Source organism: Clostridium sp. (assembly GCF_026168755.1).
Classification (GTDB): domain Bacteria; phylum Bacillota; class Clostridia; order Clostridiales; family Clostridiaceae; genus Clostridium.
The window spans coordinates 1-115,343 of the sequence record NZ_JAPFDR010000002.1 but is presented as its reverse complement, the minus strand read 5'-3'; the positions used below and the strand labels follow the sequence as shown (position 1 = coordinate 115,343).

At 28.1% G+C, this 115,343-nt stretch carries 115 protein-coding genes, 2 tRNA genes, 2 pseudogenes, 2 riboswitches and 1 other annotated feature (1 of these 122 running past the window's edge); of the genes and pseudogenes, 105 read left to right on the top strand and 14 right to left on the bottom strand.

Annotated elements, in window-relative coordinates:
• From Q0Y03_RS01720 to mnmA, 6 genes are all read left to right on the top strand, one after another.
• Window positions 1-1,264, top strand: the 3' portion of a protein-coding gene (locus Q0Y03_RS01720; protein WP_297712135.1) for a replication-associated recombination protein A. Its footprint begins 2 nt before the window's first position; the window shows 1,264 of its 1,266 coding nt (coding positions 3-1,266); the start codon is cut by the window's left edge — 1 of its three bases falls inside, at window position 1; the stop codon is at window positions 1,262-1,264.
• A 92-nt stretch (window positions 1,265-1,356) separates the two neighbouring features.
• Window positions 1,357-1,587, top strand: coding sequence for an L-serine ammonia-lyase, iron-sulfur-dependent, subunit alpha (locus Q0Y03_RS01715; protein WP_297712134.1), 231 nt, complete (start codon window positions 1,357-1,359; stop codon window positions 1,585-1,587).
• Between the two features lie 168 nt (window positions 1,588-1,755).
• On the top strand, window positions 1,756-2,205 hold the full coding sequence (locus Q0Y03_RS01710; protein ID WP_297712133.1) for an Rrf2 family transcriptional regulator: 450 nt from the start codon (window positions 1,756-1,758) through the stop codon (window positions 2,203-2,205).
• A gap of 3 nt (window positions 2,206-2,208) precedes the next feature.
• On the top strand, window positions 2,209-3,393 hold the full coding sequence (gene nifS, locus Q0Y03_RS01705) for a cysteine desulfurase NifS (RefSeq protein WP_297712132.1): 1,185 nt from the start codon (window positions 2,209-2,211) through the stop codon (window positions 3,391-3,393).
• Window positions 3,394-3,395: 2 nt separating this feature from the next.
• The gene (nifU, locus tag Q0Y03_RS01700; RefSeq protein ID WP_297712131.1) at window positions 3,396-3,839 is read left to right on the top strand and encodes a Fe-S cluster assembly scaffold protein NifU; all 444 of its coding nucleotides are present in this window, start codon (window positions 3,396-3,398) and stop codon (window positions 3,837-3,839) included.
• A gap of 17 nt (window positions 3,840-3,856) precedes the next feature.
• Window positions 3,857-4,945 carry a tRNA 2-thiouridine(34) synthase MnmA gene (gene mnmA / locus Q0Y03_RS01695; protein WP_297712130.1) on the top strand — a complete coding sequence of 363 codons (1,089 nt, stop codon included), beginning with the start codon at window positions 3,857-3,859 and terminating at the stop codon, window positions 4,943-4,945.
• A gap of 109 nt (window positions 4,946-5,054) precedes the next feature.
• Here mnmA and asnA read toward each other — a convergent pair whose 3' ends face one another.
• Window positions 5,055-6,080 (bottom strand): aspartate--ammonia ligase, encoded by a 1,026-nt coding sequence (gene asnA / locus Q0Y03_RS01690; protein WP_297712129.1) that lies wholly within the window; start codon window positions 6,078-6,080, stop codon window positions 5,055-5,057.
• A 43-nt stretch (window positions 6,081-6,123) separates the two neighbouring features.
• Window positions 6,124-6,383: a binding site (T-box leader), on the bottom strand.
• Window positions 6,384-6,573: 190 nt separating this feature from the next.
• Here asnA and Q0Y03_RS01685 point away from each other — a divergent pair.
• From Q0Y03_RS01685 to Q0Y03_RS01675, 3 genes are all read left to right on the top strand, one after another.
• The gene (locus tag Q0Y03_RS01685) at window positions 6,574-7,284 is read left to right on the top strand and encodes a hypothetical protein (protein WP_297712128.1); all 711 of its coding nucleotides are present in this window, start codon (window positions 6,574-6,576) and stop codon (window positions 7,282-7,284) included.
• 132 nt (window positions 7,285-7,416) lie between these two features.
• Window positions 7,417-9,189, top strand: a complete 1,773-nt coding sequence (locus tag Q0Y03_RS01680; RefSeq protein ID WP_297712127.1) for a M3 family oligoendopeptidase — start codon at window positions 7,417-7,419, stop codon at window positions 9,187-9,189.
• A 22-nt stretch (window positions 9,190-9,211) separates the two neighbouring features.
• Window positions 9,212-9,364 carry a hypothetical protein gene (locus Q0Y03_RS01675; RefSeq protein ID WP_291674949.1) on the top strand — a complete coding sequence of 51 codons (153 nt, stop codon included), beginning with the start codon at window positions 9,212-9,214 and terminating at the stop codon, window positions 9,362-9,364.
• A 72-nt stretch (window positions 9,365-9,436) separates the two neighbouring features.
• On the opposite strand, the gene Q0Y03_RS01670 is transcribed toward Q0Y03_RS01675, so the two are convergent.
• The 3 genes from Q0Y03_RS01670 to Q0Y03_RS01660 form a co-directional block, all read right to left on the bottom strand.
• A complete protein-coding gene (locus Q0Y03_RS01670) occupies window positions 9,437-10,360 on the bottom strand; it encodes an NERD domain-containing protein (protein WP_297712126.1) in 924 nt (307 codons plus the stop codon).
• A gap of 45 nt (window positions 10,361-10,405) precedes the next feature.
• Window positions 10,406-11,155 (bottom strand): 3'-5' exonuclease, encoded by a 750-nt coding sequence (locus tag Q0Y03_RS01665; protein ID WP_297712125.1) that lies wholly within the window; start codon window positions 11,153-11,155, stop codon window positions 10,406-10,408.
• Window positions 11,156-11,448: 293 nt separating this feature from the next.
• On the bottom strand, window positions 11,449-12,177 hold the full coding sequence (locus Q0Y03_RS01660) for an HAD-IB family hydrolase (protein WP_297712124.1): 729 nt from the start codon (window positions 12,175-12,177) through the stop codon (window positions 11,449-11,451).
• A gap of 161 nt (window positions 12,178-12,338) precedes the next feature.
• A riboswitch (TPP riboswitch) is annotated at window positions 12,339-12,438 on the top strand.
• 173 nt (window positions 12,439-12,611) lie between these two features.
• On the opposite strand from Q0Y03_RS01660, the gene thiD reads away from it, so the two are divergent.
• The 20 genes and pseudogenes from thiD to Q0Y03_RS01560 all read left to right on the top strand — a co-directional run bounded on the left by thiD (window position 12,612) and on the right by Q0Y03_RS01560 (window position 37,562).
• A complete protein-coding gene (thiD, locus tag Q0Y03_RS01655; RefSeq protein WP_297712123.1) occupies window positions 12,612-13,409 on the top strand; it encodes a bifunctional hydroxymethylpyrimidine kinase/phosphomethylpyrimidine kinase in 798 nt (265 codons plus the stop codon).
• A gap of 23 nt (window positions 13,410-13,432) precedes the next feature.
• Window positions 13,433-14,242, top strand: a complete 810-nt coding sequence (gene thiM / locus Q0Y03_RS01650; RefSeq protein ID WP_297712122.1) for a hydroxyethylthiazole kinase — start codon at window positions 13,433-13,435, stop codon at window positions 14,240-14,242.
• Between the two features lies 1 nt (window position 14,243).
• Window positions 14,244-14,897, top strand: a complete 654-nt coding sequence (tenA, locus tag Q0Y03_RS01645; RefSeq protein ID WP_297712121.1) for a thiaminase II — start codon at window positions 14,244-14,246, stop codon at window positions 14,895-14,897.
• Between the two features lie 89 nt (window positions 14,898-14,986).
• Window positions 14,987-15,610 (top strand): thiamine phosphate synthase, encoded by a 624-nt coding sequence (thiE, locus tag Q0Y03_RS01640; RefSeq protein WP_297712170.1) that lies wholly within the window; start codon window positions 14,987-14,989, stop codon window positions 15,608-15,610.
• 43 nt (window positions 15,611-15,653) lie between these two features.
• A complete protein-coding gene (thiW, locus tag Q0Y03_RS01635; protein ID WP_363318698.1) occupies window positions 15,654-16,145 on the top strand; it encodes an energy coupling factor transporter S component ThiW in 492 nt (163 codons plus the stop codon).
• A 154-nt stretch (window positions 16,146-16,299) separates the two neighbouring features.
• Window positions 16,300-16,491 (top strand): hypothetical protein, encoded by a 192-nt coding sequence (locus Q0Y03_RS01630; RefSeq protein WP_297712119.1) that lies wholly within the window; start codon window positions 16,300-16,302, stop codon window positions 16,489-16,491.
• 100 nt (window positions 16,492-16,591) lie between these two features.
• The gene (locus Q0Y03_RS01625; protein ID WP_297712118.1) at window positions 16,592-17,812 is read left to right on the top strand and encodes an exonuclease SbcCD subunit D; all 1,221 of its coding nucleotides are present in this window, start codon (window positions 16,592-16,594) and stop codon (window positions 17,810-17,812) included.
• Window positions 17,799-21,290: an SbcC/MukB-like Walker B domain-containing protein gene (locus tag Q0Y03_RS01620; protein ID WP_297712117.1), complete on the top strand. Its 3,492-nt coding sequence runs from the start codon at window positions 17,799-17,801 to the stop codon at window positions 21,288-21,290. The genes Q0Y03_RS01625 and Q0Y03_RS01620 overlap by 14 nt, the downstream gene beginning before the upstream one ends.
• A 54-nt stretch (window positions 21,291-21,344) precedes the next feature.
• On the top strand, window positions 21,345-22,511 hold the full coding sequence (locus Q0Y03_RS01615; protein WP_297712116.1) for a pentapeptide repeat-containing protein: 1,167 nt from the start codon (window positions 21,345-21,347) through the stop codon (window positions 22,509-22,511).
• A 203-nt stretch (window positions 22,512-22,714) separates the two neighbouring features.
• Window positions 22,715-24,217: a xylulokinase gene (gene xylB, locus Q0Y03_RS01610; RefSeq protein ID WP_297712115.1), complete on the top strand. Its 1,503-nt coding sequence runs from the start codon at window positions 22,715-22,717 to the stop codon at window positions 24,215-24,217.
• 39 nt (window positions 24,218-24,256) lie between these two features.
• Window positions 24,257-25,399, top strand: coding sequence for an ROK family transcriptional regulator (locus Q0Y03_RS01605; protein ID WP_297712114.1), 1,143 nt, complete (start codon window positions 24,257-24,259; stop codon window positions 25,397-25,399).
• Between the two features lie 176 nt (window positions 25,400-25,575).
• Window positions 25,576-25,926 (top strand): annotated as a pseudogene (locus tag Q0Y03_RS01600) (transaldolase family protein); the annotation flags it as partial.
• Window positions 25,927-26,017: 91 nt separating this feature from the next.
• A complete protein-coding gene (gene tkt, locus Q0Y03_RS01595; protein WP_297712113.1) occupies window positions 26,018-28,003 on the top strand; it encodes a transketolase in 1,986 nt (661 codons plus the stop codon).
• Between the two features lie 41 nt (window positions 28,004-28,044).
• On the top strand, window positions 28,045-28,668 hold the full coding sequence (locus Q0Y03_RS01590) for a DUF4867 family protein (RefSeq protein ID WP_297712112.1): 624 nt from the start codon (window positions 28,045-28,047) through the stop codon (window positions 28,666-28,668).
• Between the two features lie 96 nt (window positions 28,669-28,764).
• Window positions 28,765-30,252 carry an L-fucose/L-arabinose isomerase family protein gene (locus tag Q0Y03_RS01585; protein ID WP_297712111.1) on the top strand — a complete coding sequence of 496 codons (1,488 nt, stop codon included), beginning with the start codon at window positions 28,765-28,767 and terminating at the stop codon, window positions 30,250-30,252.
• Window positions 30,253-30,408: 156 nt separating this feature from the next.
• The gene (locus Q0Y03_RS01580; protein WP_297712110.1) at window positions 30,409-31,128 is read left to right on the top strand and encodes a lysophospholipid acyltransferase family protein; all 720 of its coding nucleotides are present in this window, start codon (window positions 30,409-30,411) and stop codon (window positions 31,126-31,128) included.
• A 29-nt stretch (window positions 31,129-31,157) separates the two neighbouring features.
• On the top strand, window positions 31,158-31,478 hold the full coding sequence (locus Q0Y03_RS01575; RefSeq protein WP_297712109.1) for a metalloregulator ArsR/SmtB family transcription factor: 321 nt from the start codon (window positions 31,158-31,160) through the stop codon (window positions 31,476-31,478).
• Between the two features lie 208 nt (window positions 31,479-31,686).
• A complete protein-coding gene (locus Q0Y03_RS01570; RefSeq protein WP_297712108.1) occupies window positions 31,687-33,009 on the top strand; it encodes an MATE family efflux transporter in 1,323 nt (440 codons plus the stop codon).
• Window positions 32,999-35,296, top strand: coding sequence for a bifunctional glutamate--cysteine ligase GshA/glutathione synthetase GshB (gene gshAB / locus Q0Y03_RS01565; protein ID WP_297712107.1), 2,298 nt, complete (start codon window positions 32,999-33,001; stop codon window positions 35,294-35,296). The genes Q0Y03_RS01570 and gshAB overlap by 11 nt, the downstream gene beginning before the upstream one ends.
• 601 nt (window positions 35,297-35,897) lie before the next feature.
• On the top strand, window positions 35,898-37,562 hold the full coding sequence (locus Q0Y03_RS01560) for a ribonuclease J (protein ID WP_297712106.1): 1,665 nt from the start codon (window positions 35,898-35,900) through the stop codon (window positions 37,560-37,562).
• 116 nt (window positions 37,563-37,678) lie between these two features.
• On the opposite strand, the gene Q0Y03_RS01555 is transcribed toward Q0Y03_RS01560, so the two are convergent.
• Window positions 37,679-38,140 (bottom strand): YopX family protein, encoded by a 462-nt coding sequence (locus tag Q0Y03_RS01555; RefSeq protein ID WP_297712105.1) that lies wholly within the window; start codon window positions 38,138-38,140, stop codon window positions 37,679-37,681.
• A 236-nt stretch (window positions 38,141-38,376) separates the two neighbouring features.
• Between Q0Y03_RS01555 and Q0Y03_RS01550 the strand changes: the two genes are divergently transcribed.
• The 8 genes and pseudogenes from Q0Y03_RS01550 (at window position 38,377) to Q0Y03_RS01515 (ending at window position 48,752) form a co-directional block, all read left to right on the top strand.
• A complete protein-coding gene (locus Q0Y03_RS01550; protein WP_297712104.1) occupies window positions 38,377-38,805 on the top strand; it encodes a DUF3783 domain-containing protein in 429 nt (142 codons plus the stop codon).
• Between the two features lie 781 nt (window positions 38,806-39,586).
• Window positions 39,587-41,599 (top strand): amylo-alpha-1,6-glucosidase, encoded by a 2,013-nt coding sequence (locus Q0Y03_RS01545; RefSeq protein ID WP_297712103.1) that lies wholly within the window; start codon window positions 39,587-39,589, stop codon window positions 41,597-41,599.
• A gap of 166 nt (window positions 41,600-41,765) precedes the next feature.
• Window positions 41,766-42,020, top strand: a complete 255-nt coding sequence (locus Q0Y03_RS01540) for a hypothetical protein (RefSeq protein WP_297712102.1) — start codon at window positions 41,766-41,768, stop codon at window positions 42,018-42,020.
• A 207-nt stretch (window positions 42,021-42,227) separates the two neighbouring features.
• Complete coding sequence (locus Q0Y03_RS01535) at window positions 42,228-45,233, top strand: glycoside hydrolase family 2 TIM barrel-domain containing protein (RefSeq protein WP_297712101.1); 3,006 nt, start codon at window positions 42,228-42,230, stop codon at window positions 45,231-45,233.
• A gap of 93 nt (window positions 45,234-45,326) precedes the next feature.
• A pseudogene (locus Q0Y03_RS01530) lies at window positions 45,327-45,518 on the top strand (dihydropyrimidinase); the annotation flags it as partial.
• Window positions 45,519-45,728: 210 nt separating this feature from the next.
• Window positions 45,729-46,373, top strand: a complete 645-nt coding sequence (locus Q0Y03_RS01525) for a manganese efflux pump MntP family protein (protein WP_297712099.1) — start codon at window positions 45,729-45,731, stop codon at window positions 46,371-46,373.
• A gap of 158 nt (window positions 46,374-46,531) precedes the next feature.
• Window positions 46,532-47,083, top strand: coding sequence for a GNAT family N-acetyltransferase (locus Q0Y03_RS01520; RefSeq protein WP_297712098.1), 552 nt, complete (start codon window positions 46,532-46,534; stop codon window positions 47,081-47,083).
• Between the two features lie 121 nt (window positions 47,084-47,204).
• Complete coding sequence (locus Q0Y03_RS01515; RefSeq protein ID WP_297712097.1) at window positions 47,205-48,752, top strand: C40 family peptidase; 1,548 nt, start codon at window positions 47,205-47,207, stop codon at window positions 48,750-48,752.
• Window positions 48,753-48,853: 101 nt separating this feature from the next.
• On the opposite strand, the gene Q0Y03_RS01510 is transcribed toward Q0Y03_RS01515, so the two are convergent.
• The gene (locus Q0Y03_RS01510) at window positions 48,854-49,792 is read right to left on the bottom strand and encodes an L-lactate dehydrogenase (RefSeq protein ID WP_297712096.1); all 939 of its coding nucleotides are present in this window, start codon (window positions 49,790-49,792) and stop codon (window positions 48,854-48,856) included.
• 446 nt (window positions 49,793-50,238) lie between these two features.
• On the opposite strand from Q0Y03_RS01510, the gene Q0Y03_RS01505 reads away from it, so the two are divergent.
• From Q0Y03_RS01505 to fliB, 18 genes are all read left to right on the top strand, one after another.
• Window positions 50,239-50,742, top strand: a complete 504-nt coding sequence (locus Q0Y03_RS01505) for a GNAT family N-acetyltransferase (RefSeq protein ID WP_297712095.1) — start codon at window positions 50,239-50,241, stop codon at window positions 50,740-50,742.
• 119 nt (window positions 50,743-50,861) lie between these two features.
• Window positions 50,862-52,106 (top strand): hypothetical protein, encoded by a 1,245-nt coding sequence (locus Q0Y03_RS01500; RefSeq protein WP_297712094.1) that lies wholly within the window; start codon window positions 50,862-50,864, stop codon window positions 52,104-52,106.
• Between the two features lie 225 nt (window positions 52,107-52,331).
• Complete coding sequence (locus Q0Y03_RS01495; protein ID WP_297712093.1) at window positions 52,332-52,703, top strand: hypothetical protein; 372 nt, start codon at window positions 52,332-52,334, stop codon at window positions 52,701-52,703.
• Between the two features lie 243 nt (window positions 52,704-52,946).
• Window positions 52,947-53,378 carry a PIN domain-containing protein gene (locus Q0Y03_RS01490; RefSeq protein ID WP_297712092.1) on the top strand — a complete coding sequence of 144 codons (432 nt, stop codon included), beginning with the start codon at window positions 52,947-52,949 and terminating at the stop codon, window positions 53,376-53,378.
• A gap of 79 nt (window positions 53,379-53,457) precedes the next feature.
• Window positions 53,458-53,543: riboswitch (glycine riboswitch) on the top strand.
• Window positions 53,544-53,676: 133 nt separating this feature from the next.
• Complete coding sequence (locus Q0Y03_RS01485; protein WP_291674815.1) at window positions 53,677-54,285, top strand: trimeric intracellular cation channel family protein; 609 nt, start codon at window positions 53,677-53,679, stop codon at window positions 54,283-54,285.
• A 138-nt stretch (window positions 54,286-54,423) separates the two neighbouring features.
• Window positions 54,424-54,498 (top strand) — tRNA-Cys (locus tag Q0Y03_RS01480).
• 293 nt (window positions 54,499-54,791) lie between these two features.
• Complete coding sequence (locus Q0Y03_RS01475; RefSeq protein ID WP_297712091.1) at window positions 54,792-57,185, top strand: hypothetical protein; 2,394 nt, start codon at window positions 54,792-54,794, stop codon at window positions 57,183-57,185.
• Window positions 57,185-58,120 carry an ABC transporter ATP-binding protein gene (locus tag Q0Y03_RS01470; RefSeq protein ID WP_297712090.1) on the top strand — a complete coding sequence of 312 codons (936 nt, stop codon included), beginning with the start codon at window positions 57,185-57,187 and terminating at the stop codon, window positions 58,118-58,120. Before Q0Y03_RS01475 ends, Q0Y03_RS01470 begins: the two co-directional genes overlap by 1 nt.
• 2 nt (window positions 58,121-58,122) lie before the next feature.
• Window positions 58,123-59,007 carry an ABC transporter permease subunit gene (locus Q0Y03_RS01465; protein WP_297712089.1) on the top strand — a complete coding sequence of 295 codons (885 nt, stop codon included), beginning with the start codon at window positions 58,123-58,125 and terminating at the stop codon, window positions 59,005-59,007.
• Window positions 59,008-59,011: 4 nt separating this feature from the next.
• Window positions 59,012-60,586 carry a pectinesterase gene (locus Q0Y03_RS01460; RefSeq protein WP_297712088.1) on the top strand — a complete coding sequence of 525 codons (1,575 nt, stop codon included), beginning with the start codon at window positions 59,012-59,014 and terminating at the stop codon, window positions 60,584-60,586.
• A gap of 44 nt (window positions 60,587-60,630) precedes the next feature.
• Window positions 60,631-61,614: a MoxR family ATPase gene (locus tag Q0Y03_RS01455; RefSeq protein ID WP_297712087.1), complete on the top strand. Its 984-nt coding sequence runs from the start codon at window positions 60,631-60,633 to the stop codon at window positions 61,612-61,614.
• Between the two features lie 3 nt (window positions 61,615-61,617).
• Entirely contained in the window at window positions 61,618-62,502 is an 885-nt protein-coding gene (locus Q0Y03_RS01450; RefSeq protein ID WP_297712086.1) for a DUF58 domain-containing protein, read from the top strand.
• 11 nt (window positions 62,503-62,513) lie between these two features.
• The gene (locus Q0Y03_RS01445; protein ID WP_297712085.1) at window positions 62,514-64,304 is read left to right on the top strand and encodes a BatA and WFA domain-containing protein; all 1,791 of its coding nucleotides are present in this window, start codon (window positions 62,514-62,516) and stop codon (window positions 64,302-64,304) included.
• A gap of 13 nt (window positions 64,305-64,317) precedes the next feature.
• Window positions 64,318-67,119: a VWA domain-containing protein gene (locus tag Q0Y03_RS01440; protein WP_297712084.1), complete on the top strand. Its 2,802-nt coding sequence runs from the start codon at window positions 64,318-64,320 to the stop codon at window positions 67,117-67,119.
• 227 nt (window positions 67,120-67,346) lie between these two features.
• Window positions 67,347-67,487, top strand: coding sequence for a hypothetical protein (locus tag Q0Y03_RS01435; RefSeq protein ID WP_297712083.1), 141 nt, complete (start codon window positions 67,347-67,349; stop codon window positions 67,485-67,487).
• Window positions 67,441-73,449, top strand: a complete 6,009-nt coding sequence (locus tag Q0Y03_RS01430; RefSeq protein ID WP_297712082.1) for a beta-N-acetylglucosaminidase domain-containing protein — start codon at window positions 67,441-67,443, stop codon at window positions 73,447-73,449. The genes Q0Y03_RS01435 and Q0Y03_RS01430 overlap by 47 nt, the downstream gene beginning before the upstream one ends.
• Window positions 73,450-73,623: 174 nt before the next feature.
• Complete coding sequence (locus tag Q0Y03_RS01425) at window positions 73,624-74,250, top strand: hypothetical protein (protein WP_297712081.1); 627 nt, start codon at window positions 73,624-73,626, stop codon at window positions 74,248-74,250.
• A gap of 117 nt (window positions 74,251-74,367) precedes the next feature.
• The gene (gene fliB, locus Q0Y03_RS01420; protein ID WP_297712080.1) at window positions 74,368-75,525 is read left to right on the top strand and encodes a flagellin lysine-N-methylase; all 1,158 of its coding nucleotides are present in this window, start codon (window positions 74,368-74,370) and stop codon (window positions 75,523-75,525) included.
• A 194-nt stretch (window positions 75,526-75,719) separates the two neighbouring features.
• On the opposite strand, the gene Q0Y03_RS01410 is transcribed toward fliB, so the two are convergent.
• Window positions 75,720-76,232: an ECF transporter S component gene (locus Q0Y03_RS01410; RefSeq protein ID WP_297712079.1), complete on the bottom strand. Its 513-nt coding sequence runs from the start codon at window positions 76,230-76,232 to the stop codon at window positions 75,720-75,722.
• Between the two features lie 165 nt (window positions 76,233-76,397).
• Here Q0Y03_RS01410 and Q0Y03_RS01405 point away from each other — a divergent pair, with 165 nt between their 5' ends.
• The 3 genes from Q0Y03_RS01405 to Q0Y03_RS01395 all read left to right on the top strand — a co-directional run bounded on the left by Q0Y03_RS01405 (window position 76,398) and on the right by Q0Y03_RS01395 (window position 80,298).
• Window positions 76,398-76,574: a hypothetical protein gene (locus Q0Y03_RS01405; RefSeq protein WP_297712078.1), complete on the top strand. Its 177-nt coding sequence runs from the start codon at window positions 76,398-76,400 to the stop codon at window positions 76,572-76,574.
• A 224-nt stretch (window positions 76,575-76,798) separates the two neighbouring features.
• Window positions 76,799-78,526 (top strand): ABC transporter ATP-binding protein, encoded by a 1,728-nt coding sequence (locus Q0Y03_RS01400; protein ID WP_297712077.1) that lies wholly within the window; start codon window positions 76,799-76,801, stop codon window positions 78,524-78,526.
• Window positions 78,526-80,298: an ABC transporter ATP-binding protein gene (locus Q0Y03_RS01395; RefSeq protein ID WP_297712076.1), complete on the top strand. Its 1,773-nt coding sequence runs from the start codon at window positions 78,526-78,528 to the stop codon at window positions 80,296-80,298. Before Q0Y03_RS01400 ends, Q0Y03_RS01395 begins: the two co-directional genes overlap by 1 nt.
• A 140-nt stretch (window positions 80,299-80,438) precedes the next feature.
• On the opposite strand, the gene Q0Y03_RS01390 is transcribed toward Q0Y03_RS01395, so the two are convergent.
• A complete protein-coding gene (locus Q0Y03_RS01390) occupies window positions 80,439-81,260 on the bottom strand; it encodes a nitroreductase family protein (RefSeq protein WP_297712075.1) in 822 nt (273 codons plus the stop codon).
• 42 nt (window positions 81,261-81,302) lie between these two features.
• Window positions 81,303-81,959 carry a nitroreductase family protein gene (locus Q0Y03_RS01385; protein ID WP_297712169.1) on the bottom strand — a complete coding sequence of 219 codons (657 nt, stop codon included), beginning with the start codon at window positions 81,957-81,959 and terminating at the stop codon, window positions 81,303-81,305.
• A 26-nt stretch (window positions 81,960-81,985) separates the two neighbouring features.
• On the opposite strand from Q0Y03_RS01385, the gene Q0Y03_RS01380 reads away from it, so the two are divergent.
• Window positions 81,986-82,636 carry a LysR substrate-binding domain-containing protein gene (locus Q0Y03_RS01380; protein ID WP_297712074.1) on the top strand — a complete coding sequence of 217 codons (651 nt, stop codon included), beginning with the start codon at window positions 81,986-81,988 and terminating at the stop codon, window positions 82,634-82,636.
• A 97-nt stretch (window positions 82,637-82,733) separates the two neighbouring features.
• The gene (locus Q0Y03_RS01375; RefSeq protein ID WP_297712073.1) at window positions 82,734-83,138 is read left to right on the top strand and encodes an arsenate reductase ArsC; all 405 of its coding nucleotides are present in this window, start codon (window positions 82,734-82,736) and stop codon (window positions 83,136-83,138) included.
• Window positions 83,139-83,154: 16 nt separating this feature from the next.
• Here Q0Y03_RS01375 and Q0Y03_RS01370 read toward each other — a convergent pair whose 3' ends face one another.
• Genes Q0Y03_RS01370 through Q0Y03_RS01355 form a run of 4 tightly spaced genes read right to left on the bottom strand, consistent with a single transcriptional unit; the run spans window position 83,155 to window position 85,753 of the window.
• On the bottom strand, window positions 83,155-84,471 hold the full coding sequence (locus Q0Y03_RS01370) for a recombinase family protein (RefSeq protein ID WP_297712072.1): 1,317 nt from the start codon (window positions 84,469-84,471) through the stop codon (window positions 83,155-83,157).
• Between the two features lie 28 nt (window positions 84,472-84,499).
• Window positions 84,500-84,661, bottom strand: a complete 162-nt coding sequence (locus Q0Y03_RS01365) for a hypothetical protein (protein ID WP_297712071.1) — start codon at window positions 84,659-84,661, stop codon at window positions 84,500-84,502.
• Between the two features lie 53 nt (window positions 84,662-84,714).
• The gene (locus Q0Y03_RS01360) at window positions 84,715-85,206 is read right to left on the bottom strand and encodes an ImmA/IrrE family metallo-endopeptidase (protein ID WP_297712070.1); all 492 of its coding nucleotides are present in this window, start codon (window positions 85,204-85,206) and stop codon (window positions 84,715-84,717) included.
• Window positions 85,207-85,228: 22 nt separating this feature from the next.
• On the bottom strand, window positions 85,229-85,753 hold the full coding sequence (locus tag Q0Y03_RS01355; protein WP_297712069.1) for an XRE family transcriptional regulator: 525 nt from the start codon (window positions 85,751-85,753) through the stop codon (window positions 85,229-85,231).
• Between the two features lie 191 nt (window positions 85,754-85,944).
• On the opposite strand from Q0Y03_RS01355, the gene Q0Y03_RS01350 reads away from it, so the two are divergent.
• From Q0Y03_RS01350 to Q0Y03_RS01330, 5 genes are read left to right on the top strand one after another with little or no spacing between them, the layout of a single operon-like run.
• The gene (locus Q0Y03_RS01350; RefSeq protein WP_297712068.1) at window positions 85,945-86,160 is read left to right on the top strand and encodes a hypothetical protein; all 216 of its coding nucleotides are present in this window, start codon (window positions 85,945-85,947) and stop codon (window positions 86,158-86,160) included.
• Between the two features lie 12 nt (window positions 86,161-86,172).
• Complete coding sequence (locus tag Q0Y03_RS01345; RefSeq protein ID WP_297712067.1) at window positions 86,173-86,850, top strand: ORF6N domain-containing protein; 678 nt, start codon at window positions 86,173-86,175, stop codon at window positions 86,848-86,850.
• A gap of 31 nt (window positions 86,851-86,881) precedes the next feature.
• Entirely contained in the window at window positions 86,882-87,016 is a 135-nt protein-coding gene (locus Q0Y03_RS01340; protein WP_297712066.1) for a hypothetical protein, read from the top strand.
• A 33-nt stretch (window positions 87,017-87,049) separates the two neighbouring features.
• Window positions 87,050-87,898, top strand: a complete 849-nt coding sequence (locus tag Q0Y03_RS01335) for a phage antirepressor KilAC domain-containing protein (RefSeq protein ID WP_297712065.1) — start codon at window positions 87,050-87,052, stop codon at window positions 87,896-87,898.
• A gap of 1 nt (window position 87,899) precedes the next feature.
• Entirely contained in the window at window positions 87,900-88,214 is a 315-nt protein-coding gene (locus Q0Y03_RS01330) for a hypothetical protein (protein WP_297712064.1), read from the top strand.
• Between the two features lie 24 nt (window positions 88,215-88,238).
• On the opposite strand, the gene Q0Y03_RS01325 is transcribed toward Q0Y03_RS01330, so the two are convergent.
• On the bottom strand, window positions 88,239-88,409 hold the full coding sequence (locus Q0Y03_RS01325) for a hypothetical protein (RefSeq protein WP_297712063.1): 171 nt from the start codon (window positions 88,407-88,409) through the stop codon (window positions 88,239-88,241).
• A 63-nt stretch (window positions 88,410-88,472) separates the two neighbouring features.
• Here Q0Y03_RS01325 and Q0Y03_RS01320 point away from each other — a divergent pair, with 63 nt between their 5' ends.
• From Q0Y03_RS01320 to Q0Y03_RS01125, 40 genes are all read left to right on the top strand, one after another.
• Window positions 88,473-88,637 (top strand): AbrB/MazE/SpoVT family DNA-binding domain-containing protein, encoded by a 165-nt coding sequence (locus tag Q0Y03_RS01320; RefSeq protein WP_297712062.1) that lies wholly within the window; start codon window positions 88,473-88,475, stop codon window positions 88,635-88,637.
• A gap of 4 nt (window positions 88,638-88,641) precedes the next feature.
• The gene (locus Q0Y03_RS01315) at window positions 88,642-88,776 is read left to right on the top strand and encodes a hypothetical protein (protein ID WP_297712061.1); all 135 of its coding nucleotides are present in this window, start codon (window positions 88,642-88,644) and stop codon (window positions 88,774-88,776) included.
• A 2-nt stretch (window positions 88,777-88,778) separates the two neighbouring features.
• Window positions 88,779-89,102 (top strand): aspartyl-phosphate phosphatase Spo0E family protein, encoded by a 324-nt coding sequence (locus Q0Y03_RS01310; RefSeq protein WP_297712060.1) that lies wholly within the window; start codon window positions 88,779-88,781, stop codon window positions 89,100-89,102.
• A complete protein-coding gene (locus Q0Y03_RS01305) occupies window positions 89,103-89,285 on the top strand; it encodes a hypothetical protein (protein ID WP_297712059.1) in 183 nt (60 codons plus the stop codon). It begins immediately after the preceding gene.
• Window positions 89,286-89,313: 28 nt separating this feature from the next.
• Entirely contained in the window at window positions 89,314-89,829 is a 516-nt protein-coding gene (locus Q0Y03_RS01300; protein ID WP_297712058.1) for a host-nuclease inhibitor Gam family protein, read from the top strand.
• A gap of 11 nt (window positions 89,830-89,840) precedes the next feature.
• On the top strand, window positions 89,841-90,428 hold the full coding sequence (locus Q0Y03_RS01295) for an ERF family protein (RefSeq protein ID WP_297712057.1): 588 nt from the start codon (window positions 89,841-89,843) through the stop codon (window positions 90,426-90,428).
• Window positions 90,425-90,721 (top strand): hypothetical protein, encoded by a 297-nt coding sequence (locus tag Q0Y03_RS01290; protein WP_297712056.1) that lies wholly within the window; start codon window positions 90,425-90,427, stop codon window positions 90,719-90,721. Before Q0Y03_RS01295 ends, Q0Y03_RS01290 begins: the two co-directional genes overlap by 4 nt.
• Before the next feature lie 11 nt (window positions 90,722-90,732).
• On the top strand, window positions 90,733-91,551 hold the full coding sequence (locus Q0Y03_RS01285; RefSeq protein ID WP_297712055.1) for a hypothetical protein: 819 nt from the start codon (window positions 90,733-90,735) through the stop codon (window positions 91,549-91,551).
• Complete coding sequence (locus Q0Y03_RS01280) at window positions 91,481-92,257, top strand: ATP-binding protein (RefSeq protein WP_297712054.1); 777 nt, start codon at window positions 91,481-91,483, stop codon at window positions 92,255-92,257. The genes Q0Y03_RS01285 and Q0Y03_RS01280 overlap by 71 nt, the downstream gene beginning before the upstream one ends.
• 9 nt (window positions 92,258-92,266) lie before the next feature.
• Complete coding sequence (locus tag Q0Y03_RS01275; RefSeq protein WP_297712053.1) at window positions 92,267-92,569, top strand: hypothetical protein; 303 nt, start codon at window positions 92,267-92,269, stop codon at window positions 92,567-92,569.
• Between the two features lie 86 nt (window positions 92,570-92,655).
• Window positions 92,656-93,054: a hypothetical protein gene (locus Q0Y03_RS01270; protein ID WP_055291074.1), complete on the top strand. Its 399-nt coding sequence runs from the start codon at window positions 92,656-92,658 to the stop codon at window positions 93,052-93,054.
• Between the two features lie 74 nt (window positions 93,055-93,128).
• A complete protein-coding gene (locus Q0Y03_RS01265; protein WP_297712052.1) occupies window positions 93,129-93,842 on the top strand; it encodes a hypothetical protein in 714 nt (237 codons plus the stop codon).
• A 154-nt stretch (window positions 93,843-93,996) separates the two neighbouring features.
• Window positions 93,997-94,500, top strand: a complete 504-nt coding sequence (locus Q0Y03_RS01260) for a hypothetical protein (protein WP_297712051.1) — start codon at window positions 93,997-93,999, stop codon at window positions 94,498-94,500.
• A complete protein-coding gene (locus tag Q0Y03_RS01255) occupies window positions 94,493-95,011 on the top strand; it encodes an NUMOD4 domain-containing protein (protein ID WP_297712050.1) in 519 nt (172 codons plus the stop codon). The genes Q0Y03_RS01260 and Q0Y03_RS01255 overlap by 8 nt, the downstream gene beginning before the upstream one ends.
• An 11-nt stretch (window positions 95,012-95,022) precedes the next feature.
• A complete protein-coding gene (locus Q0Y03_RS01250; RefSeq protein WP_297712168.1) occupies window positions 95,023-95,427 on the top strand; it encodes a single-stranded DNA-binding protein in 405 nt (134 codons plus the stop codon).
• A gap of 14 nt (window positions 95,428-95,441) precedes the next feature.
• Window positions 95,442-95,570: a hypothetical protein gene (locus Q0Y03_RS01245; protein ID WP_297712049.1), complete on the top strand. Its 129-nt coding sequence runs from the start codon at window positions 95,442-95,444 to the stop codon at window positions 95,568-95,570.
• A gap of 41 nt (window positions 95,571-95,611) precedes the next feature.
• Window positions 95,612-96,145, top strand: a complete 534-nt coding sequence (locus Q0Y03_RS01240; RefSeq protein WP_297712048.1) for a DUF3850 domain-containing protein — start codon at window positions 95,612-95,614, stop codon at window positions 96,143-96,145.
• A 42-nt stretch (window positions 96,146-96,187) separates the two neighbouring features.
• Window positions 96,188-96,460, top strand: a complete 273-nt coding sequence (locus tag Q0Y03_RS01235; RefSeq protein WP_297712047.1) for a hypothetical protein — start codon at window positions 96,188-96,190, stop codon at window positions 96,458-96,460.
• A 7-nt stretch (window positions 96,461-96,467) separates the two neighbouring features.
• Window positions 96,468-96,989, top strand: coding sequence for a hypothetical protein (locus Q0Y03_RS01230; protein ID WP_297712046.1), 522 nt, complete (start codon window positions 96,468-96,470; stop codon window positions 96,987-96,989).
• Between the two features lie 134 nt (window positions 96,990-97,123).
• A tRNA-Lys gene (locus Q0Y03_RS01225) sits at window positions 97,124-97,197 on the top strand.
• A 145-nt stretch (window positions 97,198-97,342) separates the two neighbouring features.
• Window positions 97,343-97,735, top strand: coding sequence for an HNH endonuclease (locus tag Q0Y03_RS01220; RefSeq protein WP_297712045.1), 393 nt, complete (start codon window positions 97,343-97,345; stop codon window positions 97,733-97,735).
• Between the two features lie 123 nt (window positions 97,736-97,858).
• Complete coding sequence (locus Q0Y03_RS01215; protein WP_297712044.1) at window positions 97,859-98,431, top strand: hypothetical protein; 573 nt, start codon at window positions 97,859-97,861, stop codon at window positions 98,429-98,431.
• Complete coding sequence (locus tag Q0Y03_RS01210) at window positions 98,421-100,112, top strand: terminase TerL endonuclease subunit (RefSeq protein ID WP_297712043.1); 1,692 nt, start codon at window positions 98,421-98,423, stop codon at window positions 100,110-100,112. Before Q0Y03_RS01215 ends, Q0Y03_RS01210 begins: the two co-directional genes overlap by 11 nt.
• Window positions 100,113-100,127: 15 nt before the next feature.
• Window positions 100,128-101,372: a phage portal protein gene (locus tag Q0Y03_RS01205; protein ID WP_297712042.1), complete on the top strand. Its 1,245-nt coding sequence runs from the start codon at window positions 100,128-100,130 to the stop codon at window positions 101,370-101,372.
• Entirely contained in the window at window positions 101,353-101,961 is a 609-nt protein-coding gene (locus Q0Y03_RS01200) for an HK97 family phage prohead protease (RefSeq protein ID WP_297712041.1), read from the top strand. Before Q0Y03_RS01205 ends, Q0Y03_RS01200 begins: the two co-directional genes overlap by 20 nt.
• A 46-nt stretch (window positions 101,962-102,007) precedes the next feature.
• Window positions 102,008-103,180, top strand: coding sequence for a phage major capsid protein (locus Q0Y03_RS01195; protein WP_297712040.1), 1,173 nt, complete (start codon window positions 102,008-102,010; stop codon window positions 103,178-103,180).
• 14 nt (window positions 103,181-103,194) lie between these two features.
• The gene (locus tag Q0Y03_RS01190; RefSeq protein ID WP_297712039.1) at window positions 103,195-103,356 is read left to right on the top strand and encodes a hypothetical protein; all 162 of its coding nucleotides are present in this window, start codon (window positions 103,195-103,197) and stop codon (window positions 103,354-103,356) included.
• On the top strand, window positions 103,346-103,630 hold the full coding sequence (locus tag Q0Y03_RS01185; RefSeq protein ID WP_297712038.1) for a head-tail connector protein: 285 nt from the start codon (window positions 103,346-103,348) through the stop codon (window positions 103,628-103,630). The genes Q0Y03_RS01190 and Q0Y03_RS01185 overlap by 11 nt, the downstream gene beginning before the upstream one ends.
• A gap of 8 nt (window positions 103,631-103,638) precedes the next feature.
• Window positions 103,639-103,983: a phage head closure protein gene (locus tag Q0Y03_RS01180; RefSeq protein WP_297712037.1), complete on the top strand. Its 345-nt coding sequence runs from the start codon at window positions 103,639-103,641 to the stop codon at window positions 103,981-103,983.
• The gene (locus tag Q0Y03_RS01175) at window positions 103,973-104,419 is read left to right on the top strand and encodes an HK97-gp10 family putative phage morphogenesis protein (protein WP_297712036.1); all 447 of its coding nucleotides are present in this window, start codon (window positions 103,973-103,975) and stop codon (window positions 104,417-104,419) included. Before Q0Y03_RS01180 ends, Q0Y03_RS01175 begins: the two co-directional genes overlap by 11 nt.
• Window positions 104,416-104,799 (top strand): hypothetical protein, encoded by a 384-nt coding sequence (locus Q0Y03_RS01170; RefSeq protein ID WP_297712035.1) that lies wholly within the window; start codon window positions 104,416-104,418, stop codon window positions 104,797-104,799. Before Q0Y03_RS01175 ends, Q0Y03_RS01170 begins: the two co-directional genes overlap by 4 nt.
• A 2-nt stretch (window positions 104,800-104,801) precedes the next feature.
• A complete protein-coding gene (locus tag Q0Y03_RS01165) occupies window positions 104,802-105,227 on the top strand; it encodes a phage tail tube protein (protein WP_297712034.1) in 426 nt (141 codons plus the stop codon).
• Between the two features lie 2 nt (window positions 105,228-105,229).
• The gene (locus Q0Y03_RS01160) at window positions 105,230-105,532 is read left to right on the top strand and encodes a hypothetical protein (RefSeq protein ID WP_297712033.1); all 303 of its coding nucleotides are present in this window, start codon (window positions 105,230-105,232) and stop codon (window positions 105,530-105,532) included.
• A gap of 35 nt (window positions 105,533-105,567) precedes the next feature.
• The gene (locus Q0Y03_RS01155) at window positions 105,568-105,861 is read left to right on the top strand and encodes a hypothetical protein (protein ID WP_297712032.1); all 294 of its coding nucleotides are present in this window, start codon (window positions 105,568-105,570) and stop codon (window positions 105,859-105,861) included.
• Window positions 105,862-105,865: 4 nt separating this feature from the next.
• The gene (locus Q0Y03_RS01150) at window positions 105,866-108,094 is read left to right on the top strand and encodes a hypothetical protein (RefSeq protein ID WP_297712031.1); all 2,229 of its coding nucleotides are present in this window, start codon (window positions 105,866-105,868) and stop codon (window positions 108,092-108,094) included.
• A gap of 106 nt (window positions 108,095-108,200) precedes the next feature.
• Entirely contained in the window at window positions 108,201-108,551 is a 351-nt protein-coding gene (locus Q0Y03_RS01145) for a DUF6711 family protein (protein ID WP_297712030.1), read from the top strand.
• 15 nt (window positions 108,552-108,566) lie between these two features.
• On the top strand, window positions 108,567-109,085 hold the full coding sequence (locus tag Q0Y03_RS01140) for a hypothetical protein (protein ID WP_297712029.1): 519 nt from the start codon (window positions 108,567-108,569) through the stop codon (window positions 109,083-109,085).
• A 16-nt stretch (window positions 109,086-109,101) separates the two neighbouring features.
• Window positions 109,102-109,374 carry a hypothetical protein gene (locus Q0Y03_RS01135; protein WP_297712028.1) on the top strand — a complete coding sequence of 91 codons (273 nt, stop codon included), beginning with the start codon at window positions 109,102-109,104 and terminating at the stop codon, window positions 109,372-109,374.
• Between the two features lie 2 nt (window positions 109,375-109,376).
• Window positions 109,377-109,769, top strand: coding sequence for a hypothetical protein (locus tag Q0Y03_RS01130; RefSeq protein ID WP_297712027.1), 393 nt, complete (start codon window positions 109,377-109,379; stop codon window positions 109,767-109,769).
• A 21-nt stretch (window positions 109,770-109,790) separates the two neighbouring features.
• Complete coding sequence (locus Q0Y03_RS01125) at window positions 109,791-115,124, top strand: hypothetical protein (protein ID WP_297712026.1); 5,334 nt, start codon at window positions 109,791-109,793, stop codon at window positions 115,122-115,124.
• The last annotated feature ends 219 nt before the right edge of the window (window positions 115,125-115,343 follow it).

Sequence of the window (115,343 nt, the reverse complement as noted above, 5' to 3'; positions counted from 1 at the left end):
GAAACCATTAGCAGATTTAATTAGGCCTACACGATTAAGTGAAGTTTGTGGTCAACAACATATATTAGGAGAAAATAAAATTTTAGATAGAATAGTAAAGAGTGGTAGAATTTCAAATATGATATTTTATGGACCACCAGGGGTAGGAAAAACTACAGTAGCAAATATTATTGCTGAAAAGGCTGGTAAAAGATTCTATAAACTTAATGCAACTAATGCTTCATTAAAAGATATTCAAGAAATAACAAAGGAATTAGATACCTTTTTAGGTGTTAATGGTGTAGTGCTTTATTTAGACGAAATTCAGAATTTTAATAAAAAGCAACAACAATCACTTTTAGAATATATAGAAGACGGTAGAATAACATTAATTGCATCTACTACAGAAAATCCATATTTTTATATTTTTAAGGCTTTGCTTTCAAGATCAACTATATTTGAATTTAAGCCTGTAGAAGAAAAGGATATAAAAAAAGCTCTTAATAGAGCTATAGATATTAAGGGGAAGGAATATAATGAAATAAAACTAGAGGTTAAGAAAGAAGCTGTAGATTACTTGGCTTCTTATTGTAATGGAGATGTGAGAAAGGCTATTAATGGCTTAGAAATTGCATTAAATTCAACTAAACCTAATAGTGATAAATTTGTAGTAATTGATTTAAATGTTGCTAAGGATTCAACTCAAAGTAAGGTAATAGCTTACGATAACGATGGTGATGCACATTATGATATACTTAGCGCATTTCAGAAATCAATTCGAGGTAGTGATGCAGATGCTGCAATTCATTATTTAGCTAGACTTGTTAAAGCTGGTGATTTAATATCTATTTGTAGAAGGCTTCAAGTAATTGCTGCAGAAGATATTGGATTAGCATATCCACAAGCAAGTTTAATAGTTAAATCATTAGTAGATTCTGCTAGAGAATTAGGATTCCCAGAAGCTAGAATTCCCCTTGCAGAAGCTACAATACTTTTAGCAACAAGTCCAAAATCAAATTCAGCATATTTAGCAATAGAGTCTGCATTGAATGATTTAGAAAATATGACTATAGGTGATATTCCTAACAATTTAAAAGATGCACATTATAGTGGTGCTTGTAAAATGGGAAGAGGGATTGAATATAAGTATCCACATAGTTATCCTAATCATTACATACAACAACAATATCTACCTGATAATATAAAAGATAGAACCTATTATGAATATGGGGACAATAAGTTTGAAAAGGCTACAAAAGATTATTGGGACAGGATTAAGAAATAGAAAAATAATTTAATAACATAGGTGATGAAATAATGAAAAAAGGTAAGTATAATGATTATTTGCAAATTTTAAATCAATAATTAGTTCCTGCAATGGGATGTACTGAACCTATTGCGATTGTGTATGCATCAGCTAAGATTACTACAAGTGTTGATGAAAGTATGATGTGGCATTATCTTGCTATGGAAGATCAGGGTTATAGCCCTAGAACTGGTATTTTAAAAGAAAGCATTGAAGAAACAATAACTGCAGTAGGTAGATTAGGGAAAGATGGAATGAAAGAAACTGATAAGGAAATCTTAGATATAATGCTTGAAGAATAAATTTATACTAAAGGATTTATTTTAATAAAAATTAACTAAAAAAGTTGACATAAAAAAGTTTTTCTTATTAAATTAGAAGTACAATAAATCATTGTTGACAAAAGCAGAGTAATTTAATATGATATAAATATAAAGCAGAGCAAAAAGGTCTGAATAAGGGGTGAGAAAATGAAATTATCAACTAAAGGAAGATATGGAGTAAAGGCCATGGTTGAGCTTGCAATACATTATGGAGATTCTCCCCTATCAATAAAAACTATTTCACAAAGACAAGGGATATCTGAATATTATTTAGAGCAGCTATTTTCCCCGCTTAGGAAGGCAAAGCTTATAAATAGTATAAGAGGTGCTCAGGGTGGATATATACTAGGAAGAGAGCCAAAAGAGATTAAGATTTCAGATATAATGTATGTACTTGAAGGTCCTATAGAGATTGCTGATTGTATTGAAGGGGTTGCTTGTAATAATATAGATTGTTGTGCAACTAGGCTTTTATGGACGAAAATAAAAAATAGTATAGACAAAGTTATGGAAGGCATAACGTTACAAGATATAGTAGATGATTATAATAAAATTAAGGAAAAAAATGAAGCACTAACATTACAGAGGAGTGAATAATATATGAAAACAGTATATATGGATTATGCGGCTACTACTTATGTGAAGCCAGAAGTTTTAGAAGAAATGTTACCATATTTCACACAAAAATTTGGTAATCCATCATCTTTTTATGGAATATCAAGAGAAACAAAAATGGCAATAGATAAAGCAAGAGGTCAAGTCGCGAATGCTTTAAATTGTGATATGAGCGAGGTTTACTTCACAGGAGGTGGATCTGAAGCAGATAACTGGGCAATTAAAGGTATTGCGTCAGCTCATAGAAAAAAAGGGAATCATATAATAACTACTAAAATAGAACACCATGCAGTTCTTCATACTTGTGAATATTTAGAAAAAAACGGTTTTGAAGTAACTTACTTAGATGTTAATGAAGAAGGATTTATTGATTTAGAAGAATTAAAAAATGCAATAACAGATAAGACTATTTTAGTGTCAATTATGTTTGCAAATAATGAAATAGGAACTATTCAACCTGTAAAAGAAATAGGTGCAATTTGTAGAGAAAGAAAAGTTTTATTCCATACAGATGCAGTTCAAGCAGTAGGAAATGTTCCAGTAGATGTAAAAGAAATGAATATAGACCTTTTATCTTTAGCAGGTCATAAAATATATGGGCCTAAAGGAATAGGAGTTTTATACATAAGAAAGGGTGTAAGAATAGACAACTTAATCCACGGTGGTGGGCAAGAGAGAGCTAGAAGAGCAGGAACTGAAAATATTGCAGCAGTTGTTGGATTAGGTAAAGCTATAGAGTTAGCTACAAAAGACTTAGAAGCTCATATGGAAAGAATTTCAGCTCTTAGAGATAAGCTTATAGATGGAATATTAGAAAAGGTTCCATACTCATATTTAAACGGACCAAGAGGTGATAAGAGATTACCTGGTAATGCAAATGTAAGATTTACTTATATAGAAGGTGAATCAATTTTATTATCATTAGACTTCGAAGGAATATGTGCATCAAGCGGAAGTGCATGTACATCAGGATCATTAGACCCATCACATGTACTTTTAGCAATAGGTTTACCACATGAATTAGCTCATGGATCATTAAGATTAACATTAGGTGATGGCTCAAGTGAAGAAGATGTTGATTATGTTTTAGAGGTATTACCTGGAATTATACAAAGAATAAGAAATATGTCACCATTATGGAGTGATTTTGTTAAGAAGGGAGAAAAATAATTATGATATATACAGATAAGGTTATGGACCATTTTAGAAATCCAAGAAATGTAGGAGAAATTGAAGACGCAAATGGTGTTGGAGAAGTTGGAAATGCTAAGTGCGGAGATATAATGAGAGTTTATTTAAAAGTAGAAGATAACATTATTAAAGATGTTAAATTCCAAACTTTTGGCTGTGGATCAGCTATAGCTTCATCTTCAATGGCTACAGAAATGATTAAAGGAAAGACTTTAGAAGAAGCTTGGGAGTTATCAAATAAAGCTGTTGCTGAAGCTTTAGATGGACTTCCACCAGTAAAAATGCACTGTTCAGTATTAGCTGAAGAAGCTATACACAAAGCAATAAATGACTACAGAAAAAATGCTGGATTAAGCACTGAAGGATGGGAATTCGAAGAAACAGATCATGATGAATTACATGATGCAGTACATGGACACGAATAAAAAACTTAAGGTGTGATTTGATGGAAAAGAAAAAGAAAGTAGTTATAGGTATGAGCGGCGGAGTTGATAGCTCCGTTGCTGCTTATCTTTTAAAAGAACAAGGATATGATGTTATTGGTGTTACAATGCAAATATGGCAAGAAGATAAAGATTATACAGAAAGGGAAGGTGGATGTTGTTCACTTTCAGCTGTAGACGATGCTAGAAGAGTTGCTAATAAAATTGGCATTCCTTTTTATGTAATGAACTTTAGGGATAGCTTTAAAGAAAAAGTTATTGATTATTTTGTTCAAGAATATATAGATGGAAAAACACCAAATCCATGTATAGCATGTAATAAGCATTTAAAATTTGATGAGTTATTAAGAAAAGCTCAAGGAATAGGTGCTGATTATGTTGCAACAGGTCACTATGCTAAAATTGAGCAAGATGAAAATGGAAGATATCTATTAATTCGTTCAGATGATGATAGAAAAGACCAAACATATGCATTATATAACTTTACTCAAGAGCAATTAGCACATACTCTTATGCCTTGTGGAGAATACACTAAGGATAGAATAAGAGAAATTGCTAAGGAAATTGGATTATCAGTATATAATAAAAAAGATAGTGAAGAAATTTGCTTTATACCAGATAATAATCATGGTAGATACATAAGTAAAGCTAGACCATTAGAGGTTGTTCCAGGAAATTTTGTTGATAAAAACGGAAATGTATTAGGAGAACATAAAGGAATAGTTTACTATACTATAGGTCAAAGAAAGGGGTTAGGAATAGCACTTGGAAGACCTGTATTTGTAACTGATATAAATCCTAGAACTAATGAAGTTGTATTAGGTCCAGAAGAGGATATATTTAAGACTGACTTAGTTGCTAAGGATGTTAACTTTATTCCATTTGATAAGCTTGAAGAGCCAATAACAGTTGAAGCAAAGGTTAGATATTCAGGAAAACCAGCAGAGGCAGTTATTTCACCTTTAAGAGATGGAAAAGTTAAAGTTAGCTTTAAAGAAAAACAAAGAGCAATAACAAAAGGCCAATCTGTTGTTTTCTATCAAGGAAACAAAGTTGTTGGTGGAGGAATTATTGCTGGTATAATATAAGTAAAAAATCATAGCTAGAAATAGCTATGATTTTTTTAGACTGCTGACACTTTGTCAGCAGTCTGATAATAATTATTGTGGTTTGTAGTATTAAAAATTTATATAAATTTTATAATAGTTCAATATTTGCAGCTTCACATTGTTTATGAGTATATTCATCCCAAATAGAAGCTTGCACTTCACCTATGTGAGCTTTTCTTAAAAAGAACATACAGATTCTTGATTGACCAATTCCACCACCCATAGTTAAAGGAAGTTTATCTTCTAATAATGCTTTATGGAATGGAAGGTCACGTCTGTCTTCACATCCGGATTTCTGTAATTGATATTCTAATGCTGCCTTATCAACTCTAATACCCATAGAAGAAAGTTCTATAGCAGAATCGAATAATGGATCGTAAAATAAAATATCTCCATTAAGTTTCCAGTCATCATAGTCAGGACTTCTTCCATCATGCTTTTCACCAGATTTTAATTCATCTCCAATACCTAATATAAATACAGCTTTATGCTTTTTAGTAATAGCATTTTCTCTTTCTTTAGATGTTAGAGAAGGATACATATCTTCTAATTCTTGTGATGTAATAAAGGTAATATCCTCAGGTAAAATCTTTTCAATAGATGGATATTCACTAGAAACAAAATCTTCTGTTGCTTTGAATACAGAAAAGATTTTTCTAACTGTATCCTTTAAAGTATATAAATTTCTATCTTCTTTAGTAATTACCTTTTCCCAATCCCATTGGTCAACATAAATAGAGTGTATATTATCTAACTCTTCATCTCTTCTAATTGCATTCATATCTGTATATAAACCAGAGCCAGCCTCAAATTTATATCTATGAAGAGCGAATCTTTTCCATTTTGCTAATGAGTGAACAATTTCTATATTACTATCTTCAATTGCTAACATGTCAAAGCTTACAGGTCTTTCTACTCCATTTAAATTATCATTTAAGCCTGAGCTATTTTCAAGGAATAATGGAGCAGAAACTCTTGTTAAGTTTAAAGTTTCAGCAAGTTTAGTTTCAAAGAAGTCTTTAACTTTTTTAATTGCTATTTCTGTTTCTATTAATGATAAGTTTGATTTGTAGTTTTCAGGTATGAAAACTTTAGATTTTAATTCTTTTGTCATAAAGCAACCCCCTAAATAATATAAAAAAACCTTTCGTCCTAAAATATAGGACGAAAGGTAAATTCCGCGGTACCACCTAATTTGCATAAAAGCCTCTTTATCAGTGCTAAATTTAAATATAAATTTAAGACTGTCCCATTTTAACGGTAGGGTCCCGTCTAAGTCTACTAAGTGAGGAAAATCCAAACTGTTCGGTTAGAAGCTCAGGAGTGTTTTTCATTAAAACTAATCTTATAAGGCTTACACCATCCCTTACTCGCTTAAAGATATCGTTAAAATTACTCTCTCCATCAATGCTTGTTAATATTTATGTTATTAATAATATAATAAAATATTGGAGATGTAAATATATATATTAAAAAAATAAAGAAATATATAAAAATATAGATAAATTTCACATAGTATTTTACTTTTACTCATATTTATTATAGAATTATAATTTGAACTAATACAAATTAATATTTATAAATTTTAAATAAAGGAGTGAAAGCATGTGAGGAAAAATAAAATTAATTGGCAGAAAATTTTAAGTTATTTTGTGCTAATAACATTAGTTTCTACAATTGTATTTTTAGTTTTTGCAATTAATAAAGCACCAACAGTTGCAGATCCTAACGAACCATTTGTTCGTATAAAAAGTGATTATGCTTTAATGCTGTGTCAATGTATTTTAGGTGTAGTTGCAATGTTGTTACCAGGAATGTTAGAGCATAGATTAAAAATTGAAATACCATCAAATATGTTAATTTTATATACTATATTCTTATATTTTGCAATATATTTAGGTGAAGTAAAGAGTTTTTATTATAATGTTTCAAATTGGGATAATATTTTACATACATTTAGTGGGGCAATGATAGGTGCATTAGGTTTTTCAATTGTGACTTTATTAAATAATACCGAAGAAGTTCCTATGAATTTAAGTCCTTTGTTTGTAGCCTTATTTTCATTTTGTTTTGCAGTGACTTTAGGAGTAGTTTGGGAATTTTATGAATTTACTTTTGATGGTTTGCTAGGTCTTAATATGCAAAAGTTTGCTTTGGAAGATGGTACACAATTAATAGGAAGAGCTGCTTTAACGGATACTATGATAGATTTATTTGTAGATGCAGTTGGAGCATTAATTATAAGTATAATAGGTTATATTTCATTAAAGTATAATAAAGGATGGATAGAAAAGCTTCAGGTCAAAGTTAGAAAATAGAAATTTAATAAAAGTGAAATAAATTGTGAATTTTGCAATTTATTTCACTTTTTTTTATATGTTTGTTGGAATTATTTTCAACAACAGTATATAATTATAATAAGAATTTGTAAAAATAAGAGGAGGATTATAATGAGTTTGAATTGGAGCTTGAAAGAATTATATCCATCATTTGAAAGTGAAGAATTTAAAATTGATATGGATAAACTTACAATTAAAATTAATGAAGTTAATGAATGGGCTAATGATATTGTAAAAGATAATAATGATATATTAGTAAAGTTAGAAGAGTACATAAAGAAGTATTCAAAGTTAACTGAATTAATTAGTAAAATAGGTGCATTTATACAATTAAGCATTAGTGTTAATACAAAAGATACAGAAGCATTAAGATATTCTGATATATTTGAAAAAAAGTTAACTTATATGGTTGAAGCTTCAACTAAGATAGAAAGATATATAAGTAATATTGATAATATTGAGTGTATAATTGAAAAATCAGAGTTACTTAAGGCACATGAATATGTATTAAAAAGCATTATAGAACAAAGTAAGTATTTATTAAGTGATAAAGAGGAAAGTATTATTGCAAATATGAAAAATACAGGTTCTAATGCCTGGAGTAAGCTTAAGGATAATTTAATATCATCATTAATGGTTGAAATTAAAGAAAATGATGAAGTGAAAGAATATCCATTAACAGTAGTGTTAAATATGGCAGAAGATAAATCAGGGGAAGTAAGAAAAAGAGCCTATGAGGCGGAAATAGCATCTTATAAGAAGGTAGAAGAAGGAGTGGCAGCTGCTCTTAATGGAATAAAGGGAGAAGTATTAACAGTTTGTGATTTTAGAGGATATAAGTCGCCTTTAGAAAAAACTTTATTAGATTCAAGAATGGATGAAGAATCATTAAATGCAATGTTAGATGCTATGAAAGAAAGCTTACCTGTTTTTAGAAAGTATTTAAGGAGAAAAGCAGAAATGTTAGGACATAAAAATGGATTACCGTTTTATGACTTATATGCTCCAATATCAAATGCTGATATGAAATTTACATATGACGAAGGGGCAAAGTTTGTAGTTAAAAACTTTAGAACATTTAGTGACAATTTAGGTAACTTTGCGCAAAAGGCAATAGATAATAATTGGATAGATGTAGAACCTAGAGAAGGAAAAGTTGGAGGAGCATTTTGTGCTGGACTTCATTTTATAGGAGAAAGTAGGATATTGCTAAATTATGGCGGTAGCTTTGGTGATGTAGTAACTATGGCTCATGAACTTGGACATGGATTCCATGGAGAATGCTTAAAAAATGAAGCAATACTTAATTCAGAGTATCCAATGCCTATAGCTGAGACAGCATCTACATTCTGTGAAACTATAATAAAAAAAGCTGCAATTAAAGAGGCTGATAAGGATGAGGCACTAGCTATATTAGAAGCTGAAATCTGTGATTGTACACAGGTAATAGTAGATATTTATTCAAGATTTTTATTTGAAAAGTCAGTTTTTGAAGCAAGAAAAGAAAGTGCATTAACAGTTGACCAAATTAAAGAATTAATGTTAAAAGCACAAAGAGAAGCTTATGGTAATGGTTTAGATCCAGAATATTTACATCCTTATATGTGGGCATGGAAGCCGCATTATTATGATGCAGATTATAATTATTATAATTTCCCATATGCATTTGGTTTATTATTTGCAAAGGGATTATATGCTGAATATTTAAAGAAGGGTAAAAGTTTTACAAGTGAATATGAAAGGCTTTTATCCATTACAGGAAAAAATAAAATTGCAGATATAACAAAAGAAGTTGGCATAGATATTCATAATAAAGAATTTTGGAGAAATTCATTAAAAACTATAGAAGAAGATATAGAGAAATTTATTGAACTTAGTAAATAATATTAAGGTGTGGAGGAGAATTATGGATATAAAATTAGATGAAAAGGAAGTAATTGTTATTTTAGATGCATTAGTAGAAGCATTAGCTTTTGATAATAATGCAGATGATATAAAGGTTGTTTACAATAAGATTGTAAAACAAACTAATATGGATAAATATGAAATGTTAGGATAGTTTAACTATAAAATAAAAGTAACTAATTCAGATATCTTTAATGATAAAAAGTTAGTTACTTTTTTATGTACTTTATAATGTAATTATTTTAAAAAATATATAAGATATAAAAGTTATATAGATATAATATATAGCTAGAAATATAGTAAAAAATAATATAGTAATTTTACTATGATTAAGAAAACTTTGAAGTCTTGAAATAACTATATCAAAGGTCCAAAGTTTATTTTCTAATAAATTTTCTTTTATTAATAATGGTGAGTAATTAACATCTTTATTTATTTTATTTTTTATATAATAAGGTAAATCCTTAGCAGTTACAATTGGAGTGTCTAATGAATAGTCTTCTTTTACCACACAATTTTCTTGTGGAATAGCAATAATGTTAGTTATTGGGATTTCACAAGATAATATGTCTTGCAAGATATTATAGCATTTTAAACATTCTTCAGATATAGAATTTATCAAGCTAATATCTATTATTTTATCATCTTTAGATTTAATATTATTTAAGGATAGTATCTTAGTGACATTAAATTCATTATAATCATTATAAGGATAATTTAATGTTTTAATAGAAAAAATACCACCATTAGTAATTACTAGCTCATCGATAGAACAACAATCATCATTGTTACTTTCTAAATATATGTTATTTAATATAATACCATCATTTTTTAATGATTTTAAACAACTTGAAACTTTATAAGAATTACGTATTTTGTTATAAATATAATTTAAATAAGTATAAATTTTATTATAAATATTAAATCTTATTGCAAATAAATGCATTAAATAAATAAAATATATAGTGGCTAGTATATTAAACTTAATATGAAGTAAGCAACCAATGCTAATAATTAAAAATGTAAATCTTAAAAATGGTTTTTTAAAAATAAAAACAAATGTTTTAAGGGTTGCTTTAATTAAAAAATATAGCATATAAAATATTAATTTTATAAGTATCCAAATAATATTTACTAAAACAAGCAACATTGAGATAGCCTCCTTTAGTATTAGGTTACCTAATTATTTGGAAAATTATTCATCATTTAAAATAAATTGTTTAGTTTTACCCATAAAATATGCTAATCTAATCATTTCAACTTCTTCTTTAGACATTTTACGATTATAAATCTTTTCAAATTCTTTTATTAAAGCGTGAGAGTCAAGTTTTTCTTTTTTTACTTTAGGTCTTTTTTCGGGACTTTTAATAAAGGTACTTGGAGAAAGTTTCTTTGTATAAATAGATTTAAAAACTTCAGCAGTATAGTGGGCATCGAAAAATGCATCATGAAAGTCACCTTCAACAGGAATATTAAGAGCTTCTACAGCATTTTTTAAACTTACTTTTTGTCCTTTAGGTAGATTAAATAATTTGCTAGCATAACTTTGAATATCTATATATTTATTTGAAATTTTAGAGGAATCAAGATTATAAAATTCTATATTTTTAATTAACTCTTTTATATCAGAACTACCCCATATAACAAGAATATTTTCTTCTTTGCCAATAAAATTAATAAAGTCAGTATAAACAGATTTAAAGTTTGGGGATTTATTTAAATCATCCATATTAATTTTAGTTAAGTTTTCTACATAAGGATGAAGTTTTAAGTGTATATTAGGTTTAACTAAAGAATTAAATACAGAAATTGCTTTTAAGTCATTAGTTAATTTTATTGCTCCAATTTGAATTATCTCAAATAATAATGGAGGTTTAGGTTCTGATGGATTAATATCATCAGGATGCTGCTGATTGTATTCTAAATCAAAAATTATATAGTTCATTTTTCACCTACAAATTAAATTTTTTTATTATTTTTAGTAATTTACATAACTCTTATTACATATATTAAAACATAAATTAATAAAAAAGTCTTAAAAAGAGGTGTTAAATAAATGAGTATTTATGTTTTAAAAGCTTATGTAGAGGAATGTTTTAAATTAGGAGTTAATCCAACTTTTCAAGGATTAAGAAATTATTATAAAGAAAAGGCTTTATAAAGTTTGTATATAAAAATAAATAGAATATATTTTTAGGAACTCATTATTGAGTTCCTAATTAAATTTAATTGTAGGTTTTATAAAAGGCTTAGACAGTTTACATCAAGTTGATAAGTAACATCCTTTCTTTCAACAATAATATTAATTTTCTTTTTTAATTCCTCATCATCCATAATTTTTGTTATAAGCTCTCTTGTTGGATTCATAGCATAAGGTATTCCAACAGACTTGAACATTGTAAAATCACCAGCAGTATCGCCATAAGCATAGCTTTTACTTAAGTCAATATCATACTTCTCACATAATTCTTTAATAGCTTTCTTTTTGCTATCAGAATCCCACATAGGAGTAATATATCCATTATATTTATTATCTTTATCTAGCTCATATATTGTTCCTCTATAATCATCCATATGATATTTTAGAGACATCTCCCTAACTAGCTCTATAGGAGAACCTGAAATAGCAATAACAATATCTCCATTTTCTTTATGCCATTTAATTCTTTCTCTTGAAAATGTATAAACTCTATCACCTTTTTGTTCAATAACTTTTTTGGCTATATAATCTATATGATATTTATCTAATCCCTTAATAGCTTCTATATATACGTCAACCATTTTTAAAAGATAAGTATCATAATCACCTTGTCTTTTATCCCAATTAATATAAGCAGGCTTTACTTCTTTAAACCACTTATTCTCATCAACTAAATCATATTTAATTATCTTTTTAAATACTTCAGTAATAAGTCCTTCTCTATATATTGTTCCATCTATATCAAAAAATGCTGCTGTTCTTGACATTAAAAAAACCTCCTTATTTTTTATTAGTATGTGTAGATATTAATATATATAATAATAAATAACTTAATAAAGTGCAAATATAATTAGTGAAATAAATGATAAAATTTTAGAAAATATTGACAAAGTATTGGAAAGTAATATAATTAAGGTGTAATAATTAAATAAAACGCTAGGGGTGCCATAAGGCTGAGAAATAAATTATTATTAACCCTTGTACCTGATCTGGATAATACCAGCGTAGGAAAGCTTATTAATGTATATTTAAAGTAAAGTTACAAATTTTAATGTAAAATTTTGTTATAAAACTAATGTTTTATATTAATATATTGTAAAAATATTTATATATTATTTGTAATCATGCAGTTATATTCCAGTGGGATATAGCTGTTTTTTTATTTATATATTTAAATTTAAGATTTCAAAGGAGAAGAGGAATGAGAAATTATAAAATACCAACATTAACAATAGCAGGCTCAGATTCATCAGGAGGAGCAGGTGTACAAGCTGATTTAAAAACATTTAGTGCAATTGGTACTTATGGGATGAGTGTAATAACTGCAATAACAGCTCAAAACACACAAGGAGTATTTCTTGTAGAAGATTTAAGTAAAGAAATAATTAAAAAGCAAATAGAAGTTGTATTTGAGGATATAGAGCCTGCAGCAGTAAAAATAGGAATGGTATCTAGCCCAGAAATTATTTATGCAATTGTAAATCAATTAAAGAAATATAAACCTAAATATTTAGTAGTTGATCCAGTTATGATATCTAAAAGTGGATATTCACTATTAAAACCAGAAGCAAAGAAAAGTTTAATTGAAGAGCTTATACCTATGGCGTATATAATAACTCCAAATACGCCAGAAGCGGAAGAAATTACAGGGATAGAAATAAATAGTGTAGATGATATGAGAGAGGCAGGAAAAAGAATTTTAGAGTTAGGACCTAAGTATGTTCTAATGAAAGGTGGACATCTTGCAGGTGATGCAGTGGATGTATTAATAGGAAATGATACATTTGAAATTTATAAACAAGAAAGATTATATAGAAAAAATACTCATGGAACAGGATGTACTTTATCATCAGCAATAACATCACATTTAGCATTGGGGTATGACATAGTGCAAGCTGTTAAGTTAAGTAAAGAATATATAACAGAAGCAATAAGACATAGCTTTGATATAGGTAAGGGTGTCGGACCTGTAAATCATTTTTATAAATTTGAAGACTAAGGCATAGATAAGGAGAAGAAGTAATGTTTGAATTAATAAATAAAGTTAAAGAAATAAATCCTTTAGTATTACATTATACAAATGAAGTAACAATAAATGATTGTGCAAATATAACATTAGCCTTAGGGGCAAGTCCTTTAATGAGTTATTCTGATGAAGAGGTTGAAGAAGTAGTTAGTGTTGCTAGTTCAGTAGTAATTAATATTGGAACTATGAATTCAAGTAGATTAAATTTATTTGTTAAAGCTGGAAAGGCAGCTAATAAATTTAATAAGCCCGTTATATTAGATCCAGTAGGTGTTTTTGCAACAAAAACAAGAACAAACTTTACAAATAAGTTATTAAATGAAATTAAATTTGATGTTGTTAAAGGGAATATAGCTGAAATAAAGTTTATAGGTGGATTGGATGTAAGAGGAAAAGGTGTTGACTCCTTTGATGATGGAGAAGATATATCTGAAGTAGTAAAGAAGGTAGCCATAAAGCTTGGATGTATAGTAGTTGCTACTGGAAAAGTTGATTTTATTAGTGATGGTAAGAAAGTTATAAAGATATTCAATGGAACTGCAAAATTAAAAAGTGTAACAGGTACAGGTTGTATGACTGGAAGTTTGATAGGTAGTTATTTAGGGGCATATAACAATCTAGAAGAGAGAGAAAGAGATAGTTTTAAAAAGGTAGAAGCAGTTGCTATGGGAGTTCTTACTATGGCAGTAAGTGGAGAGTTAGCAGATAAAGATAATATATCAATAGGAACTTTTAAAGAGCAACTTATGAATAATGTTTATGAAATGAACATGAATAAACTAAAAGAGTATGGAAGGATTGAATAGTATGAAATTTTCAGAAGAGTTATTTGATGAAGTTAAAGAGATTTGGGATGAATATTTAAAACATCCTTTTGTAAAAGGAATAGGAGAAGGAACTTTAGATAAAGGGAAGTTCAAGAATTATTTGATTCAAGATTATTTATATTTAAAAGATTATGCTAAAGTTTTTGCAATGGGATTAGTTAAGGCTAGAACTATGAAAGAAATGAAGTTTTATCATGAATCTATAAAAGGTGTATTAGATGATGAAACAGCAGTTCATGTTAATTATTTAAAAGGCTTCGGTTTAAGCACAGAGGAGGTAGAAAAGTATAAAGTTGAGTTAACAACTGCAAGTTACACAAATTATATGCTTGGAATTGCATTAATAGGTGATTCAAAAGATATTGCAATGACTATAATGCCTTGTACCTGGAGCTATTACTATATCGGAAAACATCTATATGAAACATATAAAGATAGATTAGAAGAAAATTTTTATTCTCCATGGATAAAGGAATATGCTTCAGAAGAGTTTAGAGAATGTACTGAAGAATGGATTGATTATATTGATGAAATATGTGAAAACTTATCTGAAGTAGAAAAAGAAAGGTTAAAAGATATTTTTATAAAATCTAGTCTTTATGAGCTGGAGTTTTGGAATATGGCAAATAAATAAACTAAAGTTTTAGCTTTAATTCCATTAGATAGATTTAAAAAAAGTAGATAGCATTAAGGATATTGCAGCATAAATATTAGAAAAAGGTGATAAAAATGAAAGAATTAAAACTTTATTTAGTAACAGATTCAGATATTTTAAAAGGAAGAGATTTTTATAATTGTATTGAAGAAGCATTAAAAGGTGGAGTAACAATGCTTCAATTAAGAGAAAAGAATGCTACAGGTAGGGAATTTTTAGAAAAGGCAATGAAGCTTAGGGATTTAACTAAAAAATATAATGTGAAATTTATTATTAATGATAGAGTTGATATTGCAATGCTTTGTGATGCTGATGGTGTTCATGTTGGACAAAGTGATATACCAGCAGATAAGGTTAGAAAACTTATTGGAAAAAATAAAATTATTGGTGTATCTGCAAGAACAGTGGAAGAAGCTATGAAAGCTAAAGAAAATGGAGCAGATTATCTTGGTGTTGGAGCTATATTTACAACTACAACAAAATTAGATGCAAAAAGTGTAACAATTGATAAGTTAAGTGAAATTAAGAAGGAAGTGAATTTACCAATTGTAGCAATTGGAGGTATAACTTTAGATAATATTAATAAATTGAAGCAGTGCAATATTGATGGACATGCTGTTGTTTCAGCAATATTAAAAGCTGATGATATAAGATTAGAATGTGAAAAGTGGGTAAGTAAAATTAATGAATAATGCTATTAACAAAAATGGATTGGGGGAATTAAATGTGGAACTAATTAAAAGTAAATATACAACGAAAAAATTGGTTATAAGTGGAGTATTAGTGGCTTTAGCAACTATATTAGGAGCATTCTCTATTCCTGTATTAGGGGCAAAGGCAGCACCAATACAACATTTAATAAATGTAATTGCAGCAGTTACATTAGGACCTTTATATGGAGTTTCTTGTGCTTTTGTATCATCATTATTAAGAAATATATTGGGGACAGGAAGTATATTAGCTTTTCCAGGAAGTATGGTTGGAGTATTTTTAGCAGCTATATTATATAAAAAGTTTAAAAAAGTAGAAATAGCTGTAATTGGAGAAGTGATTGGAACTGGAATAATAGGTGCATTATTGGCTTATCCATTAGCAGCCTTTATTTTAGGAAAGGAAGTGGCTTTATTTGTTTACATCATTCCATTTTCATTAAGTTCTATAGTTGGGAGCGTTATTGCATATATAATATTAAAATTAAATACATTAAGAAATTTTTTGTTAGATTAATAAAATAATTATTCTAATTTTTCTGTAAAATGCATAATTGTAAAAGAATAAGAATAAAATTATTCAAAAATTAGAAAATTAAAACTTAGATGGTTATATAAGTAAATAGGTGTATAATGTATTTGTAATAAATAAATATTCGAGGTGACGAACTATGATATTTTGTAAGGATAAAAGCTATATTTTTAGTAAGGATGTATACCTATCTAGTGATGAGAGAGTAGAAAAGTTAAGTGATAATCAAATAGATCAATATGAGGGTTTAGAAGTGAAAGTTGGGCATAGCTATTTAGGATATATAGATAATTCAAGAATATCTTCTAGCTGGTGTAAAGAAGTTAAATAGATTAAGTAAAAAAGATGATGCAGAAATGTATCATCTTTTTTGTTATAATTAAATAATATGAATAATTAGTAATGAGTTAATTATTAGAGGAGGTTATGTTTTGAGAATATTACATACTGGAGATTGGCACTTAGGAAAAAATTTAGAAGGCCAAAGTAGAATGGATGAGCAAGAGTTATTTTTAAAAGATTTTATAGATATAGTTGAAGATAATAAAATAGATTTAGTTATTATTGCTGGAGATGTTTATGATAGTAGTAATCCACCAGCAAGAGCAGAAAAGATGTTTTATGATACATTAAAAAAACTTTCTAAAAATGGAGAAAGATTAACTTTAATTATTGCTGGTAATCATGACAATCCTGAAAGGTTGGTTGCAGCAGGACCACTTGCTATGGAGCATGGAATAATAATGATTGGTACGCCTAAAACTGTTGTGCAATGTGGAGAATATGGAGAGCATAAGGTTGTTAATTCTGGTGAAGGATTTATTGAAATAGAAATTAATAATGAAAAGGCAGTAATAATAACTGTGCCATATCCAAGTGAAAAAAGATTAAATGAAGTTCTTTATGGAGAAATGGACAGTGATGAAGATAGATTAAAGACTTATGGAGAAAGAATAAAATCATTATTTGATTCATTAAAGAAAAATTATAGAGAAGATACTATAAATTTAGCAGTTTCACATTTATTTGCTATGGGGAGTGAAGAGGGTGGTTCAGAAAGAAATATTCAGCTTGGAGGAAGTTATATTGTTAATGGATCATGTTTGCCAGAAGAAGCACAGTATATAGCTTTAGGGCATGTACATAAGCCACAAGTTGTACCAGGAACTAATAAAAAGGCAAGATATTCAGGTTCACCACTTCATTATAATAAAAAAGAAATAAATATTACAAAGAAGTGTTTTATTGTAGATATAAAAGTAAAAGAAGAATGTAAAATAAATGAAGTAGAGTTTAAAGTGTATAAGCCTATTGAAGTATGGAAATGTGAAAGTATTGATGATGCAATTGAGAGATGTGAAGAAAATAAAGATAGGGATTGCTGGGTTTATTTAGAGATTAAATGCGATAGATATATAAGAGAAGATGAAATAAAGAAAATGAAAGAAATTAAAAATGATATTTTGGAAATAATACCAAAACTTCAAAGCGAAGATGATGATGAAAGTGTTATTAATATTCAAGAAAAATCATTTGAAGAAATATTTAGGGAGTTTTACAAGAAAGAAAGAAATGTAGAAGCTGATGAAGAAGTTGTAAGCTTACTATTAAAGTTAATAAATGAAGAGGGGGATGAAAATGAGACCAATTAGGCTTAAAATAAAAGGTTTAAACAGCTTTATAGAAGAGCAAACTATAGATTTTGAAAAGCTAACTGATCGTGGTTTGTTTGGAATATTTGGGCCCACAGGAAGTGGAAAGTCTACAATTTTAGATGGTATAACATTAGCTTTATATGGAGATGTTTCTAGAAAAAGTTCTAATTATATAAATACAAATTGTGACAGATTAAATGTTAGTTTTGAGTTTCAAATATCAGGAGCAGAAACTAAAAGATATTTAGTGAATAGAGAGTTTAAAAGAGATAAAAAATCAGGTAATCCTGTGTCTGGTAAGTGTAAAATAGTTGATATAACGAATGGAGAAGAGGTTTTAGCTGATAAAGTTAAAACCGTTACTGATAAATGTAAAGAAGTAATTGGTTTGAGTTTAGAGGATTTTACAAGAACTGTTGTATTGCCACAAGGAAAGTTTTCAGAGTTCTTAAAGCTTGAAGGAAAGCCAAGAAGAGAAATGTTAGAAAGACTTTTCAACTTAGGAGAATATGGTGATAAGCTTTCTACTAAATTATCTAAAGAAATTACAAAAGAAAGAACTGAAAATAATGTTCTTTTAGGTCAACTTATGGGATATGAAGATATAAGTGAAGACAAGAAAAAAGAGAAAGAAGAAGAGTTAAATATAAGTATTGAAAATTTAGAAAAAGCTAATAAAGAGCTTGAGGAAATTGAAAAAGGTTTTAAAGAAAATTCAGAACTATGGAAAATGCAACTTGAAGTTAAAGACTATAAAGAAAGAGAAAATGAGCTTATTGAAAAATCAGATGAAATAAATTTATTTAAAGAGAGAGTAAAAAATGCTGAAGCTGCAAGTAAGGTTAATCCATTTGTAATTGCCTATGAAGAAACATTAAAAAATATTAAAATTACAGAAAAGGAGTTAAGTGAAATTAAATGGCAATGTGAAGAGCTTAAAGAAAAAAGAGATAAATATGAAGATGGCTGGAATAAGGCTAGAATAAATAAGGATAATGAGTTGCCTAAATATAAAATACAAGAAGAGAAAATAAAAGAGGCAATAGAAGATAAAAAAGCTTTAGTAGCTTTAGAAAGTGAAATAAAAGAAATTAATAAAGTTGTAGAGGAGTTACTTAAAAAGAAAAAAGAAAATGAAAACAAACTAATAGATTCCGAAAATAGATTAAAGAAAGGAAATAATCTATTAAAAGAAAAGGAAGTATATAGAGATACTTTAAATATTGATAGAGGATTAAAAGAAAATGTTCAAAAAGGAGTAGTTGTTACTAGAGATTATAATAATTTCTTTAAGAAAGTTGAAGATTATAAAGTAAAATTAGAATCTAATAATGAAGTGATAAAAAAATCTGTAGAAGAAAAAAATATTTTAAAACTTGAGTTAGATAAAACCAATAATTTATTAATAGAGAATGAAAGTATTTTAGAAAACTTAGTAAAGAATTGCCCAGGAAATCAAAATGATTTATTTGATATGCAAGAAAAATATTCTGATCTTAAGGGCAAATTAGATATATTTAAAAGAGCAAAAGAAGAGATATTAAAAAATAAAAATGTAATTGAAGAATTAACTAAAGAGTTAAAGCCTAAAAAAGAAGAGTGTATTAATTTAGATAATGAAATTAAGAAGTTAAGAATAGATATTCTTGAAATAGAAAGAGAAAATTTAGCTTATAAACTGAGAGAAGAGTTAAAATTAGGAGATGTTTGTCCAGTTTGTGGTTCTATGGAACATCATAAAGAAAATATTAGACATATAGAAATTAGGGATATTAATAGTCTTGAAAATAGCATGGCTTTAAAAGAAAAATCTTTTGATGAATTATCTAATAATATAAGGGATATAGAAGCTAAGTTAATTTTTTTTAAAGAAAATGTAGAGAAGAATGAAGATTTAATTAAAAATTTAGGTGATGATTTTAATGCAGAAGAGGTATCTAAGCTTCAATTAAAGATAAGTGATTTAAGAGTTAAACTAAATGAGTATAATGTTAAAAAAGAAGAATATGAAAATATAAATAAGACTTTAAAAGAGAAATGTAATAATTTAAAACTTAAATATACACAATTAGAAACTAAAATTAATAGTGGTGAAAATACAATAAAAGAACTATTAGAAGATAAGAAAAAGGAAGAAGAAAAGTTACAAGATATTGAAAGACAATTGAGTTATCTTAAGGAAAAGACTAAGGTTGAAGATTTTATAGCTAAGAATGATGAAATAAATAAAATTGAGAATGAAAGAGAAGAGGTTGAAAAAACCATTAAGAGCTATAGAAATAGATTAGAGGAATTAAGTAAAAATAGAGAAGATGCAATAAAAGATTTAAATGATACTAATCAAGAATTAGCAAAGATTAATACAACATTAAAGGAAAAAATAAAAATTAAAGACGAAAGCTTAATTAAGATAAAAAATAAAGTTAAAGATATATATAATATTGAAGAAATATTAAAAAATATTCAAAGAGAAATAAAGACAATTGAAGATAATTATATACTTGCAGAAAAAGCAAAAGAAGAAGCTGATAAAAATTATGAAGAATGTAATTCTAAGCTAATTAGTATTGCTTCAAAAGGTAGAGAGCTGTATAAAAGAAAAGATGAAGAAAAGCAAAAGCTTGATGTAGCTTTAAGGGAAGAAAACTTTTTAAGTATAGAAGAAGTTAAGAATAATGTTTTAGAAAAAAGTGAAATAGAAGTTTTAAAAGTTAAAATTGATAATTATAATGATAGTTTAGCAAAGATTAGAGGAGCAATTGAAAGTACTTCTGAGAAAATTGGAAATAGAGAATTAAGTGAGGAGCAATGGATTGCTATACAAGAGGAAAAAGAAGAAAAAGAAGTTAAAGTTAAAGAATTTAATGAAATAAAAATTAAGCTTCAAGAAGAACTTAAGGTAATAGAAGAAAAGATGATAGAGCTAAAAGGTTTATTGAAACAAAAGGAAGAGTTAGACCATAAGCTTGCACTATTAAATGATTTAGATAAATTATTTAAGGGTAAAAAGTTTGTTGAATTTGTTGCAGCTACTAGACTTAAGTATGTTTCACTTGAAGCTAGTAAAAAGTTAAAGGAAATAACTAATGGAAATTATGGATTAGAAGTTGATGAAGATGGAAGATTTATAATTAGAGATTATAAAAATGGTGGGGCTGAAAGAGATGCTTCTACACTTTCAGGAGGGGAAACCTTCTTAGCATCACTTTCATTAGCACTTGCATTATCAGCAGAAATTCAACTTAAGGGAACTGCACCACTTGAATTATTCTTCTTAGATGAAGGTTTCGGTACTTTAGATGATAATCTTTTAGAAGTTGTTATGAGTTCACTTGAAAGAATTCATAATGATAAATTAAAGGTTGGAATAATAAGTCATGTTGAGTCTATTAAAAATAGAGTTCCTGTTAAGCTTTTAATTACTCCAGCAGAGGCAGGAATAGGTGGAAGTAAGGTTAAAATTGAAAGAAGCTAAAATTAGAATAATGTTATAATATATAGCTCATAATATCATAAAGGAGTTGATATTATGGGCTATGTTAATTTTAAGGAAGAAATATATAAAGCAACAAATCAACTTAAAAAGAGGAGAGAAAATAATAAAAAATTATTTGATGAATTAGTAAAATCAAGAGATCTTCCTAATACATATAATCCAGATAAGGAATATAGTTATAAAACATTTGAAGAAAAGCATTTTGGAGGAGGAAGAATTTTAGGCGAGGAAGAGTTCAGTGTAATTTCTAATAAAGATATTATTTGTGCAGTATTTAATAAATGTACATTTGGAAATATAAAATTTGATGCATGTAGTTTCATAGGGTGTATGTTTAATGAGTGTAATTTTGAAAATGGTGGGGTAATATTTGAAAATTGTACTTTTTTTAAAGAGGAAAGTGAGAAGAAGCCATCATTAAATAGGTATGATAATTTTTCTTGTGAGTTTAATAATTGTAGTATATATGCTAAATTTTATGGATGTACATTAAGTTATTTAATATTTGATAATTCTTTAATTCATAATACATATTTTATATTAAGTGATATGAATAGCATAATTATCAATAATTGTGAAATAAATAGAGTAAGAATAGAAGATTGTGATTTATCAGGTGCTAAGATTATGAGTAGCTATATTATAGATTTAGATTTTACTGATAAAATGAAAACAAAGCTAGATGAAAAAACATTTTTTGATAAGATAGAATTTAGAAAAAAAGATAGGAATGAATATGAAGGAATTTATATGACTTATGAAACCATTGCAGATAAGTTTAAGGAAAATTCATTAAATAATAATTTTGGAGAATATTATTATTTGTGTAAGAGGGTAGAAAGAAATGTTTTGAAGTTTACTCAAAGGTTAGAATCAGATTTATACTTGGCTACATGTGGATATGGAGAAAGACCTATTAATGCTTTACTGTTCTCCTTTGTTGTCATGATTATATTTGGAGTTTTATATTCAATTTTTGGAATTAAAGTAGATGATACTATAACTACTATATTTAACAGTAGTGTATTTGAATGTTTAAGGCAAGGAATCATATTAAGTATAAACTTGTTTAGTGGAGTTGGAGCAAATGAAAGTATTCCTGTAAATATGTCAGAGATTCTTGCTAGCGTTGAGATATTATTTGGAGTTATTATGATGGGAATAGGGACAGGAGTAGTAGTAAGAAAATTAGTAAGATAATAGGTAAATTAGATACTTTTAGATTTTAAATAATTTAAAAGTATCTTTAGTTTTGAAAATGTATACAAAAACTTTTTAAAGGTTATTGAAAAAGTATAAAAATGGTATTATAATAACTTATGAAAAGACATTTAAAAAGTTATTTAATAATAGTTTTTAAATGTTTATTGAAAAAATAATTTTAAAATAAGTCGGGGGATTTTATGAGATATTTATTAGGATTAGATATAGGTACATCTGGTACAAAGACAGCATTGTTTGATGAATTAGGGAATACAATAGAAACTGCAAACTATGGCTATGATTTATTTCAACCAAAAGCAGGATGGGCAGAACAAAATCCAGAGGATTGGTGGGAAGCATGTCTTAATGGAATTAAAGATGTAGTAAAAAACAGTAAAGTTAATGCAAAGGATATAAAAGGTATAGGATTAAGTGGACAAATGCATGGTCTTGTACTAGTGGACAAGAGTCATAATGTTATAAGAAATTCAATTATTTGGTGTGATCAAAGAACTGAAAAGCAATGCCAATATGTGACTGAAGTTTTAGGTAAGGAAAAATTAATTGAAATAACAGGTAATCCAGCATTAACAGGTTTTACACTTTCTAAACTATTATGGGTTAGAGATAATGAACCAGAAAATTATAATAATATATATAAAATTCTTCTGCCAAAAGATTATATAAGATTTAAATTAACAGGTATATTTGCAACTGAAGTTTCAGATGCAAGTGGTATGCAAATGTTAGATATTAATACAAGAAACTGGAGTGATGAGTTACTTCAAAAATTAGATATAGATAAGAATATATTAGCAGATGTTTATGAGTCAGTAGTAGTAAGTGGGCATGTTACAGAAGAAGTAGCAAGACAGACAGGATTAGAAGCTGGTACTGCTGTGGTTGGAGGAGCTGGAGATCAAGCAGCAGGAGCAGTAGGAAGTGGAATAGTAAGTGAAGGAATAATTTCAACAGTTATTGGTTCATCAGGTGTTGTTTTTGCTTCAACAGATACTCCAAGATTTGATAAAGGAGGTAGAGTTCATACTTTATGTCATGCAGTTCCTAATAAGTGGCATGTAATGGGGGTAACTCAAGGTGCAGGACTTTCTTTAAAATGGTTTAAAGAAAACTTCTGTAGAAAAGAAATTGATGAAGCAAAAGCAAAGAATATAAATATATATGATTATTTATCAGAAGAAGCAGCAACTTCAAAACCAGGAGCAAATGGAGTAATTTATATGCCATATCTCATGGGAGAAAGAACACCACACATAGATCCCAATGTAAAAGGAGGATTTGTTGGAGTATCTTTAATAAATAATCATGGGGATTTTGTTAGAAGTATATTAGAAGGTGTTAGCTTCAGCTTAAAGAATTGTTTAGATATTATAGAGGATATGAAAGTTGAAATAACTGATGTTAGAGTAAGTGGTGGAGGAGCAGAAAGTGAAGTTTGGAGACAAATTTTAGCCGATATATTTAATTATCCATTAAGAACTATAAAAGCATCAGAAGGTCCAGCATTAGGTGTTGCTATTTTAGCAGGTGTAGGTGTTGGTATATATGAATCTGTAGAAGATGCATGTGAGAAAATTATAAAAGGTAAGGATTTAGTAAATCCAAATTGTGATAATACTGCCATTTATGATAAGATATATGAAGTATATAATTCACTTTATCCAAGATTAAAAGATATATAAAAAGTTTGGATAATTGAAACTGAGAGGGGAAGGCATAATTTGATAGAAGTAAATCATAGTAAAATTAAAGAAACAAATAGAAAAAAAATAATTAAGTTATTATTAGAAAAAAATGAAATAACTAAATTAGATATTTCAAGAAGCTTAGATATAAGTATTACAACAGTTTCAACTAATATTACAGAACTAAAAAATGAAGGAATTGTTAGTGATGTTAGATCTTTAGAATCTACTGGTGGAAGAAAGGCAATGGCTTTAAAAATTAATGAAAATTGTAGATTTGCTTTAGGAATAGCGTTGACTCCTCGTCATGTGAAATTATCTATAATAAATCTAAAAAAAGAAGTTATAGAAGATATTAGGATAAGACATAATAATGAAGGCTTTGAAAATATAGTAGCTATTACTAAAGATAATATTAGAGAAATATTAAGTCGAAATGACATTTCTATTGATAAATTATTAGGAATTGGTATTTCAATACCTGGTACAGTAGATTCTGAAGAAGGGATAATAAAAAAATGTTATCTATTGAGAGCTGAAAATTATAATTTAAAGAAAAGTTTTGAAGAATTTAATACTAATATATATATAGATAATGAAGCTAATCTTTCGGCTTATTATGAATTTTTAAATAAAAAGGATATATTAAGTAATCTTTTATATGTTTCAATTACTGATGGATTAGGATTAGGAATAATAATAGATGGAAAGATCTATAGAGGAAGCAATAATGACGCTGGTGAAATGGGACATATTAAAATAACTATTGGTGGTAAAGGTTGCAAATGTGGTTCTCAAGGTTGTTTAGAAGCATATACATCAAAGAATGCATTATTAGAAGACTTCAATGAAATAAGTAATGAAAAATTGGATGATATAGAAGAATTTATATCTTTATTTGAAAAGGGAAACAAGACTACAAAGGAAATTTTAGAAAGATATTTTAATATTCTTGGTGTAGGAATTGCTAATTTAACAATGATATTAGATCCAAGTAGTGTAGTCTTAGGTGGAGATATAAATATTTTATTAAAAGAAAATATAGATATTTTAAGAAGTATTGTATATAAGGATAATTTATTTACAAGTGAGAAAAATTGTAAGATGGATGTTACAGAATTTAAAGAATCATATCTTTTAGGGGCAGCAATGGTTCCATTAGAGGAATTTTTAAATTAATTAATGTTGTAGATATCAAACTTACAATTAAAAAGGCAGAAAATAATGGCTGCCTTTTTATAAAGAAACTTTTAAAAATAGTTTTAAAAAGTTATTAAATAACATTTATAATATAAAGGGGATTTTTAATATGAAGTTATTTTTAGACACTGCAAATGTAGAACATATTAGATAGTGAAGGAATTAAAACAAATGTTACTTTAATATTTTCTGCTAACCAAGCGTTATTAGCAGCAAATGCAGGGGCAACTTATGTTAGCCCATTCTTAGGAAGAGTAGATGATATATCTATGGATGGAATGGAGCTTGTTAGAACAATTGCAGAAATTTTTGACGTTCACAGGATAACAACAGAAATAATTGCTGCAAGCGTAAGACATCCAATTCATGTTACAGAAGCTGCAAGATCAGGTGCACATATTGCAACAGTACCATATGCTTTAGTAATGCAAATGATTAAACATCCACTAACAGATGCAGGTCTAGAAAAGTTTAAGGCAGACTGGGCTTCAGCTTTTGGAAAATAGCATAAAAATAGAATAAGATAAATTTTCAATTTACTGAACTAATAGAACAGCAAATTTAAAAAGCATTAAAAGTGAAAAAAAGGGGTTAAAGATGAGTAGAGAAGTAGATAAATTATGTATAAATTCAATAAGAATTTTATCAGCAGATGCAATAGAAAAGTCAAAATCAGGGCATCCAGGACTACCACTTGGTGCAGCAACAATGGCATATACATTATGGAGTAAAATGAATCATAATGGTAAAAATCCAAATTGGGATAATAGAGATAGATTTATATTATCAGCAGGTCATGGATCAATGCTTGAATATTCTTTATTACATTTATTTGGATATGGAATAACTATTGAAGATATTAAGAGTTTTAGACAAGTTGGTAGTTTAACACCGGGACATCCTGAATATGGACATACTCCAGGTGTTGAAATAACAACAGGTCCTTTAGGACAAGGTATATGTAATGCTGTTGGTATGGCAATTGCAGAAGCTCATTTAGCAGAAAAGTTCAATAGAACAGGATATGAAGTGGTTAATCATAATACTTATGCAATCGTTGGTGACGGATGTTTAATGGAAGGAATTTCAGGAGAAGCTTCATCGCTTGCTGGAACTTTAGGATTAGGAAAGCTTATTGTTTTATATGATTCAAACAATATTTCTATTGAGGGTGATACAGATATAGCATTTAGAGAAGATGTAGCAAAGAGATATGAAGCATATAATTGGCAAGTAATTAAAGTTAATGATGGAAATGATATTGAATCTATTGAAAATGCTATTGAAGAAGCAAAAAGAGAAACTACAAAACCATCAATGATAATAGTTAAAAATCAAATTGGATTTGGATGTCCTGCAAAACAAGGAAAAGCATCTGCCCATGGAGAACCTTTAGGAGCTGAAAATATAAAATCCATGAAAGAAAATCTAGGATGGAAGCAAGAGGATTTCTATATTCCATCAGAAGTATATTCTAATATGGAGAATTATATTAATGCAGGAGTTGAAAAAGAGAAATATTGGAATAGTTTATTTGAAGCTTACAAAAATGAATATCCAGAATTAGCAGAAGAGTATTATAAGTGGATGTTAGAAGAAATGGATAGTGAGGCTTTATTAAATAATGAAGAATTTTGGAGCTTTGATAAAGATATGGCTACAAGAGAATCTTCAGGAATTATTATAAATAGATTAGCAAATTTAATACCTAATTTAGTTGGAGGATCAGCTGATTTAGCACCATCTAATAAAACTTATATGAGTGGAAAAGGTGATTTCTCAGCTGAAGATAGAAGTGGAAGAAATCTTCACTTTGGAGTAAGAGAACATGCAATGGCTGCAATAGCAAATGGTATGTATGCTCATTGTGGATTAAAGGTATTTTGTGCAACATTCTTTGTATTTAGTGATTATATGAAGGGTGCAATGAGATTATCTTCATTAATGAATTTACCAGTAGCTTATGTATTAACACATGATAGTATTGGTGTAGGAGAAGATGGTCCAACTCATCAACCAATTGAGCAATTAGCAGCACTAAGAAGTATGCCAAATATGACTGTATTTAGACCAGCAGATTCAAAGGAAACTGCTGCAGCTTGGTATTATGCAGTAACTAATGCTACTACTCCAACTTCATTAGTGTTAACTAGACAAAAGTTACCTCTATATGATGGATGTGCAAAGAGAGCATTAAATGGAGGATATATTATTAAAGACTCTAAGAAAGAAACTCCTGATGTAATTTTAATGGCTTCAGGTTCTGAAGTTGAACTTATCTACAAGGCAGCAGATGAATTAGAAGCAAAAGGAATAGATGCAAGAGTTGTAAGTATTCCATCATTTGAAGTATTTAATGCTCAAGATGAAGAATATAAAGAAAGTGTACTTCCAAACAACGTTAGAAAAAGAGTTGCAGTTGAGGCCTTAACTTCATTTGGATGGCATCAATATGTAGGTTTAGATGGAAGAATTATTTCATTAGACACATTTGGTGCATCAGGAAATGCAGTAGCACTATTTAAACAATTCGGATTCACAGTTGAAAATGTTGTTAATGAAACAATGAAATTATTTAACTAATTATTGAGAAGTTTGTACTTATATATAAGGAGATGGATTGAGTGGTTATAAAAAGTGTTAATGATATAGAATTTAAAAAGTATGGTAGAGTAATTAAGAATTATGATGTTAAAGAGCTTTTGAATAAGATGGAAGAAACTCCATTACCTGAAGGAGTTATATATGAACCTTCTATAAAAGAATTAGAAGATTTGGAAGTAGCTAAAGAATTTAAAAATAGGGAATTTGGAGGTCTTGATATTCAAATAGGTTATTGTAATGGAAACAACTATATGTTAAATGCAGTTGAATATCATAGAACAAGTGAAATTAATATAGCTGTTACTGATTTAATTTTATTATTAGGTCTAGAGCAAGATATTGAAGAGGATTACTCTTATGATACTTCAAAAATTGAGGCTATTTTTGTACCAGCAGGAACTGCTATAGAAGTTTATGGAACCACATTACATTATGCACCATGCAATGCTAATGAAAATGGATTTAAATGTGTAGTTATACTACATAAAAATACAAATACAGCATTAGAAAGTAATATAGAAAAACAAGATGAAGATACATTGTTATTTGCAAAAAATAAATGGCTTATTGGACACCCAGAAACAGATCTTGGAGAGCAAGGAGCATTTATTGGTTTAAAAGGTAAAAACATTTGTTTAAAATAAGTTAAAAGTTAAGATGCCTTTGGCATAGATTAAGAAGTTAATTAATTAAAATTTAAAATAAATTATTAGAAAAGTAAAAGGGTGGAGGAATTAATTATGAATTTTAAAAATATACCAGATGTAAAATTAGGAATTGTTGCAGTTAGCAGAGATTGTTTCCCAATGGAGTTATCTGCAGGACGTAGACAAGCTGTAGTTAAAGCTTACAAAGAAACTTACGGGGATATTTATGAATGTCCGACAACTGTTGAAAGCGAAGTTCATATGAGAAAAGCTTTAGCAGAAGTTAAAGAAGCAGGAGTAAATGCTTTAGTTGTATATCTAGGAAACTTTGGACCAGAAACAGCTGAGACATTATTAGCAAAAGAGTTTGGTGGACCAGTTATGTTTGTTGCTGCTGCTGAAGAAACAGGAAATAATCTAATTGGTGGAAGAGGAGATGCTTACTGTGGTATGTTAAATGCTAGCTATAACTTAGCATTAAGAAATATTAAAGCATATATTCCAGAATATCCAGTGGGAACTTATGAAGAAGTTGCAGAAATGATTAAAGAGTTTGAGCCAGTGGCTACTACACTTTTAGGATTACAAAATTTAAAAATTATATCTTTTGGACCAAGACCTCAAGATTTCTTAGCATGTAATGCACCAATTAAACAATTATATAATTTAGGTGTTGAAATTGAAGAAAATTCAGAGTTAGATTTATTTGCAGCATTTAATGAACATGAAAATGATCCAAGAATTCCAGAAGTTATAGCTGATATGGAAAAGGAACTTGGAGAAGGGAATAAAATGCCAGGTATTTTACCTAAGTTAGCTCAATATGAATTAACATTATTAGACTGGATGGAAGCTCATAAAGGATCTAGAGAATATGTTGTATTTGCTAATAAATGTTGGCCATCATTCCAAACTCAATTTGGATTTGTGCCATGTTATGTAAACAGTAGATTAGTTTCGAGAGGAATTCCAGTATCATGTGAAGTTGATATTTACGGAGCATTAAGTGAGTATATTGGAACTTGTGTAAGTAAAGATGCTGTAACATTATTAGATATTAATAATAGTGTACCAAGAGATATGTATGAAGAAGAGATTAAAGATAAATTCAACTATACATTAAAGGATACTTTTATGGGGTTTCACTGTGGAAATACTCCAGCATGCAAATTATCATTTAAAAATATGAAAAATCAAATGATTATGGCTAGAGCTTTAGAACCAAATCAAGAGCCAAACATTACTAGAGGTACTTTAGAAGGTGATATTGTTCCAGGTGAAATTACATTCTTTAGATTACAAAGTAATGCAGATGCTGAATTAACAGCATATGTTGCAGAAGGTGAAGTATTACCAGTAGCAACAAGATCATTTGGATCAATTGGTATATTTGCTATTCCTGAAATGGGAAGATTCTATAGACATGTATTAATAGAAGGAAGATATCCACATCATGGAGCAGTTGCATTTGGACATTTTGGTAAGGCTATAGCAAATGTATTTAATTATTTAGGAGTTAAAGAGGTTGGATTTAATCAACCAAAGGGAATGCTTTATAAAACTGAAAATCCATTTAAATAATATTTAATTTAAAGAGAAATAAGCATCTATTAAGAACAATTAATCTTAATAGATGCTTTATTTTTATAATATTGTGAACTTATAGAGAATAAATATTTGTTAGCTTATACAAAGTGATGTTATAATAATTAAAGTTATAAACACAGGAGGAGTTATATGATAATAAAAGCTATAAAATATTTTTTCTATATGATATATACTAGAATTAAGGGATTCAAATATGAACATATAAAACGTAAGGAAGGTATACATAAAGCAACAGAATATGCGGTAAAGTCTATGTATTTATGGTCAAAGTTCACTATAAATATTATAGGAATGAATTTAGTTATTAAAGGTAAAGAAAATATACCTAATGAACCATGCGTTTTTATTGGGAATCATACAAGTATATTAGATATTCCAGTTATATTATATTCAACAGAAAGACAGGTAGGATTTGTTTCAAAGAAAGAGGTATTAAAAACACCTATTTTAAGTTACTGGCTACCAAAAGGAAAGTGTATTGCTTTAGATAGACAAAATCCTAGAGATGCAGTAAGAATGATTAATGAAGGAGTAAAGAATTTAAATGATGGATATTCAATGATGATCTTTCCAGAAGGAACAAGAAGTTTAGATGGGAAGCCACTTCCATTTAAAAAAGGAAGTTTAAAGTTAGCAATTAAAGCTAAGGTGCCAATAGTACCTGTAACAATAGATGCAGCATTTACATCATTTGAAAAAAATAAAAAATTTAAGCCATCTACTGTTAATGTAATTTTTGATAAGCCAATAGAAACCGAAAGTTTAACAAAAGATGAAGAAAAAACTTTAGCAGAAGATATTAGAAAAATAATAATCTGTAATTTAAGAGAAGAATTTAGGGTAGAATAATATTTAAAGGTGTTTTATTGGAGGAGTTTATGGATAGTAAATATGATAATAATGCAAAAATATTTAAAGCATTAAGTGATTCGAATAGATTACAAATAATTTATATATTATCATTAGGTGAGAGATGTGCTTGTAGATTATTAGAACATTTTAAATTTACTCAACCAACATTATCTCATCATATGAAAGTATTAATTGACTGTGGTTTAGTTATATCAAGAAAAGAGGGAACTTGGAATTATTATAGTTTAAATGAGGATAATACAAAACAATTATTACTGTTCTTAAATGAATTAATGTTAAATAATAAAAAAACAATGCTTGAAGAAGATGGCAATTGTGATTGTTAAATTTATAAAGGGTTTATCATAATAAATTTAAGTATTGTGATAAACCTTGTGTTTTGATTTATAATATAAAAGTTTCTGGTGTAAGTTAGTACTATTATTGTTGACAATTAAAAAATAAAAAACTATATTAAACATAGATAAATATCTATGTTTAAGTAATAAGTATTATTTTTGATGATTAAATAAAAAATAATTTTAAGGAGAATAAATGAAGAAAATTGATTTAACACAAGGAAAAGTTATTAATGTACTTACAGCCTTAGCATTACCTATTATGGGAAGTTCATTATTACAATTTACTTATAACTTAATAGATATGTTATGGGTAGGTGGATTAGGAAGTAATGCTGTAGCAAGTATAGGATCATCAAGCTTTTTTATTGGATTAGGGTATTCTATTAACTCATTAGTTGTTATAGGAACAGGGATAAAAGTTTCCCATGCTATTGGAGAGAAAAATAATAAAGAGGTAAAACAATATATTAATTCAGGGCTAGCAATAAATTTTGTGATATCAATAATATATGCATTAATTTTAATAATTTTAGGGAAAAGTTTTATTTCATTTTTAAGCCTTAATAATGATGTTGTAGAAAGAAATTCATATTATTATTTGGCTATGAATGCACCAATTTTATTTTTCTCATTTTTTAATTTTCTATATGCAAGAATATTTAGTAGTTTTGGAAATAATGGAGATTCCTTAAAGATAAGTGCTGTAGGAATGATAATAAATATAATTTTAGATCCAATATTTATTTATATATTTAAATTAGGGGTATTAGGAGCAGCAGTAGCAACACTAATAGCTAATATAGTAATGTTTATTCTATATAGGATAAAATCAAATGGAGTTTTACATTATGATAAATCTATAGGTATTGATAAAGAAAAAGTAATAGAAATTATAAGATTAGGTTTTCCAATGGCATTTCAAAGAATATTATTTACAATAGTTAATATAACTTTAGCTAAGATAATTGCCATATTTGGAACAAATTCAATTGCAGCACAAAAGATTGGATTGCAAATTGAGTCAATAACATACATGGTTATAGGTGGACTAAATGGTGCTATAGCTAGTTTTACAGGTCAAAATTTTGGAGCTAGTAAGTTTAAAAGAATAAAGCAAGGATATTATACTGCATTAATATTGGGTATTATTTATTCAATGATTATGTCGATAATTTTTATTATTTTTAAGGAGCCAATTATAAGGCTGTTTATTAGGGATAAAGGTACTATTTTAATTACTAGTGGTTACTTACAGGCAGTTGCATTTTCTCAAAGCTTTAGTACAATAGAAATGGTATCAAATGGATTATTTACAGGGTTAGGAATGCCTAAGATACCAGCCATAATTAGTATTGTTTTTACAGTTTTAAGAATTCCAATGGCATTAACCTTGATGCAAACACTTGGAATTGATGGAGTATGGTGGAGTATAGCAATTTCTAGTATATTAAAAGGAGTAGCAGCATATTCAATATATCTAATAAAGATAAGGAGAAATTATAAAGATGTTAAATAAAATAAAAAAATTATTTTCTAGTAAAGAAATTTTAAATGGAAATTTTGGTATTGAAAGAGAAACTTTAAGGGTAGATGAAAATGGGTACTTAGTTAAGACTGATCATCCGGAAGAGTTTGGAGATAAAGCACATAATCCATATATAACTACAGATTTTTCAGAAAGTCAAATAGAAGTTATAACACCTGCATTATCAGATATTAAGGAAACTTATAATTTTACAAGAGCATTATATGATATAGTTGCCATGGAAATAGGAAATGAGTATCTATGGCCTGAATCAATGCCATGTATAATACCTGATGATAAGGATATTCCAGTAGCTAAGTTTGCTAATCATAGTAAAGAAGCTCAAGAGTATAGAGAAAAATTATTGCTTAAGTATGGTGGAAAAAAGCAACTTATATCTGGAATTCATTATAATTTTTCTTTTGATGAAAATATAATTGAAAGATTATATGAAGATAGTGAGACGAACCTGTGTTATAAAGAATTTAAAAATAGTATTTATTTGAAGATTGCCAGGAATTACTTAAGATATAGATGGCTTATAGTATATCTTCTTGGAGCATCACCAATTGTACATGAAAGTTTTATTGATAGTTGCAAATGTCCGTTAAAGAAAGTTAAGCATAGTGAGTATAGTAGTTTAGGGGCAATATCACATAGAAATGGAAAGTGCGGATATAAAAATAAGGTGGATTTATTCCCAAGCTATAATAGTGTTGATGGGCATTTAGAAAGTGTAAATCAATATATTAAAGATGAATTAATAGAAAGTCATAAGGAATTATATAGTCAAATAAGATTAAAGCCAAGTGATACAAAGAATTTTAAAGAATCATTACTTAATGATGGAATAAAATATTTAGAATATAGAACAATTGATATTAATCCATTTGAAAAAGGTGGAATAAGTTTAGAGGATTTAAGATTTTTACAAATATTTAATGTTTATTTATTAACGAAGGAAGAAAGTGATTTCAAAAACTGGCAAGAAGAAGCTTTGGAAAATCAACAATTAATTGCAGTACATGGAATTGATGATATAGAGTTAAAACAAGATGGAAAAGTCATCAATAGAATAGATTTTGGATTAGAAATACTTAATGAAGTTATGAGTGTTAATAATGAGTTAAATTTAGGTCTTGAAGATATAATTAATAACATGATAGATAAAGTTAAAGATAGCAAATTAACTTACTCATATAAAATAACTGAAAAAATAAAAGAAGAAGGATATATTGATGCATTTTTAAATTTAGCTAGAATGTATAAGGAATCTGCATACAAAAATAGATTTAAGTTAGAAGGATATGAGGATTTAGAGTTATCAACTCAAATTTTAATGAAGGAATCTATTAAAAGAGGAATTACTGTAAATATAGTTGATAGAAGTGAAAATTTTATATCTCTTAAAAATAACGAAAAAATAGAATATGTAAAGCAAGCAACTAAGACTTCTAAGGACACATATGTATCTGTATTGATTATGGAAAATAAAACTGTAACTAAAAAGGTTTTAGCAGAAAAGGGAGTAAAGGTGCCAAAAGGTGAGGAGTTTAATAGTATAGAAGATGCAAAAATAAAGGCACATAACTATATTAATAAACCTATTGTGATAAAACCAAAGAGTACTAACTTTGGGATAGGAATTAATATTTTCCCAGATGGTGCAAGTTTAGAAGATATAATTCATGCTTTTGAAATAGCTTTTAAAAATGATAATACAGTTCTTATAGAAGAATTTATTAAAGGAAAAGAATATAGATTTTTAGTTATAAATGATGAAGTAGTAGGAATCCTACATAGAGTTCCAGCTAATGTTATTGGTGATGGAGAAAAAACTATAACAGAATTAGTAGAAGTTAAAAATCAAGATCCACTACGTGGTAAGGGATATGTAACACCACTTGAAAAAATAAGATTAGAAGAAAATGCAGAGTTATTCTTAAAACAACAAGGTAAAAATTTTGACTATATTCCTAAAAAGGATGAAATAATATACCTAAGAGAAAACTCAAATATTAGTACTGGTGGAGATAGTGTAGATTATACAGATGATATTCCGCAAAAGTTTAAAGAAATAGCGATAAATGCAGCAAAAGCTGCAGGAGCTAAGATTTGTGGAGTGGATATGATGCTTGAAGACTATAGGGATGAAAATACTAATTATGCAATAATAGAATTAAACTTCAATCCAGCAATTCACATACATTCATATCCATACAAAGGAAAAGAAAGAAAAATTGCAACTCATGTTTTAAAGTTGTTAGAACTGATATAAGTGAGGCCCATATTACAATATGTAGCAGAAGTAGTTAACTATAATATGAAAGGTTACAACTAGTTACGTGAAAAAAGAAAAAATGAAATATTTATTTTCTTTTAAGGGGATTGCTTGGGTAAATTATATCTTTTAACTTAAAAGCCAGTGATAAAGAAAAATTAATGATATTTCTGGAGGTAATATCATTAATTTTCGTCATCACGGAATTCAAGCTCCAACTAACAATTTGGGGATAGAGTTGAAAAAATGTGGGGAATTGTTTATAATTACTTAGAAATATAAAAAAAGTTAAATGAATATAAGTAATAATTTTTAAATGTATTTATTTAAGTTGTTTTATATTAGTATATAAAAATTATATTTAAATAAACTTAGCACCATTAGGCAATAGATAAAATTAACATAATCAGATGTTAAATATTGTAAATGCAATGTTAAGTAAATAACTTTATAAGAGATGTCAGTTTAGTTATAAGAATTGAACGTATTTAATTATAAAATAATATTTAATTATAAATGAGTTGATTTAAAACAACTTTTTGTTTTTATGCAAAAAATAGAGAAAAATATATTGAAATAAATAATTTGGAGGATTTTAATGGAAAGCAAAAAAAAGATAAAAGTTATACCGTTAGGTGGATTAGGAGAAGTAGGAAAAAATATAACAGTAATAGAATATGGTGAGGAAATCATAGTTGTAGATTGTGGAATGACTTTCCCAGACTCAGAAATGTATGGAATAGATGTTGTAATTCCAGATGTAACATATTTAGTTAATAATAAAGAAAGAGTAAAAGGATTTTTTATAACTCATGGACATGAGGATCATATAGGGGCGATACCATATATATTAAAGCAAGTTAATGCTCCAATTTATGCTACTAATTTAACAGTAGGATTAATTCAAAATAAGCTAGAAGAACATAAAATGCTTGATATAGTAGATTTAAATGTAGTTAAGCCAGGAGATACTATAGCTTTAGAAAAATTAAAGGTAGAGTTTATAAGAACAAATCATAGTATTGCAGATAGTTGTGCATTAGCAATTCATACTCCATTAGGTATAGTAGTCCATACTGGAGATATTAAAGTAGATTTTACACCTGTTGATGGTAATGTAATAGATTTACAAAGATTAGCTAAGATAAGTAAACAAGGGGTTCTATTACTTATGGCTGATAGTACTAATGCATGTCATCCAGGGTATACAATGTCAGAAAAGACAGTAGGTGAAACATTAGATAATTTATTTAGTAAAGGAACTGGAAGAATAATTGTAGCAACATTTGCATCAAATATTCATAGGTTACAACAAATAATAAATTCATCTATTAAATATGGAAGAAAAATTGCTTTTAGCGGAAGAAGTATGGAAAAAATATCAGAGGTTGCAATAAAACTTGGATATTTAGATATGCCAGAAGGGTTATTAATTGACTTAAAAGATTTAAAGTTATATAACAGCAATCAAATAACAATTGTAACTACAGGAAGCCAAGGAGAACCTATGTCAGCGCTTACAAGAATGGCATGTTCTAATCATAAAAATATTCAAATAGAAAAAGATGATATGATAATTATATCTGCAAATCCTATTCCAGGAAATGAAAAAGCTATATCAAAGGTTATAAATGAATTAACACAAAAAGGTGCTAATGTTATTTATAAATCAATAGAAGAAATTCACGTATCAGGTCATGCTTGTGAGCAGGAATTAAAATTATTACAATCAATTTTAAAGCCTAAATATTTTATGCCAGTACATGGTGAATATAAACATTTAAGAAAGCATATATTAATAGCAGAGGAAGTAGGGTTAGAAAAAGGTAAATCATTTATTTTAGAAAATGGTGATGTGTTAAGTTTAAATAGGAAGTCAGCTTGCATAAGCGGTAAAGTTCAAGCTGGAAATATTTTAGTTGATGGTATTGGTATCGGAGATGTTGGTAATATAGTTTTAAGGGATAGAAAGAACTTATCAAAAGATGGTATCATAAATATTATTGTGGCAATAGAAAAAGAAAGTCGTTCCATTGTTTCAGGTCCGGATATTGTGACAAGAGGATTTATATACGTAAGAGAATCAGAAGAACTAGTAAAGCAAATAAAAGAAATATCTTATGATAGTATACAAAGTTCAGTAGATAAAAATATATTCAAATGGTCAGAGATAAAAAATAATATTAGAAATGATGTTGGTTCATTTATATATGGTAAAACTAAGAGAAAACCTATAATTGTACCGATAATTATGGAAGTATAAAATAAGGTTTTAATAGAAAAGTTATCAGAGTATAATAAAGAAATTTTAAAATTGAAATAGGATATCGTAGTATATATGCGATATTCTATTTTTTTAATAAAAAAATAGAAGTTATATTAAACTTCTATTTTTATTTTAGCATTATTTTTGCTTAATTTATAAGTAAAAATATTACCAATAATTTTAATTGGTTTGCAGACAGATGATGTAGCAACACATAATAAATCTTTAAAGTCATCAACAATGAGGTTTTCTTTTTGAGCTTTAAGTTCTAAATTTTTTTGAAATAGTTGTTTTGTAATAAAGCACCCATCTTCATATATTATTTCAGCAGTTTTTTTATAAGTAAAACTACTTTCTTGGTAGGTTATAACATCACCTTCAAATATTTCACGACCTAAAGAGTCACAAATTCCAGTAGGCATTAAAAGGACTGAATCATCAAAAGAAACTATATCTTCATCATTTTTATCTCTATCAAAGTAATAAACAACCTCATCCATATAATCTATTCTAGTTACTTTAAAGCATTTATTTAAAACCTTATTGTATATTTTGAATTTTAAATTTTTTTCCACTAAAAACACTCCAATCTTTAACATAGAAATAATTATTTACATAACATATAGTATATTATAACAAAATGGAAAATATTTGAAAATATATTTATTTAAAATTATATAATATTTCTTACAGAATCATAAAATTTATTTTAAGTATTAAATAATAATTATTATTGTTTAAATATTAAATAAAAGAATTTTATGATATAATTATACTAAAAAAGTTAATAAATAAAATTGGAGGAATACATATGTCATTTGATAAGTTAGATATAAAAGATAATACTGCTAGAGAGGGGAGAACTTGCATATTACTTTGTAACTTAGGAGGAAAGGATTTACAAAAAGTTAAAAACTGTGCCATGATTTTAGGGATTAGAGATCAAATAATTTTAAATAGTAAAAATGGTAATACAGTTATTAAAGATGTATTATATAACAATATAAACTCAGAATGTGAAGATGGAAGAAAAGAGAGAGCTATAATATTTAATGCAATACCACCAGCAAAGATGAATATCTTTATTGAAAATCTAAAAAAAGTAAGAGTGAATAATGTTTTAAAGGCTGTAGTTACAGAAACTTCAATAGATTGGACTGTAAATGAAGTGATTTCTAACCTAGTTGCAGAGCGCATTGCAATAAGCAAAGGAGACTTCACAGATCAACATAGCAAATAATATTGCGAACCAAAGCGTTAATGCAGTGATGCCGAAAATTAATGATATAACCTCCATTAAGTCATATAATTTCGCTAAGAATTTATATTATTATTTCCATAAAATCAGCTAAAGCTTCGAAGTTCGCTATCGCTTACCTCAGCTTCTTAACGCTAGTTTTATTACAATAATAATTAAATTCTAAAGCTTATTATATAATACTTTCTTCCGGTTATATCATTAATTTTTCTCTATCACTAGCTTTAAAGCCTAGGTCTGCAATTTAAAAGAGAAATACCTATAAAGTTAATGTTTTGTGCTATAAACTATTTTGATAAAATAATTAACTTTTAATTTAATGAGTCTTATTTTATTCAGGTTAAAATACTTTTAGTTAACGACTTGTCATATAACATGTAGCAAAAGACATTAACTGTAAGGTGTTATGTTATAGGTAGTTACGTGAAAAAAGAAAAAATGAAATATTAATTTGGAAGGGTCATTGAAATTAAGCCGTAGAATTTAATAATTGATGGAGTAAAGTTGCGTAAAGAAGTTTTTACTGTTTGAGCGAATAGCGAGTTTAAAAACTTTAGCAAGCTTTACGGAATCAATTATATAAATTCTAGGTGAAAATTTCACGGTTACTGGAAAATAAATATTTCATTTTTTCGCTTCCACGTAACGAACAATTTAGCAGTTTTAGTGTAAAAGTAGCAGATATGTTTTATTGTTTGTAAAAAAAAACTTATGTATAATTTCATTATCGGAATATAACTTAGTAAAAGAAGGGGAAGAATATATGTATAAGTATGGAAGAGGAATGTGGAAAACGATAGAAGATGGTAATGAATTATCATGGGTAGTTGGGAATGGAATTGGTGGATATGCTAACCATACTGTTGCTGGGGGAGCTTCACAGGCTTTTCATGGATATTTAATAGCTTCATTAAATGCGCCTGTAAATAGAAAGCTTATACTTACAAGAGTGCAAGAGCAAATTATTATTAAAGATAGAGAATATGATTTAACATCTCAGCAATATATAGGAACTTCAAAAAATGGACAAGAGTATTTAGAGCAGTTTATTTTGGATACGATTCCAGAGTATAGATATAGGGTTGAAGATATTTCCATAAATAAAAGTATAGCTATGGAGTATGGACATAATACTGTCGCTGTATGCTATGAAATTGAAAATGGTAGTGAGGAAGCTAAGTTAAATTTAGTTCCGTTATTTAATTATAGAGAAGCTGGAGAAACAAGTGAAAGATCAGAATTAAAATTTGATGTTAATGTAGATGAAAAAACTTTAATATTAATACCAGATAGTAATAAGGATATAAAAATAGAGTTTTATACATCAGAAGGTAATTATTATGATAGAAGTTTAATTCCTACAAGTATGGCAACACCAAATTATTTAATAGAAGAAAATCATTTTTATATGATTGATCATAGAACTGGATTTTTAGGTGTAGATAATCACTACACACCATATGAAGTTCATATTGAATTAAAACCATTTGAAAAGAAAAAGTTTTATATTAAGTGTACAATAGAAGGATTAAATGAAAAATCAGGATTTGATATTGTAAGAGAATATAAAGCAAGAGCAGAAGAGTTAGTTAAAAATGCAGATTTAAAAGATGAGTTTGCTAACAACTTAGTTAAAGCAGGAGATCATTTTATTGTAAATAGACAAAGTACAGGATTAAAAACTGTGTTAGCAGGACTACCTTGGTTTACAGATTGGGGTAGAGATACAATGATTGCATTTGAAGGTCTGACTTTAGTAACAAAAAGATTTAGCGATGCCAGAGAAATATTAGAATCATTTGCTAAATATATAAAAAATGGATTAGTTCCTAATGTATTTCCAGATGCTAATACTGAGCCAGGATATAATACTGTAGATGCTTCTTTATGGTATTTCCAAGCTGTTTATAAATACTTGAAGTATACTGGTGATTTAAGTGATTACAGATTCATAGGGGAAAAAATATATCCAAAATTAAAAGAAATATACAAAGCTTATGCAAGCAAGACTGATTATTCAATCGGAATGGATAGTGATGGATTAGTATTTGCTGGGGGAGGGCTTGATCAAGTTACTTGGATGGATGTTAGAGTTGGTGATTATGTTGTAACACCAAGACATGGAAAGCCAGTTGAAATAAATGCATTATGGTATAATGCGCTAAAAATAATGGAGGATTTAGCTGGGAAGTTTGGTGATGATAATAGTGAATATATAAATCTTTCTGAAAGAGTTAAAAAATCATTTAATGATAGATTCTGGAATGAGGAAAAGAGTTGTCTGTATGATGTTGTAGATGAAAATGATGATAAAATAAGACCAAACCAAATTTGGGCAGTATCATTACCATTTTCTATTTTAGATAGAGAAAAAGAAAAAATGATAGTAAATACTGTGTATAAGCATTTATATGCTACTTATGGATTACGTTCACTTTCATTTATGGATAAAGATTATAAGAGAAAATATATAGGAAAGCTATTTGATAGAGATTGTGCTTATCATATGGGAACAACATGGGGATTCTTAATAGGAAGTTTTATAACAGCTTACTGTAAAGTAAATGACTATTCTAAGGAAGTTATAGATAAGGCAAATTATATGTGTAAAGTTTTTGAGGATACTATGAGAGATGGATGTATAAATGGGATAGCTGAAATTTTTGATGGAGATTTTGCTTCTACTGGAAGAGGATGCTATTCTCAAGCATGGAGTGTTGCGGAAGTATTAAGAGCATATACTCAAGATGTAATGCCATATTTAAATAAAAAATAATATAACTTATAAACCCTATTGAATATTTAAAGTAGTGATATTTGATAGGGTTTTAATTTGTATAAATATTATTAAATAATTATAAGTAAATAATATTATTAAAATATTAAACATATAACTAAGGTATATGTTTAAAGAAAGTAAATTATATTGGAGGTAAGGTTAAATGAATAAAAATGAAAAAATTTTATTTGGAGCGGCATGTTTTTTGGCTGGAACAGTAGCATGTTTTTTAATAGCACCTATTAAAAAAGGTATCTATTGCGGCAATAATAGTGGAAACAATTATGGTGATAATGATGTAGAGGATAATACTGCTGATAAAGATGAACTAGATAAAGTTTTAGGTGAAGTTTTAGATGAAGTTAATGAGGCAATAAATAATGCAACAAAAGAAAAGAATGAAGAGGTAGTAGATTAAGAAGATATATAAATAGACAACTTACAATATATATAAATTCATGTATATTGTAAGTTTAAAAAACAATCAATTGAAAATATTAACCAAATATATAAATTTTAAGTAGATAATTAAATCATAAGATAAATATCGTGATAAAATATAAAGGATAAGTAAAAATGTTATTATGAAAAAGTAGGAAGAAGCTAGAGAAATGGGGAAAGGGAAATGAGAAAATTTGATTTAAGTTATTTAGAAAATTCAGAGGTTTATGAAATTAATAGACTAGAAGCTAAATCAGATCATAAATTTTATAGTAATTTAGAGGAGTTAAAAGAAGCTAAATCTTCTTTTAAAAAAATTTTAAATGGAGCGTGGAAATTTCATTATAGTAAAAACTTGGATGGGATAATTAATAATTTTTATGAAGAGGATTATAATGCTGAGAGTTGGGACAATATAATGGTTCCAGGACACATTCAACTTCAAGGGTATGATAAACCACATTATGTAAATACAATGTATTCTTGGGATGGGCATGATAATATTGTACCTCCATTGATTCCGAAAAGATATAATCCAGTTGGATGTTATGTAAAGGAATTTGATATATCTTCAGAATTTTTGGGGAAACCATTATATATTTCTTTTGGAGGAGTTGAAAGTGCTTTCTTTTTATGGTTAAATGGTAAATTTGTTGGATATAGTGAGGATAGTTTTACTTCATCTGATTTTGATTTAAGCAATTTATATAAACAAGGAAAAAATAAATTAGCTGTTATGGTAGTTAAGTTTTGTAGTGGAAGTTGGTTAGAAGATCAAGATTTTTGGAGATTCTCAGGAATATTTAGAGATGTGTACTTATATACAAAGCCAGAAACTCATATAAATGATATTTTTATTCATACAAATCTTAAAGAGAACTATAAAAAATGTGAATTAGATATTGATTTAAAAATTGAAGGAAACTTAGATTCATTTATTAAATTTGCTTTAATAGATAATAGTAATAATAAAATTTTAGATAAAACTCAAAGTATTGAAAGTAATAAATTAATTATAAAAGAAGAGATAACGGATATAAAGTTATGGAGTGCAGAAGAGCCAAATCTTTATACTTTGCTAATAGAGGTTTTGGATAAAAATAATAATATAATTGAAGTTATACAACAAAAGGTTGGGTTTAGATCTTTTGAAATGATTAATAATATAATGCATATTAATGGTAAAAGAATTGTTTTTAAAGGTGTAAATAGGCATGAGTTTAGTTGTTATACAGGAAGATATGTTAGTAAGGAGGAAATGCTTTGGGATGTTAAAACAATGAAGAGGAATAACATTAATGCAGTTAGAACTTCTCATTATCCAAATCAAAGCTATTTCTATGAATTATGTGATGAGTATGGAATTTATGTTATTGATGAAACTAACTTAGAAAGTCATGGTACATGGCAAAAGATGGGTAAAATAGATTCAAAATGTGTTGTTCCAGATTCAAAGAAAGAGTGGAGAGAGTGCGTTTTAGATAGAGCAAAATCTATGCTAGAAAGAGACAAGAATCATCCATCTATAATTATTTGGTCTTGTGGGAATGAAGCATTTGGTGGAGAAAATATTTATTTAATGTCTGAATACTTTAGAAATACTGATAGTAGCAGATTAGTACATTATGAAGGAGTATTTAATGATAGAAGATACAATAATACTTCTGATATGGAAAGTAGAATGTATGCAAAAGTAAAAGATATTGAAGAATATTTAAATAACAATCCAGAAAAACCATTTATGTTATGTGAATATACTCATGCTATGGGAAATTCTAATGGTGCAATGCATAAATATATAGAGCTTGAAGACAAGTATCAAATGTATCAAGGGGGATTTATTTGGGATTTTATTGATCAAGGATTAATGACTAAAGATATTTATGGAAAAGACTATTTAGCATTTGGTGGTGATTTTGGAGATAGACCTACAGATTATAACTTCTGTATGAATGGTATTATTTATGCTGATAGAAAAGAATCACCAAAGATGCAAGAAGTAAAGTTTAACTACCAAAATATAAAGATAGATGTTAATTTCAATTCTGTAAGAATAAAAAATGATAACTTATTTATAAATTTAAATCAATATGATATTATTTGGGAGTATTTAAGAGAAGGAAATGTTATAGAATATGGAAAGTTAAATATATCCCTTGAAGCTGGTAGTGAAATAAAGATAAATCTACCAATATCTAAAAAGAGTAATTCAGGTAATTATACAATAGATGTAAAAGCTGTATTGAAGGAGGATACTTTATGGGCAAAAAAAGGTTATGAAGTAGCTTTTGGACAAGATTACTATGAAGTTTTAGATAATAATAAAGAATGTAATGAAGAAATAATTGTAAATGATTGTGATGTTAACTTTGGAGTAAGAGGAAGAAATTTTGAAGTAATTTATTCAAAGAATTATGGCGGATTAATATCTTATAAGTTTAATGGAAGAGAATATATTAATGAAATTCCTAAGCCAAACTTCTGGCATGCACCAACTGATAATGACAGAGGAAATTCAATGGCATTTAAATGTGCAACATGGAAAGTTGCGAGTCTTTATGCTAAAGCTATAGATATAAAAATGTCTTATGATGAATATAAAGCAAGTATAACTTACACATATGCATTACCAACAACTCCAGAAAGTAAATGTGATGTAACATATACTACATTAGGAGATGGAAGTATAAAGGTAAAAATGGATTATAAGGCAGTAGAAGGATTACCTAATATGTTGGATTTCGGGATGATGATTAAAATTCCTTGTGCCTATAATAACTTGACTTGGTTTGGTAGAGGTATTGAAGAAAATTATTCTGATAGAAACAAGGGTGCAAGATTAGGTGTTCATGAGAATAAGGTAATTGATAATGTATCAAAATATGTTATTCCACAAGAATGTGGTAACAAAACTGATTTAAAATGGGCTAAGGTTACTGATAATACAGGCAATGGAGTGATAATAACTGGCAATAATTTTGAATTTAGTGCACTTCCATATACTCCACATGAGTTAGAAAATGCATATCATCACTATGAGTTACCACCAGTTTACCATACTGTTATAAGAGCATCATTAAAAAATATAGGTGTTGGAGGAGATGATAGCTGGGGGGCTATGCCGCATGATGAATATTTAATACCTTCAAATAAGAATATGAGTTTTGAGTTTATTATTAAAGGTGTATAAAAGTATTTAGATTATATCTATACAAGGAATATAAGCTAATGGTATAGAAGATATTTTATATAGAATAGGTATAAAAAAGAGGGTATATTAAATATAATAGATCCTAATAAGAAAGTTACTTTGACTACTGAAAGCCCTCACTCTAATGTAGATTATACATCTTATGAAGGATTTAGACTTAAAGGATATCCTATATTTACAATATTAAGGGGAAAGATAATTTCTAGGGATGGAGAGTTTGTAGGAGAAAAAGGATATGGAAAGTACTTGAAAAGAAAAAATTGACATATAAATAATATAATAGTATAATATATTGGTCCTGTGAGGGAGTAGTTAGCATGTAAATGTGGTTAGGTCAACATAATGGTTTTGAATAAAACCTGGCTTAATCTTAAATAACGAGACTCATGGATGCTTTTTTTGCATCCATGAATCTCGTTATTTTTTTGCATATAAGTAAAAATTTAAGAGAAAATAATAGTGAGGAGAATGATTATGAACATTATTACAATTGTACTTACAGCATTTGCTTTAGCAATGGATGCATTTGCTGTATCTGTTACTAAAGGAATGACTTTGAAAAATTTAACTAAGGGAATGGCTATAAAAATAGCTTTATTCTTTGGATGTTTTCAAGCGGTAATGCCATTAATTGGATGGATGTTAGGAATAAGCTTTCAAGGATATATAAAAGCTATAGATCATTGGATTGCTTTAATATTACTATCAATTTTAGGGGGTAAGATGATTTATGAGTTTTATGAGAATAGTAAAGAAGCAAGTACTGAAAAAGAAGAAGCTGCAAATGAAGCAAGTACTACTTTAGAAGAGGAAGAAGAAAGTAAAAGTGAGTTATCAAATAAGGAATTAACTACTCTTGCCATTGCTACAAGTATAGATGCTTTAGCTATTGGAGTAGGTTTTGCATTTTTAAGTGTTAACATAGTTTATTCATCATTAATTATTGGAGTAATAACATTTGTAGTCTGTTTTATTGGGGTTATTGCAGGCAAGAAAATTGGTGGAATATTTAAGGATTATGCTGAACTTATAGGTGGAATTATTCTTATTCTTATAGGTATAAATATTTTTAATGATCATACCGGAATTATAATGAATTTAATACACAGTATATTTTAGCAAAGTAAGCTGTCTCCTAATGAGGTAGCTTACATTTTTTGTTAGAGTTACATTAATAGTTACAGTTACATTAAAGTTTATAAAAAATAATGTTGAAACTCTAGTTATATACAAAGTAAAATTTTTATTAGGTAGAAGAAAAGTTTGGAGGTATAGATTTGAATAATATGTTAAAATTAAAAAGAAAAGATGGAGTAGAAGTTCAAGCTGAGTTAAAAGAGCTAAGTATATCTTATTTAGATAAAATTATGCAATTACAAAAAATAATAATAGATGGACTTGAAAATAAAGAGCTATATGCTGATACAGAAAGAGAAGAGTTTGAAGAGTATATAAAGAAAAATGGAAATATAATTGGATGTGTTACAGAAGATGACGAGCTTATTGCAATGGGGGTTTATGCCAAAAAAGGTTATGATAAATCTAACTATGGCTATGACATAGGATTAGATAATGAAGAATTATTAAAGGTAGGACAAATAGAATCTACTGTAGTCAAGGAAGAGTACAGAGGAAATAGGCTTCAAAAAATAATATGTGAAGAATTGGAGAAAATTGCTGTAAAAGAAGATACTAAGATATTATGTGCTACAGCATCACCATATAATGAGTTTAGTGTAAACACATTTAAGAGTTTAGGTTATGAAATTAAACAAGATAAGTTAAAATATGGTGGATTAAGAAGATATGTTTTAGCAAAGAGAGTTTAATTTGTTTAAAATAATAAAAAATAAGAAGAATATGCTAAAAAATATGGCAAATTAAAGTGAAAAAATATATAATTTATTATGTCAAAATATATATTTAAGTAAGCGGGGGATGTGGAAAAATATGCAGAAAAGAAAGATAAAAAAGATAATTGCTATTTCTGGTGTTGTTGGAACTATTTTAGCCGTTAAAACTGTACCAGCGAGTGCTACAGAAATAAATAGTGGAATAGAAGTAGCTTCTATAAGCAAAGGACAAGTTATCAATGTAACTTCAACTTTAAGAATTAGAGAGTCGGCAAGTACAAGCTCATCAGTATTAGGAACTATGAGAAATGGTAGTACATTTGACATCATTTCTAAAAGTGGAAGTTGGTATCAAATTAAGTACAACGGAATAACTGGTTATGTTCATGGAGATTATGTAAAAGAAATCTCAGCATCTTCAGCAATATCAACAAAAGGTAAGGTCTATAATGTATCTACTAATTTAAGAGTAAGAAGTGGGGCTTCTACAAGTTCATCAATATTAGGATATCTTACTAACAATACTGAAGTAAATATAGTTGGATCAGAAGGAGAATGGTATAAAATACAATATAACAGTGGATACGGTTATGTAAGTAAAGAATATATCACAACTAATGGAGATTCAATCAATAATACAGAAAGTAATAATACAGGAAATACTGATTCTTCAGAGGCTGAAATTAACAAGACTGGGTACGTTTATAATGTAAGTAGTGGAGGACTTAGAGTTCGTAAAGAAGCATCTACTAGTTCAACAGTTTTAGGAACTTTATATTCAGGTAATTCTGTAAATATAGTAGGTGAAACTGGAAGTTGGTATAAAATTAAATATAATTCATCATATGCGTATGTTCATAAGGATTATATAACTGAAAACAAACCATCTTCAGAATCAAATTCAAATAATGGGGATAGTAATTCAACAGCAGATAGTAATAATTCTTCTCAAACAATGAATTCTGTAGGGGTTGTTACAAATGTTACTTCTAATCTAAGAGTAAGAAAGCAGGCTTCTTCAAGTGCAGTAGTATTAGGATATTTACTTAATAATGAAACTGTTAATATAACTGGAAAAGAAGGAAATTGGTATAAAATTAATTTTAAGGGTTCAGTAGGATATGTAAGTGCAGATTATATAAAAATATCTACTGGAAGTGATAATAGTATTGGAAACAATAGTAATACTTCTGTTTCTAATGCATATAACATTGTATTAGAAGAATTAAAATCTCATATTGGCTCTCCATATGCTTATGGTGGTTCAGGAGAATTAGTTACTAGCGCATCAATACAAACATTAAAGAGTAGGTTCCCAGATTATGCTTCTGCAGGTAAGTATGATACTTTATATCAATACGTTGATAGTGGAGTAAGAATGTTCGATTGTTCAGGATTTATGCAATGGGGATTTAGTAAAGCTAATATAAGTATTGGAAGAACAACTTATGACCAAATAAAAAGCGGAGTAGAAGTATCATTAGATAATGTACAACCAGGTGATTTATTGTTCTATAGCGATTTAGGACATGTTGGTATGTATATAGGAAATGGACAATGGATAGAATCTCCGAATTCTGGTAAAACAATAAGAATAACTGATGTTCCGTGGAGTTCAATTGGTAGAGCTAGAAGAGTTTTATAAAATTTATTTAGTTATTTAAAAAAGTATTATCTTATGATGGATATAATAAACTTAATTTAATAAAAAACTGTATCAAATTGTGATACAGTTTTTTATTAATTTTATTTATCATTAATTCTATCTATATATTGCTTCATTAAATTAGCTGATGATACAAACTTTTCTTGTTCAGTAGGTGATAATTGAATATTTAAAACTTTTTCTATACCATTTCTTCCAAGAATAGTAGGAACGCTTAAATAAGCATCATTAACACCATAATAGTCATTTAATAAAGTTGAAACAGTTAAAATAGATTTTTCATCTCTAATAATAGCTTCAACTATTCTTTCAAGAGCTATTGCAACAGCAAAAGCAGTGGCACCTTTTCTTTTAATAACTTCATAAGCACAGTTTTTAACATCTTCAGCTATAACAGTTTCAGTTTCCTTATCCCAAGCTATAGAATTTTGCTCAGAAAAGCTTTTTACAGGTATGCTACCAATCATTAATGATGACCAAGTTACAAATTCGCTATCACCATGTTCACCTAGAACATAACCTTCTACATTTCTTCCATCAATTCCAAAATACTTTCCAAGTAAGCTTCTAAGTCTTGCTGTATCTAATACAGTACCAGAACCTATTACTCTTTCTTTAGGGAAACCGGAAAGTTTATATGTCATATATGAAAGAACATCTACAGGATTAGATACAACTAATAATATTGAATTTGGACTTAGTTGTGCAAGTTTTGGAATAAAACTTTTAAATATTGCGTAGTTTTTATCTACTAAATCTAATCTAGTTTCACCAGGTTTTTGTGGAGAACCAGCAGTTATTATAATTATATCTGAATCCTTAGTATCTTCTAAAGTACCTAAAGTAACATTACAAGGCCTACACAAAGAACTACCATGCATTAAGTCTAGTACTTCTCCTAGAGCTTTTTCTTGATTTATATCATTAATTACAATTTCTCGTGCTATTCCTTTTTGTAATAAGGCAAATGCTGTTGTAGCACCAATTGCACCTGCGCCGATTATTGATATTTTACTCATAACTTCACCTCGTTTATTTAATATATATAGTATTTTCTATTTTGGAAAATATATTATATATATAAGGAATAATTATTATTATTTAATATATATTATAGGCATTTAAAAAACAAAAATCAACCTTAATATAGATTATATAACAAAAAAAAGAATAAATGTAATAAAATATTTAAAAGTGTAAAATGCAAGTAGTAGATAATTGTTTTTTATTTAAAGTTCTTAGTTATATGTACTATTTGAGGGTTTATAATAAAATTGATATAATTAGTAATGTATATAAATAGGCAAGTTCAAATATTTGAAGAAAAAGTAAGTTCTTTATTTAAAAAATAAAAAAATCTTGTATTTTAAAATTTACATAGGGGGATACTTTTATCCCTCTTTTGTTATATAATTAAAGAGTAAATATATAGTAAAAAATTAATACTATTTATAGAGGAGTACATATGAATTTTAGAAAGACAACTATAGAAGATATAAATAATGTAATGAAGATAATAAATGAGGCAAAGGAATATTTTAAGAAAAATATAATAAATCAATGGCAAGATGGTTATCCAAATAGTGACACTATATATACTGATATCAAAAATAATAGTAGTTATGTATTAGAAAGTGAAAATAAGATATTAGCAACAGCAATGGTTTCATTTGAAGAGGATGAAACATATAAAAATATATATAATGGACAATGGTTAAATAATGGGGATTATGCTGTTATACATAGAATTGCTGTTAGTGAAAAAGCTAAAGGTAAAGGAATTGCATCAGCTATAATTAAAGAAGTAGAAGGTTTATGTAAAGAAAATGGAGTAACTAGTATAAAAATAGATACACATAAAGATAATATTTCAATGCAAAAGTTACTTGAGAAAAACACTTTTAAATATTGTGGAATAATATATTTAGAAGATGGAAGTGAAAGAATAGCTTTTGAAAAATTAATATAAGAGGTTAAATGATAAGAAGATAAGCTGGGTGTAACTATTTTGTAACTTTAAATAGTATAGTTTAGTGGTATAATGTATTTATAAATATATTAATCTAAAAGAAGATAGTAGGATAAAGTATGGAGAGAGAAAAGTTTAAATTAGATGAAAAAGTAATGAATAAAAGAGAGTTATTAAAAGTAATTGAAGAAAAAGAAATTCAAATAGAAAATCAAAAACTAAAATTAAAATTGGCTAATGAAGAAATAGAAAAAATAAAAATAGAACTAAGAGAATTGAAAAAAGATATTAATGATTCTATTATAGATATAGTTGATAATGTATTAGAAGAAAAAAAGAATAAAAGTTTTATAAGAAGCGATGAAAAGGAGAATAATATTGCTATAGATATTGTTGAGATAGATGAAGATAAATACATAGATAAGAATAAGGCTATAGATGATGGTAAATCTATAGAAGAATCTATAAATAAAATTATGAATGAAGTAACGAATTATGAAGAAAAACAGAATATTAATGAAATAGCAACTGAAGAATTAGTAGTAAATACTATTGAAGAGGAAGAAGAGACTAAAGATAAGTTAATATTAATAGAAAATTTAAAATCAGTATTTATAGAAAATAAAAATTATCAGTCTATAGAAATTTTAAATGAAATATTAGGTAAAATAGAGTTTATAGAAGCTAATATAACAAATGAAGAAAAAATATTGTTGTTGTACTTAGGATATTTTTATAATAAATTAGAAGAATTACTTGAGAAAAGTAACGTAATAAATGAGTTTTATTATTCTGATGTTAATGAAGTAAAGTTATTAATGATGTTAATACAAGAAAAAGAATATCCTATATATCAGCAGGCAAAAGAAACAGTTTCAATGAAAATAATAGATAATAAAAATTTGTTCAATGGATTAGATACAATTTTAAGAGGTAAAATAATAGATAAAATTAAGAGTATTTCATATAAAGTTTTTGATGGAGTATATTCTATTAAAGATATAAAACAAGGAGAAGGGAGTTTAACTTTAAAAGGGTGGGTTAAAGAAAGAGATAAGGAAAGTTATAAGCTAGTTGAAGGTTTATATTGCAATACTACAGAAAAACTATATATGTTAGAAAGTTCTATATATGTATTAGGTCTGAATATTAAGTTGTCAAAGGATAATGAGTTTAAAATTCAAAATATAGAAAAAGAAAATATTTTTGATAATAAACAAGAACAAAGCTATGAATTTAACAATTCAAAAGAGGAATATAAAGAAAGAGATCAATATTATATAGATGAAGAAGATGATGATGATTATGATTCAAATATATGGACAAGATTAAAAGATAAGTTTGGATTAAAGTTTAAAAAATAAAAGTGTGTTAGAACTCTATTTTCAAATTAATATTGTTAATTAGGAAATAGAGTTCTACTTGAAAGATTAAGTAAACATTTACAACGGGTGATTTATACAGTATAATAAAAAGGGGAAAAGTTTATTATGTTAATAAAAAAGTTAATAATATTTAAGAATAAATTAAGAAGATTGTAACCCAATTGACAAATTGATTAATTAAAATATTTATAGAGGTGATTTAATATGGGAAAAAACTTACAGTTTGTAGATTCATATCATGAAAAAAATTATGTTGAAATAGTTCAAAACTTTATGGGAAAATTAAATAAAGATTTATATATAGTATTAAAATTATTAAGTATTAACGAAGTTTATACAGTTGCTAAGGAATATATAGTAGGAACAAATATAATGTTTAAAGAATTATTAAATGATTCAAGAATAGTAAGTACATCAAGATTTTTAGCTGAATTAGCATATAGTTTTTTTACAAAACAATTTTCAGTTAAAGAGATTTCAAGCACAAAAAAATTAAATTTTGATACAAGAAATTTTATAATAAATATAATAAACTATTATTCAGAAGTAGATAAAAAAACAAATTCTTGTGCATAATAATTAACATTTAAAGGTAACTCTTGGCAATTAATTAGAGTTACCTTATTTTTTTAGTTATTACTTTTAAATTAATCTTCAGATTGTATAAATAAAAGTAAGAAATTAATATTATAGAGTGACTTAGGCTACCAATATACTAGTAATGATTTAAAAGAAATATGAAATGAATTTAATTATATTTTATATTTGGAGATATTTGTTTATAATTAAAATGATTATGTTATAAAAGGAGAAGGACAAATGAAAAAATATTTATTAGATACTAATATAATAATTAAGCTTTGGGATAAGGATAATCAAAGTTTAGATAAACTACTAAAAGAAAATAAGGTGCTTATATTAAAAGAAATATTAAATGAATTAGCTATAAAAGAAACAAAAGAGTATAGAAGAAAAGAAGTTTTAAGTGAGAGATTTTGTGATTTATTACCATATAGTATAGATGTTGAAAAGGAAAATATAAGTGGGTTTTATATGATATTTGATTATAAGGCTAAGGATAAATTTAATAGTAATAACTTATCTCAAAATGATTTATTACAGTTATATGCTTGTTATATTAATGATGATATAAATTTAGTTACAGAGGATAAAGAGTTATTTAATATTGCAAAATATATTTTAGGTGCTGATAGAGTATTAGACATAAAGGAATTAATAAATCTACAATAAAAAAATAAAAATATAGAAGTATATCCATTATAGATATTGAATTACTATAATGGATATATTATAATTTACGAGTATTTCGTTGAGAAATTTGGGAGATGCTGTTTAAGTACAGAGCCGAAGGGGAAAGTGCGGCAAACTCTCAGGCAAAAGGACCAAATTTTGAGAAAACTCTGGAAAGCCCATATAAGGCACCGACGAAGCAATCTTAAATGTAGTAAGAGAATCTTTCAGGTAAAAAGACAGAGGCGCAATTATTTTAATAATTAGTCTTTATATATTAATGAATAGGGGGATTTTTTTGGACTACATTACAGTTTTAGAGTATATTGGGGTTTTAGCTTTTGCCGTATCAGGAGCAATAGTTGCTATTGAAGAAGAATTTGATGTTTTTGGTATATATATAATAGCTATAATTACAGCTATGGGTGGAGGAGTGCTTAGGGATATTGTTACTAATGTAGGTATACCAGTATTCTTTACAAGTTATATGACAATTCCATTTATTATTGCAGGAACTTTATTAGCTATATTTTTAAAGGGACAGTTAAAGTATAAAAATTTATTTGCGTTCATCGATGCAATTGGACTAGCTGCCTTTTTCGTATCAGCAGCTGTTAAAGCAATTAATAGTAATTATAATTTTATGTTATTCATATTTGCAGCTAGTATTACTGGAGTTGGTGGTGGAGTTCTAAGAGATATAATAACTAATAGAAAACCACAAATTTTTAAGCATGATATTTATTGTGTTGCTGGGATTATAGGAGTAACTTTACTTTGGTTCATATATCCTATAATTGGAATAGAATCAGCACAATTCATAACGTTAGTAATTATAGTACTTATTAGAATGATAAGTTATTATAAGACAATAAATTTACCAGTAGTATGTAAGGAAAAAGTATAAAAATAAGACTAATATTAAAATAATAAAATGATAATACAAAGGAGCATATTTACAGTTCCTTTGTATTAAAAAATTAGTAATATAAAATTTTAAAAAGTGTAGACATTTTAAGAGGAATTGTATATAATGAAAATATACGGCGCTATAGCCAAGTGGTAAGGCAGAGGTCTGCAAAACCTTTATTCCCCAGTTCAAATCTGGGTGGCGCCTCCAAGAATGTTATTCACAAAAAAGGAATTCAAATTTGAATTCCTTTTTTCATTTAGATATAAATAAACCTTAAATAGAAAATATTAAAAAGCTTAATAATACTTAAAAATCGTTACAAATAGTATAGTTTGTAGCGTTTTTTTATTATTAGAGTTTTTAGGTTTAATTATAAAAATAGTCTTTTAAGGAATTTGTAAGAAATTATTAAGGTAAAATATAAGAAATTTGAAAATAAATAGGATAAAATATGATAGTATAGTGAATAGGGAAAATAATGTAAAATAGGGGGAAGATTAATGAAGAAAACAATAAGTAAAAGAATATTTACTACAATTTTAAGTATTTTTATTTTGAGTTTACTAATTCCAAATTTAAAAGTAAGTGCAAGTAAAAATAATTCTAAGTATGACTTAAATATAAGTTATGGTATAGATGGCAGATATAAAGCTCTAAAATATATGCCAGTTACTGTACAAATAAATAATTTAGATGAAGATTTTAATGGAGAAGTAGAGGTAAGGGTTACAAGTGACTCTAGTGGTGGTTATAATGCTTATTCCAAAGAAGTAAGTGCAAGTAAAGGGGAAAGCATAAGTGTAACAATACCAGTAAAATTTTTAGAGGGAAATAGTAATGGGACTGTTTGTATAATAGAAAACGGAAAGGTATTATATGAAAAAAAATTACTAATTTCATCAGGAAGAATTAATGAAGGAAATGCTTTTACTGGTTTATTAACAGATGATCCTACAGCATTAGGATATCTAGGAAATGTAACATACTTTGATTCTAATTATTCAAATACAGGAAAAATGAATTGTGTTAACCTAACTGAAGATATGTTAGATGAAAATGGATTAAATATAGATGGATTAGATGTAATAATAATTAATAATTATAATATGGCTAATTTAAATGAAAAACAGTATAAGTCATTAAATAATTGGGTTAATTCAGGTGGAACATTACTAATAGGTGCAGGTGCTAATGAAAGCAAAACAATTAATAATATAAATAAAAGTTTTTTAAATATAGCTTCAAATGGAACTAGCCAGCAAAATGTTAAAACTGCTTCAGAAAGCTTAAATTTAATATTATCAGAAATTACTTTAGAGGATTCAACATCTATAGTTAATAGCAATGAAAATGAATTAGTATATTCTTTAGATAGAGGAGCAGGGAAAATTTTAATAACTGCCTTTGATTTAGGGTTAGAACCATTTATTTCATCTAGTGATGCAGCTATTATATTACAAGATATGTTAATAGAAACTTTTGATAAAATATATGAAGAAAATTATCAAGGTGGATATTATTCAGGAGCCTATGAAATAAGTAATTTATTAGGTAATATTCCGGTAGAGAATGCAGTAGGGACATTAACTTTAGGAATAGTACTTGGAGTTTATGCGATTTTAGTTGGAATAGTTGTATATCTTATATTAAAGAAAATGAAAAAAAGAGATTTAACATGGGTGCTTATACCTGTAACATCAATTGTATTTACAGTAATGATTTATTTATTAGGCAGCAAAATGAAAATAAAGGATGTCATAGTAAATAGTACAAATATTATATCTGTTGATGAAGAGGGAAGAGGTCAAATAAACAGCTATATAGGTATAGCAAGTAAAAATAAAGAAAATATAAAAATAGAAAACGAAGAAGATTTAAAAATGCAATATATGTCTGATGATTACTACTATTATGGTGATATAGATTACAATGCTAAAACTTTAAGAGTTAAAACAACATATACAAATGATAACTCTTACTTTACAGTTACTAATAATAATGTGGCAAATGTAAATAAATTTGAAGTATCAGGAAAAGAAATTGTAATGCCTAAATTAGAAAATACTTTAAAGATTAAGAATGGAAATTTAGGAGGAACTGTTAAAAATAATCTAGATGCAGACATTCAAAGGCTTGTAATAGTTTCTGGAAAATCAGTTTGGGATTTAGGGCAAGTAGCTAAAGGTGAAGAAATTTCGGTTACTGATTTAGTAAGCAAGGGTTCTTTTGGAATTCAAGGTTATGCAAATTCTTTAAGTGATGAATATTATCAATCAAGATGGGATGATGAAATAGATTCAAAAGATCCTAAATTTAAAAATGTAAAAAGATATGCATCGTTACTTACTTTATTAGGAGATACAGGATATTTAGGAACTACAACAAAAATTATTGCAATTACAGATTTGCCGGTAGATTATAGTTTGAGCTTAGAAAGTAAATCAATTTCAAATTATAATTTAACAGCAGTGATACAAGAAGCAAATATAGATTTTAAAGATGAAAGTGGAAATATTAGTTTCCCAGAAGGATATTTTGACTATACAGTAAGTGAAGTAGACGATAGAGTAAACTACGATTATTATAGCGATTATATTTATGGTGAAGGTGAAATTGTATTAGATTATAAAATTAATGATAATGTAGATGTAAGAGAAATAACTATTAATACCTTTACAGATGGGATGGGATATCAATATGGACTTACTGGAGAGTACTATATTTACAATTATAATACTAACCAATATGAAGAGTTTAAATTAACATCAGGAAGTTATGAGTTAATAAATGATGGAAGATATAGTTTAGATAACATAATAAAAATAAAAGTTGTAGCTAGCGAAAATACAGAGAGTGCAGCTCCAAAATTAGGAATAAAAGGGGTGGAGAAATAGTGTTAGTTATAAAGAATCTTGAAAAATCATATGGAAATTTTAAAGCAGTAAAGGGTTTAAATTTAGAAATAAAAAAAGGTGAAATATTTGGTTTTATAGGACCAAATGGTGCTGGAAAAAGTACAACAATGAAAATTATCTCTGGACTTTTATCACCAGATAGTGGAGAAGTTTATGTAGATGGAGTAGATGCTATAAAAAATAATAAGGCATTAAAAGATAAAATTGGCTATATGCCAGACTTTTTTGGAGTTTATGATAACTTAAAAGCAATTGAATATTTAGAATTTTATGCTTCAATATATGGAATTGTAGGAAAAGAAGCTAGAGAGTTATCTATGGATTTACTTAGATTAGTTAATTTAGAAGATAAATATGATGCATATGTTGATGGGTTATCAAGGGGAATGAAACAAAGACTATGTTTAGCAAGGTGTCTTGTTCATAATCCAGATCTTTTAATTTTAGATGAGCCAGCTTCAGGAATGGACCCTAGAGCTAGGTATGAAATGAAGGGAATATTAAGAAATTTAAAGGAAATGGGAAAAACAATTATAGTTTCTTCACATATACTACCTGAACTTGGAGAAGTATGTACTAATATAGGTATTATTAAAAATGGAGTAATTGTATGCCAAGGAACTGTAGATGAAATCATGACAAGAGCTGCAGGGGCATCACCTATAGTATTTACAGTATTATCAAAGGAAGAAGAAGCAATTAAATTGCTAAAAGAGTTACCATATGTAGATAATATAAAAATTGATGGAAATAAAATTACAGCTAATGTTATAGGTAATGATGGGGATGTAGCAAATCTTTTAAAATATTTAGTATTAAAAGATATTCCAGTATTAAATTACAGTAGAGCTGTTGGAAACTTAGAAGATGTATTTATTCAAATTACAGCAGATAGTGATGAAGATGGGGTGTAAAAATGAGAGTGAATCCAGTTTTAAGAAATGAAAGCAAGATAGCGGTTAGAAGTATTAAATTTACTTTAATGATATTTGCTTATATAGCAGTTTTATCAATAGCAGTAATGATTTACTATAATTCAGTAAATGAAGCAATCTTTTCAAATGGATTATATTTAGAGTCATCAAAACTATTCTATGTTGTAATGGCATTAGGACAAGCGATATTATTGCTTTTCATAGTTCCGGCATTAAGTTCAACAGCAATATGCTCAGAAAGAGAAAAGCAAACTTTAGATATATTATTATCATCAAAATTAACGCCACTTCAAATAATTATAGGAAAAGTTTCAGCTTCATCACTTAGAGTGATTATACTTATAATTTCAACAATGCCTCTTTATGCAATTGGAGCTATAATTGGTGTGGTTAAGATAAGTAATATTTTAGCGCTTATAATATTTTTCATAGTTAACACAATATTTGTAAGCTCTATAGGTGTTTTTGTATCAACATATATTAAAACTTCAAAAGTATCAACTGCACTTTCTTATGCATTAGTACTATTTATTTATATAGGAATAATTGTTATTACCTGGGCAATACTTATGATAACTGTTTATAAAATGAATATGAGTGGCAATCCTGTAACAATAGTGCCTAAGGCATCTCCTATAGTTTATTTAAGTCCAGTAGTAGGGTTTGTAAGTTTATTATTAAATCAAGTTGGATTAGGATTAGAGTTTAATAGTATGTTTTCAGAATTTGGAATAAGTATGCATTCTGAATACATTTCAACAGTATTACAATTAGTACTTTCAGTATTATTTATATACTTAGCTTCAGTTAAACTTAATCCATTAAATAAGAAAAGTAGGTTTAAATCTAAAAAGGTAAAGGAGTAGGGAGATGAATTCTTTAGATAAAGCTATATTAGAGTTTATAAATAAAGCTTCTAAAAGAATTAAGGCAAACTTCTTATTAAATTTAAGCATAGTAGGATTAAAGCTTCTACTATGCTTAATCTTTAGTTTGCTATTAATATCACTTTTTATAACAATTCCTTATATTGAGGAAATTTGTATAGGAATATTAGTAATAGGATTAATAATTATTTTAGTTTATGGTTTTATAAAAGCTCCTAAAAAAGATAAAGTTGCTCTTATGGTAGATTCTAAAGGTTTAGATGAAAGACTTATTACATCATTAGAACTTATAGGATGTGATGATAATATATCAATAGCTCAAAAGAAAGATACAGTAGAGAGTATTAAAAAGTTTGATATTAAAAAAATAAAAATTAGTGTAGATAAGAAGCAAGTTTTATTATCTTTAGGTTTAATAATAATGTGTATTTTAATAATGTTTGTACCTAGTACAGCAAGAAAAGAAGCACAAAAAATAAGAGACTTTAATAAATATCAAAAATCAGTAATAGAAAAGGTTGAAAAAGAAAAGAAGGAAATAGAAAAGTCAGAAGATTTATCAGATGAGGAAAAGGAAGAAGTTAAAAAACTTTTAGAAGATGCAGTAAAAGAATTAAAGGAAAGTGAAAAAAAGTCTGAGATAAATAAGACTTTAGAACGTTTAGAGAAAAAGCTAGAAGATAAAAAGGAAAAGTTGTCATCAGAGAAATCTAAAGAAGCATTAGAAAAGTCTAAAAATAAATTATTAGATGACTTTAATAAGGAAAAAGAAGCTGCTGCTAAAAAGGATATAAATAAGTTAGTAAATGAGTTAATGAAAAAAGAACAAAGCAAACCTCTAGCAGAAGCTATGTTAAATGGAGATGAAGATGCTATAAATAAAGAGTTATCAGGGATTCAAAATAAGTTAGGAAATATGAGTAGCTCGGAATTAAGTGAGCTATCAGAAGTTTTAAAGAATGCTGCCTTAGAAATGAGTGATGAAGAATTAGCAGAAGCCTTGAAAAATGCATCAAATTCAGTATTAGATAAAAAGCTTGATGAAGAAAGCTTATCAAATGCTATTTCAAAATCAGTAAATAATAGTAATGGACAAAATACTAGTAGTTCAAGTCAACAATCATCAGGCTCTGGGCAAAATCAAAGTCAGGGACAAGGCAATGGACAAGGTCAAGGTTCAGGAAGCGGACAGGGTTCTGGAAGTGGTCAAGGACAAGGTGGCTCAGGTGGAAATGGATCAGGATCAGGTTCAGGAACAGGATGGAATACTGGTAGTACTGTAGGTAAAGAAAATGATTTAGAAAATTCTACAGGAGAGCAAATATATATTCCAGGAAGAAATGAAGGTAGTGATGAAAATCTTACTGGCAATAAAAATGATAATGGAAATTCACAAGAAATAGAAAGTGAAAATGGATTTAATATAGGTGGAGAAAAGGTAGATTATGATAAGGTAATTGGAGATTATAGCAATAGTGCATTAGAAGGTGCTAATAATAGCAATTTACCACAAAGCTTAAAAGATCTTATAAAAAACTATTTCGAAGGATTAAATTAAAAAAGTATTGAAGAAATTACTGAAAAAATTATGAGGTGACAAAGATGGAAATTAATGAACAATCAATTATAGAAGTTTCAAAAAAGATAAAAAGATGTGAAAAGGAAATAGGGAAAGGAATAATTGGTCAAAAAGATACAATTAGAAATGTTTTAATAGCTATTTTTGCAGAAGGAAATGTGCTTTTAGAAGGTATGCCAGGTATGGGTAAAACTCAATTAGTTAAAACAATAGGAAAGGTATTAGATTTAAACTTTTCTAGAATTCAATTTACGCCTGATTTAATGCCTGCAGATGTTGTAGGAACTAATATTGTAGTAAAGGAAAATGATAATACAGTATTTAAGTTTGAAAAAGGACCTGTATTTACAAATCTTTTACTAGCAGATGAAATTAATAGAGCTACTCCAAAAACTCAATCTGCACTTTTAGAAGCAATGGGAGAAAAAACAGTAACTGTAGGTAAAACAACATATCAAATGCCAAAGCCATTTATGGTATTAGCCACTCAAAATCCTATAGAGCAAGAAGGTACTTATCCTCTTCCAGAAGCTCAACTTGATAGATTTTTATTTAAACTTAATGTAGAATTTCCTACTTTAGATGAATTAAAAGAAATCATGGATTTAACATTAACTAATAAAAGCCTTGAGCTTACTAATGTTTTAGAGGGAAATGAAATAGTAGAACTTAGAAATATTATTAAGGAAATTAAAATTGCAGAACCAGTAAAAGAATATGCTTTAAAGTTAATACTTGCAACACATCCAGAACTAGAAAGTGGAGCTGATATAGCTAAAAAATATGTAGAAGCAGGAGCAGGTCCAAGAGCTGCACAAGGTATTATTGCTGGGGCAAAGGTAAGAGCAGTTATGGAAGGAAGATTAAATGTATCTTTTGAAGATATAAAAGAGCTTGCATACCCAGTATTAAGACACAGAATTATATTAAACTTTGATGCTATAACTGAAGGATTAAATGAAGAAGCTATAATTTCTAAAATTTTAGAAGACTTAAAGGTAGTGTAAAAAATGAGTGAAAAGATGTTTAATGAGGATTTCTTTAAAAAGCTAAATAAAATTAATATGTATATAAATTTTAAGCTTAGTGGAGGTACTCAAGGAGGAAGAAAATCAAAAGCAAAAGGTGTATCAGTAGAGTTCTCAGATTATAGGGAATATGCACCAGGTGATGATTTTAGAAGAATAGATTGGAATGCCTATGGAAGATTCGATAAATTTTTCATAAAAGTATTTATGGAAGAAAGAGAAGGTGTATTTAACTTTTTTATTGATAAAAGCAAATCTATGGATTATGGAAAAGATAATAAAAAAGATACAGCTTTAAAAATAGTAGCAGCTTTAAGTTATATTGCCTTAAGTAATTTAGATAGAGTAAATATAAGTACAATGAATAATGGAGTAATAGAAAGTTTAAAGACTGGTACTGGTAATAGAGGTTTTCAAAAAATATTAAGAGATTTAGAAAATATAACTTTTGATGGAACAACTGATTTAAGTGAAAGTATAAAGAAAAGACCTTTAAATTTAAGAGGAATATCTATTGTAGTATCAGATTTTTTAAATAATTCAGGATTAGAAAGCCTAGAGGCTGGCTTAAAATATTTAGCTTATAAAAAACAAGAAATAATTTTAGTGCAAGTACTATGTGAAGAAGAAATAAACCCAGAGTTTAATAATGAAATAACTTTAATTGATAGTGAAACTGGAGAAAATATAAAGCTTAGTGTTACACCATCATTAATAAAGGATTATAAAGAAACATTAAAAAAATATAATGACAGTATTGAAGCTTTAGCAAGAAAGTATGGTGGAAAGCTTATAACTGTTAATTCATCTATGAATATAGAAGAAATAATATTAAATGAATTTAGTAAACGAAAAGTATTGTATTAGGGGGAAAGAATATGGGCTTTACTAATTTATGGCCATTATTTTTATTATTAACTATTCCTCCAGTAATAATGCTTTATATATTAAAGCGTAAATATAAAGAAGAGGTTATATCTTCATCTTTATTATGGAAGGAAGTATATAAAAATACTAGAGCCAATACACCATGGGAAAAGTTTAAAAAGAATATAATGCTGTTACTACAGATTATAATTATTTTAAGTGTTATTTTAGCTCTTATGAGCCCTTTTATTAGTATAGGAGGAAAGAGCTATAAAAATGTAATAATGGTAATAGATAATACTGCTAGTATGAATACCATATATGATGATAGCAATAGTAGATTAGAGCAAGGGAAAACACTTGCTAAGGAGTATTTAAATAGTACTAAGGAAGGTACAAATACTTATATTATTTCTTATGATGGGACTTCAAATTTACTTTTAAATGGAGAGTTTAATAAGGCTAATGCATCTTCTATTATTGATAAAATAAGTAAAACTTATGGCAGTGGTGATATAAGTGATGTAGTGTCATTTGTTAAAGCTATAGGTGATGGAATTGGAGAAGAATATGAAGCATTAATTTTTACAGATAAACAAGTGGCTATTTCAGATATAAATGGGAGAATAGTTTATTTAGGTAATAGTGGATTAAATGCTTCTGTAGATAATGTTTCTCATAAATTTGTAGATGATAAAGTTAAAGTTATAGCTAATGTAACTAATAATGGAGATAGCTTATATGAAGGAGATTTCTCTTTGTATAATTGTGAAGAATTAGCAGCAGTAGAAGGAGTAACTTTACAAGTTGGAGAAAGTAAAACTTTATCTTTTGAGTTAGATTCTTTAAATTCTGATTATTTAAAAGGTGAATTATCAAGAAAAGATATATTAATGGAAGATAATACTTATTATCATGTTGTTAACGAAAATAAAGTGAAGAAAATATTATTAGTTACAGATGAAAATATATTTTTAGAAAAGGCTTTTGGAAGTATTGAAAATACAGAAGTTTATAAAACTAATGATGTATCTAATATAACAGATAATGATGAGTATGATCTTTATGTATTTGATAATAAAATGCCAGAAGTTATGCCAAGAAAGGGTAGTATATTATTTATAAATCCTAATTCAAATGAATTTTTTAATGTATTAGAAGGCGGAGAAATGGGTCAGGCTACAGCTGTTAAGGGATCAGTTTCTAGTTATTTAGAAGATACACAATTTACATTGTCAGAATATAAAATAATAGAAACACCATACTATGGTACTAATATACTTACTATAGATGATAATTCTATTGGATTTAAAGGTGAAATAAATGATAGAAAAATAGCGGCATTATCTTTTGATTTACATTCAACTGATTTTGCTCTTAAAAAGGAATTCCCGATTCTTATATATGAACTTGGAGAAGAATTAATTTCTACTGGAATGGTATATAGTAATAACTTTAAAGCTGGAGAAAAAATAGTAGTTAAATCTTCAGACTTTGAAAATGAAATAAATGTAACTTATCCTAATGGAGATATTAAAGATTTAAAATCAGGTGAAGAAGTAAATGGGGAATTAGCTTTAGGTATATATAAAATAAATCAAAATAATAATAATGAAAGTTTTGCGGTAAACTTCCCAACTTCAAGTGAAAGTAATACTTCAGTAGAAACAATTGGAGAAAATGATAATATAGTTCATGGTAAAAGCAATTTAAAAAGCGGATTTAATTTAACACCAATATTTATATTATTAGCTATGTTAGTAGTTGCTTTTGAATGGATATTATACAAGAAAGGTAATTAGGAGGAGATAATAAATGAAATTAGATATAGGAAACTTATACTTTTTAATATTGATTCCAATACTTATCTTCTTTGTTTACTATAGTGTGAAAAAGTTTAGGAGTAGCAGCAAAAACGATACTTTAATATTAATAAGTAGAATAGTAATTTTCACCTTATTATTACTATCATTTGCAAATATAACAATAAGTATTAAGGGGAAAAATATTTCAACAGTATTTTTATTAGATGTATCAGAAAGTATTAGTTCTTTTAAAGATAGTGGGGAAAGTTTTATAAATAATGCATTAGAAATAATGCCTAAAGGAAATAAAGCTGGAGTAATATTATTTGGTGATAATGCAAAAGTAGATAAGATTATAGATAACAAAGCTTCCTATAAGAGCTTAAATTCAAGTCTAGTTTCTACAGCAACTAATATTCAAAGTGCAGTAGAAACAGCAATAACATTATTTGAGGATGGTACATCTAAAAGGATAGTTCTTATAACTGATGGAGAAGAAAATAAAGGTGATATATTAAAATCAATTCCATTAATTAATGCAGAAAATATAGATTTAAAAGTATATAAGGTTAGTGGAGAAAGTGGTAATGAAATTTATGTGGATAATGTAACTATTCCAGATAATATTGCCATTGGAGAAGAATTTTCTGTACAAATAGATTTACAATCTAATTATTCTACATCAGCAAAGCTTACTCTTTTTAGTGGAAGAGAAAAGGTTGGAGAGCAAGTTGTTGAAGTAAAAAAAGGTAGTAATTCCTTTATATTTAGAGATGTTCAAAATAGTGGAGGCTTTAAAAGCTATAGAGTTACAGTAGAAGCAGAAGGGGATACTAATAAAGTAAATAACGAATATAGTGCTTATACTAATGTAGTTGATAAACCTAATATTTTAATAATAAATGGAGTAAAAGGTGATGCAACAGCTCTAGAGGAAATATTAAAAAATGGTGGAGCTAATATAAAAACTATTTCTCCAAATTCATCACTAAGCACATTAAATGAACTTTTAGAATATAAAGCAATAGTTTTAAATAATGTTTATAAAGATGATTTAACTAATGGATTTATGGACAACATAGAAAGTTATGTTAAAGACTATGGTGGTGGAGTTGTAACCTTTGGAGGAGAAGATTCTTATGCTCTTGGAGGATATAAAGATACAGCATTAGAAACTATACTTCCTGTAAATATGGATAAGAAGGGCAAAAATGAAGTGCCTTCTATAAGTATTAATTTAATTATAGATAAGTCTGGAAGTATGAGTGCAGAAGGAGGAGGGGTTAGTAAATTAACTCTTGCAAAGGAAGCTGCAATGAAGGCTATAGATAATTTAAGAGAAATAGATTATATATCTGTAATAGCTTTTGATGATACTTTTGATGTTGTAGTTCCAACTCAAAAGGTTACTGATAAGGATTATATAAAGGAGCTTATATCAGGAATACAAATAAGAGGTGGAACATCAATATATCCAGCACTTGAAAAAGGATATAATCTTCAGTTAGAAAGTGATGCAAAAATAAAGCATACTATATTATTAACTGATGGACAGGATTCAATTCCTTACTCAACTTATGAAGAGCTTTTAAGTAAATTTAATAATGAAAATATAACATTATCAACAGTTGCTGTAGGAAGTGATTCTAATTCAAATCTTTTAAGTGATTTAGCAACAGCAGGAAATGGTAGAAGTTATTATACTGATATTTATACAGATATTCCAAGAATATTTGCTCAAGAAGTGTTAATGTCTGTAGGAACTTATATAATAAATGAAGAATTTACTCCAAGTATATTAAGTAATCATGAAGTATTAGCAGGAGTACAAACTTCAGAAGGTATTCCATCATTACTTGGATATATAGGTGCATCTTTAAAGGATGATGCAATTGAAATATTAAGTTCTAATAGAGATGAGCCAATACTTGCAGTAAGACAATATGGAATAGGGAAAACTGTAAGCTTTACAAGTGATATTGATGGAAGTTGGAGTAAAAATTATTTAACTTGGGAATATGGCCCTCAATTAATTAAAAATATAGTTTATTATTCAATACCATCTTATGGTGAAGAGGGTCATTTATCTATAACTCAGGATGGAAATGAAGCTAAGGTTGAGTATTATAATGATAATGTTGACTCTAACACTAAAGTAACAGGTGTTTATAATGGAGAGGATGGTACACAAGGTGAGTTTACATTAACTCAAAGTGAACCAGGGAAATTTGAAGCTAATGTTCCATTAAGTGAGTTAGGATTTTATAATTTTAATATAAGGCAACAAGAGGGAGAAAATATAACTAGTACCTATAAAGGGGCCTTTGCACTTAAATATTCTGATGAATATAAGTTTAATACTAATTCAGTTAAGTTAGATTCTCTTGTAAGTGAAACTGATGGATCTTTTATAAATAAACCTGAAGAAGTTTTTGAAGGAAAACTTGAAAAGGAATATAAGAAAATTAATTTGACTAATTTACTTCTTATATTAGCATTAATGTTATTCTTATTTGATATAGCTTATAGAAGATTGAATTTAGATTTTTCTAAGTATATTAAGATAAACATTAGAAATAAGAAAAAGAAAGTTAATGAAAATAATTTTCTTAAAGAAGAGATGTCAATAGAAAAAGAAAGAAATAATATAAAGACTGATGATATAGCTAGCGATGATAGTATAAAAGAGAAGGTTAAGAAAAAAGATAAAAATCCTAAGGCAAAAAAGAAGAAGAAAGAAGAAACTCCTAAGCCTAAAACTCTTGATACTAGTGCATTGCTTAAAAAGAAAAATGATAGAAATGGTATATAATTAATACCACAGGAGGAAGGGAAAATTCCTTTCTTTTAGGAGAAAAACTGCTGCAAAGTATATGATTTTGTAGCAGTTTTTTTATTTTTTTATAGTGTATACTAACGTTTTATTTTGCTTTTTTTAATGTATTAATATTTATGTTTATTTAAAATATTAGAAAATCAAATTTTACTAAAGTTAAAAAAGAACTTATTTAAAAAAATTTATATATAGAAAACTTGTAAATGTTTACTCAAAAATATATAATTACATTATATGGTAAAATGCTTGTTTATGAATTAACTTTAAAATCATTATATGAAAATAATAGGGGGAAAAATGAGAAGAGAGATGTTAAAAAGGTTGCTAGCAACAACAATGGTTAGTATATTTATTATCAATGGTTTAACTATAACTAAGGTTGATGCATTTACTGATAAAAATAATCAAGTTAGTATATCATTGCCTAAATTAAATCCAGCTCCTAAAAATATAGAAGTTAATGAAGAAATATTAACAATTACATCAACAGTTAATCTACAAGGAAAAGACTTGGCAGATGAAGATGCAATAAGAGTTTTAAAAGAGTTTTTAAGCGAAAATAATATTGTAATTAATGAATCATATGATGAATCATCAACTACGTTAATAATTGGTGAGGTAGAGGATGATATAAAAGAAATGGATGAAGCTAAGGAAAGAATTGGAGTTTCAGGTACTGAAGGCTTAAAAGATGAGGGGTATGTACTTGCTGTTGATTCTAATGATGGTAGAAATGGAACTATTTTAATTGAAGGTAAAGATGAAGATGGTACTTTTTATGGTGTTAAAACATTGACTCAGATGATTACCAATACAGGAAGTAAGGTATATTCTAATGATGTTGTTATAACTGATGAGCCAAATATGAAAACAAGAGGTATAGTTGAAGGATTTTATGGAACACCTTGGACACATGAAGATAGATTAGATCAAATAAGATTTTATGGTGAAAATAAAATGAATACTTATATTTATGCACCAAAGGATGATCCATATCATAGAGAGAACTGGAGAGATGAATACCCTGAAAGTGAAATGAAAAGAATGAATGAACTTATTAAAACTTCAAATGAAAACAAGGTTGATTTTGTTTTTGCAATTTCTCCGGGTATAGATATTAGATTTGATGGGGAAGAAGGTGAAGAGGATTTTCAAGCTTTAGTAAGTAAATGTGAATCATTATATGATATGGGAGTTAGAAGCTTTGCTATATTATTTGACGATATAAATAATAAAGATGGTGTTAAACAAGCAGAGTTATTAAATAGATTTAATGAGGAATTTATTAAAGCAAAAGGTGATGTTAAACCTCTTATAACTGTTCCAACAGAATATGATACCCATGTTATGGGAGGGTCAATTGATGAATTAAAGCAATATACAAAGGATTTCTCATCTACATTAAGTAGTGACATAATGGTTATGTGGACAGGTTCTGTAGTTGTACCGGAAGGAATAGATAAAGAAAATGTAGACTTCGTAAAGGCTATATATGGAGATAGAATGGGAATATGGTGGAATTATCCTGTTACTGATTATATGAAAGAAAAATTAGCTTTAGGTCCAGTATATAATGTAGATACGTCATTAGGGGAAGAAATAGATTTCTTTGTAATGAACCCAATGGAACATGCAGAACTTTCAAAGATAGCATTATCAACAGGTGCAGACTATGCTTGGAATACATCTGAATATGATTATCAAGAATCTTGGAAAAAATCAATAGAAATGATGTATGGAGATTTAGCACCATATATGATAACTTTTGCAGATCACTCATCAAGAATGGAAGCAAGCTGGGCTTCTACTGGTAGAGGAGATGCACCAGAGGTAAGACAAACTATGGATGAGTTACTTAGAAAAATAGTTAAAGGACAAGATGTTACTACTGAAATTGAAATATTGAATAAAGAGTTTAAGGATATGATTGAAGCTGCTGATGTATTAAAGAAAAAGTTACCTGATAATATTTTATCTCATTGTAGAGAAAACTTAGATAAATTAAAACTTTTAGGGGAGAATGATAAATTAGCTTTAGATTATTTAATAGCTAAGAGAGATAAAAATACCTTAGAAGTAGAAAGATTAGAAGACTTATTAAATGATAATTTATCAAGTTTAAATAGTGGTAAGAAGCTTTCAGAAAAAACTGCATTAGAATTTATAACTGAAGCCTTAAATATCGATTTTAATGCAAAAGCAAATTTTGATGTTTCAAGTACTTTTGTGGTACCAGGGCAAGAAGTTAAATTTACAAATTTAAGTTCAATGGCGTCATCAGAATTTGAATGGACATTTAAAGGAGTTAATATTGAAACTAGTACTGAGGAAAATCCAACAGTAGTTTATGAAAAGGAAGGAATATATTCAGTAACATTAAAGGCTAAAAATATATTAGGTAATGATGTCATTGTTAAAGAAGGGTTAATTACAGTTTCAAACTCTGCAAATACTGAAAAAACTAATCTTGCTTTAGGGAAGTCAGTAACTGCATCAAGTTCAGTAGCCGGATCAGAAGCACCAGAAATGGCTGTTGATGGAAAATCAAATACTAAGTGGTGTGCTAATAAGGGAAATACTCATACATTAACTATAGATTTAGGAAAGATAGATACAATAACAGATGTAGTTATAAAACATTCAGAAGCGGGTGGAGAATCAGCTTCCATGAATACAAAGGCTTATAGAATTCTAACTAGTTTAGATGGGGAGAATTATAATGAAGTGGTAAATGTTACTAATAATACAGCTGGCGTAACTACTGATAAAATTCCTGTGACTAAAGCTAAGTATGTTAAATTAATAGTAGATGAACCTACTCAAGGTAGTGATAATGCCGCAAGAATTTATGAAGTAGAAGTAATGGGAGTAGAGGGTGATATTGAATTACCACCTATATATGTAGTTCCAGGCGAAGAAAAAGAACCTATAGTTTATCCAGTACCTCAAGAAACTATTTATTTATCTGAGGAAGGTATGGAGTTAGTAGGAGATGTTAATGTTGTAATTCATGGGGAGCAAGAAGAAGCAACATTAGGAAAGTTAGAAGAAATATTAAAAGAAAATAATATAAGTTACAATATTTCAGAAGAGGTTGCAAATGATAAGGCAAATATAGTATTAACATCAGATAAAAATCATTGCGATAATTGCGTAGATACTGAGTTATTAGAAGATGAAGCTTTAAAAAATAAAGAAGGCTATGTAATAAAAACTAGTAATGATGAAAATGATAAAGGTAATATATCTATAGTTGCTGCAGATAGTGAAGGAGCATATTATGGGGTATTAAGCTTAGGACAAATTTTAGAGAAAGCATCAAATAATAAAATTGTAGAAGTTGTTATTAGTGATTATCCAGAAATCGAATTTAGAGGATTTATTGAAGGATTCTACGGAACACCATGGAGTCATGAAGATAGAATAAGTCTTATGAAAGATACTAGTGAATATAAGATGAACACTTATATTTATGCACCAAAGGATGATCCTTATCATAGAAGTAACTGGAAAGATTTATATCCAAAAGAAGAAGCTAAGCAAATACAAGAGCTTGCTAAAGTAGGAACAGAAAATAATATTAATTTCTGTTGGACAATCCATCCAGGAGCAACATTACAATTTACTGAAGATGATTTTGATGCTCTTATAGCAAAATATGAACAATTATACGATTTAGGAGTAAGACAATTTGGTGTTTTATTTGACGATACAGATGATTGGGTTAATGGGCAAAAGCAAGCTGAATGGATAAATAGAATTGATACTGAGTTTGTAAAAGCTAAGGGTGACGTTGCACCGATGATAGTTATTTCAGCAAGATATAATTCTGCATGGGGTCCAAATATGGATAGATACTTTAAGCCATTTATGGAAACTTTACATTCAGATATTCAAGTAATGTGGACAGGACATGCAACAATGTCTAATATATCTAAGGATGTAATGGAATGGCCAAAAACACAAACTGGAGTTGATAAGGATTTAGCAGTTTGGTGGAATTATCCAGTTAATGATTATTGTGATTCTAGAATTCTTATGGCACCATTACACAATTTAAGTACAGACTTAAATAATGTTAGTGGATTCTTCTCAAATCCTATGAACCAAGCAGAAGCTTCTAAGGTCGCTTTATATAGTATAGCTGATTATACTTGGAATACTGATGAGTTTGATTATATGAAGAGTTGGGAAAATTCAATAGAAAAGCTTGTTCCAGAAATAAAAGAAGAATTTATGAGATTTGCAAGTAATATATGCTATTTAAAAGATGATGGTGGAGCAAGTGGTGCCTTTGAATATGATGAGTCTTGGTATTTGGCTGAAAAGATAGATGCATTAAAGAGTGCAATTTATAATAATGAGCAATTAGTTGATAAAGCAAATGATTTATTAACTGAGTTTAATATTATTGTATCAGATTATGATGTTATTAAAGAGAATATAAATAATGATAATTTATTTTCAGAAATTGAACCGTTTTTAAATTCATATAAAGCTTTAGGTGAAGCGGGTGTAGCAGCAATGCAAGCATTAATTGTTGCAGAAGAAGGGAAGATAGAAAAATGGCTTGATAATAGCAATTTAGCTAATGAAAAGTTAGATTTAATGGACACATTCACTGTTGATAGATTAGAAGATGGTACTATAACACCTTATACAGTAGCTGTAGGAGAAAAGAGACTTAAACCACTTATTAATGAAGTTATAACTGTTTCAAGAGATATAATTTCTAAAACTATATTTAAAGAAATAACTCCAAAAGTTATATCATCAATAAAAGATTTAAATATTGATGTAAAGTTTGAAAATGGAGAATATACTATAGGTGGAATCACAGCTTTAGAGCTTAATAAGGATGAATATGTTGGAATAGCACTTCCTAAGGCAAATAAATTATCAAAAGTTATAATTAATGCAAGTGATTATGAAGGATTAGTGCTTGAATACTCATTAAATGGAATAGAATGGTCTGAAGCTGAAACAAATATTACTGATGGAGTAATGAGTAGTAATAATAGCATAGTTGCAACATTTGTTAGAATAGTAAATAAAGGTGATAATAAGAAGACCATAGATGTTAATAAAATAGTTCCTGATGCAGATGATAATTATGTAGAACTAGTAACAGGTGATTTGGAAGGTAGAGTAGATTACTTATACGATGGTGATTTATCTACAGCATTTGAAGCTGAAATTAATAAAACTACTCAATCATTAGTTTATAAGATGACAAGGATAACAAATGTAGGAAATATATTATTCTTGCAAGATAAGGATAATATAAGCCAAGCTACTGTAAGTGTAAAAAATACAAATGGTGTTTGGAAAAAGGTTGGAATATTAGGAAAACAATTAAGTGATATAGAAGTTAATGATGACATTTTAGAAGTTAAGATAGAATTTGATATTAATAATCCATCACCAAAAATTTATGAAATAGTAGTAAATGAAAATACTGAAGTTGATGAAGAAGTATTTAAAGATCATTTACAAATAGCTGTTGATATGGCAAATGAAATTACTGATGAAGATTTAGAAAAGATTGTTCCTATAGTTGCAGAAGAATTTAAGGAATCACTAGCTAAAGCCATAGAAGTTTTAAATAATTCTAATGCGACTCAAGAAGAAGTTAATGCTGCTTTTGATAGATTAGCTGCTGCAATGCAAAAATTATCATTCTATAAGGGAGACAAGGAAAAATTAATTAATCTAATAGATAAGATTAGTAAATTAAATAAAGATGAGTTTATACCATCAACTTGGAACAACTTAGAAATAGTTCTATCAGATGTGAATAAAATTATTGATGATGTAAATGCTTTAGAAAATGAAGTAAAAGAAGGATACAATAAATTAGTGAAAGCTTATCTTGAATTAAGATTAAAACCAAATAAGGATAAATTACAAGATTTAATTAATAAAGCAGAAGCATTGGATTCAAGCAAGTATACAGAAGAGAGTTTTAGTAATGTAGTTAATGCGTTAGAAATGGCAAAGTTAGTACTTGCTAACGAAGATGCAACTGAAGAAGAAGTTAATAATACTAAGAGTGCTTTAGAGTTATCATTAGGAAGGTTAGTTGAAAAAAGTACAGATAAGCCAGGTGATAATAATTCAAACAATGATGATAATAGTTCAAATAATGTCACTAATGGAAGTAACAGTAGTGGAAATAGTAATAATAGTACTAATACTAATAAAAACTATTTACCTAAAACAGGTGGAAGTTCAGCAGGGGTAATTGGAGTTTTGGGTGTAATGATATCTGCCATAGGAGCAAGTTTGTTTAAAAAGAAAAAATAGAAACTAGAAAATAGATACTCCCTTAGATTTAAGGAAATAAACCCTTTTATCTAAGGGAGTATTTATCTATTTTTTTATTAGAGTGAAAAATACTAAATTGAATAGTTAAAAATAAGTAGAATAGAAATGTAAAGAATCATAGGATAATATAAAATAATTATGGAGGAAAAGTTATTGAAGAAAAAAAGAAGGAAGAAATGCAAAAATAATTGTAATTGTGATCCATTAGAAAATTTTGAACTACCTCCATGTGCTAAATTTTTAGGAAGTCCTAATCCTTTAGTAAAGGATGGTGAAATTTTATATAGAAATATTAATAGATTATATTTATTTTTAACATATAATTATTCAAAGTTTAGTAATCAAAGTTACAATCCAATAAATCCAGCTACCTTTAATGTAAATACAAATGCAAATTTACAAATAGATTTATATTGTTTTACTATAGGTTTATATATTAATGAAGTAGAAAAAGAAAATATAAAGTTTGATAGTAGTGTAAAGATTCATGATGATGAAAATGCAGATGAATTTATAAAAAAAGTTATGGGTAATAATTATGATTTAGATAGATCATTTATTCCAGCTTTAACATATGTAGTTTCAAATTCTAATGCAGTAATTCCATTTTTTTCAGGAGTTATAGATATAAGTATTACTAATTTTTATATTATTCTCATGCTGAGCAGATTTTATACTGATTACGGATTGTTATTTTCTGATAATGCTTATGTCACAAATGATTTTATTAATAGAACACTTGCTAATATTTATGTTGAATTTAATAAATGTAGACAATAAATAGTAGATTTAGTTAATAAATATATGAATTTAGAAGCTTGATAGTATAATTAATAAATATTAAAATGAAATCTGAAAGATATTTAGGTTTAATAACGTAAGATGTGAGGTTAGAAAATGAAAATAAGAGTACCAGAATATTTTAAAGATTTTAAATGTATAGCATCAGAATGTGAAGATACATGTTGTGCAGGTTGGGGAATAGTAATTGATGATGAAACTTATTCAAAGTATCAAAAGGTAGATGGAGCATTTGGTGATAGATTAAAAAATGAAATAGTACATGATGCTGGAGAAAATATATTTATATTAAAAGGAAATGACTGTCCATTTTTAAATGAAAATAAGCTATGTGATATATACAATGAACTTGGAGAAGATGGACTTTGTTATACATGTAGACAATATCCAAGATATTTAGAGGAGTTTGGAAGCTTACGTGAAATAGGAATTTCTTTATCATGTCCAGAGGCTGCTAGAATAATATTAAGAGATTCTAAGCAGGCCATATTTGAATTAAGTGAAAATGATGAAGAAGTTAGTGGATATAATGATATTAATGCAAGACTTTATATAGAACTTATGCAATGTAGAAAGATAGTTTTTGATATTCTTCAAGATAGAAATCTTGAATTAAATACTAGGGCAGCAATAGTTCTTTCTTTTGCTAAAGAAATTCAAGACAAGATAGATGAAAATAAAATAGGTGATATTAAAGCTATTAGAGAAAAATATAGCAACGAAGGCTTTATAAAGGAACTTTTATGTAATTTAGAACAATATAAAAATAAAGAAGATGATAAATATAATTATATGCATGAATACTTTAATGTATTTAAAAATTTAAAACATATAAATCCAAATGATCCCTTAGGTTTAGATGATGCTATAAGATATTTTTGGCAAAATGAAGAGGATAAAGAAATATACTTACTTAAGAATAAAGACTTTGATAAATACTATGAAAAATCAAAGTATAAGTTTGAGAATATCTTAGTTTATTTTATATTTAGATACTTTATGAAGGCTGTTTTTGATTATGATGTATCAGCAAAAGTAAAAACAGCTATAGTGAGTTATTTGATGATTAAAGAGCTATCAGTAGTAAGATTTACTGAAGAAGATGATTTTACAGATGTTGATATAGTTGATATAGCTCATACTTATTCAAAGGATATTGAGCATTTAGAAGAGAATATAGAATCTTTAGCTGAGTTATTTGAAACTAATGAAGTTTTTTCTGTAGAAGAAATGATAGTAACTTTAATGAATTAAAAAATTTAATATTTTAAAAGAGTTCAATATTTTTTATGTAATAATTTTTGAATCATTGAAGGGTAGCAATAAAGTTTATTGATGCTAATTACAGAATAGTGCAGATTCATCAACTAATATAATACCTCCATTAATGTTTTATGTAGGTATTATATTAGTATTTATGAAAAAGTATAAGCTATAATATGATAAGACTAATCAGTTTTTAGTTTGTTTAATATATTAGATTTTTCAAGTACAGTAGCTAAAACAACAGCCAATGCTATTCCAACTATAGATTGAATAATATTAGCTGGAACTGAAGCAAGTGCTCCTGCAAACCCATATAGTATAGTTTCAACTAAACAATATCCACCTACTTGAAAAGTACAACCTATAATAGCTCCAAGAATCCAAGCAAATTTAGTTTTATTAATTAAATTTTCAGCAATTGTAGCAATAATCAATACCATAATAGCCTTAATTAAAAATGTAGGAATAATATATTGCATATATCCGCTTAATAAATCACATAATGCAGCTCCTAAGCCGGCAGCTAAAGCGCCTTTTTTCTTTCCTAAAATTAAAGCAGATATAATAACCATGGAATCACCTATATGGGTATATCCATTTAAGGAAGGAATTTTAATTAAAAAAGTTGATATAAAAACTAATGCAGCCATAATTGCAATGTTAGTTATATCTTTAGTACTAATATGTTTTTTCATTATAGTAGCCTCCAATAAAATTTAATAATTATAAAATACCCTAACAATGTAGAAATTGCTAGTGTATGGGTACAATGAAATTAATGAAATAAAAATTATTGCGATAAAATAAGAAAGTAATGTATAATATAGAAAATTAAATTAAAGAATAAGGAGCAATGATGTATGAGTGAAAATAATAATGTAAGATTAGGTCTTATTGAGTTATACAAGAACAAAGTAAGATACATAGGATTTACACAAAAAGATTTAGATGAAAAATATAATAGCAAATTCTTATCACAAGAAGAGTATGATATACTAAGTGATTTTTATAAGGAATATATAAAAAATAATAACTAGTAAGTAGTGAAAAGACATTTATTTATATGTAAGTGTCTTTTTTTATGGTAACTAATCGAAAAATAGGCTATAAAGTAATTACTCTATGTTTATATTATAAAAATAAAAAAAGAAGTTTGAAAATAGTTTATTGACATAAAATATAATTGAGTGTAGAATTGAAATCTTTAGTATGTTAAAATAAGGAAGCTGAAAAATTATATTTACAAGAGGAGGTATAATAAGTGAAATTAATATTAAAGTACTTAAAAAATTATAAAGATCTTATTTCATTAAACTTATTAGGGGTATTTGGTTTTGCATTAGTAGAACTTGGAATACCAACAATAATGGCCCATGTAATAGACAAGGGTATAGCTTATAATGATATAAGTTATGTAAAAAGAATGGGAATTGTAATTGTAGCAATTTCAATATTGGGAGCCATGGGAACTATACTTTTAGGATATACATCAGCAAATATCTCAACAAAAATTATAAGAGATATAAGAAATGATATATTTAAAAAAGCACAGAGTTTTTCTCATAGTGAATATGATAAATTTGGTATATCTTCAATGATAACAAGAACAACAAACGATGCTTTTCAAGTAATGCAATTTACAAATACAATATTAAGAATGGCAATGATATGTCCAGTAATGTTTGTTATAAGCTTGTTTATGATATTAAAAACAAGTGCTAAGTTATCAATAATATTAGTAGTTACATTACCACTTATAGTATTTGGTGTATTTTTAATAGCAAAAACATCACATCCATGGTCACAAACTCAACAAAAAAACTTAGATAAATTAAATAGAATATCAAGAGAAAATTTAACTGGAATAAGAGTTATTAGAGCTTTTGGTAATGACGATTATGAAGGCAAGAGATTTAATGAAGCAAATAACCAATATGCAGGTATTTCAAAGAAATTATTCAAATTAATGTCAGTAGCACAGCCATCATTTTTCTTACTACTTAACTTAGCAATAATAGTATTGTTTTGGATAGCAAGTAAAATGATTAATGTAGGAACATTACAAGTTGGACAATTAGTTGCATTTATAGAATATTTATTCCATGCAATGTTTTCATTAATGTTATTTTCTAATGTATTTGTTATGTATCCAAAAGCTCAGGTTTCAGCAGAAAGAATTGAAGAACTATTATCTTCAGAATCATTAATTAAGGATCCAGAAAAAGGAGTTACAGAAACAAATAATGAAGGTACATTAGAATTTAATGATGTTACATTTATATATCCTGATGGAGAAGAAGCTGTAATAAAGAATGTTTCATTTAAAGCTAAAAAAGGAGAAACTATAGCGTTTATAGGAAGTACTGGTAGTGGTAAATCTACACTTATAAATCTTATACCAAGATTTTATGATGTTACTAGTGGTTCTATAAAAATAGATGGAGTAGATGTAAGAGATTTTCAATTAAAATCATTACGTAAAAAAATAGGATTTATAAGACAAAAGAATTTATTATTTACAGGAAGTATAAAAAGTAATATTAAATTTGGTAAACATGAAGCAAGCGATGATGAAATAGTACATAGCGCAAAAGTTGCACAAGCCTATGACTTTATAAGTAAGAAGGAAAAAGGATTTGATGAACCAATAGGTGAAGGTGGAGCAAATGTTTCTGGAGGACAAAAACAAAGATTGTCTATAGCAAGAGCTTTAGTTAGAAAACCAGAAATTTATATTTTTGATGATAGTTTTTCAGCATTAGATTTTAAAACAGATGCTATTTTAAGAGCTGAGTTAAAGAAAGAAACTACAGATGCAATAGTTTTAATAGTAGCACAAAGAATAGGTTCAATTATGGATGCAGATAAAATAATAGTTTTAGATGAAGGTGAAGTAGTTGGAATTGGAAAGCACAAGGAACTATTAAAGACATGCTCTATATATAAAGAAATAGCATTATCACAACTTACAGAGGAGGAATTAGCATAATGACAAATATTAAAGATTCAATAAAAAAAATTACTCCTTTTGTTAAACCATATAGAATAGGATTTTTGACTGCTATTTTACTTATAATAGTAGCAGCTGTATTTACGGCACTTGCACCTATAACTGAAGGATTAGTTATAACTCAACTTACTAATGATTCTTTTGATTTAATAAAAGGTGTAGAAGGAGCAAGTGTAAACTTTAAATATATTACAGGTGTTTTAGTATTATTACTTGTAGTGTATTTAGGAAATGTACTAGCAACTTATGGAGCAAGTTTTTTACTTACAAATGCTATTCAAAATAGTATGAGAGATTTAAGAGGAGCAGTTCAAGATAAAATAAGAAGATTACCTGTTAGTTATTTTGATAAAAATAGCTATGGTGATGTATTAAGTAGAATTACAAATGATATAGATACTATTTCAAATGCACTTCAACAAAGTTTCAGCCAAGTTGTAAATTCAGTATTATCAGTAACGTTAGCTCTTATTATGATGTACTCTATAAATTTTAAATTGGCATTAATAGGAACACTTATAATTCCACTTAGCTATATAGTTTCAAGGGTAGTAGTAGGCAAGTCACAAGGATATTTTAAAACTCAACAAGATGCTTTAGGTAAATTAAATGGTACAGTTCAAGAAATGTATACAGGATTTAATGAAATAAAGCTATATGGTAAGGAAGAGGATGCAATAGAGGAGTTTACTGCTATAAATGGTGAACTTCAAGTGGCAGGTTTTAAGGCGCAGTTTATCTCAAGTACTATGGGACCTTTAGTTTCATTAATCTGTTATTTAGGAATAGCTGCAATAGGTATATTTGGAGCTATTATATCAATTGCAGGAGGAATTACAGTTGGTAATCTTCAAGCATTTATAAGATATGTATGGCAAATAAATCAACCATTATCTCAAGTGACTCAATTATCATCAGCAATTCAATCAGCTTTTGCTGCAGTTGATAGAGTAGTTGAATTTTTAAATGAAGAAGATCAACTTGAAGATAAGGAAAATTCTATAAAGTTAGATGAACCAAAAGGAAATGTTTCATTTGAGCATGTAAGATTTGGGTATAGCGATGATAAGATTTTAATTGAAGATTTAAATGTAGAAGTTAAATCAGGACAAATGGTAGCAATAGTAGGTCCTACAGGTGCTGGTAAAACTACATTAATCAATTTACTTATGAGATTTTATGAGCTTAAAGGTGGAGCAATTAAAATTGATGGAGTAGATACTAGGGATATGAAACGTGAAGATTTACGTAGTATGTTTGGTATGGTTCTTCAAGATACATGGTTATTTAATGGTACTATAGAAGATAATATAAAATATGGTAGATTTGATGCTACAAAAGATGATGTTATACGTGCAACTAAGATAGCAAATGTACATCATTTTATTAAAACTCTTCCTGATGGATATAATATGTTTTTAAATGAAGAGGCATCAAATATATCTCAAGGTGAAAAACAATTATTAACTATAGCAAGAGCAATAATTTCTGATCCTAAGATTCTTATATTAGATGAAGCAACAAGTTCAGTTGATACTAGAGTAGAGCTTATGCTTCAACAGGCTATGCAAAATGTAATGAAGGGAAGAACAAGCTTTGTTATAGCTCATAGATTATCAACTATAAAAAGTGCTGATTTAATATTAGTTATTAAAGATGGAAATATAATTGAGCAAGGAAATCATGAAGAGCTTATGGCTAAGGGTGGTTTCTATGAGGAATTATATAATAGCCAATTTGCAAAGAATTAAATAGTAATTTAAAAATAAAAACTACGGCAAAAAATAATGCCGTAGTTTTTTGATATATTTCTAGGGGATGTAAAAAAGCTAGATTAAGTTGATATGAATCATTTTTCATAAACTTAACTTATCCCTAAGGTATATATAGCTTATTTCCAGTTTATATTAACTTTTTTTCTTGGAACAGTTCTATGATATTTAACATCAGGATATCCAATTACTAAACAAGAAATTATTTGTTTACCATCTTTTATTTCAAGTAAATCTAAAATTTCTTTATTATCTTGTGAAGCAACTAATAAGAAGCCACTAAAGAAAGTACCAAGACCTAAAGCATCTGTCATAAGTTCCATATTAGAGGAAGCCAATCCACCATTAATTTGAGAAGGAGAAGTAACAAAAATTACTGTTGGAGCATTAAAAAATAATCTATCATTTTTTATAGGATCTTTTTTAAACTCAGAATAACTATGTAGCCACATATTAGCATATCTTTTTAGATGTTCTGTTTCAGGAGTTAAGTTTGCTAATATATATTCACCTTTTTTCTTTAAGCTAGAATAAGCTAATTCTTTTAATTTATCTAATTTATCAGTAACTACTGTATAAGAAACATCTTGACTGTTAGTTGAAGTTTGAGTAAATCTACCAGCTTCAATAATTTGTTCAAGTTTTTCTTTTTCTACAGATTTATTTTTAAAACGTCTAACACTTCTTCTAAATTTAATGAAGTTTAAAAGATTCTCAGCTTCTATTGAAAAAGATTCTTTATTATAAGGTTTTACTTCATTCATATTATAATCATCGCTTGAAACAGCATCTACAGGACAGACTGCGACACAATGAGCACACTTAATGCAACCTTCATTATTAATATCAGCTTTTCCATCCTTTAGTGAAATAACACGAGTAGGACAATCTTGAATACATTGTGTACAAGCAATACATTTTTCTCTATTTACTTTAAACATTTATATACACTCCTTAGTTTTTAATATGAATTATTTTTAAGTTTATTTATCAATCCAAGATATAATGTAAGTAAAATCTGAATTTTTTATATTTTTTAAAGAATCTATTGAAGTAAAATTACCACTTAACCCATTTTCAATAGATGTTAAATGGAAATGACAAAGTGCAATTCCTAAATCAATTTTAGTTAATCCTTTAGCACTAACTAAATAAAAGTGTAAGTTATTATTATCTTTTAACACTCTCCAAGGCTGTTTATTAAGTGCAGATGGGGCAAGTCTCAGCATTTCAAGTGATTGATTGTATTTATAAAAATGACTATTATCAAGGGGAGTATTGAAATTTTCATTAAAGAATATTTCAGAGTAATTTTTACGTTTATCAGTATTACTACCAAATAAAGTAGCTATAAGTGATTTTTTACCTCCTTCATATCCTACAGGAGCAACTATGGGTAATATTTCTTTTTCATCAAGATTTATAGCTTTAGCAAAGCCACTTTTATTAAATGTACCACCTAACCATACAGTACCTAAGCCTAAAGAGGTACAATATAAAATAACTTTTTCTAAAGTATATCCTAAAGCTATTAAACTTAAATCATCATTTTCACAGGCAGCTGTTAAAAAGTAGTTTGCACCTTTTATAACACCATAAGTTCCAAGTTTTGATTCATTATTAGATTGACTTTTCTCTATTAAATTAATTCTTAGGAGATTAAAATATGAATTTACAACAATTAGAATATTTTAAAGTTATAGCAGAAACAAAAAACTTTACTACAGCATCAAATATTTTACCATTTTTAATAAGTAGTTTTTTAAATAGTCATATTCAAACAAAATTTAACTTTAATAATGAAAGTACAGATGAAATATTAAAGGATTTAAAGTATGGAAAAATAGATTTAGGTTTTTTTGATGATATTAAAAGGTTTAATGATTATCCTGAAATAGAGGTTTCATTAGTAAAAAAAGAAAAATATGTATTAATAGTTCCTAAAAATCATTATTTATCTAATAAAGAAGAGGTATATTTAAAAGAATTAAAAGAAGAAAATTTTATAGTTTATAATACAAGAGATAATGAAAAGAAAATATCTTATGCTGAACTTATAGGTTATACACCTAAAATATCGGTGGAACCTACTGAAGCTAGTATGCTTGCAAGCTTAGTTTCTGCAGGGGCTGGTATTTCAGTAGTTGTAAATACACCTATGATTAATACAAATAAAATTTCTAAAATAAGAATAAAAGATGACATTGGATATAAGAAAATTTATATGGGATGGAACAAGGAAACTTATATATCAAAAATTGCAGAAGAGTTTAAGGAGCATGTTATAAAAAAATATAAATCAATGGTAATTTTTTGAAAATAATTATATTATAAGTATAAAATATTGACTAAATATAGATAATAATCTATATTTAAGGTGTTTAATAGTATATATTTATAGGGAGAGATTGATTATGAATAAACCAAAGGTAGCATTTATATGTGTACATAATTCTTGTAGATCACAAATGGCAGAAGCATTAGGAAAAAAATACGGTATAGATGTTTTTGAAAGTTATTCAGCTGGAACAGAAACAAAACCACAAATTAATCAAGATGCAGTAAGGATAATTAAGAATCTATATGATATTGATATGAATGAAACTCAAAGGTCAAAACTGTTGGGTGACATACCGAAGGTTGATATTGTTATAAAAATGGGATGTAATGTTGTATGTCCATATTTACCAGCAAAACATGTAGAAGATTGGGGATTGGAAGATCCTACTGGTAACGAACAAAAAATAATAAGTTGTGCATTAGAAATAGAAAAAAAGGTTAAGGATTTAGCTAAAAGGATAAACAATAAAGAAATATAATTATATATGACCATGATTAGTGAAATTTCAATTTCACATTACATTCATGGTCTATTTTAATTTCCTTTATAAAACTTCTCCAAAAAGCTCGTTTATCTTCTCTATCTAAGTTCATATAAGTTTCTTTAAAATCAATATTAAGCATTTCTTTATAATATTCTATATTGAACTCATCTTGTGGACATTCATCTTCAATTATTTTAGATTTATAAAATTCATGTTTTTCTTTATATTCTTCTAATGATATAAAATCATTTATATATAAATCATTAAGTTTTTTTATTTTATTTTCGATTTCAGTTTTATTGCTTTTTTTAGGTTTATTTTTCTTTTTAACTTCATAATCTACTATATACTCATGTAGTTGTATTTTGAATTGCTCTATAATTTTCTTTTCAATTTTTTTCTCACTAATACAACGGTTATTATCACAGAGTTTTCTATAAAAATTATAGTTGCATCTATAATTAAAGAAAAATTTTTCATTATGTTTTGTATTAAAGCCGCCAAGATTATGATTGCAATGGCTACATACAAGTAAGCTTGAAAATAAATAAATGCGATTGGAAGTATTAGTAGATATATTCCTTTTTAAAATGGTTTGTATTTTATCAAATCTTTTTTTATCTATTATTGCAGGGCAATAATTAACTATTCCCCTATATTCACCTTTGTATAAAGAATTACTTAGTATATTTGAAATGGTTTTATACGATAAATTGACACCAAGTTCATCTCTTATAAAATTCATAGTAGATCTTTTAGATTGATGAATTTCAAAATGAGAAAATATAGATTCAACTATATTTATAGTTTCTTTATCAATAACCAATTTTTTATTTTCTATTTTATAGCCTTTCGGAACTTTACCAGTTATAACTTCTTTATTCTTTATTTTATTTTTAAATACAACTTTAATTCTTTCACTAGTAACAGCTGCTTCATTTTCAGCGACAGAAAGCATTATATTTATATGAAGTTGACCAGCAGCAGTAGAGGTATCATAGTTTTCAAAAATTGTTTTCCAATTAACTTTATGATTATCAAGTACATCCTGTATTTTATAATAATTTCTAACCCCTCTAGACCATCTATCTATTTTAGTAAAGATTATTAAATCTATTTTGTTTTCTTGCACATCTTTAAGTAATCTTTGCAAGCTAGGTCGTTTTAATGAGGTAGCGGTAAAGCCATCATCAATGTAGTAATCAACTATTTTGTGTTGATTCCTTTGTACATATTCTATAAGTGCTTGTTTTTGTGCTTCTATAGAGTCACCATGTAGGGCTTGTTCTTCGGTGCTTACTCTAATATATAAGGCTACTCTTAACATGTAATTTACTCCTTTATTATAAAAATAATTATTTATTTAATTCTTTTTCTTTAATTTCAATCAAATTTTTTTCAATTACTTTCAAATCTTCAATTGTTATTAATTTATCTTCAAAGATTGTGAATTTACAATTGTAAGTAAGGCAAATATTTTTATATAGCATTTCTGCTTCATAATTATAAAATTTCATTAACTCACTCCTTATACTTTTTAGAAATTTAAAATAAACAGCTACAGAAGTAGCTATTTATTTTTATAATTAAATAGTCCACCTAAGTCTTTAATAATACCTAGGTTAGGTTCAAGTTGTAAGTAGTAGTTGCCAACTAAAACACCTATTCCATATCGCTTTTTATAATCTTCAATAAGCTCTTCAAAAAAATCTTCACTTATATTAAGATAATCAGCTATTTCATATCTATTATTACAACCTTTTTTGATTGCATGAATAATATCATCAGGTTCTATTAATAGGTTGTAACCGTATCTTCTAGCTTTTAATTCTTGCTTTTTATTATTTATATCCTTTTGATTAGTAATATCACCAACAGTAAGATAGTAGTGACCTATTTCTTCAGCTAATATACAAGCCTTTTCCTTTGTAGTTATTCTATTGTTAATATAAATTGTATTACCAATACATTTTCCGCAAGGAGCGTCAGTACCTAAATCTATTTCTACTACTAAAAAACCTTGTTTATTTGCATTTATTAACAAATCATCATATTCTCTCATTCGTAAAATTATCCTCAATATATTATTGTTGTTTCTTTATATATTCATTTATTCTTTCATTCATGATATTTTTTTCTTCATCAGTTAGATTATCATCATGACAAGCAATAGGCATTAAGTGTTCTTTACCTGGTTCTTCCCATATTTGTTTTTCTATTTTAGGAAGTTCGACAACTTTGTTATCTTTTTCTTTAGTTGCAGTTATTTCATTAATTGTATTATCTTTATAATTTTTAGAGACATAATCTGAATGACTTAAAATCATTTTCTTACCTTCATCATTTGATTTATTGTAGTTTTCTAATAATGTTGTTTCTTCTTGAGAGAGATTATTGTTTGGTGGAATAATTTCTAATGGCTCGAATGTTTTTATATCAATGTTTAGAACATCACAGATTTTAATGATTCTATCAACCGCCATTCCTCCAATACCTTTGTCTAATGCGCTTGTTAAGGTTGTACTTGGAATTTCTACTATTTTAGAGAATTCACGAATACTGTTATATTTACTTAAAATAATATGTTTAAGCTTTTCCGTTTTATCCATACTTATTTATCTCCTTTCGTTATATATATAATAACATTTAATGCACGAAATTTCAATAAATATAAACGAAATATCGTAAAAAAATAAAAAAACTTAAGAAAATAAAAAAAATATAGTTGACTTTAAACGAAATATAGTTTAACATAAATTCAACGAACGAAATAACGTTCAATGCAAAAGGAGGAAAAGATATGTATAACAATTTAGAAGCTGAAATTGTCAGAAAGAGAATAAAGAAGCAAGATATCGCTAAAGAAATTGGACGTACTTACAATACTTTAAATCTAAAAATTGCAGGTAAATATCAATTTACTTATGATGAAGCGCTAGCAATTCAAGAAAAGTTCTTTCCAGAATATGATTTTAAAAAATTGTTTGAGAAGTTTGTTTCTAAAAAAGAGAGCTAAGGAGGGAGAAAAGTGAATAATCAAATTGTAAAAATTAATAATTCTGATTTATTAATAAAAGAATTTAGTGGACAAAGGGTAGTAACTTTTAAAGATATTGATATGCTACATCAAAGAGTAGAAGGAACTGCAAAAAGTAATTTTTATGAGAATAAGAAACATTTTATAGAAAATGAGGATTACTTCATAATTAAAAAATCTTTAAAGTACGAAATTCCTACTTTAGAGATTCCAAACAGAGGAATAACAGTTTTAACAGAAAGTGGTTATTTAATGTTAGTAAAATCACTTCAAGATGATTTAGCTTGGAAAGTTCAAAGAGAATTAGTTAATAACTATTTCAGAATAAAGGAAGTAGTTAATAGCAAGAAATTATTCAATGAATTTAAAGGTCAATTAACAACATTGGTAAATGATATATTTGAGGACAAGCTATCAGAGGTAAAAGAATATTACAAAATTAAAAGTAAATCCAAGACTGATATATCAAATTACATTAAGAAAAGATTAGGGATATTAAGGGCTGATGATGAATACGAGCAAGTTAAAGCGAGAGTATTTTTAATTTTAGGAATAACTAAGTGGGAAGATTTAGACATAGATAATTATAAATCAGTTTTACCAGTTATTGATGAAAGTATAAGAATTGTTAAATTAGATAGACCACAACAAATTGGCATGTGGGATTAGAAATATGAGTTAAAGTGAGGGGGAGTATATTATGGAAGTTAAAGTTCATGGTTTTGAAAACTTAACAATACAACATATACAAAAAGCTTTTGATGTTTTAGGTAAATTACAAAGCGATAAATATGGTGTTGAAATTAGCTATACAGTTAAAAAATTAATTAAGTAAGGTAACTTATTAAAAAATTAAGGAGGAAAATAAATGGAAGTAAAACACAAGCATAAAGAAGGAGTTCAATTATTTGTTAATAAAGAATTAGAACTTGAAGTAAGAGCGATTAAAAATGATGATGGAAGTATTTCTTTAAATGCAGAAGATTCAGCGAAAGGGCTTGGGTGGACTACCGTTGCCACAAGTGGCAACACAGTTGTTAGATGGAATAGGGTTAATAAATATATTTCTGAATTTGGTTCATACCCACAAGTGGGTACGAATGATTTTATACCAGAGAGTTTATTTTATTTATTAGCAATGAAAGCAAATAATGAATTAGCTAAAAAGTTTCAAATGTGGTTAGCAACAGAAGTATTACCAAGTATGAGAAAACATGGAATGTATGCAACAGATGAATTATTAGATAATCCAGATTTACTTATAGCAGCAGCAACTAAATTAAAAGAGGAAAGAGCTGCAAGGTTAGAAGCTGAAAAGAAAGTTGAAAATCTAACTTTAATAAATGCTCAACAAAACCAAAGGATAGGAGAGTTACAACCAAAAGCTACTTACTATGATTTAATACTTCAAAATAATTCATTATTAGCAATATCAGCAATAGCTAAAGATTATGGAATGAGTGGTACAAGCTTAAATAAAAAATTACATGAATTAGGAGTTCAATATAAATTAGGAGAGCAATGGCTATTGTATGCTAAGTATCACGATAAGGGATATACATTCTCAAAAACACAAAATTATAGCAGAACTGATGGAAGTCAAGGAAGTAAGTTGCATACTTATTGGACACAAAAAGGCAGATTATTTATATATGACCTATTGAAGCAAAATGATATTTTACCATTAATTGAAAGAGGAGAAAGTGAGGTAATTTAATATGTTAAATAAAGAAGTTATTGAACAATTGGAAAGCTTAAAAGCACATTGTGAAAGCATGAAAGAGTCTGGAGAAGAATGGGAGAAAGATGTACAAGCTTTAAATTATGCAATTAAAGAGTTAGAAAGAACTGCTCAAGAAGTACCAGTTCAAGAGATTATAGAAAATCAAATTGAAAAATTAATAGATATACAAGAGGGAAATAAAAATTTTCGTCATAATAACTGTGTTGCTACTTGTTTAGCTGTATCAACTCAAATAAATGAATTATTAAAAATTTATTTAGAAATTAAAAAAACTACTACAACTAAATAGAAGTAGTTATAGTAGTTAAAAAGATTATTTTTCTGAACTTGAATCTAATTCATCAAATATAGTTTTGAAAAAAACACATACAGCTTCAGCAGTTTCCTTTTCATCACTATAATTAGAAATTAAGTTGTTTTCAATAGCTATTTCAGTTAGTTTTTTAGCAATGTTGAGTTTATCGATATTATCTAACTTAAGCATAAAAACACCCCCTTTAAAGAATATTTTACCATAAATATATTGTCTATAAAAGGAGAAAAATGTATGAAAAGTTTAGGAGTAGTCAGGAAAGTAGATAAGCTACGAAGAGTAGCAATACCAGTAGAAGTAAGAAAATTATTAAATCTTAAAGAAGGAGATTCATTAGAATTTTTCAAAGATGATGAAGGAGTAATAATAAGAAAGCATACTCCGAGTTTAAAGGAGTGAATCTATGGAAGGCTTAAATATATGGGGCATATGTACCTTTGTAATGCCCCTAGTGTTAATAATAATAATTGGGTTAATTCTAATAATTGCATCAATTTTAGATGGAATAGATAAGTTAATAAAGAGAATTAGGAGGTAAGTATGAAGGATTTAAGAGAAAAGCTTTATAAAGCTATTGATGAATACGGCATGACAGATGAAAGAACTGTTGCTATTAGCCAAGAATTGGACAAGATAGTTTGTAAAGAACAAAAGAAGTTAATTAAACCAAAGAAAGATTTAATTTGGATGGCTTGTAGCAATGATAAATATCAACTGCCAATTTTTATTGGAAGTTCTGCAGATGAATTAGGAAAAAGTTTAGGAGTTTCTAAACAAGCTATATATAATGCGGTTACTAGAGATGGAGGAAGTGGAGGATATAAAATTGTGCGAGTTGATGTTTCAAGTGAGGTAGTTGGATAAATGAAACAAGATGATTATATAGAAGAAGTTGCTAGATTAGCACATGAAATGATAGCAGATAAAGGATTAGATTATGACATTGCTATAGAAAGAGCAGAAAAGCTACTATCTGGTAGAGTTGGCGCTCATGAGCCAGTTAATAGCCTTATAAAAACATTCAAGGACAGTATAACAGAAAATTAAAAGAATTTAAACTAGGAGGAATTAAAAAATGAATATGTTATTACAAAATGATTTACAAGAAATTAAGGAGTTAAGAGAGGAATTTAAAGTAACTGACTTGCAAAGTGCTACATGGGTATTAAGAAAGTTAAGAGCAGTAAATGAAAAGATGAATGAAATTAATAATGTAGCAGCTGAACAAATAGCTAGTATTAATGAATGGGCAGAAAAGGAAGTTAAGTCATTAAATGATGATAAAGAATATTTTGAAAGTCTATTAAGTGCTTACTATATAGAGGAGAGAGCAAAAGATAAAAAGTTTAAATTATCAACTCCATATGGAAAAGTAACATCAAGAAAAACATCTAAATATATCTATGAAGATGAACAAGCAATAATGGATTACTGCTACGCGAATGAAATAGATGCAATTAGGGTTAAGACAGAACTGGATAAGACTGCATTAAAGAAGCTTTGTAAAGATGGTGTAAATCAAGCCACTGGTGAAATTGTTCCAGGAGTAAGAGTAGAAACTGTAGAGAACATAAGTATTAAAGCTGAATAGGAGAATTATATATGGGGATATATGATAAGTTGTTTAATATTCAACAGGAACTTAATGCTCCTAAGAACCAACGTAATAATTTTGGGAATTACAACTACAGAAGTTGTGAGGATATATTAGAAGCAGTAAAGCCTTTATTAAAGGAAAATAGATGTACTTTAAAGTTGAGTGATGAAATTGTTTATACAGAAGGTAGATATCATATAAAAGCTACAGCAACTTTAACAGATGTAGAAACAGGTGAAAAGGAATGGAGTACTGGTTTAGCTAGAGAAGAAGAAAGTAAAAAAGGCATGGACGGAAGTCAGATTACTGGAGCATCTTCTTCATATGCTAGAAAGTATGCATTAAATGGATTGTTCTGTATTGATGATAACAAGGATAGTGATTCAACCAACACTCATGGGAAAGAGGGTAAGTCAAGTACTACAAATTTATCTGCAGCACAAATTAGAAGGTTATATACATTAGCTAATAACGCTGGATATGATAAAGCAAAGATTGAACAAATGGTATTAACAAAATACAAAAAGGATATAAAATCACTTACCAAAGCAGAATATGACCATGTTTGTAACGGATTGGAGGGTAAGAAGTGATCTTAGAAAGAGTTGTTAATTTAAATTGGAGAAACCAAGAAGTTAAATATATAGATGGAGCATATGTGCAATTTATTACAGAGGATAAAACAGAAGGTGTTGTATTCGAAAATGAGCAGTTTGAGAATTTAGTGGATGATTATAGGCGCAGTATTGGGGAAAAGACTTTTAGTGAGTTAGAAGATGAAAATCTAGAATTAAAGATAGCGTTAGAAGAAGCTTATGAAATCATAGAAGCGAAGGAAAGACTAGAGGATGTTAACAGAGAAAGACATTTTAGTCCTTCTTACTAGAGGTAGTTAGTATGGCAGAGAGAAGAATGTTTTCCAAAACAATTATAGATAGTGATGCTTTTTTAGATATGCCACTTAGTACACAGGCTCTATACTTCCATTTAAGCATGAGAGCAGATGATGATGGATTTATAAATAATCCTAAAAAAATACAAAGAATGGTTGGGTGTAACCAAGATGATATTACGTTACTTATAGCTAAAAGATTTGTGATTCCTTTTGAAAGTGGTGTATGTGTAATAAAGCATTGGAGAATACACAATTATATAAGAAGTGATAGATATAAAGAGACTCCATACCAAGAAGAAAAAAGCCAATTAATATTAAAAGATAATAACTCTTATACCTTATCAAATGATGTGACTACCGTTGGTATACCAGACGGTGTACAAAATGGTTACCAATGTGAAACCCAGGTTAGGTTAGGTAAGGATAGGTTAGGTAAGGATAATAATACTATATCTAAAGATATAGTTAGTAGTACTAAAGTACAACCTATTATTGATTCTTGGAACTCAATAGGATTACAAAAGTTAGTAGCAATAAATCCTAACACAAATAGATATAGATTATTAAATGCAAGAATTAAAGAATATGGATTAGATACAGTATTAGAAGCAATAGAAAATATAAGATATTCAAGCTTCCTAAAAGGGCAGAATAATAAAAATTGGACAATTACATTTGATTGGCTGATTAAACCTAATAATTTTACAAAAGTATTAGAGGGGAATTATAGAGATAAAGGAGATAGCAATAATGGAGGTATTGAACAGAATATTAAATCAAGTGAAGATAAACAGCAATATAACTTCGGCTGCTTCGAATAATTACAAGTGTAATAAGTGTAAAGATACAACCTGGTTATTTAATGACGAGGGAAAAATAAAAGCTAGATGTGAATGTTATGAGTTGGATCTTATAAATAGAATGTGGGAAAGTTTCGGGGTAGCACCTAAAGATATAAAGCTGCTAAAAGAATATAAGCCTTATAACGATATAACTAACAAAGCTAGAGAAAAGGCAGTTGAATATATAAAAAGCTTTGATGAAATAAAAGATATTAGGGAAAATGGTTTTTGTTTAATGGGACAACCAGGAGCAGGGAAAACACATATAGTTACTGCAATAGGTAAGGCTTTATTAGATAAAAAAATACCAGTAGTGTATATGCCTTATATAGAGGTTATGAGGGAATTAAAGGCTTGTGCTATGGATGAGGAATATTATAACAAAACAATAGAGAAATATAAGAGAGCTAAAGTATTGATTATAGATGACTTATTTAAGGATAAGGTTAAGAAAGGTAAGTTAATAGGTGAACTTAAAGAACCAGATATTAAGCATATATATCCAATAATTAATTATAGATATTACAACTATCTACCTACTTTAATTTCTACAGAATGTACTCCAATAATGCTTTTAGATTTAGATGAAGCTTTAGGCGGTAGGATATTGGAGTGTTGTGGCAAGAGGTTTGGAACTGTATTTAAGAGTGATTGTAATTATAGGTTAAAAAAATATGTGGAATAGGTGTTAACTATGAGCTTTGAAGATGAATATAAAGAAGAAGCTTTACAGTATATCAATATTGTTAAGAGATTTGGTTCATTACAAGAGAATGATATAAGAGAAGCTTATAGATTAATGATTGATTCATTACAGGCTTATAATCGCTGGAGCAAGATTAAGTTAGATATAAAGAAAGACCTTAAAAGAGGAGAAAAGTCAGCATTAAAGGGTAGGCTAGAAGAAATATGTAAGTATCTAAAAGAAGTTCATACAACTTCAAGAATGATATGGAGTAAGGCAAAAGATGATTTAAAGGTTAATAGAGAAGAGTAGAAAAGTGAGTTAATTTTAGCAATAGCTATAACTATATATTTTCAATTAATAATCAATTAATAATAAGAGAAAGAAGGAAAAACATTATGAATAACATGATTAATTTAGAAACATTTGCAGATGGAGCATTAGCAGAAAAGGTAAATATGGCATTAAGAGAGGTGTTACAAAACATTACTGACCCAAACACAGATTATAAGGTTAAGAGAAAGCTAACAGTTGATATGACATTAACTACTGGAGAAGATAGAGAGCTTACAGAGGTTAACATAGTAGCAAAAACAAAGTTAGCACCAAGCAAGGCATTATCAGCAAAAATTGTTATTGGTTCAGATGGAAAAGGTGGAGTATTAGCAAGTGAATATAAAAAACAAGTTCCAGGACAAAGTGTAATGAGAGTAGATGAAGAAACTGGCGAAGTAGTAACAACAGCAGAAGAAAATGCAGAAAATATTGATTTAGAAGGAATCAGATTAGTTAAATAATTAAATTTATATATAGCCATGGCAAGGGGCTTAAACCTTGCACATTAATAAATAAAGTAAAGGTGGAAAAGAAAATGGAAAGAAGAGAAGCATTAGAATATTTAGTAGGTTTAGGTATGGAAAAGGAGCCAATAGTTGAGTTACCACAAGGAACATATACAAGAGAGTCTTTAAAAAGAGTTACAGCTCCAGTAGCAGAAGTTTTAAATGTAGCTACATTAACAGGTTTAGTTGATTATATAAAAACAAATGTAGATGAATTAGAAGGTGAGTTGTTAATACATGTTAAATCTCATAATGAAGTTAGATTATACAGCGCATTAAACTGTGATAGAGAAAGAGAGTTATATATAAAGGCAGATGCAATATTACCTAATAACATTAGATACAATGATTTTCTAGATACAGAAAGATTTAATATCATGTTACAAAGTTCATTTGTAGATGCAGGAGATAAAGCAGTCTTATTAAAGTATACAGGATTAGTTCAAGATGAAGCGGTAAAGTCAACTGGTGATGATGGAGTAAGCCAACAAGTAACAGTTAAAACAGGTGTAGCAAGTGTAGGACAAGCAATAGTACCTAATCCAGTATCATTAGCACCATATAGAACATTCCCAGAAGTAGAACAACCAACAAGTAAATTTATATTTAGGATGCAAAGCGGACCAAGAGCAGCATTATTTGAAGCTGATGGAGGAGCATGGAGAAATCAAGCAATTATTAATATAAAGAAATATTTAGAAAAAGAGTTAGAAGAAATTAAGAATATATCAATAATAGCTTAAGAATAAGGGGAGGGGAATCTCCCTAATTAATAAGGAGAAATATTATGAGTTGGATAACTGAAAGAGAATTACAAGAGTTTAAAGATTTTTGTAAAAAACAAAAAATAAAAGATTCATTTGAGAATTATATAGTTTGGAAGGATAAGTATAAAATATGATATTAGCAATAGATCCAGGAAATATAGAAAGTGGATATGTATATTTATGTGAAGATTTAAGCATTGTAGAGTGTGGAAAAATTTTAAATGAAGAATTATTAAAAAGAATATGTAACAATGATTTTTATCCTAAAGGAGAGGAGTGTTTTGCTATTGAAATGATAGCGTCACAAGGAATGGCTGTAGGGCAAAGTGTCTTTGAAACTTGTGTATGGATAGGAATATTTACAGAAGCCATTAGAAGAGCTTATTGTACAAAACCTAAATATATCTATAGAAAAGATGAAAAGATGAATTTATGCAATAGTATGAGGGCTAAAGATAGTAATATAGTACAAGCTTTAGTAGATAGATTTGCTCCTAACACACCTAATAAGGGGAAAGGCACTAAGAAAGAACCAGGATGGTTTTACGGATTTAAAAAAGATATATGGCAAGCTTATGCAGTTGCAGTAACTTATCATGATATGTATTTGAAGGGGGATGATATTAATGGATAAAGAGGAATGGAAATCTATAAAGGGGTATGAGGGGCTGTATGAGATTAGCAATTTTGGCAGAGTTAAAAGTTTATTAGGTTGGAATGGGCGCAAATATATACAAAGAGAAAGAATATTAGCTCCATATAAACAACAAAGCAATAAATACTATAGCAGAAGCGTAGTGAAATTAACCAAAGATAATAAAACTAAAGATTTTAAAGTTCATAGATTGGTAGCAGAAGCATTTATCCCTAATCCAAACAATTATAAAGTAGTAAATCATATAGATGGAAATCCTTTAAATAATAATGTTGAAAATTTAGAGTGGTGTACTCAGAAAATGAATATAAAACATGCTATCAATAATGAATTAACAATAACTAGAATCAAAACTATAGATAGAGAAACTATGGTTGAGCTTTTAAATAATAATTTTAATTATGATGAAATAGCAGAAATGCTTGGAGTGGCAAAAGGAACGGTATTTAACTATATAAGAAAATTTAAAATAAGAAAGATATATGAATAGGAGTGGTTATTATTAATAAAGTAGTTTTATTAGGAAGACTTACTAAGGATCCAGAGCTAAGATATGCAGCAGGAAGCGGAACAGCAGTTTGTAGATTTACTTTAGCAGTAAATAGACAGTTTAAAAAAGATGAAACAGATTTTATAAACTGTATAGCATTTAATAAACAAGGAGAAGCAATTGCACAATATGTTACTAAAGGTAGGCAGTTAGCAGTTACAGGGAGTATAAGAACTGGTAGTTATGATGGACAAGATGGAGTTAAGAGATATACAACAGATGTTATTGTAGAAAGTTTTGAGTTTATAGGTAGTTCTAATAACAGCTCTAGAAATAATAGCTGGGATCCACCAGTAGATGATGGAATGGGATTTGGACAAGAAGTGCCAATTGATGATGGGGAGATGCCATTCTGATGGAGGGCAAAGAAATGATTATTGATAAATTAATAAAAGATTTTAGAGATAAGAATATAGTTGTTAATAAGAAACGAAAAGATATTTTGGAGCAGGACTGTAAAGAAAAGTATCTTTCAAGGAGCAGGAAGAAAAAGAAATAAGAATAGTTTGAAACTATTGCGAAGAAAGGATTTGAGGGAGAATGAAAATACATGAGCTGAAGATATTACCACAATATTTTAATGATGTTAAATGTGAAAAGAAACCTTTTGAATTAAGAAAAAATGATAGAGATTTTAAAGTAGGAGATATTTTAATACTTAAAGAGTTTAATCCAAATAAAGAATATGAAACTATAGAAGATGGTGTTTATAGTAACTTTAGTGGCAAAAAAGTATTAAGACAAGTGATCTATATCTTAAAAGATATAGAAGGATTAAATAATGACTATGCAATACTAGGAATTAAGCCAATAGATTCAGACATAGAACTTGAATGGAAATCAAATATGAATGAGTGGGGAACGATATATTGTCCATTTTTAAATAAAGAAGTTATGACGTATTATCCAGTAGGAATGAGAGCTTACGATACAATAACAAACCCATTTATGAATGAAGATGGTGAAATTTATTACTATAAATATGACCATGATGAAGGTGGATGGATAGATGGTTCTTTCAGTATGTGTGATGCAGAAGAATATATAAATTTAGATGAAGTATTATGGTACTAATTCGCACTTCAAAAATATTATTCGTTGAAGGGAGGAATTAGTATGGATTTAAAAATAGTGAAATCTACAGGCAATGAATGGTATAGCGAGTGTATAGGGGAAAGATTTACTATCCATTCTGAAAGTAAAAAAGGCGGCAGAGGGAAATATGTAGTGAGAATACCAAAGCAATTAAGAGAATTGATGAATGGACATATGTATGGATGGGTGGATAAAAAAGATTGTGCATTATTAAAAGAATTACCAACAGAATATAGATTAACTACCATTGATGGAAAATCAGCTTTTATTGCAATAGATTATGTGGAGGAGTAATTTATTTATGAGCAGAGATAGATTTAAAAAGACAGAAGATAAGTTATATAACTATTTTAATAAAGAGAAAAAAATAGCTACATTAAATTATCGAATAGAAGTATTAAAGAAGCAGATAGATAAAATTAATCAAGAGCTTAGAGGGTGTGATGTTAACATCAAGATAGAAAGTAGTAGTCCAGGATTTGAAGAAAGGGTACAAACATCAAGCGATGGAACAAGTTATGCAGAAAGAGAAGTAATAAGGATAACTGATTTAAAGTTAAAAAGAAAGTTATCTAAGGAGATAGAGATAGAAGGGTTAAAAGAAGAGATAGAAAATATAGAGTTAGATAATTCTATACTAGAATATAACTTACAATACATTAATGAAGAATGGTACAAGCTATTAGAGTTAAAATATAAATTTAAAAAGAATGAAGTACAAATATCATTAGAGATGAATATAAGTCAATCTCAAGTAAATAAGATAAAGCAAAAAGCTATTGCTAACATTCAAAGATGGGAAGAGTGGCGAAAGGTGGAATAAAAAAGGAATAAAAGAAGAATAATTATATAGACAAGATATGAGATAATGAGTATGTAGAGATTATACATTACATTGATTGTTCTCCTATATTATTATGTGAGAAAAGCATCTAGTGTAAAAGCTAGGTGCAACATGGGGATATAGTTTATTAGTGGTAAAACAATAGAATTTTAATCTATAGAAGTAGGTTCGATTCCTACTATCTCCTACGGTTATTGACCATATAACCTCTCATAAATTCTCAATACCTTTTTTCAAGAAGCACTTAGCAGAAATGTTAGGTGCTTTTATTATTATTAAAAATTAGGTTTATATAGCGTTGAATAACATCAGAGTTTTATAGGAGATGGAGTATGTTAAAGAGTTGTAAGTATTGCGGAAGAATACATAAAAAAGATTTTGTATGTCCAATGAAGCCTAAGAGCAATAAGTATAAAACAAGTGAAGCAGATAAGTTTAGATGGACAAAGGCATGGCAAAGGAAGAGAGAAGAGGTAAAGAGAAGGGATAAATTTCTATGTCAGATATGTATAAGGAAGTTATATAACACAATAAAGAAGTATAACTATAATGACTTAGAAGTGCATCACATAGTACCAATTAAAGAGGATTATGAACTAAGGTTAGAAGATAGCAACTTAATAACTGTATGTGAATATCATCATGAATTAGCAGAGCAGGGAACTATACCAAGAGATGAGTTATTGACCATTGTACAAGCACAAGAAGAGGGTAAAAATAGTTAAATATACCCCCGGGTATTTTGACACTTTCAGAGGGGGTCTTAGGACACCACGTGTCCACCTCGGAACATAAAATATTCCCACATCAGATTTTCAAAAGATAATTTTTAAGAAAGGAGGTTTATTATGCCTACACCACCAAAACCTTTTACAGTTTTAAAAAATGAAAAAAAATCACATAGAACAAAGAAAGAACTTGAATTAAGAGAAAAAGGAGAAGCAGCATTAGTTACTGGTGTAGCTATAAGAGAACGACCCGAAGTTAAAAATAATCCAGTAGCACATAAGGAGTTTTTAAGGATAAACAAGTTACTTAAAAATATAGAAAAGAACGATTCGATTTATGAAGCAGTTATAAATAGGTATTGTTTATTACAAGCTGAATGTGCTGATTTTGAAAAGAAAAGAGAAGAGATTTATAATCTAATTCAAATGTTAAAAGAAACATTTTATTCATTAGTTGATGAATTAGAGGGAAAGGAAAAAGCAATAGAGCTAAGAAGTTTTAGTGACAATATGGCTTCTTTATCTAGCACCATTATTAGTATAGATAAGCAACTACAAAGTAAGCGTAAAATGTTACTTGACATAGAAAAAGAAAATATAATGACAATAGCTTCAGCCCTTAGAAGTATACCTAAGAAAGTAGATACTGAATCTAATAAGGAAAAATTGTTAAGGGCGATAAATGGAAATTAAAGAAAGTAAAGCTTATAAATATGCAAAATGGTGTGTGCCAGATGTCAATCAAAAAGTACCTATATATGTTAAGAAACAAGCACAAGATTGGTTAAATAAAGCTGATGGAATAGATAAAGAAGCTTATGTTGATGAAAATGAATTAAATAAAATAAATAGAATATTAGGTTTAATGGTTCATCCGGATTTAATGTGTCCTATGAATGAGGGATTAGAGGATTATGCATGGTTCTTAATAGTTGCAACATTATGCACAAAAATAAGAAATGATGAAAATAAAGATATAAGATATTATATAACAGCTGTACTAGAAATAAGTCGTAAAAATTTTAAGACTTTTAATAGTGCAGTTATTTTTATACTTTTATTAATAACTGATAAGCCATTTTCACGTTTTTTTTCAGTTGCACCAGATTTAAAATTATCTTCTGAATTAAAAATAGCAATAAGAAAAATAATAAAAGTTAGTCCTTTGTTAGCAGAAGAGGATGTATTTAAAGTTCTTAGAAGTGAGATAAGATGTTTATTAACTGATAGCGAATATATTCCATTGGCTTATAGTGAAGATAAAATGGATGGTAAACTTGCAAATGCTTTCTTAGCAGATGAAGCAGGAGCTATGGACAGTTATCCAATAGAAGCTATGAGATCTTCTCAAATAACTTTATTTAATAAGCTTGGAATTATTATTAGTACCCAATATCCAAATGATAATAATGCTATGATAGATGAAATTGATATATCTAAAAAGGTATTAGATGGATTAATAGTCAATAAAAGAAGATTTTCTTTATTATATGAACCGGATAGCAAATTTTTAGTTGAGGATCTATGGCAAACAGAAGATTTAGTTATATATCAAAGCAATCCGGTAGCAGTAAATAATAATTATATATTTGAAGCTATAAAAGAAATGAGAGAAATGGCTATATTGTATGAAAATAAAAGAGAAAATTATCTTTGTAAACATAATAATATAAAGTATAAAGGCCTAGGAGTAGAAGGATATATAGAAGTTACTAAAGTTAGGGAGTGCAAAACAATAGAAAATCTTAAGTTTTGGAAAGGGAAAAAAGTATATCTAGGTGTAGATTTATCACAATCAGATGATAATACTGCAGTTGCTATGGTAACCCAATATGAAAATAAACTTTATGCTAAGATATGGGAATTTCTACCTAATGATAAAATAAAAATTAAGAGTAAAAAGGAAAATGTAGATTATAAAAGGCTAATTAAGGATGGCGTATGCTTTAGTTGTGGCGATGAAGTAATAGATTATGGTTTTATTGAAAAGAAAATACTTGAGTTAGAATCAGTTTATGGAGTAGAAATAGTACAGATAGGATATGACAGATATAATGCTCTAAGTACAGTTCAAAAGTTAGAAAATGAGGGTTATGAGTGCGTTGAGATTAAACAACATAGTTCAGTATTACATATGCCAACTAAGTTATTAAAAGAATGTATATTAAGTAAAAGCTTTAGCTATGATGAAAATTTAATGTTAGAGATTAATTTTCAAAATGCTAGATGTACTGAAGATACAAATTTAAATAAATATGTGAATAAGAAAAAATCAACTGGAAAAGTTGATATGGTTGTAGCACTAATAAATGCTATATATCTATTACAACAAGAGCAGTTAAGTGGAAGTGATTTTACTATCCAAGTTATATAGAAAGGAAGGTGAAATATGAATTTAAAGTTTTGGAAAAGAAGAAAAGAAAAACGATCAATTTTAGAGCAAGATGAACCTGGATTAAAGGATTTATTGTTAGCTGCGGGATTGATTGAAGATAGCATAACTAGAATAGAAGCTTTAAATATTCCTACTTTAGCAGGGTGCGTTGAGTTAATATCATCATTAGTTGCAAGTATTCCTATTAAACTTTACAAAGAGGAAGATGAAGAAGTAACAGAAATAAAAGATGATATAAGACTTAAACTTTTAAATGAAGAAACTGGAGATACACTTACTTCGTTTGAAATGAAAAAGGCCTTAGTTATAGATTATTTGTTAATGGGAAATGGATATATCTATATAAATAAAGAAAGAGGAAAGATTGAAAGTTTACATTACGTTAAAGAAGGTGATGTAAGCATAAATAGAAATGTAGATCCAATATTTAAAAATTATGATGTATTAGTAAATGGGCATATATATAAGCCTTATAATTTTATTAAACTATTAAGGCATACAGATAATGGGTTCGATGGTTATGGAATAATAGAAGAAAATATTATATTACTTTCAGTTATTTATAATTCTCTTAAGTATGAAAATATATTAAGTAAAACTGGAGGTAATAAAAAAGGTTTTATAGAATCAGAGGGCAAATTGAACTTTGAAGCTATGCTAAATTTAAAAGAACAATGGAGAAATATGTATTCCAATAATACTGAAAATTGTATTGTGCTGAATAAAGGATTGAACTTTAAAGAAAGTCAAGCTACTCCAACAGAGCTTCAACTTAATGAAAATAAAATAACCAATGGTTCAGAGATTTGTAAAATATTTAATATTCCACCTAGCATAATAAGTGGTGATGGAAAGGCTAATGAAGGCGATTTTGATAAAATGTTTAAGATGGCAATATTACCAATACTTAATAGTTTAATAGCAAGTATTAATAGAGACTTACTTCTAGAAAAAGAGAAGAAGTCTTTTTATTTTGGATATGATGCTAATGAGTTATTAAAGGGCGATATAGAGAAGAGGTTCAAAGCCTATGAAATAGCCATTAAAAACAAAATAATGGGAGTAAATGAAGTTAGATATAAAGAAGATTTAGAGCCTATTGATTTATTTGAAGATACTATTTTGTTAGGTTTAAATGATGTATTGTATAACACTAAGAATAAAAGTGTTTATACACCAAATACAGATAAAACATCAAACTTGAAAGGGGGTGAAAATAATGAGAATAGAGATTCGTAATGATAGCGTAATCCTTGATGGTTATGTAAATGCTGTTGATAGAGAAAGTAAGCCTATTCCTTCAGTGAAAGGTAGGTTTATAGAAAAAATAAAGCCAGGGGCATTCCAAAGGAGCTTAGAAAGAAGAGCTAATGTTGATTTATTATTAAATCATGATAAAAATAGAAAGCTTGGTTCTACTTCCGAGGGAAATCTTGAATTATTTGAAGATAATATAGGCTTAAGAGCAATATGTACTGTAACTGATACAGATGTAATTGAAAAAGCTAAAAATAAACAATTGAGAGGATGGAGCTTTGGATTTTATGCAGAAAAAGATAGCTGGGAAGCAACAGAAAATGGTTGTGAGAAAAGAACTGTAGAGGAATTAGATTTATTTGAAGTAACTATAGTTGATGATACAAGAAATCCAGCATATTCAGCTACTTCTATTGAAATGAGAGATGATAAAGAAGTCTTAACAGAAAATAGAATAACAGATTTTAAAGCTATAACAATAGATGAGTCTAAAAATAAAGAGAAAAGAACAGATAATGTGATAGCTGAAACTAAAAAATTAATAGAAGAACTTAAAAAACCTTTTAAATAAAGGTTTTTTTTATTTTATAAAAATACAGAAAAGGAAGGTAAATAAAATGATAAAAAATAAATTAGCAGAATACAGAACTTTACCAACAAATGAGAAAGGATTAGAAGAACAAAGAACAGATTTAGCTTTAGAGCTTACAAGAATTATTGAATCAGTAGAGGGGGAACAAAGAGCATTTACAGATGAAGAGATAGCGAGAGTTGATGAAATAAAAAAAGAAAAAGAAAAAATAGAAAGAACATTAGCCGCAATAGAAGAAGCAAGAAGTTCTAATAATATTATAAAAGAAAAGAAGAATGAAGAAGAAAAAAAAGGTGATTTAGAGGAAAGAGCATTTGCAAATTACATAAGAGGTGTAGTTGAGACGAGATCCGAAGCTAATTTATCGTTAGCTAGTAATGGAGCAGTTATTCCTAAGACAATTGCTCAAAAAATCATAAAGAAGGTTTATGATATATCACCAATATATCAATTAGCTACTAGATACAATGTAAAAGGAGATTTAACTATTCCATACTATGATGAATCTTCATCAGCTATTACAACAGCATATGCAACAGAATTTACAGATTTAGAATCAAGTTCTGGTAAGTTCAAAAATATAGAGTTAAAAGGGTACTTAGCAGGAGCATTAACAAAGGTATCTAAATCATTATTAAATAATTCTAATTTTGACTTAATATCTTTTGTTATTACAGCTATGGCTGAAAGTATTGCTAGATTTATTGAGAAAGAGTTATTAAAAGGGACACCAAGTAAGATAACAGGGTTAAGTACAGTTAAACAAAAAGTAACTGCAGTAAGTGGTGCTGCTGTAACGGCTGATGAATTAATAGATGTACAAGAAATGATTCCAGATGTTTATCAAGCGGGAGCAATATGGATAATGAATAAGTCTACTAGATCAGCTATAAGAAAATTAAAAGATAATGATGGGAATTACTTATTAAATAGAGATGTGTCATCTAAATGGGGGTACACTTTATTAGGAAAAGATGTTTATACATCAGAAAATATGGATGTAATTACTTCTGAAAAGACTTCTATTTATTATGGTGATATGTCTGGACTAGCTGTTAAGTTGAGTGAAGATATAAATATTGAAGTTTTAAGAGAAAAATATGCTACGCAACACGCTATTGGAGTAGTTGGATGGGTTGAATTAGATTCTAAAATAGAAAATGAACAGAAAATCGCTGCTCTAGTAATGGGTTCTTAATTAGAGGTGATTAAATGAAAGTAAGAGCATTAGTAAGTTTTGCTGGTGCTTTTTCTATGTACAAAGGAGAGGAAAAGGAGTGTAATGATAAAGTTATACTCCAGGATCTTCTTTCTTGTGGTTATGTAGAAGAGGTAAAGGCAAATAAAAAGAAGGTGAAAGCTAATGAAGATTAGTGAAGTAACTATTGATGATTTAAAAGAGTATGCAAATGTTGAGCATGATTATGATGATAATATATTTAACAATATATTATTAGCTGCAAAGAGTTATATAAAAGGTTATACAGGATTAAATGAAGAGCAGATTGATAGTAAAGAGGATTTAACAATAGCTTTAATGGTGTTGTGTAATGAAATGTATGACAATAGAGTATTTTCGGTTGAAAATAATAAAGCTAATACTGTAATTACCAATATATTAGACATGTATGCAGTTAATTTATTGTAGGTGATCTTATGAGTAGATATATAATTAATCCAGGTGAATTTAGACATAGAATTACAATTCAAAAGATGAGTAAAATTGAAAATGATTATGGGGAATTACTAGATACTTGGGTAGATTTTTTAGAGGTAAGAGCAGCTATTTATCCTTTAAGTGGTAAAGACTTTTTTGCAGCAGAAACAACTAATAATGAGATAACTCACAAAATTAATATTAGGTATGTTCCAGGTATAACATCAACAATGAGAATAAAATTTGGTGAAAGATACTTTGAAATTACATCTCCACCAATAAACTTTCAAGAAAAGAATGTTTTATTACAAATAATGTGTAAGGAGAGATGTTATGAAAGTTAAAATAGATGGAATGAAAGAGCTACAAAAGTCTATTAAGAAATTAGGACAAGTACCTCAAAAATGTGTAACTCCAGCAGCTAAAAAGGGTATGAATATAGCTCTTAAAAGTGCTAAGAAAAATGCCCCAGAAGATACTGGAGAATTAAAAGGTGGAATGAAATTAGTAGGTGAGAAGTCTAGAACTAAAGGTAAAAAAGTTTACCAGGTAGTTTTTGATAGAAGTAAAAATGATATATTCCAAAAGAAGAATAAAGAGGGAAAGGTTATAGGTTATTATCCTGCATCACAAGAATATGGATTCTTTGCAAGAAATGGAAGGTATATACCAGGATTTCATTTTATGAAAAGAGCTATGGAAGATAATAGCGGAGCTATAACAAAGAAAATAGTTAATGAAATGAGTAAAAATATAGATAAGGCATTAGGTGGAAAATGATAGAGAAAGCTTTAAGATATGAATTAAATAAAATTAGTGAACTGGAAAATAAAATATTTCCTATGAATGCTCCAGAAGGACAAAAGCCGCCTTATTTAGTTTATATAACAAGAAAGAAGCCTTTAAAAGACTTAGATGGAATAACAGAAGATAAGGAGTGTTATTTAATACTTAACATTTTATGTAGCTCATATTCACAAATGAAAGATATAACTAAAAATATTGAAGATATTATTATTAATTTTCCACTGAATAGGATAGGTAAAGAAAATTTATATATTCAAGATATAGATTTTGCGGATATAACAGAAAATTATGAGGATCAATTAAAGTTACACAGAGGTATTATACCTTTTACAGTTTATTATAAGGAGGAATAATTATGGCAACAAGAAGTTTAGGTACTGTTTTAAAAATAGGAGAAACAGCATCGGCTACAAAAGTTGGTGGATTAACGGAAATAGGAGGGATGGAGTTAAGTGCCGACACATTAGATACAACTACATTAGATAGTGATGGGGGATATAGAAAATTTATAGGTGGATTTAAAGATGCAGGAGAAGTTAGTTTAAGTGGATATTTAGAAATAACTGCAACCGATGGGCAAAAAAAGATGTATGATGCATTTGAGTCGGGAGAAGAACAAACCTTTGCTATAGAATTTCCAGAGAGTATAGGAGCCAAATGGGCATTTAAAGGAGTTGTTACTGGATTTTCTACAGGAGCAAGCTTAGAGGATTTAATTAGCTTTGGATCAACAATTAAAGTATCTGGAAAACCAACTCTAACAGTGAAGGGAGCAGAATAAATATGTATGTACCAATAGAATTAGATAAAACAAGAAACTTTAGATATGGTATGAAAGCTATGTCATATATAGAAGAAAAGTTAAAGAAGCCAATAGCTAAAATAGATTTAGATGGATTAACTATGAAAGATACAGCTATAGTTATATGTGCAGGATTAATGCATGAAGATAAAAAATTAAATCCGGATAAGGTTATGGATTTAATAGATGAAAAGGGGAATTTCATGGAGGTAATTGAAACTATGGGAGAAGCCTTTAATCTAGCTTTTGGTGGTAATGAAGTAAATGAAGAAAAAAACGAGTAGAGGGTAACGATGAAGAATTTTCCATAAGGGAAAGTTTGAAAATCGCTACCCTTTGTGGCTTGTCTCCTTTAGAGTTTTGGGAGCTTACACCATACGAATTTAGTCTAGTAGCAAATGCTTATGCAAAGAAAAGGGAAGAAGAAGCAGAAGAAAAGTTAACTCTAGCTTATATTAATGCTGCAAGGACTATTCAATTTTTAGGTAAAAATAAGCCTAAACTTGATGATGTTTTAAAGAAAAATCATAAAAAAGAAATGACAGATGAAGAAATGCTAAATCAAATAAAACTCTTAAATAATATTTTAGGAGGTGAGGTAACTGGCAGTTAAGAATTTGCTTATTAGAGGTGGAGCAGACTTTAGCAATATGCAAACTGGACTTAATAAAGCTCAAAGAAGTCTTTCCAACTTTCAAAGGAATGTAAGCAGTATAATGGGGAAAGTTGCAGGTATTTTAGCAGCTATAAAGATAGGTGAAGTTATAAAAGATGGTGTTAAAGATGCCATGAGTGTTGAAACTTCAATAGAAAATATAAACAGAACCATGCAAGGAAGTGCAAAGGCCTTTGGAGATTGGGTTAAAAGTCAATCTCAAGCATATGGAATGAGTATTCAAGAAGGTTATAAGTACGGTTCTACTTATAGCAACTTAATATCAAGTTTTCAAAGTAATACAAAAGAAATTGCTAATAGTACGCAAGAATTAATGAAAGCTACATCAATAATAGCTAGTAAAAGTGGTAGAACATTTGAAGATACAGCAGAAAGAATTAGATCTGGTATGCTTGGTTCTACTGAAGCTATTGAGGATTTAGGAGTTTATACACAAGTTTCTATGCTTCAGAGTACAGAAGCCTTTAAAGAACTAGCTAATGGGAAGTCGTGGCAACAATTGAATTTTCAAACACAACAGCAAATAAGACTTGCAGCTATACTGGAACAAACATATGCAAGGTATGGGAATACATTAGCCGATACAACTCAAACAAGGCATAATCAGTTTATTGCAAGTTTAAAAAATGTTCAATTAACATTAGGACAAGCTTTTTTGCCTATATATAATGCAATATTACCTCCATTAACTACTTTTATGAATGCATTAAGTAAAGCTATATCAATAATTGCTCAATTTACAACAGCTTTATTTGGAAAACCTAAAGCAGCACAACAGCAAACTGACTCTATAACGAGTCAAACGAGTGCTGTTAGCAGATTAGGAGATAGTTTAGACGATACGGCAGATAGTGCAAAAAAAGCTATTAAATCATTAGCTGGATTTGATGAAATAAATACATTAAATCAATCTAGTGGAAGCTCTGGAAGTTCTGGAGGGAGTTCGGGTGGTGGAATAGATACATCTGGACTAGATTTGGGAGAAAGTGGCTTTTTATCTTCAGTAACAGAAGTTAGTGAAAAGATACAAGCTTTTGCAGATAAAATTAAAAAATGTTTTGGAACTTTGAAAGAGTTTATTATAACGAATAAAGATGTAATAATATCAGCTTTAGCAGGAATAGCAGCTGCTTTTACAACTTATTTTGTAATGTCAAACTGGTCAGCAATAATAGCAGGTATTCAAGGTGCTTTTTCAGCTTTAGGTGCTGCAATAGGAGGTATTAACTTACCGATACTTGGAATATCTGCAATAATAGGATTATTAGTAGGTAATATAGTTTATTTATGGAGAACCAATGAGCAGTTCAGAGATTCTGTAATAGAAGTGTGGAATAACATAAAGGAATTTATTAATACTGTTACGACAGATATAGGCACAATATTAACTAATCTGTGGGATAAGTACGGTAAAACATTAATAAAGAATATAAAAGATTTCTTCGGTACTATACAAAGCTTTATATTAAATGCCTGGGAGAGTGTAATTAAACCTATAATAGAAAATGCATTAGAAATGCTTACATGGTTATGGAATAATCACCTTAAAGGGTTAGTAGAAGAACTTGGAGAATTTATTATGAAATTAACTAATGGAGCTCTTGAGATATGGAATAAATTTATATCTCCTATTGTTGATTTTTTAGTAAAGACATTAGGTCCAATTTTTGTTACTGTATTTAATTATATAGTTGATAGTGTGGGAACTGCTATTGCTTTTATTTCAGATTTAATAAAATCTCTATTACAAGTGTTTAATGGACTAATAGATTTTATTCTTGGAGTATTTACTGGGAATTGGAGTAGAGCTTGGCAAGGTGTAGTAAATATATTTTCAGGAATATTCAATGGAATAGTAGGAGTTGTTAAATGGCCTTTAAATCTGATAATAGACATGGTTAACGCAGCTATTTCCGGAATAAATACTATGATAAAAACTATAAATAAGGTTCCAGGAGTTAATATATCAACTGTACCTAAAATCCCTAAACTAGCAAAAGGGGGTATTATAGATAGTCCAACAATTGCAATGGTAGGAGAAGCAGGAAAAGAAGCTGTAATGCCACTTGAAAACAACACAGGATGGATAACTGATTTAGCTTTTCTAAAGTTGCAGATAGAATACCAAGAGGTGGAGGAAGTAGCGATAATTCATATACTGGAGATTTAATCTTACAAATTGATGGTAGTATTATAGGAAAAGTTGCTTTAAGCCAATTAAGGAAAATGCAAAGACAAGGTGGAATTACATTAATTCCAGTATAAGGAGTGGTAATATGCTTAGTATTAACGGAGTAGCAATTGCTACTCCTAAATCATTTCAATTAGGAATTCAAGATATAGATGGAGAAACTAATAGAAATGCATTAGGTGATATGGTAAGAGATAGAATTACTATTAAAAGAAAAATAGAAAGTGAATGGGGGCCTTTAACACAAAGTGAAATATCAACATTGCTTCAATCTGTAAGTGATGTTTTCTTTACTGTAACTTATCCCGATCCGCAACAAGGAATAGTAACTAAAACAATGTATGTTGGAGATAGAACTGCTCCGGCATATATGTATGATGAAGAAGCTAAAGAAGTTAAATGGCAAGGTCTGAAAATGAATTTTATAGAGAAGTAGAAAGGATGATTAATTATGTTTAATTTATTTAAAAGAAAAAATGAAATTAAGGAATTAAAGTGTAGAGTAGCAGTGCTTGAAGCACAAGTTACAGCTTTAAACTCACAAAAAGAAAAAGGATATACTTTTAAAAATGCTAAATTTCAGTGTGAAAATTGCAATAAAGAATCTAGTACAATTGAAGCTAAAATAAGTGATTTAGTAGCAACTCCAGCTAAAGTAGATGAATTAAAAGTTGATGCAATGGGAATTTGGCCTAATTCAGAGGATGTAGGAGTAATAAATTACGAGTGTGTTTCATCTAAAGCAAATAGAGCAATAATTAAAGTTTCTTCTTCTGAAGGAAATGAATCAATAGTTACATTTGAAAATGGGGAAATTACGTTATCTGTTAATAAACCAGAATTAAAAGCAGAAAGTAAGAGTAATGGAGATTTAGTATTACAAATAGATGGTGCAGTTATAGGAAAGATAGCTTTAGAGCAGTTAAATAAAATGCAAAGACAATCTAAAATAAAAATGATTAATGTATAAGAAGGGATGATTAAATATGTTAGAAACAAATAAGAATATAACTTTAACAGGAATAAGTAAAATTGATGGAGCACAAGTTGCTTATATGAGTGCTAGTATTTCTACGGATGGTGGAGCTGGAGCAAATGTAAATAAAACTATAACTAATCAAGAGCTTTACAATTCTAATAAGGCAGAAGTAAGAGCAGATATAGCAAAATTTGAGGAACAAGTTTATAACTTGGAAGATGAATTATTAAATGCTAGTTCTATAGAAGAAGTAACAAAGACAAGAAAAGGAGATAAATAATTATGAAATTAAATTTAAGCAATGAAAGAATAGTAAACACGATTAATGTATTAGCAGAATTAAATAATGCTAAGTTACCAGTTAAAGTGGCTTATGCAATTACAAAGAATATTAACAAAATAAATAGTGAGCTTAAAGCTTATAATGAGGAAAAGGCTAAGTTAATTGATAAATATTCTGAAAAAGATGAAGAAGGTAAATTAAAAAGTGATGAAATTGGTAATGTAACTTTAAAAGAGGAACACATAGAAGATTGGAACAGAGATATAAAAGAACTGTTATCTATAGAAAATGAAGTAGATATACACATGATTAATTTAGATGATCTATTAAATTCTAATTATAGTATTTCTCCAGCTGAACTTACTGCAATAGATTTTATGATAAATGATTAATAAAAAATAAGGAGGGTTAAAATGCAAAATACAACAGCAGATTATAAAATAGAAATAAATAAACCTTCCAGGTCATTTGAATGTAAAATTACAATAGGAAATAATATTTATACTAATGAGGATTTAGTTAATTTAACTTTAGAGTATACCCAACCACAAGAAGGTTTTAGTATAGGTGGTACGATATCTAAAAGCTTAGATTTAACCTTACTTAATAGAGGGGATATTATTTATAGTACAAGCCAAATAAAGATAGAAATAGGTTTAAAAATAGGTTCTACAATTGAATATATATTAATGGGTATATTTAATATAGATGATATTGAAAAAACTGATTATACAACTAAATTTACAGCCTATGATAATATGATTAAGTTTGAAACAGCTTATTATAGTGAATTAGGTGATAAGCCAACATTAAAGCAAGTAGTTAATGAGTTATCAAAAATAACAGGAGTAGAATTTACAGGAAGCCTTCCAGATTACAATGTAAGTAAGCTGGAGGGATTTCCTTGTAGAGAGGTTTTATCTTATGTAGCTTCTATTTGTTGTGGTAATGCTTTTATAACTAGAGATGGTAAGTTTACTATTAAAACTTTAAGTGAAGTTGAAAAGTCTATAGATGGTAATAATTATTTTAATTACACAAGAGAAGAAGTTAAATATAAAGTAGGTCAAATCTCTTGCCAGGTTGATGAAAATAATATTTTATCTAAAGGCTCTATAGGAACAGATTCTATGGAGTTAGGATTTGAAAACCCATGGGTGACCGAAACTATACTAACTGAAATATATAATAAGTTAAATGGGTTATCTTACTTAGGTTATTCTATGAAATGGCAAGGAGATTTATCTTTAGATCCATACGATATTATAACTGTAACTGATGTTAAAAATGTTGTAAGAAAGATACCTATATTAAGCCAAAAGATTACTTATACTGGTGGATTAACTTCTGAAATAGGAGCTAAAGGAGAAACTAAAAATAAAAATAGTTTTTCTAGTAGTGGAAGTACTACAAATAAAGTTAATAGACTTGTAACAGAACAGGCAGTAATTAAAGAAGCATTAATTGAAAAGGCGAATATTAAAGATTTAGAAGCAGTATCTATTAGGACACAAACATTAGAAGCAAAAACTGCTAAAATCGAGGAAGCTATAATTGATGTTGCTCATATAAAAGATTTAAATGTCATTAATGCAAACATAGAAAAATTAATAGCAGCAGATGCAACTATAAATAATGCATTAATAGGAAAAGCAGATATAACAGAATTAAATGCAGTTAAAGGTACTATAAATTCACTAGATTCTAAAATAGCAAACATTGAAACATTAGTTAATGGAAATTTATCATCTGAAAATATCCAAGCTGGTGGAATAACATCAGATAAGTTAACAATAGCCAATGGGTTTATTACTAATGCTATGATAGCTAGTTTAGATGTATCTAAAATTAATGCTGGTGATATTTCCGCTACTAAATTTAGAATAGTAAGTTATAGTGGGAAAATGCTTATTGCTGATAATACCATTCAAATTCGGGATAATAATAGAGTTAGAGTACAAATAGGTAAAGATGCTAGTAATGACTATAGTATGTATGTTTGGGATAGTGCAGGAAAGTTAATGTTTGATGCAACTGGACTTAAAGCTGATGGTATTAAGAATAAAATTATTAGAAATGATATGATTTCTGATAATGCTAATATTGCTGGTTCTAAGATTAATATTAGTAGTCTTGTAACAGAGATTAATAAGGATACTAATACAACAGTAATAAAATCTAGTAAGGTACAGTTAGATACAGTAGGGCAAACTTTAGAAGTAGCCTTTAATTCTCTTAAGTCTAATGTTGATAGTAAAGAAACTAGAAATTTGTTTATAGAAAAGAATACGGTTGATGGATATTACAGTGATGATGGTTTTATAGAAGCTTCTAGTTTTAGGACTAGTGATTATATAGAAGTAAATGAGGGAGAGATATATACACTATGTAAATTTTCTGCAGATGGATACCATAGGGTTGTCGCATTTGATAAAGATAAAAATAGAATAGGCACTAGATTAGTAAGCAAAGATATAACATTAAAGTATACAATCCCATTAAATATAAAGTATATTAGAATATCTATAGAAAAGACTCACAAGTATAAAGTTGAAAAAGGCGACAATCATAATCCTATATGGATATCTGCACCAGAGGATATTGAGAGTTCTATAGAAGCTGTAAAACAAATTACAGAAAGCAATAGTACTACTATAAATGTAATGCAAGGGCAAATAGCAACTGCAATTAATAATACTCAAATAGTTAAAGATGGACAAACTATATTATTAAAAGATGATTATAATAGAACAGTTGCTAAGGTAGATTCTATTAATAGTACAATTGGAACACATACAACAAAGATAAATGAATTAACAGGAAGTATTACAAGTGTAGACACTAAAGTTAATAGTGTTCAAAGGGATTTGGAGGGAACTAAGAGTACAGTTAGTAGTCATACATCACAGATAAATGGATTAAATTCTACAGTATCTACACAAGGAGCAAGTATATCACAATTGAAAAATCAAATAGCTTTAAAAGTAGAAGCTACAGACATTACCAATGCTATTAATAATATGAATGTTGGTGGAGAGAATCTTTTCTTAAATGCTAATTTTGCAAAAAGGTATACAAATAATTCTATAGGTTGGGATAACTCTAAAAATGGGACAACATTTGCTGATAGTTGGAGCTGTTATAATGGAGGCGTTACAAACCCATCTACTGGATATCACGCCCATTTATATGAGAAAGATGGGGAGTGGGTAGCGAGATATGTTAATGAAAGTGATAAAAGATGGAAGGCTTTTAGCCAAGGTTTAAGTGATTATGCTAAAAAGCAATTAGTTCCTGGAGAAAAATATACTTTTTCAGTAGATATATATTCTGAAAATGTTGGCTGTTATCTTCATGGTGGATTACATTCATACAGAAAAGATGGAGAAACTAGAGGGTTTTATAGTGGTTCTTACGGCCTACAACCAATAATACTTAACAAGTGGGTAAGAATGTCATGGACATTTACACTAGATAGTGATATTGACTTATCAAAAGATATGGCATGGTTTATTTACGGATATCAAGGATCAGTAGGAACAATATATATGAAAAAACCACAGTTGCAAAGAGGAACAAAAGCAACAGACTTTAGTATATCTCAAGAGGATAATGATAAATCTATAGCAAATGTACAAACACAAGTTACTACAACTAGCAATAAAGTGGCAACTATAGAAACTAATCTTAATAGTATTACACAAAGAGTATCTAGTACAGAAAGTACAGTAAGTACACATACAACTCAACTAGGAACTGTTGATAGCAGAATAAACACAGCTAAAAGTTCTGCAATAAGTACTGCTTCTAGCGATGCTACAACAAAAGCAAATAATGCACAAAAAAATGCAATTAATAGTGCAAAAACTTATACAGATGGACAAATAACAACTGTAAATAAAACTATTACAAATAAGGTAGCAGAGATAAAAGCTACAACAGATAGTATTGTATCTAGGGTATCTAGTACAGAAACAAAGATATCTACTCTAGAGGCTACAAGTGAAAAAATATTAATAAATAACTTTTCAAAAAGTGGTAACCTAAAGCTATGGAATGCTCCGAGTACAACTCTTAGAACATCAACAGCAGTAAGTAACTATGTTGATGTTAATACTAGTGGGAATATAACAGTTAATTCTGATTATACGGAGATAGATAGCACAAAAACTTATAAAATATCATTAATGGTTCAGAATCCTAGTGCAAATGGGAGTGGTTCTTGGTATTTTGGAATATATGCTTATGATAAGGATAAAAAGAGCATAGGAGTTTATATTAATACTGGTACATCATTAAATACTAATCCATATTTTCATGCTGAAGCAAAAGCTAGTAAAAATACTAGCTGGAGAACTTTTGAAAGCTATATATACTCTCATAATACTACTGTTGATTCAAATACGCCAAAGGGTAATTGCAATAATTTTATGAAGTTTAGTCCTAATACTAAATATATTATAATTAGATTTTTAAATTATAGAAGTAGTCCTGATTATGGTAATGGTACAAGTGGTTCAATTTATTTTGCACACCCGACAATTTCAGAAGTTGATAATAGAATTGCAAACACAGAAACAAGATTGAGTTCAGCAGAGCAAAAGATAACTCCAACAGCTATTACAACAACTATTTCCGAAACTATAACTGGTGGTAAAGGCAGCATAAGCACTACACAGTTTATTATGGATAAGAAAGGGCTTACTATAAACAATGGTGCTTTGATTATTAAAAACAAGGCTGGTACTACAGTATTTAATTCGGACACTAATGGAAACTTAATTTTTACAGGAACAGCAAAGAGTATATACGGTGAACAGTGGGTAAGCTTAGACGCTGGTGGAGTTACATTCCAAGATCACCACAAGAATGAGCAGATGCTTAGAATTGGATTAAGCTATTTTTCTAATGCTAGAGATATGAATGGAGTTAACTTTGCTTTAGCTAAATATGGAGATTTCATAAGATTTTATCATATTGCAAAAACGGACTTAACAAATGGGTGGACTTCTAGCGATACACAATACAACTTTTTTGATTGTTGGAGCAGTGATCAAACTGTTGATGGTGTGGCTTTTAAAAAAGGTATTAATGTATACGCTCCGATGTATATAAATAACAGAGTTAAATTTAACTATTCCGGAAGTACAACATACACTAATGATATTGTTTCTGCTGGGTGGAACGATATTAGTGGACTATTAGGAATCTATGGTGATAATGGAGCTATATTAGGTTATCAAAACGGAAGTGAGTTACAGGCAAGAATTGTTGTAACGGAAGGTGCTCATCCTGGTACAGATGACAGAATTAAGAGTTGGGGACATTGGAATTGTAGTGGTTATGTAGTGCATAATGCTACATTTAGAGGAGCTTTCCAAAATTCTTATGCTAACACTTTAACTAGAGCTTTTACAGAAACACATTGTATAGAAGCAGAAAACAAGCAAGTTAGGATTAACTTTAAAGATGTGCAGTTAGTAAATAGAAAAGCAATTCTTAATATACCTAACAAATATAATGGTATATGTATAGATTATATAATAGCATCTATAGTTAAGAAGGGGAAAGGAGATGTATGGGTAGCAGAAGAGCAAGAAAATAGATTTGTTATAGAAGGAACAGAAGATATAAAAGTTAATATCGAGATAATTATTAATATCGAAGAGACTTCTTCTTATAGTCTAAAAAGCGAAAATGATGAGCAATTATGCATAGACATGGCAAATAGAAGCTTAGGAAACTAGGCTATTTTATTATAGTTAAAATTTATAAATTTAAAAAATTTTCATTGATATAAAAATAGAAGCTCCCTTATTATAAAGAGGTTAGTGTAAATTTTTCTACACTACTTCTCTTTTTAAATCTTTATATATCAAGGTTTCGCAAGTTTTTTTGTATAAAAAAACAACGACCCCCTAATTTCATGTTAAAATTGAATCTCTTACAAAACAAAAATAACCATG

Excerpts from the sequence above, each read along its gene's own strand:
- Q0Y03_RS01200 (WP_297712041.1), top strand. The coding sequence starts at position 101,353 with ATGAGAATAGAGATTCGTAATGATAGCGTAATCCTTGATGGTTATGTA.
- Q0Y03_RS01300 (WP_297712058.1), top strand. The coding sequence starts at position 89,314 with ATGAATATGTTATTACAAAATGATTTACAAGAAATTAAGGAGTTAAGA.
- thiM (WP_297712122.1), top strand. The coding sequence starts at position 13,433 with ATGTTTGAATTAATAAATAAAGTTAAAGAAATAAATCCTTTAGTATTA.
- Q0Y03_RS01355 (WP_297712069.1), bottom strand. The coding sequence starts at position 85,753 with ATGGATAAAACGGAAAAGCTTAAACATATTATTTTAAGTAAATATAAC.
- Q0Y03_RS01210 (WP_297712043.1), top strand. The coding sequence starts at position 98,421 with ATGGAAATTAAAGAAAGTAAAGCTTATAAATATGCAAAATGGTGTGTG.
- Q0Y03_RS01495 (WP_297712093.1), top strand. The coding sequence starts at position 52,332 with ATGGGAAAAAACTTACAGTTTGTAGATTCATATCATGAAAAAAATTAT.
- Q0Y03_RS01255 (WP_297712050.1), top strand. The coding sequence starts at position 94,493 with ATGGATAAAGAGGAATGGAAATCTATAAAGGGGTATGAGGGGCTGTAT.
- fliB (WP_297712080.1), top strand. The coding sequence starts at position 74,368 with ATGAAAATAAGAGTACCAGAATATTTTAAAGATTTTAAATGTATAGCA.
- Q0Y03_RS01525 (WP_297712099.1), top strand. The coding sequence starts at position 45,729 with ATGAACATTATTACAATTGTACTTACAGCATTTGCTTTAGCAATGGAT.
- Q0Y03_RS01515 (WP_297712097.1), top strand. The coding sequence starts at position 47,205 with ATGCAGAAAAGAAAGATAAAAAAGATAATTGCTATTTCTGGTGTTGTT.
- nifS (WP_297712132.1), top strand. The coding sequence starts at position 2,209 with ATGAAAACAGTATATATGGATTATGCGGCTACTACTTATGTGAAGCCA.
- Q0Y03_RS01445 (WP_297712085.1), top strand. The coding sequence starts at position 62,514 with ATGGGCTTTACTAATTTATGGCCATTATTTTTATTATTAACTATTCCT.
- Q0Y03_RS01465 (WP_297712089.1), top strand. The coding sequence starts at position 58,123 with ATGAGAGTGAATCCAGTTTTAAGAAATGAAAGCAAGATAGCGGTTAGA.
- tenA (WP_297712121.1), top strand. The coding sequence starts at position 14,244 with ATGAAATTTTCAGAAGAGTTATTTGATGAAGTTAAAGAGATTTGGGAT.
- Q0Y03_RS01370 (WP_297712072.1), bottom strand. The coding sequence starts at position 84,471 with ATGTTAAGAGTAGCCTTATATATTAGAGTAAGCACCGAAGAACAAGCC.
- gshAB (WP_297712107.1), top strand. The coding sequence starts at position 32,999 with ATGTTAAATAAAATAAAAAAATTATTTTCTAGTAAAGAAATTTTAAAT.
- Q0Y03_RS01305 (WP_297712059.1), top strand. The coding sequence starts at position 89,103 with ATGAAACAAGATGATTATATAGAAGAAGTTGCTAGATTAGCACATGAA.
- Q0Y03_RS01550 (WP_297712104.1), top strand. The coding sequence starts at position 38,377 with ATGTCATTTGATAAGTTAGATATAAAAGATAATACTGCTAGAGAGGGG.
- Q0Y03_RS01280 (WP_297712054.1), top strand. The coding sequence starts at position 91,481 with ATGGAGGTATTGAACAGAATATTAAATCAAGTGAAGATAAACAGCAAT.
- Q0Y03_RS01245 (WP_297712049.1), top strand. The coding sequence starts at position 95,442 with ATGATTATTGATAAATTAATAAAAGATTTTAGAGATAAGAATATAGTT.
- Q0Y03_RS01510 (WP_297712096.1), bottom strand. The coding sequence starts at position 49,792 with ATGAGTAAAATATCAATAATCGGCGCAGGTGCAATTGGTGCTACAACA.
- asnA (WP_297712129.1), bottom strand. The coding sequence starts at position 6,080 with ATGACAAAAGAATTAAAATCTAAAGTTTTCATACCTGAAAACTACAAA.
- Q0Y03_RS01315 (WP_297712061.1), top strand. The coding sequence starts at position 88,642 with ATGGAAGGCTTAAATATATGGGGCATATGTACCTTTGTAATGCCCCTA.
- Q0Y03_RS01285 (WP_297712055.1), top strand. The coding sequence starts at position 90,733 with ATGGCAGAGAGAAGAATGTTTTCCAAAACAATTATAGATAGTGATGCT.
- Q0Y03_RS01665 (WP_297712125.1), bottom strand. The coding sequence starts at position 11,155 with ATGAACTATATAATTTTTGATTTAGAATACAATCAGCAGCATCCTGAT.
- Q0Y03_RS01205 (WP_297712042.1), top strand. The coding sequence starts at position 100,128 with ATGAATTTAAAGTTTTGGAAAAGAAGAAAAGAAAAACGATCAATTTTA.
- Q0Y03_RS01335 (WP_297712065.1), top strand. The coding sequence starts at position 87,050 with ATGGAAGTAAAACACAAGCATAAAGAAGGAGTTCAATTATTTGTTAAT.
- Q0Y03_RS01380 (WP_297712074.1), top strand. The coding sequence starts at position 81,986 with ATGAATTTACAACAATTAGAATATTTTAAAGTTATAGCAGAAACAAAA.
- Q0Y03_RS01265 (WP_297712052.1), top strand. The coding sequence starts at position 93,129 with ATGGAAAGAAGAGAAGCATTAGAATATTTAGTAGGTTTAGGTATGGAA.
- Q0Y03_RS01195 (WP_297712040.1), top strand. The coding sequence starts at position 102,008 with ATGATAAAAAATAAATTAGCAGAATACAGAACTTTACCAACAAATGAG.
- Q0Y03_RS01490 (WP_297712092.1), top strand. The coding sequence starts at position 52,947 with ATGAAAAAATATTTATTAGATACTAATATAATAATTAAGCTTTGGGAT.
- Q0Y03_RS01165 (WP_297712034.1), top strand. The coding sequence starts at position 104,802 with ATGGCAACAAGAAGTTTAGGTACTGTTTTAAAAATAGGAGAAACAGCA.
- Q0Y03_RS01460 (WP_297712088.1), top strand. The coding sequence starts at position 59,012 with ATGAATTCTTTAGATAAAGCTATATTAGAGTTTATAAATAAAGCTTCT.
- Q0Y03_RS01375 (WP_297712073.1), top strand. The coding sequence starts at position 82,734 with ATGAATAAACCAAAGGTAGCATTTATATGTGTACATAATTCTTGTAGA.
- Q0Y03_RS01660 (WP_297712124.1), bottom strand. The coding sequence starts at position 12,177 with ATGTCAAGAACAGCAGCATTTTTTGATATAGATGGAACAATATATAGA.
- Q0Y03_RS01710 (WP_297712133.1), top strand. The coding sequence starts at position 1,756 with ATGAAATTATCAACTAAAGGAAGATATGGAGTAAAGGCCATGGTTGAG.
- Q0Y03_RS01175 (WP_297712036.1), top strand. The coding sequence starts at position 103,973 with ATGAAAGTTAAAATAGATGGAATGAAAGAGCTACAAAAGTCTATTAAG.
- Q0Y03_RS01405 (WP_297712078.1), top strand. The coding sequence starts at position 76,398 with ATGAGTGAAAATAATAATGTAAGATTAGGTCTTATTGAGTTATACAAG.
- Q0Y03_RS01215 (WP_297712044.1), top strand. The coding sequence starts at position 97,859 with ATGCCTACACCACCAAAACCTTTTACAGTTTTAAAAAATGAAAAAAAA.
- Q0Y03_RS01180 (WP_297712037.1), top strand. The coding sequence starts at position 103,639 with ATGAGTAGATATATAATTAATCCAGGTGAATTTAGACATAGAATTACA.
- tkt (WP_297712113.1), top strand. The coding sequence starts at position 26,018 with ATGAGTAGAGAAGTAGATAAATTATGTATAAATTCAATAAGAATTTTA.
- Q0Y03_RS01185 (WP_297712038.1), top strand. The coding sequence starts at position 103,346 with ATGAAGATTAGTGAAGTAACTATTGATGATTTAAAAGAGTATGCAAAT.
- nifU (WP_297712131.1), top strand. The coding sequence starts at position 3,396 with ATGATATATACAGATAAGGTTATGGACCATTTTAGAAATCCAAGAAAT.
- Q0Y03_RS01365 (WP_297712071.1), bottom strand. The coding sequence starts at position 84,661 with ATGAAATTTTATAATTATGAAGCAGAAATGCTATATAAAAATATTTGC.
- Q0Y03_RS01620 (WP_297712117.1), top strand. The coding sequence starts at position 17,799 with ATGAGACCAATTAGGCTTAAAATAAAAGGTTTAAACAGCTTTATAGAA.
- Q0Y03_RS01680 (WP_297712127.1), top strand. The coding sequence starts at position 7,417 with ATGAGTTTGAATTGGAGCTTGAAAGAATTATATCCATCATTTGAAAGT.
- Q0Y03_RS01410 (WP_297712079.1), bottom strand. The coding sequence starts at position 76,232 with ATGAAAAAACATATTAGTACTAAAGATATAACTAACATTGCAATTATG.
- Q0Y03_RS01140 (WP_297712029.1), top strand. The coding sequence starts at position 108,567 with ATGTTTAATTTATTTAAAAGAAAAAATGAAATTAAGGAATTAAAGTGT.
- Q0Y03_RS01615 (WP_297712116.1), top strand. The coding sequence starts at position 21,345 with ATGGGCTATGTTAATTTTAAGGAAGAAATATATAAAGCAACAAATCAA.
- Q0Y03_RS01540 (WP_297712102.1), top strand. The coding sequence starts at position 41,766 with ATGAATAAAAATGAAAAAATTTTATTTGGAGCGGCATGTTTTTTGGCT.
- Q0Y03_RS01340 (WP_297712066.1), top strand. The coding sequence starts at position 86,882 with ATGGAAGTTAAAGTTCATGGTTTTGAAAACTTAACAATACAACATATA.
- Q0Y03_RS01560 (WP_297712106.1), top strand. The coding sequence starts at position 35,898 with ATGGAAAGCAAAAAAAAGATAAAAGTTATACCGTTAGGTGGATTAGGA.
- Q0Y03_RS01455 (WP_297712087.1), top strand. The coding sequence starts at position 60,631 with ATGGAAATTAATGAACAATCAATTATAGAAGTTTCAAAAAAGATAAAA.
- Q0Y03_RS01295 (WP_297712057.1), top strand. The coding sequence starts at position 89,841 with ATGGGGATATATGATAAGTTGTTTAATATTCAACAGGAACTTAATGCT.
- Q0Y03_RS01585 (WP_297712111.1), top strand. The coding sequence starts at position 28,765 with ATGAATTTTAAAAATATACCAGATGTAAAATTAGGAATTGTTGCAGTT.
- Q0Y03_RS01260 (WP_297712051.1), top strand. The coding sequence starts at position 93,997 with ATGATATTAGCAATAGATCCAGGAAATATAGAAAGTGGATATGTATAT.
- Q0Y03_RS01450 (WP_297712086.1), top strand. The coding sequence starts at position 61,618 with ATGAGTGAAAAGATGTTTAATGAGGATTTCTTTAAAAAGCTAAATAAA.
- Q0Y03_RS01130 (WP_297712027.1), top strand. The coding sequence starts at position 109,377 with ATGAAATTAAATTTAAGCAATGAAAGAATAGTAAACACGATTAATGTA.
- Q0Y03_RS01320 (WP_297712062.1), top strand. The coding sequence starts at position 88,473 with ATGAAAAGTTTAGGAGTAGTCAGGAAAGTAGATAAGCTACGAAGAGTA.
- Q0Y03_RS01220 (WP_297712045.1), top strand. The coding sequence starts at position 97,343 with ATGTTAAAGAGTTGTAAGTATTGCGGAAGAATACATAAAAAAGATTTT.
- Q0Y03_RS01170 (WP_297712035.1), top strand. The coding sequence starts at position 104,416 with ATGATAGAGAAAGCTTTAAGATATGAATTAAATAAAATTAGTGAACTG.
- Q0Y03_RS01145 (WP_297712030.1), top strand. The coding sequence starts at position 108,201 with ATGCTTAGTATTAACGGAGTAGCAATTGCTACTCCTAAATCATTTCAA.
- Q0Y03_RS01390 (WP_297712075.1), bottom strand. The coding sequence starts at position 81,260 with ATGTTTAAAGTAAATAGAGAAAAATGTATTGCTTGTACACAATGTATT.
- Q0Y03_RS01430 (WP_297712082.1), top strand. The coding sequence starts at position 67,441 with ATGAGAAGAGAGATGTTAAAAAGGTTGCTAGCAACAACAATGGTTAGT.
- Q0Y03_RS01630 (WP_297712119.1), top strand. The coding sequence starts at position 16,300 with ATGATATTTTGTAAGGATAAAAGCTATATTTTTAGTAAGGATGTATAC.
- Q0Y03_RS01240 (WP_297712048.1), top strand. The coding sequence starts at position 95,612 with ATGAAAATACATGAGCTGAAGATATTACCACAATATTTTAATGATGTT.
- Q0Y03_RS01270 (WP_055291074.1), top strand. The coding sequence starts at position 92,656 with ATGAATAACATGATTAATTTAGAAACATTTGCAGATGGAGCATTAGCA.
- Q0Y03_RS01235 (WP_297712047.1), top strand. The coding sequence starts at position 96,188 with ATGGATTTAAAAATAGTGAAATCTACAGGCAATGAATGGTATAGCGAG.
- Q0Y03_RS01160 (WP_297712033.1), top strand. The coding sequence starts at position 105,230 with ATGTATGTACCAATAGAATTAGATAAAACAAGAAACTTTAGATATGGT.
- Q0Y03_RS01580 (WP_297712110.1), top strand. The coding sequence starts at position 30,409 with ATGATAATAAAAGCTATAAAATATTTTTTCTATATGATATATACTAGA.
- Q0Y03_RS01230 (WP_297712046.1), top strand. The coding sequence starts at position 96,468 with ATGAGCAGAGATAGATTTAAAAAGACAGAAGATAAGTTATATAACTAT.
- Q0Y03_RS01575 (WP_297712109.1), top strand. The coding sequence starts at position 31,158 with ATGGATAGTAAATATGATAATAATGCAAAAATATTTAAAGCATTAAGT.
- Q0Y03_RS01440 (WP_297712084.1), top strand. The coding sequence starts at position 64,318 with ATGAAATTAGATATAGGAAACTTATACTTTTTAATATTGATTCCAATA.
- Q0Y03_RS01500 (WP_297712094.1), top strand. The coding sequence starts at position 50,862 with ATGGAGAGAGAAAAGTTTAAATTAGATGAAAAAGTAATGAATAAAAGA.
- Q0Y03_RS01545 (WP_297712103.1), top strand. The coding sequence starts at position 39,587 with ATGTATAAGTATGGAAGAGGAATGTGGAAAACGATAGAAGATGGTAAT.
- Q0Y03_RS01275 (WP_297712053.1), top strand. The coding sequence starts at position 92,267 with ATGAGCTTTGAAGATGAATATAAAGAAGAAGCTTTACAGTATATCAAT.
- Q0Y03_RS01310 (WP_297712060.1), top strand. The coding sequence starts at position 88,779 with ATGAAGGATTTAAGAGAAAAGCTTTATAAAGCTATTGATGAATACGGC.
- thiD (WP_297712123.1), top strand. The coding sequence starts at position 12,612 with ATGAGAAATTATAAAATACCAACATTAACAATAGCAGGCTCAGATTCA.
- Q0Y03_RS01350 (WP_297712068.1), top strand. The coding sequence starts at position 85,945 with ATGTATAACAATTTAGAAGCTGAAATTGTCAGAAAGAGAATAAAGAAG.
- xylB (WP_297712115.1), top strand. The coding sequence starts at position 22,715 with ATGAGATATTTATTAGGATTAGATATAGGTACATCTGGTACAAAGACA.
- Q0Y03_RS01360 (WP_297712070.1), bottom strand. The coding sequence starts at position 85,206 with ATGAGAGAATATGATGATTTGTTAATAAATGCAAATAAACAAGGTTTT.
- Q0Y03_RS01670 (WP_297712126.1), bottom strand. The coding sequence starts at position 10,360 with ATGTTGCTTGTTTTAGTAAATATTATTTGGATACTTATAAAATTAATA.
- Q0Y03_RS01330 (WP_297712064.1), top strand. The coding sequence starts at position 87,900 with ATGTTAAATAAAGAAGTTATTGAACAATTGGAAAGCTTAAAAGCACAT.
- Q0Y03_RS01435 (WP_297712083.1), top strand. The coding sequence starts at position 67,347 with ATGTTTACTCAAAAATATATAATTACATTATATGGTAAAATGCTTGTT.
- Q0Y03_RS01570 (WP_297712108.1), top strand. The coding sequence starts at position 31,687 with ATGAAGAAAATTGATTTAACACAAGGAAAAGTTATTAATGTACTTACA.
- Q0Y03_RS01505 (WP_297712095.1), top strand. The coding sequence starts at position 50,239 with ATGAATTTTAGAAAGACAACTATAGAAGATATAAATAATGTAATGAAG.
- Q0Y03_RS01675 (WP_291674949.1), top strand. The coding sequence starts at position 9,212 with ATGGATATAAAATTAGATGAAAAGGAAGTAATTGTTATTTTAGATGCA.
- Q0Y03_RS01395 (WP_297712076.1), top strand. The coding sequence starts at position 78,526 with ATGACAAATATTAAAGATTCAATAAAAAAAATTACTCCTTTTGTTAAA.
- Q0Y03_RS01325 (WP_297712063.1), bottom strand. The coding sequence starts at position 88,409 with ATGCTTAAGTTAGATAATATCGATAAACTCAACATTGCTAAAAAACTA.
- Q0Y03_RS01190 (WP_297712039.1), top strand. The coding sequence starts at position 103,195 with ATGAAAGTAAGAGCATTAGTAAGTTTTGCTGGTGCTTTTTCTATGTAC.
- Q0Y03_RS01135 (WP_297712028.1), top strand. The coding sequence starts at position 109,102 with ATGTTAGAAACAAATAAGAATATAACTTTAACAGGAATAAGTAAAATT.
- Q0Y03_RS01535 (WP_297712101.1), top strand. The coding sequence starts at position 42,228 with ATGAGAAAATTTGATTTAAGTTATTTAGAAAATTCAGAGGTTTATGAA.
- Q0Y03_RS01715 (WP_297712134.1), top strand. The coding sequence starts at position 1,357 with ATGGGATGTACTGAACCTATTGCGATTGTGTATGCATCAGCTAAGATT.
- Q0Y03_RS01125 (WP_297712026.1), top strand. The coding sequence starts at position 109,791 with ATGCAAAATACAACAGCAGATTATAAAATAGAAATAAATAAACCTTCC.
- Q0Y03_RS01475 (WP_297712091.1), top strand. The coding sequence starts at position 54,792 with ATGAAGAAAACAATAAGTAAAAGAATATTTACTACAATTTTAAGTATT.